The sequence below is a fragment of the Stenotrophomonas lacuserhaii genome, assembly GCF_014836545.1.
GTDB classification, from domain to species: domain Bacteria; phylum Pseudomonadota; class Gammaproteobacteria; order Xanthomonadales; family Xanthomonadaceae; genus Stenotrophomonas; species Stenotrophomonas lacuserhaii.
On the sequence record NZ_JACSQS010000003.1, the window covers coordinates 109091 to 222606 of the forward strand.

A 113516-nucleotide genomic window follows, 5' to 3' on the forward strand; every position below is an offset into this window, starting at 1 on the left:
GGTTTTGGCCGCCCCCCCACCCCCCCCCCCCGCCCGGCCCCACCCCAGCTGTAGCTCTGAACGAGCCACCCGCGAGGAGGTCTCTTTCCGTCCCGCCTCCGGGATTTACTCGACGGTCACGCTCTTGGCCAGGTTGCGTGGCTTGTCCACGTCGGTGCCGCGCGCCAGGGCGGTGTGGTAAGCGAGCAGCTGCACCGGAATGGTGTGCACGATCGGGCTCAGTACACCGGCATGGCGCGGCGTGCGGATAACGTGCACGCCTTCGGATTCGACGAAGTGGCTGTCCTGGTCGGCGAACACGAACAGCTCGCCACCCCGCGCGCGCACTTCCTGCATGTTGGATTTCACCTTCTCCAGCAGGCTGTCGTTGGGCGCGATCACCACCACCGGCATGTCTTCGTCCACCAGCGCCAGCGGGCCGTGCTTGAGTTCGCCGGCCGGGTAGGCCTCGGCGTGGATATAGGTGATTTCCTTCAGCTTGAGCGCGCCTTCCAGCGCGATCGGGTAATGCAGGCCGCGCCCCAGGAACAGCGCGCTGCTCTTGCGTGCGAAGCGCTCGGCCCACGCGGCGATCTGCGGCTCCATGTTCAGCGCATGCTGCACGCTGCCCGGCAGGAAACGCAGCTGCTCCAGGTAGTCCGCTTCCTGTGCGGCATCGATGCGACCCTGCAGCTTGCCCAGCACCACGGTCAGCTGGAACAGCGCCGCCAGCTGGGTGGTGAACGCCTTGGTCGAGGCCACGCCGATTTCGGCACCGGCGCGGGTGTAGCAGACCAGCTCGCTGGCACGCGGGATCGCGCTTTGCGGCACGTTGCAGATCGACAGCGTGTGCAGGTGTCCCAGTGACTTGGCGTACTTGAGCGCTTCCATCGTATCCAGCGTTTCGCCGGACTGGGACAGGGTGACCACCAGATGCTTCGGATCCGCGTACGCAGCGCGGTAGCGGTATTCGCTGGCGATCTCCACGTTGCACGGCAGGCCGGCGATCGATTCGATCCAGTAACGCGCGGTCATGCCGGCGTAGTAGCTGGTGCCACAGGCCAGGATCTGCACTCCGGTGATGCCCGACAGCACCGCTTCGGCGTTCTTGCCGAACAGTTCGGCCGGGAATCCACCCGCGTCGATCGCCGCTTCGATGGTATCGCCCAGCGCGCGCGGCTGCTCATGCACTTCCTTCTGCATGAAATGGCGATACGGACCGAGTTCCAGCGAGGCCAGCGAGACATCGGACAGGTGCTCGCCACGATCGATCGGCTGGTCATGCGCGTCATACACCTGCACGCCATCGCGGCGCACGTCGGCGGTGTCGCCCTCTTCAAGGAAGATCACCCGGCGCGTGGAGGAAATGATCGCCGATACATCGGAGGCGACGAAATTCTCGCCTTCGCCCAGGCCAACCAGCAGCGGGCAGCCCATGCGGGCGCAGACGAAGTGCTCCGGCTCGGCCCGGCTCATCACCGCCAGCGCATAGGCGCCGGTCAGTTCCTTTACCGTGCGCTGCAGCGCGGACAACAGGCTTCCGCCGTCCTTGAGGTGATGGTGCATCAGGTGGGCGATGACTTCGGTATCGGTCTGCGATTCGAACACGTAGCCCAGCGCGCGCAGTTTCTCGCGCTGCGCTTCGTGGTTTTCAATGATGCCGTTGTGCACCAGCGCCACGCCATCGCTGATGTGCGGGTGGGCGTTGGCCTCGGTGACGCCGCCATGGGTTGCCCAGCGCGTATGCCCGATGCCGAGCACGCTGTTGAAGCCTTCGGCACCGGCGGCAGAGGCCATCTCCGAGACGCGGCCGGTGCGGCGTACGCGGCGGATCTCCGCTTGCTCTCCAGGCTCAAGCACGGCGATGCCCGACGAATCGTAGCCGCGGTACTCCAGCCGCTTCAGGCCTTCGATGAGCACCGGCACCACATCGCGATCAGCGATCGCACCCACGATTCCGCACATAGTCCCGCATCCCTTGGTGTTGATCCGTACATTCTAGCGTGGCTGTCCGCCCTGGCCGCCTGGCCGCTTAACGAAAGTGTCCGTGCGCCTGTCCGCGGACACACGGACACCCGCGCGAAGATCGCAACTGCTTGATCGTAAAGGGGTGAAAAGTTGGCACGCTCCCTGCTTCCGTACAGGCAGTCCGACCACCCAGGCCCTTCGATGATCCGTGACACTTCCGCCCAGGACCAGATCGTTTCCACCGCCACGCCCGGTTCGGCCGCCAGCACCTGGCGCCGTTACCGCTGGCCGGCGCTCGCCGCGCTGCTGGTGCTGGCTGGCATTGCCTTTGCCGTGCATGGCTGGCTCAACGCCAGCCGCTCGTTCGACAGCAGCCGGGTGCGCATCGCGCAGGTGGAACGCGGCGACCTGGTGCGCGACATCGCCGCCGACGGCCGGGTGATCGCGGCCAACAGCCCGGTGCTGTACGCGATCTCCGCCGGCACGGTCACGCTGAAGGTGGTGGCCGGTGACGTGGTCAAGAAGGGCCAGGAACTGGCCTTGATCGACAGTCCGGAACTGCGCAGCAAGCTGGCACAGGAAGAGGCCACCCTGGCCGGGCTGGAAGCCGAATCCAGCCGTGCCGCACTGGATGCCACCCTGACCCGCGCTAAATCGCGCAAGGACACCGACCAGGCCGGCATCGAGAAAGTCGCCGCCGAGCGCGACCTGCAGCGCTACCAGCGTGGTTTCGACGGCGGCGCGGTGCCGCAGATCGACCTGGCACGCGCGCAGGACGCCTTGAAGAAAGCCGACATCAACCTGGTGAACGCCCAGGCCGACACCCGTCTGCAGGGCCAGGGCGCCGACCTGGACGCGCGCAACAAGCGCCTGCTGGCCGACCGCCAGCGCGCGGTGGTGGCCGAGGTCAAGCGCCAGGTGGACGCGCTGACCCTGCGCGCCCCGTTCGACGGCCAGGTCGGCCAGGTGCAGGCGGTGCAGCACACCAACCTGGTCGCCAATGCGCCGGTGCTGGGCGTGGTCGACCTGTCCAATTTTGAAATCGAGATCAAGGTGCCGGAAAGCTTCGCCCGCGACCTGGCGATCGGCATGCCGGCGCAGCTGACCAGCGGCAGCGGCCAGCCGTTCGCCGGAGAGATCAGCGCGGTGTCGCCGGAGGTGGTCAACGGCGAGGTCAATGCCCGCGTGCGCTTCGCCGACAAGCAGCCGGCCGGCCTGCGCCAGAGCCAGCGCATGTCCGTGCGCGTGCTGCTGGATACGCGCAAGGACGTGCTGAAGGTGGAGCGTGGCCCGTTCGTCGAACAGGGCACCGGCAATGCTTACGTCATGGACGGCAGCACCGCCGTGCGCCGCCCCGTGCAGCTGGGCGTGAGCAGCCTGGGTGAAGTGGAGATCCTGTCCGGCGTGCAGCCGGGAGATCGCATCGTGGTCGCCGGCAGCGACCTGTTCAAGGACGCCGAGCGCGTTTCCATCAACTGACACCACCCCTTACCGAATCTGGAGAGAACCATGCTTGAGATGCGCGCTGTCGCCAAAGTGTTCCGCACCGAACAGGTGGAAACCCATGCCCTGCGTTCGCTTGACCTGCTGGTCAACGAGGGCGAGTTCGTTGCCGTGACCGGTCCGTCCGGCTCGGGCAAGACCACGTTCCTCAACATCGCCGGCCTTCTGGAAACCTTCACCAGCGGCACCTACCTGCTCGATGGCCAGGATGTCAGCAAGCTCGGCGACGATGCGCGCAGCCGCCTGCGCAACCAGAAGATCGGCTTCATCTTCCAGGGCTTCAACCTGATCCCCGACCTCAACCTGTTCGACAACGTCGATGTGCCACTGCGCTACCGCGGCATGTCCGCGGCCGAACGCCGCGAGCGCATTGAAAAGGCGTTGAGCCAGGTCGGCCTGGGCTCGCGCATGAAGCACTATCCCAGTGAGCTGTCCGGCGGCCAGCAGCAGCGCGCGGCGATCGCCCGCGCACTGGCCGGCAGCCCGCGCCTGCTGCTGGCCGATGAGCCGACCGGCAACCTGGACAGCACCATGGCGCGCGGGGTGATGGAGCTGCTGGAGGAAATCAATGCCGCCGGCACCACGATCGTGATGGTCACCCACGATCCGGAACTGGCCGCGCGTGCGCAGCGCAACGTGCACATCGTCGATGGCCAGGTGACCGACCTGCTGCGCGAGCCGGTGCTGGCAACCGCGCGGCGCATCGCCGCCGTCAACGAGTGAGGTCCGCCATGTTCGCTTACTACGTCCGCCTGGCCGTGCGCAGCTTCCGCCGCAACAAGGTACTGACCGCGTTGATGGTGGTGGCCATCGCACTGGGCATCGGCGCCTCGATGACCACCCTGACGGTCTTCCACGTACTGTCCGGCGATCCGATCCCGGGCAAGAGCGACCGCCTGTTCTACGTGCAGCTGGATCCGCGCCCGAAGTCAGGGTACGTCCCCGGTGAAGAACCCGAAGAGCAGATGACCCGCTTCGATGCGGAAACGCTGCTGCGTGACAAACGCGCGCAGCGCCAGGCCGTGATGACCGCCGGCGGCGCCACGATCGTGCCGGAGAGCAGCACGCTGAAGCCGTTCTCGGTGGATTCGCGCTACACCTCGGCCGACTTCTTCCCGATGTTCGAGGTGCCGTTCCAGTACGGCAATCCCTGGACCGCCGCCGACGACGAGGGACGCGGTCGGGTGGTGGTGCTGTCCAAGGCGCTCAACGACAAGGTGTTCAACGGTGCCAACAGCGTGGGCCGCAACCTGACCGTCAGTGGCCATTCGCTGCGCGTGGTCGGCGTGCTGAAGGCCTGGCAGCCCCAGCCGCGCTTCTTCGACCTGTCCTTCAGCGCCTACGGCCAGGAGGAAGACGTGCTGATGCCGTTTTCCACGTCGATCGACCTGAAGATGGGCAGCTCGGGCAATATGAACTGCTTCGGCGACGGCTCCCCGGACGGCTCCAGCTACGACCTCAACGCCCCCTGCACCTGGTTGCAGTACTGGGTCGAACTGGATCCGGCCAAGGCCGATGACTTCCGCCAGTACCTGGTCAATTATTCGGACCAGCAGCGGGCAGCGGGTCGATTCCAGCGCCCGGCCAACACCCGTCTTTCCAGCGTGATGGAATGGCTGGACTACAAGAAGGCCGTTCCCAGTGACGTGCGCCTGCAGGTCTGGCTGGCCCTCGGCTTCCTGGTGGTATGCCTGATCAACACCGTCGGCCTGCTGCTGGCCAAGTTCCTGCGCCGCAGCGGCGAGATCGGCGTGCGCCGCGCCCTCGGTGCCAGCCGTGGCCAGATCTTCCTGCAGTGCGTGGTGGAAGCGGGCGCGGTCGGCGTGGCCGGCGGATTGCTGGGTATCGGACTGGCGTTGATCGGCCTGTATGCCGTGCGCCAGCAGCCGGTGGAATACGCAAAGCTCGCCCATCTGGACGGCAGCATGCTGGTGCTGGCCATCGGCCTGACCCTGTTTGCCAGCCTGGCCGCCGGCATGCTGCCTGCGTGGCGCGCCATGCAGGTCACCCCGGCCATCCAGCTCAAGTCGCAGTAAGCACGTCAACGAGGAATCACCATGGACATCCGCCCCATCCTCAGCACGCTGCGCCGGCACAAGACCGCCGCCTCGCTGATCGTGCTTGAAGTCGCACTGACCTGCGCCATCGTCTGCAACGCGCTGTTCCTGGTCAGCCAGCGCATCGAGAAAATCAGCCAGCCCAGCGGCCTGGCCGAAAAAGAACTGGTGGTGGTGCGGGTCAGTGGCATCGGCAAGCAGACCGATGCCATGGCGCGCACCCGCGAAGACCTGGCATCGCTGCGCGCGATCCCCGGGGTCACCAGCGTGACCCGGGCCAGCCAGCTGCCGTTCCGCACCAGTTCGTCCAACAGCGGTATCTCGCTCACGCCCGAACAGGAAAAGCCGACCATCCATTCCACCATGTACTACGTCAACGAGAACGCGCTGCCTACGCTGGGGTTGAACCTGGTGGCCGGACGTGACTTCCAGCCCGGCGAATTCGTCGATCGCGAAGAAGCCATGAAGGCCTTCCCGAACGACAAGGCCGTGGCGGGCATCTTCAGCAAGGCCGCTGCCGACCGGCTCTCGCCGGGCACGTCCGCTGTCGGCAAGACCTTCTACATCGGCACCCAGCCGGTGCATGTGGTGGGCGTGGTGGAGTATCTGGCGACGCCTACCGGTTGGGACGACAACACCGACATGTCCTTGCTGCTGCCGATGCGTACCACGTTCACTGAGGGGCTGTACCTGCTGCGTACCGATCCGCAGCGCCGGCAGGAAGTGCTGACCGCTGCGTTGGCGGCGCTGGAACGCAACGATCCGAACCGGCTGGTGCGCGAGAAGCTCACCTACGAGGAGCAGCGCGACAGCTACTTCAAGAATGACCGGGCGATGGTCGGCCTGCTGATCACCGTGTGCGTGGCCCTGCTGGTGGTGACCGCGCTGGGCATCGTCGGGCTGGCCAGCTTCTGGGTGCAGCAGCGCAGCAAGCAGATCGGCATCCGCCGCGCACTGGGTGCGACGCGGGGACAGATCCTGCGCTACTTCCAGACCGAGAACTTCCTGCTGGCCACGGTGGGTATCGTGCTGGGCATGCTGGCCGCCTACGCGATCAACCTGGCGCTGATGAACACCTACGAGCTGCCGCGCATGCCGCTGGTCTACCTGCCGGTGGGCGCGGTGCTGCTGTGGCTGCTGGGCCAGGTGGCGGTGTTCGGGCCGGCCCGGCGCGCCGCCGCAGTACCGCCGGCGGTGGCCACCCGCGGCAGCTGAGGCATACCCGCCCCGGCTTGTATATCCTGCTGCCATGATGTCCGTAGCGCCGTGCCCTGCCCGGCGCCTGCATTCGGCCGAGCACGGCTCGGCGCCAACTGAAGCTGCCGCATGCCCGCGATCCTGATCATCGACGACAACACCAGCGTGGCCACCGCGCTGGACGTGCTGTTCTCGCTGCACGACATCGATACCCTGCAGGCGACGTCGCCGGAACAGGGGCTCGCGCTGCTGCGCGAACATCCGGTGGACCTGGTGATCCAGGACATGAACTTCACCGAGGACACCACCTCCGGCGAAGAAGGTGAGGCATTGTTCGCCCGCATCCGCCAAGCCCACCCGGACCTGCCGGTGATCCTGCTGACCGCGTGGACCCACCTCGGCACGGCGGTGGAGCTGGTGAAGGCCGGCGCGGCCGACTACCTGCCCAAGCCGTGGGATGACCGCAAGCTGCTGACCACGGTCAACAACCTGCTGGAGCTCTCCGAGGCGCGCAGCGAGCTGGATCGTCGGCGTCAACGCGAGCAGCGCCAGCGCAGCGCACTGGAGCAACGCTACGATCTGTGCGGTGCGGTGTTCGCCGATCCTGCCAGCGAGCGCGTGATCGCGCTGGCCTGCCAGGTCGCGCGGTCGGCGCTGCCCGTGCTCATCACCGGCCCGAACGGCGCCGGCAAGGAAAAGATCGCGCAGATCATCCAGGCCAACTCCGCGGCGGCGAAGGGCCCGTTCGTGACGGTCAACTGTGGCGCATTGCCGGCCGAGCTGATCGAAGCGGAACTGTTCGGTGCCGAGGCAGGTGCCTACACCGGAGCCAACAAGGCACGCGAGGGAAAATTCGAGGCCGCCGACGGTGGCACGCTGTTCCTGGACGAGATCGGCAACCTGCCGCTGGGCGGCCAGATGAAGCTGCTGCGCGTTCTGGAAACCGGCCGCTTCGAACGGCTCGGCTCCAACCGCGAACGCCAGGTCAAGGTGCGCGTGGTCAGCGCCACCAATGCCGACCTGGGCGCGATGATCCGCGAGGGCAGCTTCCGCGAAGACCTGTATTACCGGCTCAACACGGTCGAGCTGACGCTGCCTCCACTGGCCGAGCGGCCCGGCGATATCGTGCCGCTGGCCGAGCACTTCCTGGCAGCTGACAAACCACTGTCCGCCGCCGCGCGCACGGCATTGCAGCGCCACCCCTGGCCAGGCAACGTACGCGAACTGCGCAACGTGATCCAGCGCGCCGAACTGCTGGCCATCGGCAACCGCATCGAAGTGGCCGACCTCAACCTGCCGCGCGCGCCCGCCGCCCCGCGTGGCGCCGGCGCGATGATCGACCCCGACCGCCAGCGCATCGAAGGCGCGTTGGCCAGCAACCACGGCATCATCGCCCAGGCCGCTGCCGAGCTGGGGCTGAGCCGGCAGGCCCTGTACCGGCGCATGGACCGCTTCGGCATTCCGCGCGAATGAAGCAACGCTCCTTCACCTTCCAGCTGTTCCTGCGCCTGCTGCCGGTATTGGGCCTTGCGGCCGCACTGCCGTGGCTGCTGGCGTACTGGATGGACCACGGTTGGGGCGTGGCGATCCTGTCGGGAATCGTGCTGCTGGCGCTGATGTGGTTCAGCCTGAACCGCGCCATCGCACCGGTCCGCTCGCTGATGCGCGCGCTGTCCGGCGTGGTCAGCAGCTACAAGGACGGCGAGTTCAACTTCAGCGTGCACTGGTCGGGGCAGGACGAGCTGGGCCACCTGGTGGAGGCGCACCGCGAACTGGGTGACGTGCTGCGCGAGCAGCGGCAATCGCTGGTGCAGCGCGAACTGCTGCTGGACACGATGGTGCAGAACACCCCGGTGGCGATGCTGCTGCTGGCCGCCGGTGGCGATGGCCTGCAGCGCGTGGTGTTCTCCAACCTGGCCGCGCGCAAGCTGCTGCACGGCGGGTTCAAGCTCGAAGGACAGCGTTTGGCCGAACTGCTGGAACAGATGCCCATCGCCCTGCGCGATGCCATCTCGCGCGGCGGCGACAGCCTGTTCGCGGTGCGCGAAGAGGACAGCGAGGACGAGGAAGACGAGCAGATCTACCATCTCTCGCGCCGCGCCTTCCATCTGAATGGACGACCGCACGACCTGCTGCTGATCCGCCTGCTCACCGCCGAACTGCGCCGGCAGGAAGTACAGACCTGGAAAAAAGTCATCCGCGTGATCAGCCACGAGCTCAATAATTCATTGGCTCCCATTGCGTCCCTGGCGCACTCCGGCGGTGAACTGGTCAAGCGTGAACGCTTCGACCGCCTGCCGGAGATCTTCTCTACCATCGAAGACCGTGCTCGCCATCTGGAGGGCTTCATCCGCGGCTACGCGCGGTTTGCCAAGTTGCCGCAGCCGCAGCTGCAGACGGTGCACTGGGCACCTTTCCTGGCCAGCCTGCAGCAGCAGATTCCGTTCCAGATGGACGCGCTGGATGAAGACCTGCACAGCCGGGTCGACATCGCCCAGCTGGGCCAGGCGCTGCTGAACCTGGTCAAGAATGCGCACGAAGCCTGCGCCGACGCCGACCCGCCCAACGACGACGTGCGGGTCAAGGTCACCCGCCTGCCGCAGTGGCTGCGGCTGGATGTACTGGATCGCGGCAAGGGCATGAACGAGGCCGTGCTGCAGAACGCACTGACGCCCTTCTATTCCACCAAGCGCAACGGCACCGGCCTGGGGCTGGCGTTGACCCGCGAGATCGTGGAAGCGCACGGCGGTCGCATCGCGCTGCAGAACCGCACCGAAGGCGGCCTGTGCGTGTCGTTGTTGTTGCCGCAGAACTGACCCGCGACGCCGAGCATGGCCCGGCGTTGCCGGGCGTGCCGGGAACCGCTCAGGATTTCTTCTGCGGCCGCTGCCAGCCTTCAACCACCTGCTGGCGTGCCCGCGCCACGGTCAGCTGGCCATCCGGCGCGGTGCGGGTGATCACCGATCCGGCGGCGATGGTCGCGCCCTCGCCCACCAGCACCGGTGCCACCAACGAACTGTTGGAGCCGATGAAGGCGTTGTCGCCGATCGTGGTCTGCGACTTGTTCACGCCGTCGTAGTTGCAGGTGATGGTGCCGGCGCCGATGTTGACCTTGCTGCCGATGACCGCATCGCCCAGGTAGCTCAGATGGTTGGCCTTGCTGCCCACGCCCATGCGGATCTTCTTGGTTTCCACGAAGTTGCCCACGTGCACGCCGTCGGCCAGCACGGTGCCAGGGCGCAGCCGCGCGAACGGCCCGACGTGCGCGGCGCCTTCAGACACCACGCCCTCCACGTCGCAGTGGGCCAGCACCGTGGTGCCCGGGCCCAGGGTGACGTCCTTGAGCCGCGTGAAGGGCCCGATGCTGACCCCGTCGCCCAGTTCCACGCGACCTTCCAGGATCACGTTGACATCGATCTGCACGTCGCGGCCGACGATCACCTCGCCCCGGATATCAACCCGGGCGGGGTCCAGCACGCGCGCGCCCTGCACGCACAGCGCACGCACCGCGCGCTGTTGCCAGGCCCGTTCCAGCTGCGCCAGCTGCCACGGATCATTGGCCCCTTCGGCGTCCTGCGGATCGGCGACCAGGGTCATGTCCGCAGCGGTGTACTCGTTGGCGGCAAAGGCGAACACATCGGTCAGGTAGTACTCGCCCTGCGCGTTGGCATTGGACAGCTGCGACAGCCAGCGACGCAGCGCGGTGGACTCGGCGGTGATGATGCCGGTATTGATGGTGCGGATCCGGCGCTGTTCCTCGCTGGCGTCCTTCTGCTCCACGATCGAGCCGACCTTGCCCTCGGCATCGCGCACGATGCGTCCGTAGCCGGTCGGGTTGTCCATTTCCGCCGCCAGCACCGCCAGCCGGCCCGGCTGGTCCAGCAGCTCGCGCAGGGTCTGCGCACGGATCAGCGGCACATCGCCGTACAGCACCAGCACCTGCGCGGCGTCCGGCACCTCCGGCATCGCCTGCGCCACGGCATGTCCGGTGCCCAGCTGCTGCGACTGCTCGGCCCACAGCAGGTCGGGCTGGCTGGAAAAATGCGCGCGCACGGCATCACCGCCATGGCCGTACACGATGTGGATCGCATCCGGCTTCAGCTCGCGTGCGGTGGCGATCACGTGGGCCAGCATGGGTTGTCCAGCCACCGGCTGCAGCACCTTCGGCAATACGGACTTCATGCGCTTGCCGGCGCCAGCGGCGAGGATGATGACGTGCAGGGCTTGGGTCATGGAAAAAGGGGTCCGCGATGGTTTCGCGACATTCTAGAACGGCCGCCGTTAACATGACTCACGCATCCTGCATCTTCCGTCCATGACCCTGCTCCGCCAAGGTGGCTCCTACCTCATCGTCGGCCTGCTCCAGCTGCTGCTGGACTGGTGCGTATTCGTCGCCGTGACCGCGTTGGGCGTGCCGGTGGTGCCGGGCAACGTGATCGCACGCGCCTGCGGGATGCTGTTGGGCTTCTGGCTCAACGGACGCTACACCTTTGCCGATGCCGGCAAGCAACGGCTGGGATGGAAGCGCTTTGGCCGTTTCATCGCACTGTGGGCCGTGCTCACCGTGCTCAGCACCGTACTGGTCAATGCAGCAGATCAAGCATTGGGGCTGAAGTACGCATGGCTGGCCAAGCCGCTGGTGGAAGGTGGGCTGGCCGGGCTGTCGTTCCTGCTGATGCGGCGCCTGGTGTTCCGCTGACCTGCCCCGCCCGCTGCGCTCGCCGACCATGGGTCGGCGCTACCACTCCGTTACAGGGTCTCGCCCCGGTAGCGCCGATCCATGGTCGGCGGCATCGGTCAGGCGACGCTCAGCGGCCGAGGCGCTGCCCCAGTCCATCGCGCCATAACTGCAGCGGACTGAAACGGAACGCCACCTGGTGGCGACCGGCCGGTACGCAGACCGCACGGAACAGCCCGTTGGCGCGCATCAGCGGGATTACCGCCCCATCCACGCTGGCCTGCCAGCCCGGAGCGGACACCTCATTGACCACCAGCCACGCCGGCGCGGCCGCATCCACCTGCACGCTCAGCCCGCTGGCCCGGTAGACCGTCGCGCCCACCTGCAGCGTGCCCGCACCGGCATCGGCACACGCCGCCTGCGTAGCGCCGGGCAGCCAGACCGTGCTGTTGAAGTCGGTCCGGTTGAAGGCCGCGGCAGGCGGCAGGTCTTCATCATGACGATGCACTGCCGTGGGATTGAGCATCCGCGGCAGCACGCTGTCACGCTGCATTACCTGCAGTTCGGCGTCGTAGGCATGCGAACCCGGGAACGCGGTCGGTGCCAGCACCCAGCGCACGCCGATCAGATCGTAGAGCGGTGCATCGAAGTCGGGCGTCCATGGCGTTTCCGGTTTCTGCTGCACGCTGTCGAGCGGATCGCCGGGCATGCCGAGCATCTGCAGGGCACGGCGGTCGAGCAGCGGATTGTAGCCATTGGCCAATGCCAGCCCATGCACGGCCGCGCCATTGGTCAACGGCCCGACGCCGAAGGCCAGTGCGCGTTCCGGCGGGCCTTCGCTGCGCTGGGCGGACAACAGCTGGTACGCACTCTGCGCCGGGCCGGGCCGCGTTGCGGTCAGCACCGGACGGGTGGCGCTGCGCGCGTTGAACGACGTGCTGACGTTGAAGATCAGCAGGTCCAGCAGCATCAATCCCAGCAGCCAGCGCGAGGGCGACCGGTGGCGTATCAACTGACGCACCGCGACCGCCCCGATGGCGACGCTGATTGCCAGCCACGCCGCCCCCTGCAGGCGTCCACTGCCCAGGACCAGCCACGCACCGGCGATGGCCAGCACGGCCACCACCAGCAGCGAGGGCAGGTGCGGGCGCAACGGATCGCGCTGCAGGGCCGACTGCAGCGCATGCGCGGACAGCCATGCCGCCGCCGGGACGGCGAGGAACAATCCATCCGACGGGCGACGGAACAGGTCCAGCCCCGGCAGCCAGCCGAACAGCCACGGGAACAGGGGCGTGGCACCGCCCAGCGCGAACAGCACAGCCAGCACGAAGACCGCCAGCGCGATGCGCGCCCCGCGCGGATCGCTGCGCACCACCGCGCCACCCCATGCAAGCCACACCGCCAACGGCACCGCGCCCATGTACAGATAGTCGGTTGTGATATCCCCGAAGGCCCAGCTGTCGCCGCGCCCTTGTTCGAACACGTTGCCGGACAGCAGCGTGACCAGGGATTGCCAGTGGATGGCGCCCGGCAGGGCGGCCTGCAGTGACACCCCATCACGGTTGGTATGGGCCAGCCACGCGAACGTGGACAGCCATTGCGGGGCACTGATCGCCGCGGCAATCGCGCCTACCGCCGCAAGCTGCAGGCACAGTCGGGTGCGCCGTGCGCGCGCCATCGCGATAGCCGCCATCGTATACACCGCACACGCCAGCACGATCAGGTAGGTGACCTGGGTCAGCTGCAGCGCACTCAGTCCGCCGACAACGCCGGCCAGCACGGCATGGCGCCAGTGCAGATGACGGCGCAGCTGGTCCAGCGCCAGCCACAGCCAAGGCAGCAGGCAGTAACTGACGATCATCGGGGTGTGCTGCAGGCGCGCCGCCGCGACCCCGCCGAACAGGAACACCAGTGCGAACATCAGCTGCGGCAACCGCTGCAGGCCTTGGGTTGCCGCAAGTTTCAACGCCCCCATCCCCGCCACCAGCACATGCAGCAGGATCACCACCGTGAACCAGTGCAGCGAGGCCGGCGCCAGCAGCATCGGCAGCACCACGGTCGGCTGCAGTGTCATCATCTGCGGGTCAGCCAGCTGCGGATAGCCGCCATGCAGGTAGGGATTCCACCAGGGGACGTCCCCCAGCAGCAGCTGCTGGGCAGTGAAGCTCACCGCAGGGAAAAACTGCTGGACCGCATCGAAGGGAATCGTCCAGACGCCGAGCAGCCACGGCAGGCACAGCACCAGCCACAGGACGCACCAGGCGAAACCCGGCTTGGCGGTTGCACGGGTCCAGCGGTCGTTGACCGAAACCGCGCCGATAGTCTGCTGCACCCTGCTCTCCTTGCTTATCAGCGCCTGCCGCCAGCCTCGGGGCGGCAAAGATCAATCATAGCCCGCACCAGCGCGACATGCCCGACCGCCTCCTGCGTGCTGTGATCCACCGCCTCGGCGACCGTCTTCGTACAGCCCGGCCGGCCGCGCTGCGGGGCGATGCCGGGCCAAAGCGCGAGCAGCTTTTCGTCTACCACGTCGATCATGCCGCGCAGTTCCTCCAGCGAAGGCGCCGGCGCCGGCACCTCGCCTGCCGCATAGCGATGGAACACCACATGCTGGATCAGCTTGTTGGCCTCGATCAGCTGGCGGTAGAAGTCCACGACCGCCTCCGCGTCCAGGCCGAGCTGAGTCGCCCGGACACGCTTGTCCTGAAGCACCTGTGCTTCGCGGACGGGATCTTCCACCGGGCGCGCGGCCGGGTACTTGAACGCCGCCACCTGATGCGCGATGGCATTGCGCTCGGCGGCCACAGCAACGAAGCGATCCATCGGGGTGGCCTGCACGGCGGCAGGCAGCAACGTGGCGAGAAGCATTGCGCGGCAGTAGTTGAGAACAGGCATGGCGCAGCTTCCGGAAGAAAGAAGCACACAGGGTGAACACCTTGGGTCGCCAGCACGAGGAACCGGCGCACAGTTCGGCCGGCATCATGGGCAATGCGCGGAAAATACAAACGCCGGCACAGGGCCGGCGTCGGAACAACCAACGGAGATGGAGCGTGACGACCAACGGTCGTCACCCACCGGACCCATCCAAGGGTTCAGTGCTTCAGGTTCTTGCGCAGGCGCTCCAGCGCCTGCAGCTGGGCAGTCACTTCGGCCAGCTTCTGCTGGGCCTCGGCGATCTCCATGCCTTCACCGCGGTTGGCCAGCATGCGCTCGGCTTCTTCCTTGGCCTTGCGCACCGATGCTTCATCGATATCCTGCGCGCGGATCGCGGTGTCAGCCAGCACGGTAACCACCTGCGGCTGCACTTCCAGGATGCCGCCGGAGATGAAGAAGTCCAGCTGCTCGCCATTGGCCTGGGTCACCACGATCTTGCCCGGCTTGAGGCGGGTGATCAGCGGTGCGTGCTTGGGCGCGATGCCCAGTTCGCCCAGCTCACCGGTGGCCACGACCAGGGTCGCTTCACCCCGGAAGATTTCCTGCTCGGCGCTGACGATGTCGCAACGGATCGTGCTCATGCAAATCTCTTCACTGTTCGCGGCGGCACGATGCCACCGGGGAGGAGCCACGGCGCGGACGGGTGTCCAGCGCCGGTGTCAGCTCGGGCAGGATCGCTCCCGCCCGATCCGGATCAGGCCTTTTCGGCCATCTTCTTGGCCTTTTCGACCGCTTCTTCGATGCCGCCGACCATGTAGAACGCCTGCTCCGGCAGGTGATCGTACTCACCATCGACGATGGCCTTGAAGCCACGGATGGTGTCCTTCAGCGACACGTACTTGCCCGGCGAGCCGGTGAACACTTCGGCCACGTGGAACGGCTGGCTGAAGAAGCGCTCGATCTTGCGGGCGCGGGTCACGGCCTGCTTGTCTTCTTCGGACAGTTCGTCCATGCCCAGGATCGCGATGATGTCCTTCAGTTCCTTGTACTTCTGCAAGGTCTGCTGGACGCGCTGGGCGGTGTCGTAATGCTCGTGGCCGATGACCAGCGGGTCCATCTGGCGGCTGGTGGAATCCAGCGGATCCACCGCCGGGTAGATACCCAGCGAGGCGATCGAACGCGACAGGGTCACGGTCGAATCCAGATGGGCGAAGGTGGTCGCCGGCGACGGATCGGTCAAGTCATCGGCCGGCACGTAGACGGCCTGGATCGAGGTGATCGAGCCGTTCTTGGTGGAGGTGATGCGCTCCTGCAGGACGCCCATTTCCTCGGCCAGGGTGGGCTGGTAGCCCACGGCCGACGGCATGCGGCCCAGCAGTGCCGACACTTCGGTACCGGCCAGCGTGTAGCGGTAGATGTTGTCGACGAACAGCAGCACGTCCTTGCCCTTGCCCGACGCGTCCTTCTCGTCGCGGAAGTACTCGGCCATGGTCAGGCCGGTCAGCGCGACGCGCAGACGGTTGCCCGGCGGCTCGTTCATCTGGCCGTACACCATCGCGACCTTGTCCAGGACGTTGGAATCCTTCATCTCGTGGTAGAAGTCGTTGCCCTCACGGGTACGCTCACCCACGCCGGCGAACACGGACAGACCGCTGTGCGCCTTGGCGATGTTGTTGATCAGTTCCATCATGTTGACGGTCTTGCCGACGCCGGCGCCGCCGAACAGGCCGACCTTGCCGCCCTTGGCGAACGGGCACATGAGGTCGATGACCTTGATGCCGGTTTCCAGCAGCTCGGTGGCCGGGGACTGGTCTTCGTACGACGGTGCGGCACGGTGGATTTCCCACGTGTCGCTGGCGGCAACCGGGCCGGCTTCGTCGATCGGGCGACCCAGCACGTCCATGATGCGACCCAGGGTGCCCGGGCCGACCGGCACGGAAATGCCGCGCTCGGTGTTGGTGGCGACCAGGTTGCGCTTCAGGCCATCGGTGGAACCGAGGGCGATGCAGCGGACCACGCCGTCGCCCAGCTGCTGCTGGACTTCGAGGGTGATTTCGGTGTTGTCGACCTTCAGTGCGTCATACACCTTCGGAACCGACTCACGGGGGAACTCGACGTCGACGACCGCGCCGATGATCTGAACGATCTTGCCCTGACTCATTGCTGCATCCTCTAGATTTGTGCTTTGGACGTGCGCGTCAAACTGCTGCTGCGCCGCCGACGATTTCGGAGATTTCCTGGGTGATCGCTGCCTGGCGGGCCTTGTTGTAGACCAGCTGCAGGGTTCCGATCAGCTTGTTCGCGTTGTCGCTGGCCGCCTTCATCGCCACCATGCGTGCCGCATGCTCGGAGGCCACGTTTTCCAGCACGGCCTGGTACACCAGTGACTCGATGTAACGCGTCATCACGTGCTCCAGCACGGTCGCGGCATCGGGTTCGTACAGGTAGTCCCAGTCGTGGTGCGCGACCTGCTTCTCAGCGGCCGGCAACGGCAGCAGCTGGTCGAAGCTGGCGGTCTGGGTCATGGTGTTGACGAAGCGGTTGTACACCAGGTACACGCGGTCGACCTTGCCCTCGGTGAACGCATCGAGCATCACCTTGATCACGCCGATCAGCGATTCCAGGCGCGGCACGTCACCCAGGTGGGTCACGCTGCCGACCATGTTGACCTTGATGCGACGGAAGAAGGTCGATGCCTTCTGGCCGATCGTCACCATGTCCACTTCGGCACCCTTTTCCTGCCAGGCACGGGCTTCGCCCAGCGTCTTGCGGAACAGGTTGTTGTTCAGGCCGCCGGCCAGGCCGCGATCCGACGAGATCACGATGTAGCCCACGCGCTTGACCTGTTCACGCTCGACCAGGAACGCATGCTGGTAATCGGTGCTGGCCTGGGCCAGGTGGCCGATCACCTGCTTCATCGCCTGCGCGTACGGACGCGATGTCTTCATCCGCTCCTGCGCCTTGCGGATCTTGGAGGCCGAGACCATCTCGAGCGCGCGCGTCACCTTGCGGGTGTTCTGCACGCTCTTGATCTTGGTTTTGATTTCGCGTCCGCTTGCCATCTCTTATTCCCGTATGTTCAACGGTAGAGCGGGGACCTGCCCCGCTCCACGTGCGCTGTTACCAGCTGCCGGTGGTCTTGAACTCGGTGATGCCCTTCTTGAAGGCACCTTCGATGTCATTGTCCCAACCGCCGGTGGCGTTGACCTTGCCGATCAGCTCGCCCTGGGTGTTGGCGAAGTGCGCGTGCAGGCCTTCTTCGAACGCCAGCAGCTTGTTGACCGGCACGTCGTCGAGGTAACCCTCGTTGACGGCGTAGATCGACAGCGCCTGGTTGGCGATCGACATCGGGGCGTACTGCTTCTGCTTCATCAGTTCGGTGACGCGCTGGCCACGCTCGAGCTGCTTGCGGGTCGCTTCGTCCAGGTCCGAGGCAAACTGCGCGAACGCAGCCAGCTCGCGGTACTGCGCCAGCGAGATACGGATGCCGCCGGAGAGCTTCTTGATGATCTTGGTCTGGGCCGAACCACCCACGCGCGACACCGAGATACCGGCGTTGACGGCCGGACGGATACCGGCGTTGAACAGATCGGTTTCCAGGAAGATCTGGCCGTCGGTGATCGAGATCACGTTGGTCGGCACGAACGCGGACACGTCGCCGGCCTGCGTTTCGATGATCGGCAGCGCGGTCAGCGAGCCGGTCTTGCCGGTCACCGCACCGTTGGTGAACTTCTCCACATACTCTTCGGACACGCGGGCAGCGCGCTCGAGCAGGCGGGAGTGCAGGTAGAACACGTCACCCGGGTAGGCTTCACGGCCCGGCGGGCGCTTCAGCAGCAGCGAGATCTGGCGGTAGGCAACAGCCTGCTTGGACAGATCGTCGTACACGATCAGCGCGTCTTCGCCGCGGTCCATGAAGTACTCACCCATGGTGCAGCCGGAGTAGGCGCTGATGTACTGCATCGCGGCCGATTCGGACGCGGTGGCGGCCACGACCACGGTGTGGGCCAGGGCGCCGTTTTCTTCCAGCTTGCGCACGATGTTGGCCACGGTCGATGCCTTCTGGCCGATCGCGACGTACACGCACTTGATGCCGGTGTCCTTCTGGTTGATCACCGCATCGATGGCCAGAGCGGTCTTGCCGGTCTGGCGGTCACCGATGACCAGCTCGCGCTGGCCGCGGCCGATCGGGATCATCGAGTCGACCGACTTGTAACCGGTCTGCACCGGCTGGTCGACGGACTTGCGCCAGATCACGCCCGGGGCCACACGCTCCACCGGAGCGGTCAGCTGGGTGCCCAGCGGGCCCTTGCCGTCGATCGGCTCGCCCAGCGCGTTCACCACGCGGCCAAGCAGTTCCGGACCGACCGGCACTTCCAGGATGCGGCCGGTGGTCTTGGCCACGTCGCCTTCGCGCAGGTTCTGGTACTCGCCCAGCACCACGGCGCCGACCGAATCGCGCTCCAGGTTCAGGGCCAGGGCGAAGGTGTTGTTCGGCAGTTCGATCATTTCGCCCTGCATCACGTCGGCCAGGCCGAAGATGCGCACGATGCCGTCGGACACGCTGGTCACGGTGCCTTCGTTGCGCGATTCCGCGGCCAGCTTGACCTTCTCGATGCGGTTCTTGATCAGTTCGCTGATTTCGGAGGGGTTGAGCGTGGTTGCCATCGTCGAGTCCTAGTGCCGGCGTTGAGGCCGGACGGTAATTGAATTCAGTTAGCGAGCGCGGTCTGCAGGCGGGCAAGCTTGCCCTTCAGCGAACCGTCGATGACCACGTCACCGGCGTCGATCACGGCGCCGCCGATCAGCGAGGCATCCACCGCGGTGGACACTTCCACATCGCGGCCGAAGCGCTTGCGCAGGGCAGCCTTGATCGCATCCAGTTCAGCGGCGGCCAGTTCGTTGGCCGAGGTCACGGTGGCCTTGACCACGTGTTCGGCTTCGGCACGCAGCTGGTCGTACATCCCAGCGATTTCCGGCAGCAGCGGCAGGCGGTGGGCATCGGCCAGGATGGACAGGAAACGCGAGAAGGTCTCGCTGCGCTGTTCCGGTGCCAGCAGGGCGACGGCATCGTCGCGACCCAGCTCCGGGTTGGCGAGCAGGGCCGACACGCGCGGGTCGGCAGCGACGTGGGCGGAGAACGCAAGCGCGTCCGACCACGGCGCGAACGCACCTTCGTCGCGCGCGGTCGCAAAAGCGGCGCGGGCGTAGGGACGGGCAAGCGTGAGGGCCTGGCTCATGTCAGATCTCCGAAGCCAGCTCGTCGAGCAGCGCCTTGTGGGCGTTGGCATCGATTTCGCGCTTGAGCAGCTTCTCTGCGCCGCTTACGGCCAGCGCGGAAACCTGCTTGCGCAGCTCTTCGCGGGCACGGTTGGCAGCCAGGTCAATCTCAGCCTGGGCCAGTTCTTTCTGGCGGTTGGCTTCGGTGATCGCTTCATTCTTGGCGGCTTCAACGATCTGGTTGGCGCGCGCGTGGGCCTGGTCAATGATTTCATTGGCCTTGCCGCGGGCTTCCTTCAGCGCCTCGTTGACCTTGTCCTGTGCCTGGGCGAGGTCCTTCTGGCTGCGATCGGCAGCGGCGAGACCTTCAGCGATCTTCTGCTGGCGCTCTTCGATCGCGTTCATCAGGGGCGGCCAGATCTTGGTCGCGATGATCCAGATCAGGGCAGCAAAGGCCAGGGCCTGGGCGATGAGGGTAAAACCGATATCCATTGTTTTCGCTCAGTCAGTGGTGACGGGGTGGACGTGCCGCCTTGCCGGCGGCACCTCCGAACCTTCATCCGCAACCAGGCGCCGAAGCGCCCGGTCGTTTCACTTGGGGCTGGATCAGCCAGCCACTGCCGGCAGGCGGGCGACGAACTCGCCGACCATCGGGTTGGCGAAGGCGAACAGCAGGCCCACGGCGACCGAGATGATGAACGCGGCGTCGATCAGGCCGGCGGTGATGAACATGCGGACCTGCAGAACCGGGATCAGTTCCGGCTGGCGCGCGGCCGATTCCAGGAACTTACCAGCCATGATGGCCAGACCCAGGCCTGCGCCCAGCGCGGCCAGGCCGATCATGATGCCGACGGCGAGGACGGTGGAGCTCTGGACCTGGGCGAGATTGGTCAGGACGGCGAAGTACATGGTTTTCTCCGGGAACGTGATTGCTAAGGGATTTGGAAACTAACGGATGAAGGGTGCAGCGAAACTCAGTGAGCGTCTTCCGACAGGCTCAGGTACACGATGGACAGCATCATGAAGATGAAAGCCTGCAGCGGGATCACCAGCAGGTGGAACAGCATCCAGCCGAAGCCGGCGAACGCGCCTGCGAAGATGCCGGCGATACCTGCACCGCCCAGCACCCAGATCAGCAGGAACACGATTTCACCGCCGAACATGTTGCCGAACAGTCGCATCGCCAGCGAAATCGGCTTGCTCAGCCACTCCACGATGTTCAGGATCAGGTTGAACGGCAGCATCCACTTGCCGAACGGGGCGGTCAGGAATTCCTTGGTGAAGCCGCCGATGCCCTTGGCGCGCAGCGCGAAGAACAGCATCAGGAAGAACACGCTGATCGACATGCCGAGGGTGGCGTTGACGTCGGCGGTCGGCACCGGCTTCCAGTACGGCACGCCCAGCAGTTCGAGCGGGATGGCGATGAAGTCGGCCGGGATCATCTTGATGAGGTTCATCAGGAGGATCCAGAAGAAGATCGTGATCGCGATCGGGGTCACCAGCTTGCTGGTGCCGTGGTAGGTGTCCTTGGCCTGGCGGTCAACGAACTCCAGGCAGATCTCCACGAAGGCCTGCCACTTGCCCGGCACGCCGGCCGTGGCATTGCGGGTCGCCATCCAGAAGGCGAAAACCATCACCAGACCCATCAGGACCGACGTGGCGATGGTATCCAGGTGCAGCGCCCACGGGCTGCCATGCCCAACGGTGAGGTTGTGCAGGTGATGCTGGATATAGGAGGTGGGTGTCAGCGCCTCGCCTGCCATGTGTCCGGAACCTTAGTTATTAAGAAATTCGATCAACGCCTGGCCAGAGCCAGGACCTGGAACATCAAGCCGACCGCGATACCGGCCAGCAGTGCCACCGCCGGCAGCCTGAACACCAGGATGCCTGCGATCAACACGCCAAATACCACGGCCCACTTGGCAACGACGGCGATGATCAGCCTTGCCATTGCCGAGCCAGCTGCCTGTACCCCACCGCCCAGTGCCATCCGTGCCGCCACCCAGCCACCGGCCGAAACCGCGAGCCCGGAAAGCAGTGCGCCAAGCGCATGTTTCGGACTCACCAGCAGGAAGCCAAGGGCCAGGACAATCACCGCGGCCAGCGGGTAGACCGCGGCGCGCAGCATCAGTCGCCGACCCGGATCAACGGAATTCAGCACAGAGACGTCCCGCACATTTGGAGTGATAGGCATGAGGCAGCTGCGTGGTGCCTCGTCGAGCCGCCAAATTATAGCAATGGGACAATTTGCGAGACAACCGCCGCGTGTTCATCCCGGATCGATGCAAGTTGCGGGATGACCGGGATTTTTCCGGCCGGGGGCGGGACAATCAGGCCCAGCGGGGCTCCCGCCCCTGCGGCGATGCAGCATTGAACTTTCGTCGCGGCGGTGTGTCCAACCCCTCGACCTGCGCTCTCTCATCCTCGTCGGCGCAGTTGCGCAGGTCTGCACGGGGTCCCGCCGCTGCCCGGCGGGACTTTTTTTTGTGCCGCTGCGCTCGCCGAGCGTGCCTCGGCACTACCGCGCTGTGGTGGGTGACGACCGTGCTGCGGTGGGTGACGACCGTTGGTCGTCACACTTGATAGCGACCTGTGAAGACGCCGCCTACACAATACGCTCACGAATGGTGGACGCGGAGATAGCGATAGTGGCGCAACTTTCGTTGAACCACTGCAAGGATTCCTGCCGATGCGCCCCGTTACCACCCTGCTTGCTCTTTCGCTGGCCGCCGTCGGCGCCGGCTTTGCCTCCAACGCGCATGCTGCCGAAGGCGATGACCGCTTCACGCTGCGCTTGGGTGCGATGAACATCGATACCGACAACACGATCCGCGGCAGCACCACCGTTGCCGGCCAGGACGTGAATCTCAATGAAGATTTCAGCATGGGCGGCAAGGAATGGGAGCCGCGCGTGGATGGCGTGTTCCGCTTCAGCGACCGCCAGCGCCTGATCTTCGATTACTTCAAGTGGGACAAGGACCGCCGTGAGACGCTGAACGACGGCATCGCCTTCGGCGAGATCAACGTTCCGGAAGGCAGCTTCGTCAAGGCCGAGCTGAAGTACCAGGTCGCTACCCTGGTCTATGACTACTCGGTCGTGGACACCGACCGCTTCGACCTCGGCCTGCAGATCGGTGCCGAATGGGCGCAGATCAGCGCCAAGGGCTATGCCGACCTCGGCAACGTCTACAACGGCCGCTTCCTGGATGAGAAGGAAAACGGCGTGGCGCCGGTGGTCGGTGCACGCTTGACCTTCAACCCGGCTGATCGCTGGATGATCAACCTGCAGGGCCAGTACCTCAACACCAGCTGGGGCAGCTTCGATGACTACGAAGGCGACCTGAGCCGCGCCAACGCGATCGTCGAGTACCGCCTGACCGACAACTTCGGCCTCTTCGCCGGCTACGACTGGTTCAAGCTGGACGTCGACCAGAAGGGCAGCGACGGCGTGATCGGCCTGAAGCAGGAGTTCAAGGGTCCGGTGGCCGGCGTCAGCCTGTCGTTCTGATCCCCACTGCGCAGACGAAAAACCCCAGGCATGCCTGGGGTTTTTTTGTGCCGGGAAACATCACCCGGGCTGCGCGCGGCGCCTGGCGGCTTACTTCTTCTTCGGCATGTACAGGTCGGTGATCGTGCCGTCGTAGATTTCCGATGCCATCGCCACCGATTCGCTCAGCGTTGGATGGGCATGGATGGTGTGGCCGATATCCTCGGCTTCGGCGCCCATCTCGATGGCCAGGCCGATTTCCGCGAGCAGGTCGCCGGCGTGCACACCGACGATGGCGCCACCGATGATGCGATGGGTCTCTTCGTCGAAGATCAGCTTGGTGAAGCCTTCGGTACGGCCGATGCCGATGGCACGGCCACTGGCCGCCCACGGGAACTTGGCCACGCCGACCTTCAGGCCCTTGGCCTTCGCTTCGGTTTCGGTCACGCCGACCCAGGCGATTTCCGGATTGGTGTAGGCCACCGACGGAATCACCCGTGCGACCCATTCCTTCTTGTGCCCGGCAGCCACTTCGGCAGCCAGCTTGCCTTCATGGGTCGCCTTGTGCGCCAGCATCGGGTTGCCGACGATGTCACCGATGGCGAAGATGTGCGGCACGTTGGTGCGCATCTGGCGGTCCACCGGGATGAAGCCGCGATCGGACACCTGCACGCCGGCATTTTCCGCACCGATCTTGCCACCGTTCGGCGAGCGGCCCACGGCCACCAGTACGCGGTCGAAGGTGCCCTGCTGCAACGCGGGCGTCTCGCCTTCTGCGGCGGCTTCGAAGGTGACCGTCACGCCCTTGGCCTCGGCACTGACGCCGGATGCCTTGGTCTTCAGGTGCACTTCGACGCCCTGCTTTTTCAGGCGGTCGGCCAGCGGCTTGACCAGGTCCTTGTCGGCACCCGGCATCAGCTGGTCCATGAACTCCACCACGGTGACCTTGCTGCCCAGTGCGGCATACACGGTGGCCATTTCCAGGCCGATGATGCCGCCACCGACCACCAGCAGCGAACCCGGCACATCGGCCAGTTCCAGCGCATCGGTGGAGTCCATCACGCGCGGGTCGTCCCACGGGAAGTTCGGCAACTTCACCGCCTGCGAACCCGCTGCGATGATGCACTGCTGGAAGCGCAGCAGCTGGGTACTGCCGTCTTCAGCGGTGATTTCAAGCTCATTGGCCGATACGAAGCGGCCCACGCCCTGCACGCTGCGCACCTTGCGCTGCTTGGCCATGCCGGCCAGGCCCTTGGTCAGCTGGCCGACCACCTTTTCCTTGTACTGGCGCAGCTTGCCCAGGGTGATCTTCGGCGCACCGAAATCCACGCCGAAATCGCCGGCATGGGCGACTTCATCGATCACCGCCGCGGCATGCAGCAGGGCCTTGGACGGAATGCAGCCGACGTTGAGGCAGACGCCGCCCAGGCTCGCGTAACGTTCCACGATGACGGTATCCAGGCCGACGTCGGCGGCACGGAACGCGGCGGTGTAGCCGCCCGGCCCGGAGCCCAGCACGACCATCGCGCATTCGATGTCGGCGGCCTTGCCCGAAGACAGCGCAGGCTTCGGCGCGACCGGCTCGGCCGGGGCGCGGTGCGACGGGGTCACCGGCGGCTTGCTGTTGGGGGCGGCAGCCGCCGAGGGTGCGGCCGCCTTGGCCGGCGCGGTCGGTGCGGCGCCCTCGCCTTCGGCTTCCAGCAGCACCACGACAGCGCCTTCGGACAGCGTGTCGCCGAGCTTGACCTTCAGCTCCTTGACCACGCCGGCGGCCGAGGACGGCACTTCCAGCGTTGCCTTGTCCGATTCCAGGGTCAGCAGACCCTGGTCTTTCTTCACCGTGTCGCCGACGGCGACCAGTATTTCAATCACCGGCACATCGCTGTAATCACCGATGTCGGGAACCTTGACTTCAATCGTGGCCATGGTGGTTTCCTTCATGCCCGCGCGGGATGGCCGGCGGGCGTCTGCTGCAGTTCGTCACGCGGCCGCGCGCAGGGCGGCGGCCACACGGAGGGGGCTTGCCGGCTCGATCAGAGCAGTACGCGGCGCATGTCCGCCAGTACCTGCGACAGGTAGGTGGTGAAGCGTGCGGCCAGTGCACCGTCGATGACGCGGTGGTCGTAGCTCAGCGACAGCGGCAGCATCAGCTTCGGCGCGAACTCCTTGCCATTCCAGACCGGCTGGATGGATGACTTGGACACACCGAGGATCGCCACCTCCGGCGCGTTGACGATCGGGGTGAACGCGGTGCCACCGATGCCGCCCAGCGAGCTGATCGAGAAGCAGCCACCGCTCATGTCGGCCGGACCCAGCTTGCCGTCACGTGCCTTCCTGGCCAGCTCGCCACTTTCCTGCGCGATCTGCACCACGCCCTTCTTGTCGACATCGCGCACCACCGGAACGACCAGGCCGTTCGGGGTGTCGGCGGCGAAGCCGATGTTGAAGTACTTCTTCAGGGTCAGGTTCTCGCCGCTGGCATCCAGGGAGGCGTTGAATTCGGGGAACTTCTTCAGCGCCGCGGCACTGGCCTTGACCAGGAAGGCGAGCATGGTCAGCTTGATGCCGGCCTTCTCGTTCTCCTTGTTCAGCGCCACGCGCAGGGCTTCCAGCTCAGTGATGTCGGCCTGTTCGAACTGGGTGACGTGCGGGATCATGGCCCAGTTGCGCGCCAGGTTCGCACCGGAAATCTTCTTGATGCGCGACAGCGGCTGGACCTCGACCTCACCGAACTTGCTGAAGTCGACCTTCGGCCACGGCAGCAGGTTCAGGCCACCGCCGGCAGCAGCCGGTGCGGACGTGCCAGCAGCGCCGCCGCCGGTGAGTGCGGCCTTGACGAACTTCTGCACGTCGCCCTTGGTGATGCGGCCGCCCTTTTCCGTACCGCTGATCTGCAGCAGGTCCACGCCCAGTTCGCGGGCGAACACGCGCACCGCCGGGGTCGCATAGGGCACCTTGGCCGGCAGCACGCTGTCGGCATTGAACTGCACCGGCGGGCTGCTCGGCGCCCCAGCGGACGGGGCGCTGGCGATCTCACGGGCAGCCAGCTTGTCCGGCTGTGCCGGCACGGCGACCGGCTCGACCTTGGTGGCGGTTTCGGCTGCTTCGTTGGCCGCGGCATTGGCCTTGGTCGGCGCCGGAGCGGCATTGGCCGCGCCTTCGGCTTCGATGATCGCCACGACCTTGCCCTGCGACAGGGTGTCACCGACCTTGACCTTGATTTCCTTGACCACGCCGGCAACCGACGAGGGTACTTCCATCGTGGCCTTGTCGCTTTCCAGCGTGACCAGGCCCTGGTCCTTCTTCACCGTGTCGCCCACGGCGACCAGGATCTCGATGACCGGGATATCCGAGTAATCGCCGATGTCCGGAACCAGCGCTTCCACCGCGCCACCACCGGCGGCGGGCGCCGGGGCGGCAGCGGCCGGGGCGCTCTGCTGGGCGGCCGGCGCCGGGGCAGCGGCAGCCTTGGCCGGCGCAGGTGCGGCAGCGGCGGCGGCCGGCTTGGCGGCCGGTGCGTCACCTTCAGCGACCTCGATCAGCGCCACGACCTTGCCTTCAGACAGGTTGTCGCCGACCTTTACCTTGATCTCCTTGACCACGCCTGCGACCGACGACGGTACTTCCATCGTCGCCTTGTCGCTTTCCAGCGTGACCAGCCCCTGGTCCTTCTTGACCGTGTCGCCGACGGCGACCAGCACCTCGATTACCGGGATATCGCTGTAGTCACCGATATCGGGGACGAGGGCTTCCTTGATTTCGGCCATGGGGATAACTCCGGCAATCTGGTGTAGGGAATCCTCTATTGTGCGGCCAGCATGGCCCCCTCGCCAACCGTTGATGGCGTTTTCAGTCCGCACTGTCCCGGGACACGCTGTTGTAGCAGCGCGCTTGCGCTGCGAGGGCATGGCGCCAGCCGCTTCCAGTCGGTGGCGTATTGTCCCTTCATTACAGGCGCGCCAGTGACTCACCGACCGCCCGCCAGGCGTGCTGCAGCGCCGGCAGCGAGGCGGCCGCATTGGCAGGACTGGTCGAGGGCAGTGCCAGAACCGGCACCTCCAGCGGCCGCTGCAGGCCGGGAACGATGAAGCGCTGGAACGCGCGGTGTGCGGCGGCACCATTGCACGCCACCAACTGCAGTGCCGGCAGCGTCGCCAGTACCGCCGCGATCGGATTGGGCACCTCGCTGCCGCGCACGATGTCCGCATCCAGGCTGCCGCGCCGGCGGCATCGCCCGATCACATCCCAAAGGCCGATACCGGCGTCGTTCAGCGCAGCCACCCGCGCCGCGTACGGCAGTCCCGCATCAATCCCCGCCAACAGGGACATCAACGGCCAGAAGCGGTTGCATGGATGGGCGTAGTAACGGGCCTCGCGCAGCGACGCCACACCCGGCATCGAACCCAGCACCAGCACCCGCGCCTGCGCACCGAGCTGCGCAGGCAACCCGATGCATATGTCGTTTCCAGTCACATCCTGACGATCTGCATGAACATCTTTCATTGACGCAACTCTACATCGCAGTAGGCATTTCCCGCGTTTTGCTGAACACATCCAACTAATTTTTAACGCGCGTCGGACTCGATTCATGTTCACGGGAATACGTTGGCTGCGCCCCGACAGGGGACCCATAACAAGAACCCCGAGGAGATTCCCCCATGCGCTCCATCCGTATCCTGAGCCTTTCCCTGCTGACCGCCGCCGCGTTTGCTCCGAGCGCCTTCGCGCAGGACTATTCGGCCACTGACAGCAGCACCGACACGGCTTCGGGCAAGCACTTCGCCGTCGTCGGCGGTGTGGCCCTGCTGCAGCCGAAGAACGATCCGGTTGAAGGCATCCGCAAGTTCGATGGCGGCCCGGCACCGACCCTGAGCCTGAGCTACTACATCAACGACAACTGGGCCGTTGAACTGTGGGGCGCAGCCGACAAGTTCAACCACCGCGTGCGCGGCGTCGGTAACGAGCGCCTGGGCACGGTGGAACAGCAGCCGATCGCACTGAGCGGCCAGTACCACTTCGGTCAGGCGGACAATGTGTTCCGTCCGTTCGTCGGCGTCGGTTACTACGAGTCGAACTTCAGCAATGAAGACCTGACCGCTCCGGGCGTCACCGAGCACATCGGCCTGGAAACCGCCAAGGGCGCCATCGGCACCGTCGGCGTGGACATGAACATCAACTCCACCTGGTTCGCCCGCGCCGATGCGCGCTACATGCACGCACGTCCGGAAGTGAAGGTCGGCGGCGACGGCACCGGCGCAGACGCCAAGCTGGATCCGTGGACTGTCGGCTTCGGTATCGGCGCGCGCTTCTAAGCACGTCGCAAGCAACATCGTTTCACTGCAGCGGGCCCTTCGGGGCCCGTTGTCATTTCACCGCGCACGCGCAACCGTGCGCATGCCACATTTCCGCCAGCCGCAGTGCGCTAGGCTCGGGCCCATACATGGCAGATGCCTGCCGGAGGGCGACCGCAGATGCTCGACATGCTGGTGGTGGGCGGTGGGATCAACGGAACCGGGATCGCCCGCGACGCGGCGGGACGCGGGCTGGAGGTCGCCCTGTGCGAACAACACGACCTGGCTTCGCACACGTCCAGCGCGAGCTCCAAGCTCATCCATGGCGGGCTGCGCTACCTGGAACACCGCCAGTTCGGCATGGTCCGCAAGTCGTTGAAAGAACGCGACGTCCTGCTGCGGATCGCGCCGCACCTGGTGCAGCCGCTGCCCTTCGTGCTGCCGCATGAGCCCCACCTTCGGCCCGCGTGGCTGATCGGCCTGGGGTTGTGGCTTTACGACCACCTGGGTGGACGATCGTCGCCGCTGCCTCGATCGCGTTCGCTGCGGCTGTCCAATCATCCGCTTGGCGCACCGCTGCACGATGGCCTGCGCCGTGGATTCACCTACACCGACGCGCAGGCGCCGGACGCCCGGCTGGTGGTGGCCAATGCCATCGATGCCGCCGAGCGTGGTGCCCGCATATGGACGCGCACACGCTGCGAGCAGGCGTGGCGGGAGGCGGATGGCTGGTCGGTCGACCTGCGCGATCCGGATGGCAGCCAGCGCAGCGTGCGCACGCGGATGCTGGTCAATGCCACCGGTCCGTGGGCGCCCGGATTCGTCGACGACATCAGCCTGACCCGGCGCGTCCCGCTGCGCCTGGTACAGGGCAGCCACATCGTGGTGCCGGCGCTGTACGCGCATGACCATGCCTACCTGCTGCAGCAACCCGATGGCCGCATCGTGTTCGCCATTCCCTTCGAAGACCACTACACCCTCATCGGCACGACCGACGTGGACTTCGATGGCGATCCCGGCGCTGCGCGCGTGGACGATGCCCAGCGCGACTATCTGTGCGCGGCGGCCAATCGCAGTTTCCGCCAGCAGACCAGCCCGCGCGACATCGTGTGGGAGTTCAGCGGGGTGCGCGCGTTGCTGGATGACGCGGACGCGGAGGCCAGCACGGTGAGCCGTGATTACCGGCTGGAGCTGGATGCCGAGGGCGCGCCGCTGCTGAACGTACTCGGGGGCAAACTGACCACGTATCGGCGCCTGGCCGAAGAGGCGGTTGACCTGCTGGCGCGCCATGGCGGCAATGCAGCGCCTGCATGGACAGCCACCGGCGCGCTGCTGCCCGGGGCCGAACGCGGTACGCCGGCGCAGGGCGCGGCCTGGCTGGCAACGCAGTGGCCATGGCTGCCGCCGGCGCTTGGGGCGCGCTGGGCCCGCACCTATGGCGCGCGGGCCGCGTTGATCCTCGGCCAGGCCGATTCGATGGACGCGCTCGGCACGCACTTCGGCGCCGATCTGTATGAAGCCGAGGTGCGCTACCTGTGTGCGCACGAATGGGTTCGCCAGGCAGATGACGTCCTGTGGCGACGGACCCGACTCGGCCTGGCGCTGGACGCTGCGCAGCAGGATCGGCTGGCCCGCTGGCTGGACACCCACGCACCCACCGGCCGACGTGCCGTGGGCTCTCCCTGATTGCACGATGAGGAACACCGCATGTCACGACGGCAGCTTGCAGGCGAACTGATTTCCGAGGCGGTCGCGGTGGCGATCATCATCAGCATCGGCTGCTCTGCAGCCGCCATGTACCTGCTGTACGACCCCAGTCCCTACCAGCATGCCTACTGGGGGTTGTGCATCACCTGGGGACTGGCGGTCACCGTTGCGATATACGCCACGGCGTCGGTATCGGGCACCCACGCCAATCCGGCGGTGACCCTGGCCCTTGCGCTGTATCGCGGTTTTCCGTGGCCGCGCGTGCTGCCGTACTGGACCGCGCAGGTGCTGGGTGGTTTCGTCGGCGCGGCGATCGTGCTGCTGCTGTATGGCCCCGTCCTCGACCATTACAACGACCTGCACGGGATGACCCGCGCTGAAGGGGGGGCGGCCGGGGTGTTCTTCACTGCGCCGGGACTGGCGGTCACGCCGCTGCATGCGCTGCGCAATGAGGTCATCCTGACCGCGTTCCTGGTGTTCGGCATCTTCGCCATCACCGAGCGTTACAACGAAGCCGCACCGGGGGCGAACGGCGGCGCGCTGATGATCGGCCTGCTGGTGGCCTGCATCGGCGCATCGATGGGCTATCTGGAGGGCTGGGCGATCAATCCCGCCCGCGATTTCGGTCCGCGCGTGTTCGCCTGGCTCGCCGGCTGGGACCGCGCCGCGTTGCCGGCCGAACACCATTACTGGTGGATCCCCATCGTCGGCCCGCTGATCGGCGGCGCGCTCGGCGGGGCCGCCTACCGCTGGCTCATCCTGCCGTTCCTTCCGGCGCGCCAGCGTGCGCTGGCAGATTCCACGGTCGTTGCGAGCGACTGCGGCGCACAATGAACTCCCTGCCGCGCGCGTCGCTGCCGCAGCGCCCCACGAACCGACCAGGACACCTTCATGGAACCTGATTTCATCCTTGCCATCGACCAGGGCACCACCAGTTCCCGCGCCATCCTGTTCGACCGTGATGGTCGTATCGCGGGCAGCGCGCAACGTGAGTTCGCCCAGCTGTTCCCGCAGCCCGGCTGGGTGGAACATGATCCGCGCGAAATCCTGACCAGCGTCTATACCACCCTGACCGAACTGCTCAACCAGCAGCAGGTCGATCCGCGCCGCATCGCCGGCATCGGCATCACCAACCAGCGCGAAACCACGGTCGTCTGGGACAAGGCGACCGGCCAGCCGATCCACAACGCCATCGTCTGGCAGTCGCGCCAGAGCCAGGCGATCTGTGAGCAGCTGAAGGCCGATGGCCATGAGGCGCTGATCCGCAGCCGGACCGGGCTGGTGGTGGATGCCTACTTCTCCGCCACCAAGATCCGCTGGATCCTGGACCATGTGGACGGCGCGCAGGCGCGGGCCGAACGCGGCGAGCTGCTGTTCGGTACCATCGACAGCTGGCTGATCTGGAACCTCACCGGCGGCGCGGTGCACGTGACCGACATGACCAACGCCGCGCGCACGCTGCTGTTCAACATCCACACACTGGCCTGGGACGAGGAGCTGCTGGCGCTGCTGGACATACCGCGCGCGATGCTGCCGGACGTGCGAAGCAGCAGCGAGGTGTACGGCCATACGCGGCCGCAGTTCTTTTTCGATCGACGGATTCCCATTGCCGGCATCGCCGGTGACCAGCAGGCGGCGCTGTTCGGGCAGGCCTGTTTCGAACCTGGCATGGCCAAGAACACCTATGGCACCGGCTGCTTCATGCTGATGAACACCGGCCGCCAGGCGGTCACTTCAGCCAATGGCCTGCTGACCACCATCGCGTGGAATGTCGACGGCCAGGTGGAATATGCGCTGGAAGGTTCGATCTTCGTCGCCGGATCGGTGGTGCAGTGGCTGCGCGACGGGCTGCGCATGTTCGGCAAGTCCAGCGACTGCCAGGCCTATGCCGAACGCGTGCCCGATACCGGCGGCGTGTACCTGGTTCCCGCCTTCGTCGGGCTGGGCGCGCCGTACTGGCGCAGCGACGCGCGCGGCGCGATGTTCGGGGTCACCCGCGGCACCACCAAAGAACACTTCATCCGCGCGGCGGTGGAATCCATTGCCTACCAGACCCGCGACGTGCTGGCCGCCATGCAGGCCGACGCAGGCATCGAACTGAAGGAACTGCGCGCCGACGGCGGGGCGATCGCCAATGACTTCATGGGGCAGTTCCAGAGTGACCTGCTGGGCGTTCCGGTGCTGCGACCGCAGGTGGCGGAAACCACCGCGCTGGGCGCGGCCTACCTGGCCGGGCTGGCGACCGGCTTCTGGGAAAGTCGTGCGCAGATCGCGGCCCAGTGGGGCGTGGACCGGCGCTTCGAGCCGACGATGTCCGCGGCCCAGCGCGAGGCGCTGTATGCGGGCTGGCAACGGGCCGTCAATGCGGCCCTCGCCTGGTGATGCGGGGTTCTGTCAGCGCCGGGTCATGCCCGACGGACCGATGGATCAGAACGCCGGCAGCACCGCGCCCTTGTACTTCTGCGCGATGAATTCCTTCACCTGCGGGCTGGTCAACGCCTTGGCCAGCTTCTGCACGCGCGGGTCGTCCTTGTTGTCCGGACGCGCCACCAGGAAGTTCACGTAGGGCGAATCCTTGCTCTCGATCGCCAGCGCATCCTGGGTGGGATTGAGGCCGGCATCCAGCGCGTAGTTGGTGTTGATCAGTGCAAGGTCGACCTGGTCCAGCACGCGCGGCAGCATGGCCGAGTCCAGCTCGCGGAACTTCAGGTTCTTCGGGTTGGCGATGATGTCACGCTGGGTGGCCAGGGCGTTCTTCGGGTCCTGCAGCTGGATGACCCCGGCGTTGTGCAGCAGGATCAGCGCGCGGCTGTTGTTGCTGGGATCGTTGGGGATCACCACGTCGGCGCCTTCGCGCAGTTCATCCAGCGACTTGACCTTGCGCGAATACGCACCGAAGGGCTCGATGTGCACGCCGGCCACGGTCACCAGCCCGGACTTGCGATCCCGGTTGTACGCGTCCAGGTAGGGCTCGGTCTGGAAGTAATTGACGTCCACCTGCTTCTGCACCAGCTGGTCGTTGGGCTGCACGTAGTCGTTGAACACGCGCACATCCAGGTCCACACCCTGCTCCTTCAGCATCGGCTTGACCACCTCGAGGATCTCCGCGTGTGGCACCGCCGTGGCGGCCACGATCAGCTTCTGCGAGGGTTCGCCGGATTTGCCACAGGCGGCCAGGGCCACGGCAGCGAACAGGGACAACAACAGGGACTTCTTCATCATGGGAGGGTCTCGGGGGAGAGGGTCATTCGTAATTGCTGAGGGCCAGGGCGAGCAGGCTCTTGGCCTGTTCGCGCAGCATCACCGGTTCGATGATCTCGGCATCGGAACCGTAATGCAGCACATCCATCAGCAATTCGCGGGAAACACTGTAGGGCACCTTCAGTTCATAGCGCCCATCGGCCAGGTAGCGGCCCTGCTGGTTGGCGTGCCAGTGCTCGTCGGCCACCCATCGGGCGGCCTTGGCGCTGAACAGGATCGTCGCCCAGCCTTTCGGGGCGCCGGAGAAGATGCCATAGCTGGCACCCAGCTGGGCGTCCAGCACGGTGTCATCGACATCGGTGGCCGGCGCATCGATCACCCGTGCCTTGTTGATGCGGTCCACGGCGAAACTGCGCAGGGCATCGCGGTCGTGGTCCCAGGCATCCAGGTACCAGTTGTCGCGGTAGTGGGTCAGGCGCTGGGGGGATACCGTGCGGCGGGTGGCCTCGTCGGTGGAACGCGCGCGATATTCGAACGCCAGTTGGCGCCGTTCCAGCACCGCCGACGCCACGCTGCGGAAGCTGCCTTCGTCGAACTTGCGTACCCGGTGCGGAATCACCCGGACCCGGTCCACCGGCCAGCTGGAAACGCCGGCCTGGGCCGCCAACAGCCCTTCGATGCGCTGCTGCAGCGGGGCCAGCACCGAGGACAGCACCCCACCACCGGTGCGTGCGAGCAGATGCTGGGAGGCCAGCAACGCGTGCAGTTCCTCCGAACTCAGCCACAGCCCGGGCAGCTCGAAGCGGTCGCTTTCATCGGCCATGTAGCGGAAGCCCGCCTCGCCGTCGCCTTCGATCGGTGCCATCAGCGCATCCCGCAGGAAGGCCAGGTCGCGGTAGACCGTGGCACGGGAACAGCCAAGCTTGTCCTGCAGCGTCGCCACCGTGACCGGATAGCGGGCAGACTTGAGCAGACGATGCAGGGCAGTGATGCGTTCGTATCGGTCCATGACCCCGATTATGTCCGACTCGCGGCCATTGTGGCGGCCATGATCGGCTATCGTGTCGATCCCCACGCCTCGGCCTGCCCCGCATGCGCCTGCTTCCCCTGTGTTCCCTGATCCTGGCGACCGCGTTGCTGGCGGGTTGCGAACAACCCACCCCACCGCCGGCCAACGTGCCATTGGCTGATGCCGCGCACCCGGCGGCACCGCCGGCGGCGGACCCGGCGTCGGCCGTGCTGGAGGCCAGCCGACGTTTCGCCAGCCTGCGCAGCTTCCATGCCGAGATGACACTGCATGGTGCACAGGCAGGCCAGGTGGTCCGCAGCGGGATGGACTTCGTGGCCCCGGACCGCTATCGGCTGGAGACACCGGCCGGCGTGCAGACGATCATCGGCGACACCTTCTTCCTGCAGGCGGCGGGCCGCATGCAGCAGGTGCCGCTGCCGGCTGGCACCCTGGAACAATGGCGCAGCCCGCTGCCCTCTGAAGCGCGCCTGCAGGACCTGCGGGTGGAAGACGGTGGGCCGGCCGACATCGATGGCACGGCCACGCGCGTGTACCGGATCGACGGCCCGGCCGGCAGTGGCGAAACGCTGCAGTACTGGATCGGCGGCGACGGTCTTCCGCGGCAGATCCAGCGCGATGGCTTCAACAAGCAGCAGCCCTACCGGATCACCCTGCGCTATTCCCGCTTGAATGATCCAACGCTGCAGGTCCCGCCGCCCGGAGATGCAGCTTCGCCTGTCCTGAATGGGGATTTGTAGAAACGCCGACTGAAGCGCGGCGTCGTCTGCGGTCGAGGCAGCGAGGGGTTAACGCTATCATCACGCACTGCGTTCGATCCCCGCCCCCGGAGAATTCCTGATGTCCCTGCGTGTTTCCCTGCTGGTTCCGTTGTTGCTGGCCGCTCCTGCGGCATTCGCCCAGGACCCCGCCGAACTGGCGGCGATGACCTCTCCCTGGAGCGGCAGCGGCGGTGAACTTGGCTTCGCTTCGGCACGCGGCAACAGCACCACCGAGAGCGCCAACGGTCGCCTGCGCCTGCGCTACACCGATGACGACTGGGTGCACAGCATGGACCTGTTCGGCCTGCGTTCGCGTTCGGAATCGATCCAGACCAACGACGACGGCACCGAAAGCAAGGTCAGCAACACCACCGCCAACCGCTACACCGGCAGTGCCGGCAGCGCGTTGCAGCTGGGCGAGCACCGCCAGATCACCGCCACGGTCCGTTACGAGCGCGACGATTTCGCCACCTATGATCGGCAGAGCTCGTTCGGTCTGGGTTACGGCACCCGGTTGTGGGGCAATGACCGCTTCTCGCTGGACGCCCAGGTCGGCCCCGGTGTGCGCCGCACCCACAGCACCGAAGACGATCAGACCCGCACCGGGCTGATCGGTCGTGGCTTCTTCGACATCAAGTATTCGCTGACCCCCAACACCGACCTGGTCAACACGCTGCTGGTCGAATCCGGTTCGTACAACACCTTCGCGCAGAACGATTTCGGCGTGTCGGTGAGCATGAACGAACATCTCGCGCTGAAGGCCGCCTGGCAGGCGCGCCACAACAGCGACGTGGCCGACGACAAGCAGAAGACCGACACGCTGACCACCATGAACGTGGTCTACAAGTTCAAGTAAGGCGACGTCGTGCCGACCTTGGTCGGCAGCGTGATGCTTCTGTAGTGCCGACCTTGGTCGGCACCAACAATCTCCGGTAGTGCCGACTTCAGTCGGCAGCGTGATGCACGCCGGCCCAGCCTCACACCGCCAGCAGTTCGCCTGCCCCGCCATCCAGCAGCAACTGCGCCACGGTCCTGCCCAGCGCCTCGGGGTCATTGCCGGGGCCCACGGCTTCGGCACGCACCGCAGTGCCATCGGCCACGCCACCGACCAGCCCCTGCAGGTGCAGGTCCTCGCCCTGCCACAGCGCGATCGCCGCCACCGGCACATGGCAGCTGCCATGCAACGTGCGATTCATTGCGCGCTCGGCCTCCACGCAGCTGCGGGTGCGTGCGTCGTCCAGCGCCGCGAACAAGCGCAGCAGCTCGGCATTGCCGCCATCGCATTCCACGGCCACCGCCCCCTGCGCCGGTGCCGGCAGCCAGTGCGGCGGCTGCAGGCGTGCCACGATACGCTGCCCCAGTCCCAGCCGCTCCAGTCCCGCCACGGCCAGTACGATGGCGTCGTAGCCGCCGTTGTCCAGCTTGGCCAGGCGGGTATTGACGTTGCCGCGCAGGTCCAGCAGTTCCAGGTCCGGGCGCAGCGCGCGCAGCTGGGCCTGCCGACGCAGCGAGGAGGTGCCCACGCGCGCGCCCAGCGGCAGCGCATCCAGCGAGGCATACAGATTGGAAACGAAGCCGTCGGCCGGGTCATGCCGCGGCAGGATCGCCGGCAACACGAACGGCGCGTCGAGTTCCATCGGCACGTCCTTCAGCGAATGCACCGCGCAGTCCGCTTCGTCACGCAGCATCGCCAGCTCCAGCTCCTTCAGGAACAGGCCCTTGCCGCCGATGGCAGCCAGTGAGCGGTCCAGCACTTCGTCGCCGCGGGTGCTCATCGGGATCAGTTCGACATGCAGGCCGGGGTGGGCGTGGCGAAGCCGGTCAGCGACGTATTCGCTCTGCCAGAGGGCGAGCGGGCTCTTGCGGGTGGCGATGCGCAGGGTATCCATGCGGTCATTATCGCGCATCGGAATGGGTGGCGAACGGGTGGAACCCCCTCGTGGCGGGCGGCTGTTTCAAGCTGCAGCTGGGGTTGGGCCGGTCGGGTGGGGCTGGTCGGGGGACGGCAAAAACTGCCCCTCCGGGGTCCGGCCCAGCCGCTGGGCGGCTGTGCGTTCGGGCGCTTGCGAAGCGGTGCTTCGCAAGCAAAGCGCCCTCACCCATGCGGGCCTCGTTTCGCGCCATCCATGGCGCTCAACGCCCCCGCCCAGCCCCACCACCCGGCACCGTGACAGGTTGCGGTAGCCGCCGGCCACGTAATGAAAGAAGGAAAAGCGGTAGCGCCGAGCCATGCTCGGCGGCCCTTTATCCGTTCACGTGACACATTCCGCCGACCATGGGTCGGCGCGACCAGGGCCGCATGTCCAAGGCCGCCATGGACCTGTCGAAGGTGGGGCGGGGTGGCTGTGCAGGACCGTCTTTTCGCATGGATGCGAAAAGCGAGCCTACAGGGACGTACTTGCGGCGTGTCCTGCACAGCTACCCCGCCCCGCCAACACACAGCCCTGCAGCTTTTGACGTTGACGTTGACGTTCTTAAAGGTGACGCAGATCCTGCCGCAGCGTCGCCACGCAGCGGCGACTTACCTCCAACGGCTGCTTGCCGTGCCGCAGTACCGCCTGCACCTGCCCGGCCGTGCCGCGGCGCAGTTCGATCAGCTCGTGCCGCGCCACCAGGCAATTGCGGTGGATGCGCACGAAACGCGCAGCGAACTCTTCTTCCAGCGACTTCAGCGATTCCTCGATCAGGTCTTCGCCGCGTGCATGGTGTACCACCACGTACTTTTCCTCGGCCTGCAGATAGTGGATGTCTTCCACCGGAATCAGACGCAGGCCGCCGCGCAGGCGCGCGCACAACACGGTGCGTGCACGGCCGTCGCCATTGCCCTGCGCGTCGCCGCGCCCGGCCAGGAAAACGCGTGCGCGCTCGATCGCTGCCGCCAGTCGTTCCGGCCGCACCGGCTTCATCAGGTAGTCGATCGCCGCCGCTTCAAAGGCCGACAACGCATGCGCATCGTAGGCGGTGCAGAACACCACCGCCGGGCGCGGTTCGAAGGTCGCAAGATGCCGCGCGGTCTCCAGCCCATCCAGCCCGGGCATGGCGATATCCAGCAGCACCAGGTCCGGCTGCAGCTCCGCACAGGCGTGCAGCGCCTGCTCGCCATTGGCCGCTTCAGCCACCACGGAAACATCGGGAAGATCGGCCAGCAGCGACTGCAGGCGCTCACGCGCCAGCGGTTCGTCATCTGCGATCACTACCCTCACGGCGCGCTCCCCTCATCGAACCGGTATGGCGATGCGGCATTCATAGTAGCCCCCGCTCCAGCCTGCCGTCATCCGCGCGGCCGGACCGAAGCGCCAGGCCAGCCGGTGGGCGATGTTGTGCAGGGCGTGTCCGGTGCCGCGTGACAGCGACAAGGCCGGTGCGCTGGGGTCCGGTGCCGGATTGCGGATCAGGATCTGCAGCACGGCATCCACGCAGGCCAGCTCCAGTTCGATCAGGCCCCCTTCGGGCAATCGCGATATGCCGTGCAGCACCGCGTTTTCGACCAGCGGCTGCAACACCAGGCGCGGCATCGGCTGCTGCCAGGGCAGTTCGGCAGGTCGCTGCCAGCGCACCTGCAGACGTTCGCCCAGTCGCAGCGATTCGATGGACAGGTAGCGCTCGGCCAGTTCGCATTCTTCATGCAACGTCGAATCGCCCTCGCCCGCACCCAACGCGGCGCGGAACAGGTCGGACAGGTCGAGCACCGCGCGTTCGGCCACCACGGCATCGCGCCGTACCAGGCTGGCGATGAGGTTCATGCTGTTGAACAGGAAATGCGGGCGGATGCGTGCCTGCAGCGCATCGGCCTCGGCACGGGCCTGCGCCTGCACCTGCGCCGCCCAGCGGTCACTGACGTAGAAGTAGCGCAGCGCCACCGCGCTGATCAGTGCGGTGGTGGCCGCACTGCCCAGGGTGAACCGCCAGAAGCCGATGCCGTTGGCGAAGTCATCACCGAGTGCCGCATACAGGGCATGGATGATGCCCGCGCCGATGACCGCGATCACCGCCGTCAGCGCGATGGCTGCCACCGATCCCGGTAGCGCAGGCAGGGTCGAAAGCAGCTTGCGCAGTCCACACAGTGCCACGGTGACCGCCAGCGCCAGCCACAGCGCAAAACCACTCGCCGACAGCAGCCGGCCCACGCTCCAGTGGCGCCCATCGTCCGGCGCCAGCGCCAGCACCACCACCACCAGCAATGCCAGCCCGCACATCGCGGCAAGCCGCGGCAGGCGGCACAGTTCGGGCATCCAGGGCGTGGCGGCAGGCGTGCTCATGGGTCAGCCAGCCTGCAGGCGGGTATGCAGCCAGTCAGCGAGTGCGCTGATCTCTTCGCCACACACCTGGTGGGCCATCGGATAGGACTGCCACTGCACCTCCAAGCCCAGCGTGCGCAGCGTGGCGGCGGTGTGTTCGGCCACCTGCAGCGGAATCACCGGATCCTGCGTGCCGTGCGCCATGAACACCGGCACCTGCACCGCGCCATCGATGCGCGCGGCGGTCTCGGCTTCGGGCAGGTAGGTGGACAGGGCGATCAGCCCGGCCAGCGGTGCGGTACGTTGCAGGGCAGCGGTCAGGATCACCGCCCCGCCCTGCGAGAAGCCCGCCAGGAAGATGCGCTCGGCCGCAATGCCACGGTCGATCTCGCGCTGGATCAGCGCATCCAGCTCAACCACCGAGGCACGCACGCCGTCCATGTCCGCACGCGAACGGAAGTCCATGCCGACGATGTCGTACCAGCCGCGCATCGGCACGCCGTTGTTGATGGTGATCGGACGTACCGGCGCATGCGGGAACACGAAGCGCAGCGCCGGCCAGCCCGGACGCACCAGCTCGGGCACGATCGGGGCGAAGTCGTTGCCGTCCGCACCCAGTCCATGCAGCCAGATGACTGCCCATTGCGGCGATGCGCCGGTTTCCTGTTCCACCGTCTGCAGCATGTTGCGGCTCCTCTGTATCGAAGCCGCATTATGCGCGACTCAGTACAGCGGCGGCTTCGACAGCGCTTCGCGGCGCAGCTGCGCGGCACGCACCAGCACGTCCGGCGGGTCGCGTTCTTCCGGGATGTCCATCAGCTTCAACCGGCGCAGCCAGCTGCCCGGACCGCGCGAAGAGGTCAGCGCCACCACCGGGATGGACAGCATCATGCCGATCACCACCGGGGCCATCCAGGCCGCCAGCGCGGGCGAAACCGCCCAGGCCAGCACGCCCATGAAGGCGCCGAACAGGCTCAGCCCACCGTAGGCCTTGACCAGTGCGAACCAGTCCACGCGGCCATCGTCGCGCTGCTGGGCATCCCAGCCCGAATCCTTGCCCGCCAGCACTTCGGCCACGCCACGCGACTGCACGTACATCACCACCGGGGCCATCAGCGCGGCCAGCACGGTTTCCAGCAGCATGGCGATGAACATCCGCACCGCCCCGCCACAGCCGCGACGGCAGGCCGGTTCCAGCAGGGTGGCCAGGTAGCCGAGGATCTTCGGCATCAGCAGCACGCCCATGGTCACCGCGAACAGCCGCACCACGTGGGTTTCGTCCTGGGTGCGCCAGTAGACGCTGGGCGAAAGGTGCAGCACGCCGTTGAGATCGATACCCTCCTGGAACAGCGGGATGGCGATGCCGATCAGCATCAGCATGGCCCACATCGGGGCGGTGAAATAGTGGCCGATGCCGATCAGCATGTGCACCCGGCTGATCCAGTGCAGGCCGCGGCTGCCGACGATCTTGCCGTGCTGCAGGTTGCCCTGGCACCAGCGGCGGTCGCGTACCATCATGTCGGTCAGCGTCGGCGGGCCTTCTTCGTAGCTGCCTTTCAGGTAGGGCACCATGTGCGCGGCCCAGCCACCGCGACGCATCAGCGCCGCTTCCACGAAGTCGTGGCTGAGCACGTGGCCACCGAACGGCTCATGCCCGGGCAGCGCGGGCAGGCCGGCGTTCTCGGCGAAGGCCACGGTGCGGATGATCGCGTTGTGGCCCCAGTAATTGCTCTCCGCGCCGTGCCACCAGGCCACGCCGCGGGCGATCACCGGGCCGTACACGCGGCCGCCGAACTGCTGCATGCGCGAGAACAGCGTGCGGCCGCCGACCACCACCGGCAGAGTCTGGATGATGCCCACGTCCGGATTGTGTTCCATGCCCGCGGCGAGGCGGACGATGGTGTCGCCGGTCATCAGGCTGTCGGCGTCCAGGATCAGCATCTGCGGATAGTCGCCACCGAAACGGCGCACCCAGTCGGCGATGTTGCCGGCCTTGCGCCCGCCGTTGTCGGCGCGCCGGCGATAGAACAGATGGTCGTGCGCATCCAGCGTTTCGCGCAGTTCGGCGAATACCTGCTCTTCGGCATGCGAGATGTCTTCGCGGCGCGTATCGCTGAGCACGTAGAAATCAAAGTTGGCCAGCTGGCCGGTGGCCGCCACCGATTCGTAGATCGCCTGCAGGCCGGCCAGCAGCCGCCGCGGGTCTTCGTTGTAGGTGGGCATCAGCAACGCGGTACGCGTATGCAGCTGTGGCAGCGGCTCGTCCGGGTCGATGCCCAGCCGGTAGCCGCGATCGAACACCGCGGTCAGGAAGCCGGCCACGGCACTGGCGAAGGCCAGCGCGATCCAGCCGAACAGGCCCACGAACAGCACCAGCAGGCAGGCCTCCAGCACGCTGACCCCGTTCGGCGACAGCACCCTCCACATCATCACGGTGGCCGCAGCGGTCATCAGTGCGGTGCCGCCGAACAGGTAGGCACGGCGCAGCCCGATCAGGCGCGGCGAGGTACGGTGGCGGCGGATCTTCAGCTCGCCCCGGTGCAGTTCCTGTTCGGGCATGGGCAGCGGCGAGCCGCCATCGGGCAGCATCGCCAAGCCTGCATCAAGCCGGACGCGGGTGGGGGTCTCAGTCATCCAGGTTACCTCGCGTCAACGCGCAGGCCTGCCGTGCTGCCTGCGCAACACGATCCATCCCACGCTTCCCCGTTCCGCACATCGCGCTTCAGGGCCCGCAACCGATCTCTCTCATTACAGGAGCCCACGAATCGCTCACCCGGTAGATTCAAAAAATTGCGCCTCAGTCTAGGTCGCTGTGTGTAAGCCGAGCGCGAAAGGGTCTCGCCGGGGTTTTCCCCCATTCAGGATAAACCGCGACAGGCGACGACGCACTCCCCCGAAGATGGATGATAATGATAACAGTTACCATTTGAGAGAGTGGGGCAGGCCGTGCCATGGCGGCCACGGCATGACGACTCGATCAGAGGGTGACGACCGTTGCCGTCATCGCCTCCATCACGCGCAGGTCAGCGCGACAGTACGGCCTGGCGTTCGGCGATATCGGCGTCGGCCGCGCGCCGGGCGCGCTCCATCGCCACCGCGATCTGCTGGCGGGCGAGCAGGTGCTGCGCCTGCTGTACTTCCGGGGTCGGCAGCAGCACCGGACCGGGGGTGGTTTCCACTGAAGCGGACTTGCTCATGCATCCTCCAAGGACAATCCGGCGGGCCCGGGCAGCGGGGCGCAGGGCCGACGGATTGCGCACCCTACCCTAAAACCGTGACTGTTGCGTGTAGGGTGCAACCCCGCCCGGTAGTGACGGCCGCTGGCCGTCAACCGCCTTGCTGACGGCCAGCGGCCGTCACTACCGGAAGTCGCGCGATGGGGCGTTCAGGCCGGCCAGCAGGTGGCTGTAGTCGTGCAGATCGCCGGCGATCAGGTGGCGCACCCCGTCCACGCACTCCCAGCGCCCGCGTACTCCCAGCAGCCGCGACCCCAGCAGCGCCTTGCGCCGGCGCAGCGCCAGGTGCGACCAGACCACCACGTTGACCATGCCGTGCTCGTCTTCCAGGGTGACGAACACTGCGCCGTTGGCCGTGCCGGGCTTCTGCCGCTGGGTCACCAGCCCGATGGTGTGCACGCCGCGCCCATGCGCGGTGGCGCGCAGCTGGCGCGAATCCAGCGCGCGCTCCTGCTGCAGCCGCGTGCGCAACAGCGCCAGTGGATGCTCACCCAGGGTCAGCCCGCTGGCACGGTAGTCGGACAGCATTTCCTCGGCCACGTTGGGCGCCGGCAGCACGATGTCCTGCTCGTCCGGACTGTCCTGCAGCAGCGGCATCGCGCGTTCGATGCCGGCCACCGCCCAGCGCGCGGCATTGCGGTTGCCGGCCAGCGCGGCCAGTGCCCCGCCATCGGCCAGTACCTGGCGGGCCTTTGCATCCAGCCGCGCACGGCGGCACAGGTCGGCCACATCGGCGAAGGGAGCCTGCGCACGGGCCGCCATCACCGCCCGCGCGGCCGCTTCGCTGCAGCCGGCCAGCTGCCGCAGCCCCAGCCGTATGGCCGGCTGGGTGCGGGCATCGCCGCCTTCCAGGGTATTGTCCCAATCACTGATGCATACATCCACCGGCAGCACGGCCACGCCGCCCCGCTCGGCGCTGCCACGGCGCGCGTCCTGCACGATCTGGCTGGCCGAATAGAAGCCCATCGGCTGCGCATTGAGCAGCGCGCAGGCAAACGCGGCCGGCTCATGCCGCTTCAGGAAACAGCTGATGTACACCAGCTTGGCGAACGAGGCGGCATGGCTCTGCGGGAAACCATAGGCACCAAAGCCCTTGATCTGTTCGAAGATCTGATCGATGAACTCCGAGCTGTAGTTCTTTTTCTCCATCAATCCGCGGATGCGCTCGCGATGCGGGTTCATGTCACCCCCGCTGCGCCAAGCCGCCATCGAGCGGCGCAGGTGGTCGGCCTCGTGCGGCTCGTAACCGGCATGGATCACCAGCTCCATCACCTGCTCCTGGAACAACGGAATGCCCAAGGTACTTCCGAGGATGTCCTGGATGCCCTCGGACGGGTACGTCACCGCTTCATGGCCCTGGCGGCGGCGCAGGAACGGATGCACCATGCCGCCCTGGATCGGCCCGGGCCGCACGATCGCCACCTGGATCACAAGATCGTAGAACGTGGTGGGCTTCAGGCGCGGGAGCATGCTCATCTGCGCACGCGATTCAATCTGGAACACGCCGACGGTGTCGGCCGCCCGGATCATCGCGAAGGTGGGGGGATCATCGATCGGCAGGCGAGCCAGGTCGATGCGATGGCCGCGATGCTTTTCTATCAGCGCCACTGCCTTGCGGATGCAGGTCAACATGCCCAGCGCCAGGCAATCGACCTTGAGCATCTTCATGGTTTCCAGATCGTCCTTGTCCCACTGGATGATGGTGCGGTCGGCCATCGCGGCGTTCTCCACCGGCACCAACGTGCTCAACGGTGCATCGTTGATCACGAAGCCGCCCACATGCTGGGACAGATGCCGCGGATGATCGCGCAACTGCTCGGTCACCGCCATCACCTGCTGCAGCAGTGGATTTTCCGCATCGAAACCGGCCTCGGCCAGTCGCTGCTGCATCGGGGTTTCGCCGTTGCCCCAACCGAAGCATTCGGCCAGCAGCGCCACCTGGTCCGACGGCAGCCCGAACGCCTTGGCCACGTCGCGCACTGCACTTTTCCCCCGGTAACGGATCACCGTGGCGGCCAGCGCCGCGCGTTCGCGCCCGTATTTTCCATACACGTACTGCAGCACTTCCTCGCGTCGTTCGTGTTCGAAGTCCACGTCGATGTCCGGCGGCTCGTCGCGTTCCTTGGACAGGAAGCGCGCCATCAACAAGCGGCTTTCGGCCGGGTTGACCACGGTGATGCCCAATGCGAAGCACACCGCCGAGTTCGCCGATGACCCCCGTCCCTGGCACAGGATGTCGCGCGAACGCGCGAAGCGCACGATGTCTTCCACGGTGAGGAAGAAGGCTTCGTACTTCATGTCGGCGATCAGCGCCAGCTCACTGTCGATCTGCATGGCCACCGCGTCCGGCACGCCTTCCGGCCAGCGCTCGCGCATGCCGCGCAGGGTCAGCTCGCGCAGCCAGCTACTGGGCGTATGTCCATCGGGCACCAGCTCGGCCGGATACTGGTAGCGCACTTCGTCAAGCCGGAACCGGCAGCGTCGGGCAAGCACCACGGCGGTGTGCAGCAGCGCATGCGGATGGATGTTGCCCAGTGCACGCCGGGTGCGCAGGTGATGTTCGCCATTGCGGAACAGGAACGCGCCGCATTCTGCCAGCGGCAGCCCGTGGCGGATCGCGGTCATGGTGTCCTGCAGGACGCGGCGGCGGCGCACGTCCATGTGTACGTCGCCGCAGGCCAGTGCGTCGATGCCCAGCTGCGTGGCCAGCGCCAGCAGCTGGGCCAGGCGTGCGGCATCGTCGCGTTCGCGGTGCAGGTGCACGGCCAGCCAGGTGCGCTGCACGAATACCTGCTGCATCCAGACTGCCTGCGAGGCATCAGGCTGTGCACCCGGCACCCACAGCGCAAACAGGCCAAGCCCCTCACCGGATGCATCGCCCAGCACCCGTTCCACGTCCTGCCGGGCCAGCCGGTAACTGCCCTTGCCTGCCGCACGCCGCCCGGTGGTGATCAGTTCGCACAGGCGCACGTAGCCGCTTTGGTTCTCCACCAGCAGCACCAGCTTCAGCCCGCACTCCAGCACGAACTCGCTGCCGACGATCAGCGGCACCCCGGTGGCCCGCGAGGCTTCCAGCGCGCGCACGATCCCGGCCAGCGAGCACTCATCGGTGATCGCCAGGGCTTCGTAGCCGCACTGGTGCGCACGTGTGAACAGTTCCTCGGCACTGGCCGCGCCGCGCAGGAACGAGAAATCAGACAGGCAGTGCAACTCGGCATACGCCGGCAGCGTGTCTTCATGCTGTACATCGTCGTTGGCCGCGGCCAGTCGCTCGCGGGTTTCCCACGCACGCGGCATGCGCTTGCACGGGGCATCATCACGTTCTTCGATACGACTCATGCGAACCAGCCGTGGAGCATCCAGTCGCCCTGCTGGCCCGGCATGGCGAAGGCCCAGGCCTGCTGGCCCTGCGAAGTCTCCAGGACGTAATAGTCACGGCGCGCTTCCTGGCCATCCCACCAACCGCTTTCCAGCCGCTCCGGACCGGACACGATGCGCGCGCGCGGATCGCGCAACGGCACCGGCGTGGGCAGCAGCCAACACGGACGCGGCGGACGCAGCGGGGCTTCGGCAATGGCCATGCCATCGCCTTCCACGCGCTGCCACGCACGCTCCGGGCGCGGGTCGCCGGCCGGCCCCACGCGATAGACCGAGCCATCACCGAGCCGCGCACGCAGCCGTTCGCGCAGCTGCGGCCAGGGCAGCTGCTGCTGGTTGCGGGTATCGAACAGATCGCGACTGGCCGGCACGAAGGTCGGCAGTTCGCGTGCCAGCAGGCGCACGGCGACCACCGGCTGGTCGATGCTGGCGCGCTCCAACCGGTTGCGGGTGAGCTCGAACAGCAGCGTGGCATCGCGTTCGGCGGCCAGCAGGCCCACCTCCACGTCGGTATGGCCTTCTTCGTGTTCCAACCGCAGCACGAAGCGCTGCACGCCGCCATCGCGGATCGACAGGCAGGTACACAGATCGCCGATCAGACGGCGCAACGGGAACAGCAGGGCCATGTGGTTTTCCACCTCATAGCCCAGCTCCACCCGCGAATCGAAATGGTCCGGCGGCGCGTACCAGGCCAACGGCTCATCGGCCTGGCCGTACAGCCGGTCCAGGTGTTCCAGCAGCGGCAATCCGAAGCGCCGGCGCAGGCCATCGCGCGGCAGCGCACGCAGCGCCTGCAGGCTGCCGATGCCCATCTGCTGCAGCCGCGTGCCGCCGTCATCGGGCAGCCGCGCACGGCGCACCGGAACGCGGTCCAGCAGCGCCTGCATCGCCGCGATGTCCTGCACATCCAGGCCATCGCGGATGCCGGCCAGCACCATCGCCGCACGCGGCGTCGGCGCCAGCGCGATGCGGTGCTGGAAACCCAGTGCCTGCAGTTCCTCGCGCAGGCGTGCCTGCAGCACCGGCCACGGGCCCAGCAGCTGGAAGCTGGCGCGCACTTCCAGCACGATGCAGCCCGGCCACTGCGCGCTCACCAGCGAGCTGTGCCGGTATGCCCAGGCAGCCAGGAAGCGCTGCCAGCGCGCATCGGACTGGGCATCGTGTTCCACCATCTGGAAGTCCGGCAGCAGTGCCAGCGCAGCCGTCAGCCGCATGCCGGCCTGCAGCCCCGCCTGCGCGGCGGCGGCATTCACCGCATGCAGGGTGCGCAGCTGCACCGCCCCGCCGACCAACGCCAGCGGCGTATCCGGATCAGGGTGGCGGCGAAGGACGGCATCCAGCGCCAGCTGCGGCAGCAGTACACAGGCCCAGAGCATCGGCGTATCTCACCCTGCCCTCAACGCGAATGCCTGCGACGGCGCAGGGCCGCCACGGCACTTGCGCACCTGCCACTGGGTGGCCTGGCCGTTACGCACCGCCTCCAGGCGCAGCGCAGCCGGCGATGGATTGGCCGCATGCTTGCGGTCACGCAGGGCAAAGCCGAGGCACTGGCCGGTATCTGCGGCCACCTGCAGCCGGCGCAGCGCCTGGGCATCGGCCTGTTTCGGCCAGCCCAGCACTGCCGCGCAGGCCCCACTGCGCAGGCACTGTTCGAACGCCCACAGCGCATCGCGCGGGGCCGCGTCGATCAACTGCAGATGCTGCAGCGACACCCCGGCCGCCTGCCACGCCGGCGCATACGGCAGGTAGGGCGGGGCGATCACCGCCACCGCCGCACCGGCCTGGCTGAGCCGCGCCAGCGTGGGCAGCAGCAGCTGCAGTTCGCCCACGCCATCGGCCGGCAGCAGCAGCTCGGTCAGCGCGCGACGCGGCCAGCCGCGCTGCGGCAGCAATCCATCCAGTGCCGGATGCCCGGTGGACTGACCTTCCACGCCCTCCTTCGCACTGCCCCGCCCCGCATGCCAGAGCGTCTGGGCGGACAGCAGCTGCTGCAGTTCGGGCGCGGTGTTCATCTCAGCCCTGCCGGACCAGGCCGCAGTAAACGCCTTCCACGGCGAAGTCCTGGCCGGCCTCGACCACGATCGGCGCATGCGCCGGATTGCGCGGCAGCAGGCGCACGCCATCGGTGGTCTGCTGCAGGCGTTTGATGGTGAGCTCGCCATCGATGCGCGCCACCACGGTCTGGCCGTCGCGGGCGCTGGGGGTACGGTGCACGCCGACCAGGTCACCATCGAGGATGCCGTCGTCGATCATCGAATCGCCCTGCACTTTCAGCAGGTAATCCGGGCGCGGGGAGAACATCCGCCGGTCCAGCCACAGCTGCTGGTCCAGGCCGATATCCGCACCGATCGGCTGGCCGGCCGCCACCCGGCCCAGCACCGCCAGCGGCAGCAGCTCGGTCGGGCCACCGGGCAGGGCCAGCCCGCGCTTGCGGCCCGGCGCCTGGTCCAGCAGGCCGGCTTCGACCAGCGCCTGCACGTGTTTCTGCGCGGCATTGCGCGAGGCAAAGCCGAAGGCTTCGGCGATGTCGGCCAGGCTGGGCGACTGGCCCGAAGCCAGTGACTGGCGCAGCCAGGCCAGCACGGCCGCACGTTGGGGAGGGAGGTCGATGGGATCCATGGTGTACATTTGTACACCCCCGCTTTCAGAAAAGCGACATCGGCCATGTTCAGCGAGAACGGCTTTTTACCGCCTCACCCACAGCGCCAGTGCACTGGTCGCGCAGGCCAGCAGCACCACCGCATGCCAGCCACCCTGGGCCAGCGCCATGGCGCCCAAGCCACCGCCTGCGGCCATGCCCACGAACACGCCGGTGAACAGCAGGGCATTCAGGCGGCTGCGCGCCTCCGGCTGCAAGCCATAGACCAAGGTCTGGTGGGACACCAGCGCGGCCTGGAAACCGAAGTCGAAGATCACCGCACTCACCGCCAGCAGTACCAGCTGCAGCGACACCGGCAGCAGGCCATCCAGCAGCAGGCTGGCAAAGCCCAGCAGGGCGATGCCAATGGCCAGCCGGGCCACCCGCTGGGTACCGATGCGGTCGGAAAAACGCCCGGCCAGCGGTGCGGCCAGTGCACCGGCCGCGCCGGCGATTCCGAACGCCCCGGCGCCCGCACTGCCGATGCCGAAGCGGGCATGCAGCATCAACGCCAGCGTCGACCAGAACGCACTGAAGCCCATTGCCAGCAGTGCCTGGGCCAGTACCGCACGGCGCAGCGGCGGCAACTGCATCCACAACCCGCCCATTGAACGCAGCAGCGCGCCATAGCCCAGCGTGGTGGTGGGCGCAAAGCGCGGCAGCGTGGCACGCAGCAGCAGCCCCATCAGCACCACCGATACCGCGGCGGCGATGAACATCGCGCGCCAGCCGAACTGTTCGGCCACCACGCCACTGACCACGCGTGACAGCAGGATGCCCAGCAGCAGGCCGGTCATTACCTTGCCAACCAGCGCACCGCGGTGTTCCGGCGGTGCCAGGGTGGCGGCGGCGGGCACCACGTCCTGCGCCACGGTGGCCATCAGGCCGACCAGCAGGCTGGCCAGCAGCACCCCGGGCAGGTGCCCAGCCAGGCCGGCGGCCAGCAGCGCTGCGCCCAGCAGCAAGGATTTGACCAGGATGATGCGCCGGCGTTCGAAGCGGTCACCGAGCGGGGCCAGCAACGCAATGCCCGCCGCATAGCCGAGCTGGGTCAGGGTCGGCACCAGGCCGATGGACGCGTCGCTGGCCCCCAGCGAAGCCCCCATCGCGCCCAGCATCGGCTGGGCGTAGTACAGCGAGGCCACGCTGAAGCCAGCGCCGGCGGCCATGACCGGAACCAACAGGCCGGGCAAGGCGGGCGGCGGTAGTGGCAGGGTTGCGTCATGCGCAGTAGACATGGGATGAGCCTTGTTGGTGTGATGGCGCGCAGTTTCCTCCTGCCAGGATGGCCGGTGTAGTAGGCTCGGCCGCATCAGCCCCATACGCACTACGCATGAGCCATTCTTCCGCCCCCGCCAATGCCGACCGCATCGACCTGCTGCGCACCTTCGTGCGCATCGTGGATGCCGGCAGCCTGTCTGCCGCAGCCGTACAACTGGGCACCACCCAGCCGACCATCAGCCGCCGCCTGCAGTCATTGGAAAAGCATTTCGGCCTGCGCCTGCTGCAGCGCTCCACCCATGGCATGCAGCTCACCCACGATGGCGAACGCTGCCTGCAGCATGCGCGTGAGCTGCTGGACAGCTGGGAAGGCATCGAACAGGACCTGCGCGGTGCCGCCCAGCAGCCCAGTGGACGCCTGCGCGTGCTGGTGCCGCATGCCTTCGGGCAAGGCCAGCTGATGGCGCCGATGCTGGCCTTCCTGCGCCGCTACCCGCAGATCAGCCTGGAATGGCGCCTGCACGATGGCCTGTCCGACCTGGTCGCCGAAGGCATCGACTGCGCCATCCGCGTAGGCCCGCTGGAACAGCAGGACGTGGTGGCCGTGCAGGTAGCCGAGGTGCCCCGGATCGTGGTGTGCGCCGCGTCGAGCGCGCCCGATCCGCTGCCCACCACGCCCGCCGCGCTGGCAACGCTGCCGTGGGTGTCCCTGACCAATTTCTATCGTGAAAGCGTACAACTGCAGCGCTGCCAGGGCGCCGGCATCGGCAAGACGCAGGAGCGCATCGCGATCCAGCCCCGCCTGCTCACCGACAACCTGTTCGTGCTGCACCAGGCGGTCTGCAATGGAATCGGCGTGGGCATCGGATCGGCCTGGATGATGACCGAAGAGCTGCGCAGCGGTCGGCTGGTGCAGCTGCTGCCCGGCTGGGAAGCCGCGCCATTGCCGGTACACCTGGTGTTCCCGGCCGGACGCCACCGGCCCGCACGCCTGCAGCTGTTCCTGGATGCGATACGCGAAAGCATCCCGGGCATTGAAGGGATGCGGGTGCGCTGACTTGTTCAACGTGTGAACCCGGCCTCGACCGCGAAGTGCGGCATGGGCTCCCGGTAACCCCGCGCCATGCTCGGCGGAACCTCAGCTCTCCAGCAGACCGCGCATCTTCTTCACTGCCTGCTCAAGCTGATGCGCCTCGCCGTCCTCTTCAACGTTGTGCCACAACAACGCAGGAAAATCGGCAAACGTGCATTGCATTCCCGTCAGGCAGATGTCATCCAGCATCGCCGATCCTTCGCCGCACGCCAGACCGCGCTGGCAGGCAATCATCTGCATCGCGTAGAAATCGAATACGTCGAATGCCATCCCTTCATATCCCGGCAATGACTGCCCGCCCCTGCCCACCTGGAACAACAGCGCACCCATCTCGGCGATCGCCTGCGTATCGCCACTGACAATGACGCGGTCCAACAGTTCTGTCACAACCTGTGGATCGCGTTGCGCGTCATACAGCGTGTTGCGGATGATCGCCGTCAGATCTCCCGCCTCCGTGGCACGATCACGCCAGAGTCGCGCGAAGGCACGCAGGCCACTGCTCCAGGTGCCCAGTACTTCACACTGCACTTCCAGCCTCTGCCCAGCGCTGCGATACGCTGCCGCTGCTTCGGGGCTGTGCATTTCCAGATTGGCCGATGCTCCATCCAGAGTCTGCTGGATCCCCTGCCTGCCGTGTCCCATGCCCGCGCAGCGTGCACTGGTGAAGGCTATCTCGCGCATGGCGGCGGCATCCCCGCCATTGGCAGCGGATTTCACCGCCCATAGGCGTTGGACTTCCGACAGCCCGCAGGTCACCTGCGGCGGCTGCGTTCCAGGCAGCGCGGCACGTTGCCCGGCAGAACCGGGAGTTGCAGATATCCCGGCGAAATCCTGTATCGGTGCGGCCTCATCACCGCTACGTGACAACGACCCTCCAACTGTTGCCAGCAGCGCCACCGCAGCGACAAGCGCCGCCCTTGATCGTGATCCTGCCCCGCGTTCCACCACGCCTGCGCGCCTCCCTGCGTCCTCTTAGGTGACCGATGCTAGCATCGGTGCACCATCATCAAGGCAGAACCAAATGGGAAGCTTCAGCATCTGGCACTGGTTGATCCTGCTGGTCCTTTTCTGCATACCGGCAGGCATCGCGCTGCTGGTGTGGCTGATCGTGCGTTACTCACAGAAGCGCGCATCTGCCAGGCAGCTGCCACCACACGATCAGCAACCATGATCCCCGGTAGCGCCGAGCCACGCTCGGCGGCTTGACCCACGCAGTTCAGCGCGCGCGATCCACTTCATCAAGCATCGTGCGCATCCATTGCATGCGTGCCTGGACCTCCTCCGTCCTGCCCTCGGCAGCAGCGGCGTTCAACACCACTGTATCGAGATCCTCCGTGCACATTGCACTGGCAATGCACAGATCATCGCCGAATTCAGAGCTCGCGCTACAGTCCAGGCCGCGCTCGCAAGCCACCAGGACCAAGGCAGCGCCATCGCTGCGGGTGGTACGCATGCCGGCCTTGGCCAGCAGTTCCGGTGACGTGTTATGCAGGCTAGCCAGCTCGAACAGCGCGCGCGGATCGCTGGACATCAAGGCTTCGTCGATCAGCGCATCGGCATCATCCGGCAACCCCGCCTTGGCCTGCTGGGTAAACGCACGGGTGCGCTGGCGCAGCCGTGCCAACAGGTCGCCTTTGCCCGCGGCATCCTGCAACAGCTGCCGCTGCTGCTGAACCTGCTCGTCAAAGGTGCCCGGGATGGTTTCGCACAGCGCCTGCCGCCGCGCCGCAGCGGCACGCAGCAGGTGCACCTGGTCAGGCCTCATCTGCGCCGCCATCTCGTCCACATGTTTTTCGAACAGCGGGCCGTGCAGCTTGCCGAATCCGCAGCGCTGCATCACATCGGCGAGATCGCGCATCGCCGCCGGGATCCCGGCGGCGGCGTCCCGGCGCAGCGCCAGCATGCGTGCCTGCGCGGATTGACCCACCGCAGGTGGCGTGTCGGACGGGGTGGCGGCGGCTGGCGGCGGCTCGTTCGGTGGCACCGCGTCGAAGCTGGCCGCGCCAGCTGCTTCAGGCGCATGCGGACGCTCAGGCCACAGCAGCGCGGCGATGGCCGCAAGTACCACCACGATGGCCCCGATCAGCAGGCGACGGGCGTTCCGGGGCGTTGTGCGGTCCATGGCCAACCTGCTTCCTCGAGGGGTTCCCTGTGATGGACTGTACAGACAAAGACAATCACGACCAATGGCCATCACCTGCCCGACGCGCGTCGCTGTACTAGAGTTGAGGCCACGCTCATTCCAAGGCTCTCACATGCGCGCACGCAACTGCCTGGCCACTCTGCTGCTGGTCCCGATGGTGTGGAGTACGGCGCTACACGCCGCAGGCCCCACGCCACCGGACCAACTCCTGCAGCCGCTGTTCCAGCAGGTGCAGGGTGCGCACCTGTTCGCGGACCAGAAGACCTTCGTCGATGCGCTACCACGCCGCGCACCCGAGGCGATCGTGCAGGCCTGGCAGCGCGAGCACACCCAGTCCGGTTTTTCGCTGCACGCCTTCGTCAATGACAACTTCGATATCCCCAGCGACTCAGTCCCCTACGTGCCACCCGCCGGTGAAACCCTGCGCGCGCATATCGAAAGCCTGTGGCCGGTACTGACCCGCCAGACCGGCACGGTTGATCCGAAGGGTTCCCTGCTGCCGCTGCCGAAACCCTACGTGGTGCCCGGCGGGCGCTTCCGCGAAGTGTATTACTGGGACAGTTACTTCACCCTGCTGGGGCTGGCGGCCAGCGACCAGTGGCAGCGGGTGCGCGACATGGTGGACAACTTCGCCTACCAGATCGACACCCACGGCCACATTCCCAATGGCAACCGCAGCTATTACCTGAGCCGTTCGCAGCCGCCGTTCTTCAGCCTGATGGTGGACCTGCTGGCCACCCACGAAGGCGATGAGGCGTATCGGCGCTACCTGCCCCAGCTGCGCGCGGAACATGCATTCTGGATGAGCGGCGCCGACGGGCTGGCGCCGGGGCAGGCGCATGCACGCGTGGTGCGGCTGGCCGATGGCAGCGTGCTGAACCGCTATTACGATGCCCGCGCAGTGCCACGCACCGAATCCTGGACCGATGACCTGGCCACGGCGGCGCAGGCACCGCAGCGCGCACCGTCGCAGGTTTACCGCGACCTGCGTGCGGGCGCGGAGTCCGGCTGGGATTTCAGCTCGCGCTGGCTGGATGACCCGGCCGCGCTGTCCAGCATCCGCACCACCGACATCCTGCCGGTGGATCTGAACAGCCTGCTGTTCCACCTGGAACGCACGCTTGCCCACGCCAGCGACGTGGCCAGGGACACGCAGGCACGCCGTGACTTCAAGCGGCGGGCACAGGCACGCCAACGCGCCATCAATACCCATCTGTGGGACCAGGCGCAGGGCTGGTACGTGGACCGCGACCTGCAGACCGGCCACACCCGCCCTGCCCTCACCGCCGCCGCACTGTTCCCGCTGTGGCTGGACATCGCCAGCAAGCCGCAGGCACGACGCACCGCCGATGCCGTGGAAACTCAATTGGTAAAAGAAGGCGGCTTGCTGACCACCACGCTCCGTACCGGCCAGCAGTGGGACGCGCCCAACGGTTGGGCACCGCTGCAGTGGGTGGCAGTGGATGGCCTGCAGCGCTACGGCCAGGACAGGCTGGCACGGCAGGTGGGCACACGCTTCCTGCGCACCGTGCAATCGGTGTATGACCGCGAGCAGAAGCTGGTGGAGAAGTACGTGGTGGATGGATCGGCCGGCGGTGGCGGCGGTGGCGAGTACCCGCTGCAGGATGGCTTCGGCTGGAGCAACGGGGTCACGCTGGCGCTGTTGGATCGGCTGTGTGCGCCGAAGAAGCAGAAATGCGAAAGCGCGTCAGACGTCGAGGCGGATGACTGAAGCGCCCGATCTCGGATCGCTTCAGCCCGGAGTGCGCATCTGCTGCCGGTGCCGGGCCACGATACCGTCCAGATGGTCGACCGCTGTGGGCCGTACCGCGGTTCCCCGGCGTACGAAGCTGTTCCAGTCGGCCGTCGCCACCTTCCCCAGGTCCCGCCGCTCCGTGTCCACCCGCGTCATGGACCAGAAGGGGCATAGCCGGGTCCCGACGAGCCCCCGCGCGAGCTGCAGGATGTCGACATGGCTCGATGCAGCGAGCACCCGCCCGTAGGCTGCATGCACGCCCTGCTCCGGGCCCTCCAGGTACTGCAGAAAGCGCTCACCATCGAACAGCAGCAGCCCGGTCACTCCTGCCAACTGATTGAACCTCGCCGCATCCTGGACGAGCCCTTCGAGTCGTCCGGCCGGAAGGTCGGCGGCCATCTGGCTTGCATAGACAAGAGCATGGAGCGGCACGGCGTTCTCCGGAGGCGGAGACTGAGCTTAGCCCGGAGGCGAATAAAGAATCGTGATGATGGCGTCGACACGCGCATGCTGCCCCGGCCCTGCTGGTGGATGCTTCACAGGATGCGGGCTGTTCAAGGGCGATGATGCGCGTCAGCGCGCTGGCGTGCGTCGACTCGACTGGATCAATTTCACCGTGCTTCAGAAGCTTCTCCATTTCGCCCCCCTGATAACCGCAGCCATGACCTGCGTGACGGCGTTGATCTGGGTCGTCTACCTGAGTTTCTTCCTGCGCAGCTATCGTCGCCAGCAGCGCCCTTCCATCCTGATCACGTCCGGCGCCGGGAAGGACCTGGATGCGCACTGCTTCGTGACCAACCTGGGGCTGGAACCGGTCTACCTGCTCGATGTGGTCATCGACCTGATCGAGCCCACTGGCAGGGTCGTCCGTGCTGTCATTCCCGAACGCACGGAGCGCTGGCGCCAGGCTGCTCCCGGCGATGACGATGACGTACGCCGCGCAACCACCGTGGGGGCGCTCATCAGCGGCGGCGAACGCGACCTGGGACGATTCCGCACGCTTATCGAGCGCGCCAGCCTGGAGAATCCGGACATCGCCACCGAGGCAGCTTTCTCCAGCCTGGAGGTCACGGTGATCCTGGTCACCGCCAGCCAGGCCGAGTTGTGTGGGGCATCGCGGTGCTACCGGGTGGAGCATCGGCCGGACGCCCACCCCCGGCTGAAAGCGATGACCATCAAGGCACGCCAGCTGCAGGGCTACTTTGCCCGCCGCAACCTGACCCGCCTGCTGACCGCGCAGATCAGGTCAAGCAGCGCAGGGTGACTGAATGACATCGGCGTCCACATGACCGTTATTGGCGTCGGCTATTCTCATTGCCTCGACCCGAGCACGGATTCAACCGCATGCCCCCCACCGATCTGCGCGCTGGATGCAGCCTATGCCGCGATGCGGATCCGCTGCAGTTCGACTTCAGTTACGCATTTCAGCCGATCGTCGATGTGCAGGCTCGCCGGGTGTTCGCCCACGAAGCGCTGGTGCGTGGTCCTGCTGGCGAGCCGGCAAGCTCGGTACTGTCACGTGTCACGGCGGACAACCGCTACTCGTTCGACCAGGCCTGCCGCGAGAAAGCCATCCGGATCGCGGCGTCGTTGAATCTGGAGTCACACCTTTCAATCAACTTCCTGCCCAACGCGATCTACCGGCCGGAGGTATGCATACGCTCTACGCTCCAGGCCGCGGCCCGGCATGGCTTTCCGGTCGAACGGATCATCTTTGAAACCGTCGAGGGCGAGCAGGTCAGCGATGGCAAGTGGCTGGCCGAGATCCTGAGCGAGTACAAACGAATCGGCTTCAAGACGGCAATCGATGATTTCGGTGCCGGGTTTGCGGGGTTGAACCTGTTGGCCGACTTCCAGCCGGACATGGTCAAGCTGGACATGGCGCTGATCCGGGGGATCGACCACAGCCCTGCACGACGCGCGATCGTGGCGGGCGTGGTATCCATGTGCGGGCAGTTGGCTATTGAGGTCATTGCCGAAGGCATAGAAACCCGCGATGAGGCGCAGTGTCTGTCGGATCTCGGCATCCGCCTGATGCAGGGCTATTGGTTCGGTCGGCCGCAGTTCGAGCGCGCCGTGCGCGAGGCCGACATTGCCCTGCCAGACATGGGTCGATAACCCCAACGAAGAACTGGCGATCACACCCGCCAAGAGCGCGTGTTTGCATGGCCGCACCTGACAGTGATGCCAGTTCACTTTCCTCTGCACGCCCATCACCTGCTTGGCGGCTGCATGAACTCGATTGTGATGTGATCGGGGCCGGAGACGTAGGCCGCTAGTGTCCCCTTGCGTGGACCGCCTGGAATGGGTTGTGGACTGCCCTTCGCCTTCCATCCCGCAGCCTCTACACGGGCGATGGCGGAGTGAATATCCTCCACGGTCAAAGCCAGGTGTGCAGCTCCGATCGCACCGGCACTTTCCGGCGCGGCTCCATGCTGGCGACCTCCAGAGTACTGCAGCAGCTCAACCATGAACCCATTCGGCGCCGAGACGATTGCCGTGCGCACGTTCGGATCATCAACGCCTGTAACCTGATACAGGAAATCGCCTCCCATCTCCGATTGGCGTTGCAGTTCGAAACCCAGCGCCTGGGTCCAAAAGTGGATGGATTCGTCCAAGGAGGAAACCGTAAAGCCGGCGTGATCAACGCCAACGAGGTGCGTCGTCTTGGTCATGGCTGCATGATCATAGGGGCCGACTCGGCATGTTGGCCGTCTTTGGGGTCACGGCGTGATAGTGGGTTTCATCAGGAAATCTAGGTGGCGCGGCTTGTTCGGTCAAGCGAATGCGCACGGTGGCCTCTGCACCTTCACCATCATCACCGGCGGCAGCAGCGGCGTGTCAGCCGATATCCACGACAGGATGCCGGTGTGGCTGCAGCCTGGTCAGGTCGATAACTGGATGGCCGCCGAGCGGCGACATGGGGCATGACCTCCTTTGGTTCTCAACGGTGGCAAGCCCAGCCCGGCACCGGGATCACGGCATCGAGCTGCCGGCGTGCCCGGTCACCAACTCTCCATCTTCCTTTCGGAACGGTCCGGGCAGCGGCGGCAGGATGTCCAGCACCACTTCCGAAGGCCGGCACAGACGAGTACCCCTGTCGGTTTGTACGAAAGGACGATTGATGAGTATCGGGTGCGCCAGCATCGCATCAAGCAGCGCGTCGTCGCTCAGTGCTGCGTCGCCCAGCCCGAGTTCGTCATACGGGGTTCCCTTCTGCCGGATGGCATCGCGCACGCTCAACCCCGCCGCCGTAATGAGCGCGACCAGGCGCGCACGGCTGGGCGGGTGTGCCAGGTAGTCGATCACTTCCGGTTCGATCCCGGCGAAGCGGATCAGCGCGAGTGTATTGCGCGAGGTGCCACACTTGGGGTTGTGATAGATGACAGCGTTCACGCACTTTCCTCCTGATTCAAAACGGTCTCGACCACGTCTGCAGCGGCCGCCAGCGCCGCCGCTTCAACGGCGCCCTTGCGCTCGCTGTAGCGGTCGATCAGGTAGTCACTGCGCCCGCGCACCAGCAGGGTGAACTTGACCAGTTCCTCCATCACGTCCACCACGCGATCGTAGTACGCCGAAGGCTTCATTCGACCTTCGTCGTCAAACTCCTGCCACGCTTTGGCGACCGACGACTGGTTGGGGATCGTCACCATCCGCATCCATCGGCCGAGCACGCGCAGCGCGTTGACCACGTTGAACGACTGCGAGCCGCCGCAGACCTGCATCACGGCCAGCGTACGGCCCTGGGTGGGGCGCACGCTGCCCTCTTCGAGCGGCAGCCAATCGATCTGGTTCTTGAATACCGCGGTAAGGGTGCCGTGGCGTTCCGGGCTGACCCATACGTGGCCCTCCGACCACAGCGAGGCCTGCCGAAGCTCCTGCACCTTGGGGTGGGTAGCCGGCACCGAGTCAAGCATTGGCAGCTCGTGTGGATCGAACAGGCGGGTTTCCGCCCCGAGCTGTTCCAACAGCCGCTGAGCCTCCAGCGCCAGCTTGCGGCTGAACGACTGAGGTCGCAGCGAGCCGTACAGGATAAGGATGCGCGGGCGATGGGGCTGCGCAGCGGGGTCGTTGAGCTTGGCGGCCGTGGGGATGTCCAAGGCACTTGGGACCACGTTGGGGATCTGCTGCACGGGGTTGTCCTGCGATATCTATTCCATTATTCTAGAATCATGGAACATACAAACGCAACCCACGCCTTGGCAGCCCTGGGTCATGCTACCCGCCTGTCGATCTTCCGCCTTCTGGTTCAGGCTGGCAGTGTCGGCAAGCTGGCCGGCGACATTGCCCAGGCGCTCTGCTTGCCTGGCGCCACACTCTCCTTCCACCTGAAGGAACTGCTGAGTGCGGGACTGATCAGCGCCGAGCAGCGTGGCCGGACCATCTGCTACCGGGCCGAGTTCGTGGTGATGAACGAGCTGGTGGCCTACCTGACTGAAAACTGCTGCGCCGACGAACAGGCCTGTGAACGGCCGGCAGGCTGCTGACTCCTTACCCCAGAGAGCGCCAGAATGATCCGTCGTGTTCTGCTTGCCCGGTGGTGTTTGGCGATTTCGTGCAGATGCACTGGGGCCTGTTCGATCCGACCGGTGTGGAAGGCTCGGATGCAAAAAAGGCTGAAACATTCGACCGGGCACATCAGATCATCCTCAAGGCCCAGCTCGATCCGATTGCGCAGATCCACTGACCGTCCTCCCGGAAAATTCCATGACCACTGACACCTCCCGCTTGTCCTTTCTGGACCGGTACCTGACGCTGTGGATCTTCGCCGCCATGGCGCTCGGCGTCGGCCTGGGCGCTTTGTTCGAGGGCGTGCCCAGCGCGCTCAACAGCCTGTCAATTGGATCAACGAACATCCCGATTGCGATCGGTTTGATTCTGATGATGTACCCGCCGCTGGCGAAGGTGAAGTACGAGGAACTGCCCGCGGTCTTCGCGGACAAGCGGGTGCTGATGCTCTCGTTGCTGCAGAACTGGATCGTCGGTCCGTTCCTGATGTTCGGCCTGGCCGTGCTGTTCCTGCGCGACTACCCCGAGTACATGACCGGCCTGATCCTGATCGGGCTGGCGCGCTGCATTGCCATGGTCCTGGTGTGGAACCAGCTGGCACGCGGCGACAGCCAGTACGTGGCCGGCCTGGTGGCATTCAACTCGATCTTCCAGATCGCGCTGTTCAGCGTCTGCGCGTGGTTCTTCCTGTCCTGGTTGCCGCCCGTGTTCGGCCTGCAGGGCAGCGTGATCGACGTCAGCTTCTGGACCATTGCCGAGGCGGTGCTGATCTACCTGGGCATTCCGTTCCTGGCCGGCTTCCTCACCAGCCGCTGGCTCAAGGCGCGTAATGGGTTGCGCTGGTATGAAGAGAAATTCCTGCCTGCAATCAGTCCGATCACCCTGGCTGCGCTGCTGTTCACCATCGTAGCGATGTTCAGCTTGAAGGGCGGCGACGTGCTGCGGATTCCGATGGACGCGGTACGCATCGCGATCCCGCTGACCCTGTACTTCATCATCCAGTTCGTCATCAGCTTCTTCATGGGCAAGCTGATCGCCAAAGACTATCCCCGCACCACCGCGATCGCGTTCACCGCAGCAGGCAACAACTTCGAACTGGCAATCGCCGTGGCCATCGCGGCGTTCGGGCTGGCTTCCCCGGTAGCCTTCGCGGCAGTGATCGGCCCGCTGGTGGAAGTACCGGTGCTGATCCTGCTGGTCCACGTCGCCTTGCGGCTGGGCAAACGCTACTTTCCTGCCGATGCAGGGAGCCGCTGAGCCTGGGTGACGGCCGGACAGGAAGCGAGCACCCTCCGGTGCCCGCTTCGCTCATGCGTTCAATGAGCCGACGACAACGCGGCGCCTGACCTACGGTGCTTTCCATCTTGAATGGTCTGAAGCACCGAGGTGTTACGGATACCGTTGGCAACCGTGGCGACAAGCAGGATGCAGCGGGTCATCAGTCGCCGACCACGCCAGGGCGCTACGACCATGCTCTGCCCGTCGTGAAACCTCCACGACGCCGCTGATTTTTCCGGCAATTGTTCCGTTAGCTCTTATCAGGCACTTCGGGGAAACCTGAGTGCCTGATCTATCTGGTGGGCCCACCAGGATTCGAACCTGGAACCAAAGGATTATGAGTCCTCTGCTCTAACCGTTGAGCTATAGGCCCGCTTGCGGCCGCCCAGTCTAATGCAAGCCCGTGGCCGTACTCCAGACACCGGTGCGTCATCGCGCAATACCCACAACGTGCCGACCTGTGACGGTCGGCACCTCACCCCCCATTACGCCACCGCGAAGGGCCCCTGCCGCTCGAAGTAACGTCGCAGGCGGGTACAGGCCGGGGCGAGCACGGCCTCCAGCTCATCGCTGGGGTCCGGCTGCCACGTCACGTTGACCACACCCGGCAGGTCTTCCACGCCGGCATGTTCACCACGTGCCTCAAGCAGCACGGTACGGTCGCAGCCGAGCACGCCCAGCAGCACGCCGGTCTCCAGCAGCAGCGCGTCCCGCGTGGCCGGCCATGCATCGGCCGTTGCCGGTGCGTTGTCGTCACCGGAGATCACCACCGCGAAATCAACGCCCGCCGCCAGCTCCTGCAGACGCTGCACGGACAGCCCTCCACTGCGGGCCAGGCCATCCTGCCACTGGCGCACGGTGAAGCCTTCGCAGGCCAACGTTTCCTGCACCACCTGCGCCGCCGCAGCCGCCTGCGGCGACGCCAGCACCAGCACCTTGGTGCGGTCGCGGGCACTGCCGATGTGGTCGTTGCGCTGGTACAGCCTGCGCGCCAGTTCCTGCGCCACGTAGCGGTGGATCTGCGGGAACTGCTCGGCAAGGTCCTCCAGGCGGGCCGCACTGACACGTGCGACGACACTGGGTTCGGCAGCTACCACGGTCGCCGAGCGGATCTGCGTCGGCTGCACGGCGGCCATCTCGCCCACATGCTCGCCGGCTTGGCGTCGTGCGACGCGCTTGCCATTGACGAACACGTCGAAGGATCCGGTCACGATGAAGTAGACGTCATTGTCCACTCCACCCTGGTGAATGACGGCGGCACCGGTCTGTGCCTCCAACAAGGTCACGCTGCTGGCGAGTGCTTCGGCGAGCGCCTTGTCGCCGCGTACCAGTTTCTGCTCGGACAGCGTGTACAGCAGATTGCGGCGACCTTCGTCACCGGTAAAGCGAGCCAACATTGAAGTCCCCCTGTGGACTGCATCCGTCATGGATGGCATGTGCAGATTAACCCCTGATCTGTGACGTAGAGCACACGTTTTTGGCAAATTAATGTGGAGCAGCTGAACAACCTGAATACGGTCATACACATCAAGGATCCGCTGGAACCCAGGGGCCTGATACGGCAGTCCATGTTACGGAACATGTTACGAAAAATTCGAAATTGTTTCGGATGATTCTTTTAAAAACAGTGCCTTATCAACGTTACTGTTACGTAAAAAACTTCTTCATGACCAACGAAAAACCCCGCCGGAGCGGGGTTCTTCAAAAACACTTCAGGCACCGACAGGGATCAGTCGATATCCAGGAAGCTGCGCAGCTGCTCGGAACGGCTCGGGTGACGCAGCTTGCGCAGCGCCTTCGCTTCGATCTGGCGGATGCGCTCGCGGGTGACGTCGAACTGCTTGCCGACTTCTTCCAGCGTGTGATCGGTGTTCATGTCGATGCCGAAGCGCATGCGCAGCACCTTGGCTTCCCTCGGGGTGAGGCCGGCCAGCACGTCGCGCACGGTTTCAGACAGGTTGATGTTGGTGGTGTTCTCGATCGGGGACTCCACGTTGGTGTCCTCGATGAAGTCGCCCAGATGCGAATCCTCGTCGTCGCCGATCGGGGTTTCCATCGAGATCGGCTCCTTGGCGATCTTCATCACCTTGCGGATCTTGTCTTCCGGCATGTCCATTTCCTTGGCCAGCTCCTCCGGCGTGGCCTCGCGGCCGTACTGCTGGAGCATCTGGCGGGAAATGCGGTTCAACTTGTTGATCGTTTCGATCATGTGCACCGGAATACGGATGGTGCGCGCCTGGTCGGCGATCGAACGGGTGATGGCCTGGCGGATCCACCAGGTCGCATAGGTGGAGAACTTGTAGCCGCGACGGTATTCGAACTTGTCCACGGCCTTCATCAGGCCGATGTTGCCTTCCTGGATCAGGTCGAGGAACTGCAGGCCGCGGTTGGTGTACTTCTTGGCGATGGAGATGACCAGGCGCAGGTTGGCCTCGACCATTTCCTTCTTGGCCTTGCGCGCACGGGCTTCGCCGTAAGCCATCGCACGGCTGATTTCCTTCAGGTCATCCAGGCTCAGCAGGGTGCCCTTCTCGATATCGATCGTGGCCTGCTGTTCGGAGATGATCTGGTCCTTGACGTCACGCAGGGCCGAGGACCACTTCTGCTTGCGCTTCAGTGCGTCTTCCACCCACTCAAGGTTGGTCTGGTTGCCTTCCCACGAACGGATGAAGTCCTTGCGCGGCATGCGCGCGGTGACCGTGGCCAGGTTCAGCACGCGACGCTCATGCGACTTGATGCCAGCCATGGTGTCGCGCAGCTGCTTGGTCAGCACGTCGGTCAGCGGCAGCGGCAGCTTCAGCGTGACGAACACCGCCGACATCTCCTCGCGGAGCTTCAGCAGGTTCTTGCCATCGCCCTTGGCGGCCGCCTTCTTGAAGGCATTGAAGGCATCAGCCAGCGCCTGCATGCGCGCGGCGACTTCTTCCGGATCCGGACCGGTCGGGCCGGCTTCTTCCTCGGCGTCGTCGCCGTCTTCTTCCTCGTCGTCGTCCTCGTCGGCATCAGCGTCGTCGCTGGTGTCCTCGACAACGGCCGGGGCCGGCACTTCTTCGGACAGGTCGTTGAAGCCGACGATCACTTCGGCCAGGCGCTTCTTGCCTTCCTTGTGCGCTTCGTAATCGGACAGCAGCGATTCGACCGACACCGGGAACAGGCCGAGTGCGGCCTGGACCTGGCCCAGGCCTTCTTCGATGCGCTTGGCGATGGCGATTTCGCCTTCGCGGGTCAGCAGCTCGACCGTACCCATTTCGCGCATGTACATGCGCACCGGGTCGGTGGTGCGGCCACCTTCGGTGTCGAGTGCGGTCAGTGCGGCAGCGGCTTCTTCAGCGGCGGTGTCATCCACCTCGCGATTGCCGGTGTTGCCGTCATTGAGCAGCAGGGTTTCCGCATCAGGGGCCACTTCATGGACATCAATGCCCATGCCGTTGATCATGCCGATGATGTCTTCGATCTGCTCCGGATCGACCATGTCGTCGGGCAGGTGATCGTTGACTTCGGCATAGGTCAGGTAGCCCTGTTCCAGGCCCTTGCTGATCAGTTGCTTGATTTCGGATTGGGCAGGACGTTCGTTGGCCATGGATGCTCGCGCCACCGGCTGGAGTAGGAAAAGGGAACGTAGCATTATACCAGCCCCTCGCCCGGCCTGCCCGGGCGGTGGTCCCGGGGGGTCAGGGCCTGAGCAGGAAGGTCACGGGACCGTCGTTGACCAGGCTGACGACCATATGGGCGCCAAAGCGTCCCGTTTCCACCCCGAAGGCATGCTTTTCACGACATATCTCCGCAAAACGGTTGAACCCGCGTTCAGCCTCGGCCGGCGGCGCCGCCGTGGTGAAGCTGGGACGCATGCCGGAGGCGGTGTCTGCGACCAGCGTGAACTGGCTGACCAACAGCAACCCGCCGCCGGTGTCGCGAAGAGACCGGTTCATTTTTCCCGCCTCGTCAGCAAACACACGGTAGCCGAGCAACCGATCGGCCATCCGCTGCAGCTGGGCCTCCGAATCGCCAGGCTCCATGCCCACCAGGGCCAGCAGGCCCGGGCCGATCTGCCCCACGGCCAGATCATCGACGTGGACGGCGGCCTGGCTGACGCGCTGGATCAGGACGAGCATGGGGACCTCGAAGCAGGGGCAGCCCGCCACCTTAGCAGCGGCCACGCTAAACTTGGGCGGATGAATCCGGAACGCAAAGCCCGGCTGGCCTACCGGGCCGCCACCCTGTTCACCCACCTGCCGTGGCCGGTCCTGCGCGGCTTCGCCCACGCTCTCGCCTGGGCGTGGATCCGCGGCAACGCACGGGAAAGCCGGGTGACCCGACGCAACCTGGAACTGGCCTACCCGGAACTGGACGGCGTACAGCGCGCGCGGATGCACCGCGACGTATTGCGCTCCACTGCCCTGCAGGCGGTGGAGACACTCTGGCTGTGGACCCGCCCAGCGGCGAGCAACCTGCGCGATAACCTGAAGGAACGCCACGGCGAGGCGCTGTACGACGACGCGCTGGCGTCCGGCAAGGGCGTGATCGTGGCCGCTCCGCACTTCGGCAACTGGGAGCTGTTGAACCAGTGGCTGGCCTCTCGCGGGCAGATCGCCATCGTCTACAAGGCGCCGGAGGATCCGGCCGGCGATGCCTTCCTGCAGATCGTGCGCGGCGGCCACAATGTGCAGCAGGTGCGTGCCGAAGGCCCCGCGGTGCGCCAGTTGTTCAAGGTGCTCAAGGACGGCGGCGCTACCGGAATCCTGCCCGACCAGCAGCCCAAGGCCGGCGACGGCGTGTTCGTGCCCTTCTTCGGCATGCCCGCCCTGACCATGACCCTGGTCAACCGGCTGGCCGAGCGCACGGGCGCTACCGTGCTGTATGGCTGGTGCGAACGCAGTGGCCCGGACATGCAGTTCGCCCTGCACCTGGAAGCCGCCGATGCGGCAGTCGCCGACCCGGACCTGCACGTGGCCGCCGCCGCACTGAACGCCGGCATCGAGCGCATTGCACGGCGTGACCCGGCGCAGTACCAGTGGACCTACAAGCGCTATACCCTGCGCCCAGACGACCAGGAGCCCAACCCCTACGCCACCGCCAGGCATCCACACTGACGGTTGATTCCGTCGTCGTGGCCCCCATTTATCGCTTGCTTACTCCCTGCCCCGGTCCTGCCATGCCTGCTGCTGCCCCCTCCCTGTTTGGTGACCCGGCGGCGATCCGTTGCGAACGCGCGGTCGCCGAACTGCGATCCGGACGCCCGGTGGTGATCACCGGCGATGCGCAGCAGCGGATGGCGGTGATCGCGCTGGACAGCGCCACCCGGCGCAGCTTCGATGCCTTCGCCGGACTGGCCGCCGGCCGCCATTACCTGTTCCTGACCGAGACCCGTGCCCGCGTGCTGGGCATGGAAGCGCCGCAAGGTGTGCGCCTGCCACTGCAGGGGATCGACTTCGATGCCCTGCCCTCGCTGGGCTACCTGCGCGAGCCCGGCCCGATGCCGGCAGAGGCAAGCGCTGGCGATGCGCTGGATGCCGGTGCGGTGGAGCTGGCACGGCTGGGGCTGCTGCTGCCGGCAATGGTCGGCCTGCCGCTGGACCCGGCGGATTCGCGCTTTGAAGCGGCCGCCCAGGTCGCCCTGTGCGACCTGGCCGAGGGCGCCGCGCATGCGGCCCATGATTACGAACTGGTGGCACGCTCACCGGTGCCGCTGCGCGACATCGGCATGACCACCTTCGCGGTGTTCCGCGGCGGCGTGGCGCAGCGCGACCAGGTCGCGATCATCGTCGGCCAGCCCGACCTTGCCGCCGTGGTGCCGGTGCGCGTGCATTCGTCCTGCCTGACCGGCGATCTGTTCGGCTCGTTGAAGTGCGATTGCGGCGACCAGCTGCGGCGCGGCCTGCACAAGCTGAAGGAACTCGGCGGCGGTGTGCTGCTGTACCTGGACCAGGAAGGCCGTGGCACCGGCATCGCCGCCAAGATGCGCGCCTACGGTTACCAGCACGACGGACTGGACACCATCGACGCCGATGCGCAGCTGGGCTTCGGCGCCGACGAGCGCCGCTACGGCAGCGCGGTGGCGATGCTGCGGGGCTTGGGCATCGCGCGGATCGCACTGCTCAGCAACAACCCGACCAAGGCGCAGCGCCTGCGCAATGCGGGCATGGACGTGGTCGAGTGCATTCCGGTGACCGGTGACATCACCACCGAGAACGAGCACTACCTGCGCACCAAGGCCGAGCGCGCCGGCCATCTGCTGGACGTGGACGCACTGATCCAGGCCGCCCAGTAGCATGGCGCAGGCCCGGCCCTGCTAACGTTGTCGCCATTGCCTGCACCCGGAGCCTGCGTGACCTCACCTTCAACCTCCACTGACATGCCCGACGGCTGGCAGCTGCTGCCGCTGCGCGCGGCACGCCTGGCCGCACTCGGCGGACTGCCGGCCGGCGCGGTATTCCCCGGGCTGCCCGCCGCCGCGGCCTGGTGGCTGCTGGACCTGCCGGGCGGTATCGCAGCGGCCGTCGCGTGGCTGCTGGCCGGGGCGCTGCTGGGGGCACGGATCGGCTGGCGCAGGATGCGCCGCACCTGGTGGAGGCTGGATGGCACCGGGCTGGGCCTGCGCCGGGACCTGTGGTGGCAGCGCGATACCCGCGTGCCGACCTCGCGCGTGCAGCACCTGGACGTCCGTCGCGGCCCGCTGCAGCGCCGCGCGCGGCTGGCCACGCTGGTGGTCCACACCGCCGGCAGCCGCTTCAGTGCGGTGGTGCTGGACGGCCTGGACGAGGCCGATGCCGAGCACCTGCGCGACACCCTCGCGCGCCAGCTGGACCAGGACGCCGACGCCCTGTGAGCACCGCGCCTCCGCCCCTGCCGAGCGCCGACCAGGAGCGCCGGTTGCATCCGTGGTCCTGGCTGTTCGTGCTGATCCTGCAGCTGCGCCAGTACCTGCTGCCGCTGGTCGCGCTGCTGGTGTTCGGCCAGCGCGGCGACCGCGACCCGCTATGGGCCCAGTTGGGCCCGCTGATCGTCATCGTGGTGCTGGTGCTGGCTTCGGTGCTGCAGTACCTGAGCTACCGTTACCGCATCGGCGAGGAAGGCATCAGCATCCGCAGCGGCGTGTTTTCCCGCAACCGGCGAGAGATCCCGTTCGCGCGCATCCACAACGTGGTGGTGCACCAGAACCTGCTGCACCGGTTGTTCGGGGTGGCCGAACTGCGACTGGAATCGGCCGGTGGCAACCGCCCTGAAGCCGAGATGCGCGTGCTGCGGCTGGATGAGGCGTTGGCGCTGGAGCAGCGCGTACGCCACCGCGGCCCGGCGCCGCAGCTGGACGCCGGCCGTGCCGACGACGGCACGCCGCCGCCGCTGCCGGAGGCCGACGAGCGCCACCTCCTGCTGCGCATGACCCACGGCGAAGTCGTGAAACTGGGCCTGCTGTCCAACCGCGGCTGGGTGATGGTGGCCGCAGCGCTGGCGGCGTTGGTGCAGGTGGTGCCCCGGCGCAGCATGGATGCCTTCGTCGAGCAGGGAGGCCGCCAGGCCTTCGGCTATGCCAGCGGCCTGCAGCCCGGGATCAGTGGCCTGCTGCTGATCGCAGCGGGGCTGCTGATCGCCGGCTGGCTGACCCTGCGCGCACTGTCGGTGCTGCTGGCCCTGTTGCGCTATTACGGCTTCGAGCTGAGCGAACAGCAGCGGCGGCTGACCGTCAGCAGTGGCTTGCTGAGCAAGGTGCGCAGCAGCGTGGCACTGCGCCGCATCCAGGCCTGGACACTCAGTGAAACGCTGCTGCAGCGGTGGGCCGGCCGGCGCCAGCTGCGCATCGACAGTGCCGCCAGCCAGGGCACTGAAGACCACCAGCAGCGCGGACTGCGCGAGCTGGCTCCACTGGCCACCCCACAGGCCTGCGATGCGTTGGTGAGCCACCTGTTGCCACAGGTGCAATGGCCGCCTGCGCAGTGGCAGCCGGTGCCGCTGCGCGGAAGCTGGCGCCTGTGCCTTACCAGCCTGTGGCTGACCCCGGTGCTGGCGGCAGGATTGACCTGGCGCTGGGGCTACCCGGGCCTGCTGGTGCTGGCCTGGGTACCGGTGGCGCTGTGGACGGCACGCCTGCAGATGGCGCGCATCGGCTGGCACCTGGACGACCAGCATGTGGCGCTTCGGGGTGGCTGGTGGCGCCGCTGGTGGCGCTGGGCGGAACTGGACAAGCTGCAGGCGCTGCGCCTTTCACGCTCGCCGCTGGACCGTCTGCTGGGCACCAGCAGCGTCTGGCTGGATACCGCTGGTGCACGCGGAGACGTCGCGCTGTGCCTGCGCTATCTGCCGCAGGCGCAGGCCGCGGAGGTGCTGGAAACACTCGGTGCGGCGCTCGCCCGGCGCAAGCTGCGCTGGTGATCCAGCGCTGCACGCAGTGTCAGCGGGTGCGCGCTGGACCCCAGTAGCCGATGCGCCGGCGCAGTTTGATCTTGCGCCAGAAGTTCAGCGGCTTGGGCTTGCGGTTGCGCCCCCCTTTGGCGACGAAGTCATCGATCGCCTGCAGGATCCGCTCGCTGGAACGCCCGTCGCGATAGGGATGCAACGTATCGGCGAACTCGCGGATGGCTGCCATCAGCTCCGGCGGCCGGGCGAGTGCACGCCGGATCGCGCCTTCGAATTCGGCCGGGTCATCGATGTCGATGAGCTGCGGGCCGGGGCGACGGTTCTTGAAGGTAACCACCGGCTTGTAGGTCAGCAGGAACTCGTTCAATGCCGAAGACGTGTCCGAACACATCAGGTCGACCTGCGGGAACAGCTCCAGGATGTTGTCGTTGTCTGCAAACCGCAGGTACTCGTTTTCCAGCGCGCGGTAGCGCGCCACGATCTCCGGATCCATCTTCGGATGGAAGGTGACGATCCAGCGCCATTCGCCGGTGCGCGACAGCCGCGCGATCTCGTCATGCAACACACCGGCCGCGCTCCAGGACGGTGAGAACGTCGAGTGGTACAGCACCACCGGCGGTTCACGCACCGGTTCGGGCTGTGCCGGCAGCTGGCTCATGAACGGGTCGATCTTCGGGAATCCGGTCTCCACCACCGCGAAATGGCCCTGCGCCTCGGCCAACGCCGAGAACGCGGCCGTGTCACGCGGACCGGTGGTGCAGTACAGATCGAAGAAACCGCGCACGTAGATGTGCCGCGGCTTGCCCGCATCGAAGCCATGGAAGGTTTCCACCTTCACGCCGGGAAAAAAGTGCGGCACCGCATTGGACGAGGTGATCACCGCATAGGGGTCCCAGGCGCGCACCTGCTCCACCGTCAGCAGGGTTTCATCCGCGGCGAGGTCTTCCGCGCCGGGACCGTCGAAGAACCAGGCCGTCTCGTCGCCGCGCGCCCGGATCGCCGCCTGCACGGGCCGCAGGATGGCCAGCGCGTAACGTTCCGATCCGTACAACAGGTAGTGGCGTGGCACGTCGGTCTGCTCCTCTTCGATGGCCGGCGGCTAGTATCGCATCGCCAATCGGCGGTGTCGCTGCTAGGCTCTGCCACGAACACGCCCAAGGCCCGGTTGCATGACCTCTACCCGACCCGAACCGCGCGCGCCCTTGTCGGCCTGCATCATCACCTTCAACGAGGCCGACCGACTGGCCGACTGCCTGGCCTCGCTGTCCTTCTGCGAGGACATCGTAGTGGTGGATTCTTTTTCCACCGACGCCACCGTGGAGGTCGCCCGTGCCGCCGGTGCCCGCGTGCTGCAGCGCCCCTTCGATGGCTTCCGCAGCCAGAAGGACTTCTGCGTGCAGCAGGCCGCGCATGACTGGGTGCTGTGCCTGGACGCCGACGAGCGCGTGTCCGCACCGCTGCGCCAGAGCATCGAAGCGGCGCGCGCGGCCGGCTTTGGCAGCGTCGCCGGCTATCGCTTCGCGCGCTGCTCGGAATACTACGGACGCTTCCTCAAGCACGGCACCGCCTACCCGGACCGCGTACTGCGGCTGTTCGACCGTCGTCGTGGCGGCTGGCGCGGCGACCGCGAAATCCACGAAGCGGTATCACTGGACGGACCGGCCGGCCTGCTGCCAGGCGACCTGCTGCACCACCCGTTCCGCAACTTCATGCAGCTGCTGGACAAGAAGCAGAAGTACGCGCGGATGATGGCCGAACACGAGTTCGCGCGTGGCCGCAGGGCCACCCTGGCCAAGCTGGTGCTGGCCCCGGCATGGCGGTTCTTCCGCGGCTACGTGCTGCGCGGTGGGATGCTGGATGGCTGGCCGGGGCTGATTGAATCCTTCGTCAGCGCCAACTACGTGCGGCAGAAGACGATCATGCTGTGGCTGCTGCAGAACGGGCAGCCGGTCGGTGGAAAGTAACCCCGCTCAGGCCGCGTCGGGCGCCGCAGCGGCGGACAGCCGACGCTGGTGGCGCAGGGCTTCCAGGCGCGACAGCCCGGCCAGCGCGCCGACGATGGAAGCGTAGAAGCTGGCGGTGATCTGGTGGGCGAACATCGACTGGGTCAGCCCGCACAGAATGTAGCTGACCACGATCATCACCCCGGCGGCCGCCGGCCCGCGGAAGGTGGAACGGCCACTGCGCCGGTGCAGCCACAGGAACAGCCACAGCGGCACGCCGTACACGGCCAGCAGCAGCAGGGCGCCCGGCGCGCCCTGGGTGGCGCCCCATTCGGCGAGGTCGTTGTGCGCATGGCCCAGGTGGCAACGCGGTTCCATCGGGTCGTCGCGGCACTCCGGCAAGCGCTGCATGGCGGTGTCGAAATGGCCCACGCCCACACCGGTCAACGGATGGTCCACGAAGGTGTCCCAGGCAACCTGGAGGCGCTCCACGCGCGCACCTGCCGATGAATCGGTATCGCCGTGTTCGAGCCGCCGCACGTCGTTCTGCAGCTCGGTCAGCCGCACCTGCTGGCGCAGCTCCGGTACGGCGACAAGCGCCACGCCGGCCACGCCAAGCATCGCCGCCAGGATCAGCAGCCGTAGGCGCAGGGTGCGCCAGCGCAGGCTCAGTGCCATCACCAGGAACACCGCCAGCAGCGCCAGCAACGCACCGCGGCTGCCGGTCAGCACCAGCGCCGCGCACCCCAGGGCCAGCGCCGGCAGGCCCCAGGCCCAACCGCGTACACCGTGGGGCCGGCAGAACAATGCGAGCACCAGCAGCATCACCACGATGTCCGCCAGCACGATGGCATTGGTGAACAGCTCCGCACGCGGCGCGCCTCCCAGCACCTGTCGCAACGACAGCACGAAGACCAGCACCAGTCCCACCAGGGCGCCACGCCACAGCCAGCGCAGCCGAAGGTCCAGCGCGCACACCCACAGCGCGATCCACGGCATGACGAAGAATCGCGAGCGGTTGTCCACGTCGCGGAAGCCATGCTCGAACAGCAGCATCGACACCACCCCGCCCGCCAGGACCGCCAGCATCAGCAGCGCCAGCACCTTCACCGTCGGCCCCGCGTCGCGGCGGGCATCCCACAGCAGCCCGGGCACCAGCAGGGTACTGGCCAGAAGGAGCAGCCCGAACGGCAGCAGGTTGACCGGCGTGGAAACCACCAGCGCCGGCATCAGCAGCAGCCCAAGCTGACCCATGCCGCGGGCAATGCGCGCACGCATGCCTTGCGGCGCCCCGGATCGGTGCAGGTCGTTGGCGTAGCCGTAGGGAGGCAGACTCACTGGAGGGTCATCACGTCAGGTCGGCAAGGGACAGCGATTCTGGCCAGCCGACACAGAACGCGCGCTGTCCGCTGGAACGCTGCAGGCAGCTGGCTGCACGCGGTCATTCTTCGAACTGCCGCGCCTGCAGCGCACGCTCGCGCTCGCGCGCATCGGCAGGCAGCTCGCAGGCACCGTGGACAGCGGCGGCCGGCACCAGCCACCAACGACGGCGGTTGGAGATTCCGGCCAACTCGGCGCGGCTGCGGTCCACGCAGGGCAACAGGGCGTCCTGCTGCACCAGCAGCCAGCGCGTGGCCGGCGCCTGTGCCTGCCAGGCAACGCCATCGCGGAGCTGTGCATCCCAGTCCTTCTGGAAGCCGAAGGTCGCCGCCGGGCGGTCGGCCATCAGCAGGTTCTGCTCTTTCCACGCCACCAGCCCCAGTTCGGCATCGGGCCCGATGCGCTGGCCAACGGCGTGCATCAGCCCACTGGCCGAACTGGCGCTGTTCAACAACGGATAGCCGACCAGGCTGTACAGCAACCAGACCCCGGTCAGCGTGGATACCACGCCCAGATGCGCGCGGCGATGCCCCCAGGCCAGCAGGCTGACCACGCCCCAGCAGCCCATCGCCACGGCGGCCCAGGCCAGTGAGGCGATCGCGGCCTGGTCGATGCCGCGCGAGCCCATCAACCTCGCCTCCAGGCCCCCTTGGCCGGTCAACAGCGCGCCGCCCGCGCCGAGCGTGAACAGTGCCAGCCCTGCAGTGAAGGCCGCCAGCAGCCACTGGAACGCGCGCTTGCGCAGCAGGCCGGGCAGCAGCGGCGCCAGCGCCAGGCAGAACATCGGCAGCGAAGGCAGGATGTAGACATCACGCTTGCCATCGGGGATGGAGAAGAACAGCACGATCAACGCCCACCAGCCCAGCAGGACCAGATAGCGCGGGTCACGCCGACGCAGCCTTCGCCACCACGCCGGGATCGCCCAGGGAACGGCCAGGAACGCCGGGATCCACATCGACGGCATGGTGGCGAGGAAGTACCACCACGGCTGGTGGTGGTCCCAGGACTGCGCATAGCGGCCAGCGGTCTGGCGGAACAGGATGTCGTCCATGTAGGCGCGGTACTCGACCGACCCCGTGGACAGCGCGACGACCACCATCGGCACCAGCCACAGCGCGATCGCCAGCAGGAACAGCAGCGGCGCCACCCAGAACCGCCAGTGGCGGACACTCAGCCCCACCCCACGCCAACCCCATACCGACGCCAGCGCGGCCGGGATGATCATCAGCAGCGCGACCACGCCCACGCCCTTGGTGATCACCCCCAGCCCGGCGGCGAACCAGCCGAACCACCACCAGCCCCACGCCGGCCCCAGCAGCAGATGCCGGATCAACCCATAGTTGGCCAGGGTGATGAAGAACACGATCAGCGGATCGATCTGCGCCTTCTTCGACTGGAAGGTGAAATGCAGTGCGAACAGCAGCAGCCAGGCCGCGTACAGCCCCACCCGCCGCGTCCACAGCCGCCGCCCCAGGTCATGCACGCACCACAGTGTGCCCAGCGCAGCCAGCATCGACGGCAACAGGAAGGCGATGCGCCAGTTGCCGATGACCGAATACAGCGTGGCCTGCAGCCACATCAGCATTGGCGGCTTGTCCGAATACAGCTCCAGCCCGCGGTGTGGGAACAGCCAGTCGCCGCTGGTCACCATCTGCTTGGCGACCAGCGCGAAACGCGGCTCGTCCGACGGCCAGGGATCGCGCAGCCCCAGGCCTGCGCCCAGCACCAGCAGGGCCATCAGCACCAGCAGCGAGGTCTCACGGGAAGCGCGTGTGGTCAGCATGGGCACCGCAGGCTCGGAAAAGGTATCAGGCGCTTTTTAGCAGACGCGCATAGAAAAAGCCGTCGCCGCCATCATCACCCGGCAGTCGCTGGCGTGCCACTCCCGCACAATCAATGCCGAATCCGTCATCCAGCGCGTCGGCAGAGGCATCCGGATGCCACTTCAGGAACGCCTGCACCTGGTCTATGTTCTCCGCGCGCAGTATCGAGCAGGTGGCGTACAGCAGCACGCCACCTGGACGCAGCATCGACCAGCACGCTTCAAGCAACCGCGCCTGCACGCCCACCAGCGCGTCGACGTCCTCGGCGCGACGATGGAACATCACATCGGGCTGGCGACGGATGATGCCGGTCGCCGAACACGGAGCATCGAGCAGGATCGCGTCGAACGGCACCCCGTCCCACCACGAACCGGGATCACTCGCATCAGCTGCCTTGACCTGCGCATCGGCACCAACGCCAGTGCGGGAGAAGGTGTCCTTGACCCGCGCCAGCCGGCGCGCATCGATGTCCAGCGCCAGCAGGCGCAGCGACGGATCACGTTCCAGCAGGTGCGCGGACTTGCCCCCAGGGGCGGCGCAGGCGTCGAGCACGCGCGCACCCGTCGGCGGCGCCAGCGCATCGGCGGCGCACTGCGCGGACAGGTCCTGCACCGACAGCGCGCCCTCGTTGAAGCCGGGCAGCTGGTTGACCGCCGCCGAGGACGCCAGGCGGATCGCATCCGCGCTCACCGGACCGGCCTCGGCACTGATGCCGGCGGCCTCCAGCGCGGCCAGCGACGCTGCACGATCACCCTGCTGGCGGTTGACGCGCAGCCACAACGGCGCCGGCTGCAGGCTGGCGGCGAAGATCGCCTCGGCCTGGACCGGCCAGTCGCGCTCGATGCTTTCGGCCAGCCAGGCCGGGAACGCATCACGCGGCGGCTGTACCGGGAATCCTTCGCGCTGCGCACGGCGCAGGATCGCGTTGACCAGGCCCGCCTGGCGCTCACGCCCCAGCGCGCGGGCGGCGTCGACCGTGGCCGACAGCGCGGCATGGGCCGGCAGTTCCAGCACGTCCAGCTGCGCGAAGCCGACCATCAGCAACGTGCGCAGGTCGGCATCGCGCGCCGACAACGGCTTCTGCATCCAGCTGGCCAGCGCCGCGTCGTAGGTACTACGCCGGCGCAGCACCGCAAAGCACAGCGCTTCCAGCAGCGCGCGGTCGCGGGTGTCGGCCAGCTTGGGCAGCGCCCAGGCCAGCTCGGCCTTCAGCGAACGCCCACGGGTGAACACCTGCGCCAGCACGCGCGCGGCCAGCATGCGCGTGGCGGCACCCGGCGCGGCGTGGGAAATCTTGAGGTCATCCTGCTTGCTCACCGGCTCAGGCTCCCACGCGCAGGTCGCGGCGCGCGTTGAGGTAGTCGGCGGCAGTGATCGCCTTGCCACCTTCGCGCTGCAGCACGCGCAGGCGCAACGCGCCTTGCCCGCAGGCGATGTCGATGCCTTCGCGGGCAGCGCCGATCACCGTGCCCGGCGCATGGCCGCCGTTGTCATCCAGCGCCACCGCGCCATGGATGCGCACCCGTTCGCCGGCCAGTTGTGCTTCGGCGATCGGCCACGGATTGAACGCCAGCACGGTGCGCGCCAGCGACGCGGCATCCATGCTCCAGTCCAGCCTTGCTTCGGCCTTGTCCAACTTGTGCGCATAGGTCACCCCTTCGACCGGCTGCGGCTGCACGACCGGCTTCAGGCCGGCGCGCAGCAGGCCCAGACCATCGGCCAGCACCTGCGCACCCAGTTCGGCCAGCTTGTCGTGCAGCTGTCCGCCGGTGTCCGTCGGCAGGATCGGCAGCGCCTGCTGCAGCAGCACCGGGCCGGTATCCAGGCCGGCTTCCATCTGCATCAGGCACACGCCGGTCTGCGTATCCCCGGCCTGGATGGCACGCTGGATCGGAGCGGCACCGCGCCAGCGCGGCAACAGCGAGGCGTGCACGTTCCAGCAGCCGTGGGTGGGGATGCCCAGCACCGCGCGCGGCAGGATCAGGCCATAGGCCACCACCACCATCAGGTCCGGCTGCAGCTCGCGCAGCTGCTGCTGGGCAGCCTCATCCTTCAGGTTTTCCGGCTGCAGGACCGGGATGCCGCGGGCCACCGCTTCCAGCTTCACCGGCGACGGCGCAAGGCCCCGTCCGCGCCCGGCCGGACGATCCGGCTGGGTATAGACGGCCACCACTTCGTGATGGCGCGCAGCCGCGCGCAGCGACGACACCGCGAACTCCGGCGTACCGGCAAAGACAATCCTCATGGTCACCCCATTGCGCAGGCCAGCGACCTGCAGGTCAGAAAACGGCACCGCGCTCCGGTGCCGCAGGGTCCGCGCAGGCGCGGACGGTCGGCACGGCAGCGGCCGTGCCCGGTGATGGATCAGGCGACGTGCTTGCGCGCCTTGGCCAGCTTCTTGCGCACCATCTCGCGCTTCAGCGGCGACAGGTAATCGATGAACAGCTTGCCGTCCAGGTGGTCCATTTCATGCTGCACGCAGACCGCCAGCAGGCCGTCGGTGGCCAGCTCCTGCGCCTGGCCCTGGCGGTCCAGGTAGCGCACGGTGATCTGGTCGGCGCGGGTGACGTCGGCAAAGATGCCCGGCACCGAAAGGCAACCTTCCTGGTAGACCTGGCCACCGTCCTGCTGGACGATCTCCGGGTTGATGAAGACCATCGGCTGGTTCTTTTCTTCGCTCACGTCGATGACCATGAAGCGCTTGTGCACGTCCACCTGGCTGGCCGCCAGGCCGATGCCGGGTGCGTCGTACATGGTCTCGAACATGTCCGTCAGCAGGGTCTGGAAGGCCGGCGTGGTGACCTCGGCGGCGTCGACCGACACGGCCTTGGTGCGCAGGCGCGGATCGGGAAACTCGAGAATTGGGAGCAGTGCCATGGCAGTAATCATCTGGGTGGGGGCCGGTCAACGCCGGCCTGCGTTGTAATTCTATCGCCAACGCTTGCCCTGCGCCCCGGTTTCTGGACTATAGTGCGCCAACCTGTTGGGGAACCGGGCTGACCACTCCTATGTTGCTACGAATCCGCACGGTCGTCGCCGCGGCGATGTTGACCGTTGCCGCCTATGCTACCGCCGTCGAAATGAACGGGCACCCGACCACCTATGTCGTCCAGAAGGGCGACACACTGTGGGATATCTCTGCGCGATTCCTGAAAAAGCCTTGGCTTTGGCCGGAAATCTGGCAGGCGAATCCCCAGGTGGCGAACCCGCACCTGATCTACCCGGGCGATGTGCTGAGCCTGGCCTACCTGGACCGCGTCGTGGCGCGTCAGGAGCCCGGACCGCGCCAGGAAGCGCCGATCACCGGCATTCCGCTGTCCGAAGTCGAGCCTTTCCTGAAAGAACTGAGCGTGGTCGATCGCATCGATCACCTGCCCTATGTGGCCGGGCTGGAAGACAACCGCCTGCGCGCCACCTCGGGCCAGCTGGCTTACGTGCACGGGCTGGACGGCGCCGCCGTGGGCCAGCGCTACGCCGTGGTCCGGCCGACGGTGCGCTATGCACTGCCCAAGCCCACCGAGGACCTGGACGCCAGCGGCCGCACGACGCCGGGCAGCGGCAACCTGTGGAAGGACTTCACCGTCCCGAACAAGCGTCCGCACCAGCAGCTGGGCTATGAACTGGCCAAGGTCAACGTCGGCACCATCACACGCGTGCCCTCGGGCAACGTGGATGTCGCCACGCTGGCGCTGCAGGGCACCGGCGATGGCCGCGAGGTGCGCGCCGGTGACCGCCTGGTCCCGGTGGAAGCCACGCCGTACGACCTGCAGTTCTTCCCGCATGTCCCGGCGCCGGGCACCGACGGGCTGGATGTCCGGGTACTGGCGGTAGCGGACATGCTGCTGTCCGGCGGCGCACGTGATGTCATTGCCCTTTCCGCAGGCAGCGCGCAGGGCGTGGACAACGGCACGGTGTTCTCGCTGTGGCGGCAGGGCAGCCACGTCAAGCACGTGATGAAGGCCCCGAATTCGTCGCAGATGGACGATTCGCGCGTCGATGGCAACAACCGCCTGACCATGCCGGATGAATATGCCGCCCATGCCATGGTGTTCCGTACGTTCGACAACGTCAGCTATGCGCTGGTGATGGAAGGCATCAAGCCGGTGCTGGTGGGCTACAACGCCCGCCACCCCGACGCGACGGAGTAAGTGGACTGACGGCCGACGGCCGTCTCCCACTGACAGCACACCGCAACGGCGCCCTAGGGCGCCGTTGCCGTATACGCGGCAGGCTGGGCCATGGATGAGGAAACCCGAGCCCTGTTGACCCTGGTCCTTGCCGGTGGCGGACTGCCGGCGCGGCGCGCGCTGGCCTGCGCTCGCCCCAGCGTGGCCGCCGCGCTGGACGCCGGGCCGGTCGCCTGGCGGCAGGCCGGCTGCTCGCCCGGCCAGCTGCGCCGCCTCGCCGCGCCGGATCCGGCTGCACTGGAGGCCGCCCTGCGCTGGCTGAAGCAAGACGGCCACCACCTGCTGCCGCTTGGCGATCGACGCTTCCCGGCCTTGCTGCGCACGATCCCGGAGCCTCCCCTGGCGCTGTTCGTGCACGGAAACCCCGCCCCGCTGGGGCATCCGTCCATCGCCGTGGTGGGCAGCCGTTCGCCCACACCGAGCGGGCGCGCACTGGCTGCCGAGTTCAGCACCGCATTCTGCAATGCCGGCCTGGCCGTGATCAGCGGACTGGCTGCCGGCGTCGACGCGTCGGCCCATCGTGCCGCGCTGGTGGCAGGCGGCATCACCCTTGCGGTGATCGGCTGCGGGCCGGACACGGTGTTCCCATCGCATCACGTCGCATTGCAACGCGAGATCGCCGACCACGGCGTGGTCGTCAGCGAATATCCTCCCGGCACGCCGGCCCGGGCAGCGCATTTCCCCGCCCGCAACCGGCTGGTAGCTGGGCTGGCGCTGGCAACGGTGGTGATCGAAGCCGCCAACCGCTCGGGCGCACTGATCACCGCACGATTGGCCGCCGAAGCCGGACGCGAGGTCTGCGCCCTGCCTGGCTCGGTCCGCAATCCGCGGGCCGCTGGTTGCCACCGCTTGATCCGCGACGGTGCCGCATTGGTGGAAACCCCCGGCGAGGTGATGGCCCTGATTGCCCCGCAGGTGGCCACCGCCCTGCCCGACTTGCAAAGTCGCCTTCAGGCCCCCACTGAACAGGGACGGCGAGCCCATCTTCCTGCACACATGGCGTCCGAACCGGACTACCAGACCTTGTGGAAAGCGCTCGACCACGACCCAATCCCTATGGATTCATTGATCACGCACTGTGGATTGACGGCCGCCCGGCTGTCCTCCATGCTGCTGGCCATGGAACTGGCGGGTATCGTGGTGTGCGAACACGGCCGCTACTGTCGAAACCCTGGTTTCCCAACCTCCACAGCGTCCAGATGACGCAGGCCGAGGGGCAATGAAAGAGAGCATTCTCGATGTGCTGCTGTACCTGTTTGAACACTATTTCAGCGAAGACGCTGATCTCATCCGCGACCGCGACTCCCTCCAGAACGGCCTGATCCAGGCGGGCTTCAGCCCGGCCGAGACCGCCAAAGCGTTCGATTGGCTGGACGCACTGGCCGCCCAGCGTCCTACCGTGTCGCAGGCCCGGGTCGACGGCCCGGTACGCGTCTACCACGGTCCGGAGCTGGACAAGCTGGACGTGGAATGCCGCGGTTTCATCCTGTACCTGGAGCAGCACGGCATCCTGGATGCCGACCAGCGCGAGCTGGTGCTGGACCGTGCCATGGCGCTGGACCAGGACGAACTGGACCTGGACGACCTCAAGTGGGTGGTCCTGATGGTGCTGTTCAACCAGCCCGGCTCGGAAGCCGCGTATGCCTGGATGGAAACGCAGATGTTCATGGACGAGCCAGAACCCCTTCACTGACCGTACACTGCATGCCTTGCGCATACAGGGGGCGTTCACGTGAGCGAGTGGTTCCATGCCGAGGGCAGCCGCCAGGTTGGTCCGGTTTCGGCTGAAGACATGGGGGAGCTGTTCCGGGGCAACCGGATCGGACTGGATACACTGGTATGGCGCGAGGGCCTGCCGGCATGGCAGCCGCTGCGCACCGTGGTGGAAGAGCTGGGGCTGACCGCGGTCCCAGCTGCCACTGCTGCGGCCAACGTCCCCCCGTTGCCACCAGTGCCACCGGGCAGTCCTCCTGCCCCTCCCTCGTCCGCTGCGCCCTATGCCGGTGCGCGCGCGCTGCCGATGCAGGCCCAGAAGAAGCCACTGTCCGGCTGTGCGATGACCGCCGTCATCGGCGGTGCGGCGTTGCTGGTGCTGGTGCCGGTGTGCGCCATCCTGGCGGCCATCGCACTGCCGGCCTACAACGACTACACGATCCGCGCCAAGGTGGCGCACTCGGTGGCGGCGCTGCAGCCACTGCAGGTGCAGGTGGCGGAATTCGTCAACCGTGAAGGCCGTTGCCCGACCCGCGCCGACCCCGATTTCCCGGCCCACGACCACTACACTGGGCAGGGCCTGTCGAGCGTGCAGTTCGGTCAGTTCGAGAACGATCACTGCGGCATCGAAGCGACGTTGGCGGTAGGCGAGTCAAAGGTCGACGGCGACCTGCTCTGGCAGGAGTACGATCCCCAGGCGTCGCGCTGGGAATGCAGCAGTGACGGCGCCGATAAATACCTGCCCGTGAACTGCCGCGACTGAGCCGGCAGGCGGGCACGGACCGATTTCCAAGGAAGACCCACAGGGGATGATGATGAGTGAGTGGTATTACGCCGAAGGCCAGCAGCGCCAGGGCCCGGTAGCCGAGCAGGAAATCCGCCAGCTGTTCCAGCGCAGCCAGATCACGCTGGATACGCTGGTTTGGCGCGAGGGAATGGGACAATGGGCCGCACTGCGCACGGTGGTCGATGAGCTGCAGCTGCAGACCCTGGCTTCGGTTGCCGCCGAGCCGAGCACCGGTTTCGACCTGCGCGGCGACTACGCGGCGATCGACAACGGCACCGCGCCGCTGCCGGGCAGTGGCCCGCTGAGCGCGTCGCCGTATGGCGCATCGGCCGCATCGGTGGGCTACGGCAATGCCGTGCCGGTACACGGTGCCGAGGTGCTGTACGCCGGCTTCTGGAAGCGGTTCGCCGCCTACATGATCGACTACGTCATCCTGACCGCGAGCTCGATGATCATCGGGGCCATCGTCGGACTGGGCATCGGTGGCGCGGCCAGCCTGGCCGGTGGGGGTTCGACCACCGCAGGCGTGCTCAGCCAGCTGCTCGGCGCGCTGATCGGCTTCGGCATCAGCCTGGCCTATTACGGCTGGTTCCACGCCTCGATCGGCGGGGCGACCCCGGGCAAGATGGCGCTGGGCATCAAAGTGGTGCGCAGCGATGGCGACCGGATCTCCGGCGCGCGCTCGATCGGCCGCTACTTCGCCACCCTCCTGAGCAGCCTGACCCTGCTGGTCGGCTACATCATGGCCGCCTTCACCGAGCGCAAGCAGGCCCTGCACGACATGATCTGCGACACCGTCGTGGTCGATAAGTGGGCCTTCACCGACCAGCCGCACCTGCAGCGTCCGCAACTGGGCGCAGTCGGCGTGGTGGTGCTGGTACTGACCGGTATCCTGTTCATCGGCCTGATCATCGCGATGGTCGTGGCGGTCGGCGCGATCGCCAGGATGGCCGGCTGAATACAGGCGGATGCGGGCGGCGCGCTTGACAGAGCGCTCACGACGTGATTCCTCTAATAAGGTAAAAGCTGAACGCCCGGCTCATCCCCGGGCGTTCAGTTTATGGAAATCGACCCGGCCGCTTCACTAATGCGGCCATTTGCTCCACCCTAGCGGCCCTTCCCGGCCGTGCGCACACAAAAGCGACCCCATGCCCAAGCACCTGCTCATCGTCGAATCGCCCGCCAAGGCCAAGACGATCAACAAATACCTCGGCAAGGACTACACCGTCCTGGCCTCGTATGGGCATGTGCGCGACCTGATACCCAAGGAAGGCGCGGTCGACCCGGACAACAACTTCGCGATGCGTTACGACGTCATCGACAAGAACGAAAAGCACGTCGATGCCATTGCCAAAGCCGCAAAGGGCGCCGACGACATCTTCCTGGCGACCGATCCGGATCGCGAGGGTGAAGCGATCAGCTGGCATATCGCCGAGATCCTGAAGGAACGTGGCCTGGTCGGCGACAAGCCGATGCAGCGGGTGGTGTTCACCGAAATCACCCCGCGGGCCATCAAGGAGGCCATGAACCAGCCGCGCGCCATTGCCGCCGACCTGGTCGATGCGCAGCAGGCCCGCCGCGCGCTGGACTACCTGGTCGGCTTCAACCTGTCCCCGGTGCTGTGGCGCAAGGTGCAGCGCGGCCTGTCCGCCGGCCGCGTGCAAAGCCCGGCGCTGCGCATGATCGTGGAGCGCGAGGAAGAGATCGAAGCCTTCATCGCCCGCGAGTACTGGTCCATCGCCGCGGCCTGCGCGCATCCTTCGCAGCCGTTCAACGCCAAGCTGATCAAGCTGGACGGGCAGAAGTTCGAACAGTTCACCGTCACCGACGGCGACACCGCAGAAGCCGCACGCCTGCGCATCCAGCAGGCCGCCCAGGGCAGCCTGCATGTCACCGACGTGGCCAGCAAGGAACGCAAGCGCCGCCCGGCACCGCCGTTCACCACCTCCACCCTGCAGCAGGAAGCTTCGCGCAAGCTGGGCTTCACCACGCGCAAGACCATGCAGGTCGCGCAGAAGCTGTACGAAGGCGTGGCGATCGGCGAGGAAGGCACGGTTGGCCTGATTTCGTACATGCGTACCGACTCGGTCAACCTGTCGCAGGACGCGCTGGCTGAAATCCGCGACGTGATCGCCCGTGACTACGGCATCGCCTCGCTGCCGGACCAGCCCAACACCTACCAGACCAAGTCCAAGAACGCGCAGGAAGCCCACGAAGCGGTGCGTCCAACCTCCGCGCTGCGGACCCCGGCGCAGGTATCGCGCTTCCTGACCGACGACGAGCGCAAGCTGTACGAGCTGATCTGGAAGCGGTCGGTGGCCTGCCAGATGATCCCGGCCACGCTCAATACCGTCAGCGTGGACCTATCGGCCGGCAGCGAGCATGTGTTCCGCGCCAGCGGCACCACCGTGGTGGTCGCCGGTTTCCTGGCCGTGTACGAAGAAGGCAAGGACACCAAGAGCGCCGATGACGAAGACGAAGGCCGCAAGCTGCCGCTGATGAAGCCCGGCGACCGCGTGCCGCTGGACCGCATCGTCGCTGACCAGCACTTCACCCAGCCGCCGCCGCGCTTCACCGAAGCGGCGCTGGTGAAGGCGCTGGAAGAATATGGCATCGGCCGTCCGTCAACCTACGCCTCGATCATCCAGACCCTGCAGTTCCGCAAGTACGTGGAAATGGAAGGCCGCAGCTTCCGCCCGTCCGACGTGGGTCGCGCGGTCTCCAAGTTCCTGTCCAGCCATTTCACCCAGTACGTGGATTACGACTTCACCGCCAAGCTCGAAGACGAGCTGGATGCGGTGTCGCGTGGCGAAGAGGACTGGATTCCGTTGATGGCCCGCTTCTGGGAGCCGTTCAACAAGCTGGTGGTGGAGAAGAACGAATCGGTCGACCGCGCCGAAGCCAGTGGCGCGCGCGAGCTCGGCACCGATCCCAAGACCGGCAAGCCGGTCAGCGTGCGGCTCGGCCGCTTCGGGCCGTATGCGGCGATCGGCAGCACCGCCGAAGATGCCGAAGACAAGCCGAAGTTCGCCTCGCTGCGCCCCGGCCAGAGCATGCACACCATCAGCCTGGAAGATGCGCTGGAGCTGTTCCTGATGCCGCGCGCGCTGGGCCAGGACAAGGGCGAGGACGTCAGCGTCGGCATCGGTCGCTTTGGTCCGTTCGCCAAGCGTGGCAGCACCTATGCCTCGCTGAAGAAGGAAGATGACCCATACACGATCGACCTGGACCGTGCGGTCTTCCTGATCGAGGAAAAGGAAGAGATCGCGCGCAACCGGATCATCAAGGAATTCGACGGCAGCGAGATCCAGGTACTGAACGGTCGCTTCGGCCCGTACCTGAGCGACGGCAAGATGAACGGCAAGATCCCCAAGGATCGCGAGCCGGCCTCGCTGACCCTGGCCGAAGCGCAGCAGTTCATGGAAGAAACCGGCAAGCCGGTGCGCAAGGGCTTCGGCAAGAAGGCTGCCAAGAAGACCGTGAAGAAGGAGGCCGCGCCGAAGAAGGTCGCCGCCAAAAAGATCGCGGTCAAGAAGGCCACCAAGAAAGCGACCAAGAAGACCGCCAAGAAAGCGGTGAAGAAGGTCGCCAAGAAGGCCGTGGCGAAGAAGACCGCCGGCTGATCCGGCAGGTTCTGGTAGCGCCGGGCCAAGCCCGGTCTCCTGGTAGCGCCGAGCCATGCTCGGCGGAGAACCGGAAGCGTGACGACCAACGGTCGTCACCCACCAGGCGCTACCGGTTTGCGCGTTGCAGGCGGATACTGGCGGCATGAAAGAACTCAACCTGATCAGTGCGGTGGCCAGCCTGCGCGCCGGCGGGGTCATCGCCTATCCCACCGAAGCGGTGTGGGGCCTGGGCTGCGACCCCGGCCATCAGATGGCGGTGCATGCCCTGCTCAAGCTCAAGCAGCGGCCGGTGGAGAAAGGCATGATCCTGGTCGCCGCCGAACTGCAGCAGCTGCAGGGCTGGGCGGTGCTGGACGCCTTGCCGGACGAACGACAGCGCGAAGTGCTGGCCAGCTGGCCTGGCGCCAACACCTGGATCCTGCCCGCCGGCCCCCGCGCCCCGAAGTGGGTCACCGGGGAGCACAGCGGGCTTGCCGTGCGCATCAGCGCGCACCCGCTGGTGGCAGCGCTGTGCCGGGCATGGGGCGGGCCGCTGGTGTCCACCAGCGCCAACCTGGCCGGCGAGCCGCCTGCACGCACCCGTGCCGAGTTGGACCCGCGCCTGCTGTCGCTGCTCGACGGCCTGCTGGATGGCGATACCGGCGGCCTGGCCCAGCCCACGCCGATCCGCGATGGCCTGAGCGGCAACGTACTGCGCTTCTGAGCCGCTGGCGCGGCCGCGCCGGATACCGCACGATGGGCCATGCGCGCATCCCCTGCCCTGCTGATCGTCCTGCTGCCGGCGCTAGCCATGGCGGCCCCGGCGCCGCCTGCCGCTGACAGCGTGCGGATCTACCGCTGCGTCGGCAGCGATGGTGCGGTCACATTGCAGGACAGCCCCTGCAGCAGCGGGCGACAGGAAGTGCGACAGATGCAGCGGCCGCAGGATCCCCCGCCGCGCCGTGCCAGCACCGACGATGTCGCCACGCCTGCCGCCAGCAGCGCGCAGGTGCAGCGCGAAATCCGCCATGTCTACGTGCGGCCGCCGCAGCCGATGTTCGAATGCGTGACCGAAGAGGGCCGGCGGTACCTGAGCGATAGCAACGAGGGCAATCCGCGTTGGGTGCCGCTGTGGACCAGCGCGTGGGTCGGCGGCGGGCACCGTCCGTGGCACGGCCCGGGCCAGCCCGGACTGCCGCCGATCCGCGCCGAAGGCCGCGGCAACGCAGGGCCCGGACAGCGGCCGCCGCATGGCATCGGCCACGGCATCAGTTTCCCGGCGGGCAACATCCTGGTGCGCGATACGTGCAACGCATTGCCCCCACAAGAGGTCTGTGCCCGCCTGCGTGACCAGCGCTGGGAGCTGGACCGACGCTACAACAGCGCCCTGCAGGGCGAGCGCCAGGCGATCACCCGCGAGCAGCGCGGCATCGACGCGCGCCTGGACCAGGACTGCGGCGGACGCTGATCGCGCGCCCGCGCCGCTACAATCAGCGGATGAAGACCTGGATCTGCCTGGCCGCGCTGGCGCTGCTGACCGCCCTGCCGGTGTCCGCCAACGAGGACATCGTGTTCCGCTGCACCGATGCCAATGCCAAGGTGACCGTGCAGGATGCGCCGTGTCCGTCCGGCACGGCGCAGATCATCCAGCGGCGTGGCGCGTCGAGCGCGTCCACGGCCTCCACCGCGCTGGGTGATTCGCCCGTACCCGCCGCGGCAGCAGTGCTGGACAGCGACCAGCTCGACGCGCCGGCAACCGGCGCCGCAGCCGGCAGCGGCGAGGCGATTCTGGACAGCGACGTGCTGCGCGCACGCGCCGTCGCCGATGCCAGCGCCGTGCCGGACCGGCCTCCACCGCCGGTGATTTTCCGTTGTACTTCCAGCGGCGGCGGCCAGTACTTCCACGAATACGAGGCCGCGCCGTCGCGCTGCACGGTGTTGCCGATCGCCGGCCTGGGCGGCGGCATCGCCCCCTACAACGCGGCCAGCTGCGAAGTCGTGCGCGATGCCTGCAGCGAAGTGGAGCTGGCGCAGCGCTGCGGTGCCTGGCAGCAACGAATGCGCGATGCACGCGGCCGCGAAAGCTTTGCAACCGCCGACGCCCAGCCAATGGCACGCGAGGAGCGCCTGCGCGTGCAGGCAGTGCTGGAAGCCAGCAGCTGCGCGGTGCCCTGACCCGGGTCAGAACCCGTAGCGCAGGAAGCCGCCGTCCACCGCGATGCACTCACCGGTGACATAGCTGGCGGCAGGCAGGCACAGGAAACCCACTGCGGAGGCGACCTCTTCCGGCTCACCGATGCGGCGCATCGGCGTGCGGTCGATCACCTGCTCGTAGTAATACGGGTCGGCCAGCGGCCCGGACGTGCGTCGGGTACGGATGTACCACGGCGCCACGGCATTCACCCGGATCCCGTCTTCGGCCCATTCGACGGCCAGATTGCGGGTCATCTGGTGCATGGCGGCCTTGGTCATGCCGTAGACCGCCCCGCTGCGCACGTGGGTCAGGCCGGACACGCTGCCGACGTTGACGATGGCCGAAGCGGCATGCCGTGCCAGCAGCGGATGCGCGTAGCGCGAGAGTTCGAAGGCCGAGAACAGGTTGGTCTCGAAGATGTTGCGCCATTCGTCTTCGGTGTAATCGATGGCTGGCCGGGTGATGTTGCCACCGGCATTGTTGACCAGGATATGCAGCCCGTCGGCATGGTCTTCGACCCAGTCCAGGATCTCACGCCGGTCTTCATCATCGGACACGTCGGCGGCCAGGGCATGGATCGCCTGTGCGGGGAACTCATCGGCGAGGTCGTCGCGGGCACTCTCCAGCATGTCGATATCGCGGCCCACGATCATCACGTCGGCACCGAAGCCGAGCAGTTCACGTGCGATCGCCAGGCCGATGCCGGCACTGGCTCCGGTGATGAGGGCGGTCTGTCCATCCAGCCGCCAGCGCTGCGCAGTCACGATCTTGAACTCCCATCCGGGCACTGCCCGTGTAACGATGCGGCAAGCATAGCGCCGTCGCCGGGAGATCTTCGATGCACCAGCTGAAAACCTTCGCCCTGATCATCACAGTGGCCTCGCTGGCCGCCTGCCAGCGCCCCGCGGTCCCGCCGCAGGACAAACCACCCGAGCCCCAGGCGCTGGCGCGCAACGTGCAGGCGCCACTGGAAAAAGCGCGCGGCGTGCAGCAGACGCTGGAGGATGCCGAACAGAAACGGCGCGCCCAGGAAGAGCGCGCCGAGAAGGAATGATCAGTGCCAGGTAGAGCCGACCGAGGTCGGCTGCTACCGTCTGAAGACGGTCAGAAACCGCAGAAGCAATAGGCAAGCGCTTTGACCGGGGTGCCCTTGCCCTGCTCGCGCGCGGCGTTCTGCACGAAGCGCAGCTGGGTATCCACTTCCGGCATCGTCCGCGCCAGCACCATCCGGCCAACGCCGGATTCGGCCAGCATCCAGGCACCGGCGTGGCTGCCGGCGAAACCGCCCAGGAACTGTGCGAACGGGGTAGCGGGTTTTTCGATGTAACGCACGCGGTACTTGTCATCGGCACCGAGCTTGGCCCGGCCCGCAGCGTCGGCCACGGCGTCCTTCAGGCCGCCGAAGGCATCGACCAGGCCGCGCTCCTTGGCCTGGGCACCGGACCAGACGCGGCCACGGGCCACTTCGTCCACGGCCTCGACCGGCTTCTTGCGCGCATCGGCCACGCGACCGGTGAAGTCCGCATAACCCTTGTCGATCACCGACTGGATCACCTGGCCCACGGCCGGGTCCAGCGGCTTGGTCATGTCGAACGCGCCGGCGAAACGGGTGGTGCCCACGCCGTCGGTATGCACGCCGATCTTGTCCAGCGCGCGCGCCACGTTCGGCACCATGCCGAAGATGCCGATCGAACCGGTGATGGTCGAGGCATCGGCATAGATGCGGTCGGCATTCATGCTGATCCAGTAGCCACCGGAGGCGGCCAGGTCACCCATCGACACCACCACCGGCTTGCCGGCGGCCTGCAGGGCCACCACTTCGCGGCGGATCTGCTCGGAGGCGAACACTTCGCCACCCGGCGAATCCACCCGCAGCACCACGGCCTTCACGTCATCGTCGTCGCGGGCTTCGCGCAGCAGCGCGGAGGTCGACTCGCCGCCGATGCGACCGGCCGGCAGGTCACCGCCGCTGATCTCGCCCGACGCCACCACCACGGCCACCTGCGGACGCGAATCCACCGGGCTGCGACGTGCATCGACCTGGCCCAGGTAGGCGCCCAGGTTGATGCTGCGGAAACCACCTTCGGCATCGCCGTCGGCCACGCCGCGTTCAACCATCAGGTCTTCGAACTCTTCGCGGGTCTTCAGCGCGGTGACCAGCTTCTGCTGCAGGGCGAACTTGGCCAGGTCACCGCCGGCGGCGGCCACGCCTTCCGGCAACGTATCGATGCCGGCGGCCAGCTGTGCCGGATCCAGCCGACGTGCCTTGGCGATGTCACCGAGGTAGCGCTGCCAGACATCGTTCATCCAGTACAGGTCCGCTTCCTTGGCCTGCGGCGATGCGGCGTCCAGCACGTACGGTTCGGCGGCGGACTTGTACTCGCCCACCTTGAACAGGTGCACGTCCACGCCCAGTTTGTCCTGCAGGCCGGTGCGGAAGTACTGGCGATAGCGGCCGAGGCCTTCCAGCAGCACCGCGCCCATCGGGTCCAGGTAGACCTCGTCGGCCTGTGCGGCCAGCAGGTACTGCGACTGGCCCATGCTTTCGCTGTAGGCCACCAGCTGCTTGCCGGACGCACGCAGCTGCTGCAGGGAAGCGGCGACTTCGCGCAGCGAGGCGAAGCCGGACGGCTGCAGCTTGTCCAGTTCCAGCACCACCCGCTCGATCTTCTTGTCCTCGCGCGCGGCGTCGATCGCCCGGATCAGATCGCGCAGCTGGATCTCTTCGGCACTGGTATCTCCCATCGCCTTGGCGAAAGCGCGGCTGACCGGATCAGCGCTGAACTGCTCCACCAGGCGGCCTTCCGGGGCGATCACCAGGGTGGTGCGGTCCTGCAGCGACTTGCTTGCGCCCGCACCCATGCCGGCCGCCACGACCAGCGCGACCAGGATGAAGAACAACAGGCCGAAGAACAGCACGTTGAGGATCAGCCGCCGCGTGAAGTTCATCACGTCCCACAGCCCGATGAAGAATGCCGCGATGGGATTGCGTCGCGCGGGGGGCAGCGGTGGCACGGTTTGGTTCATGGATTGCTCCGGTTGGCGTCTTGCCGTGGAAATTGCGGGATCAGCATAACGGGTGTGGTTGCCCGCAGCATCGGACACAAGTAAGGGTGCCGCCGTGAAGCGCGGCCGACGCTGCTGTCATTCAGGACAGCGCTGACTGGCCCACGCGCGCGCCACTGCGATGCAGGCGCCAGCCCATCAGGATGGCGGCGGCGGTCAGCCCGACGATCAGGCCGATCCACATGCCCTGCGGCCCCATGCCCAGCCCCAGGCCAAGTCCGGCACCGAGCGGCATGCCCAGCCCCCAGTACGCGAACATGGCGATGAACATCGGCACGCGGGTGTCTTTCAGCCCGCGCAGCGCGCCGGCCGACAGCACCTGGATGCCGTCGGGGAACTGGAAGGCAGCCGCGTACAACAGCAGCGTGGAGGCCAGCCCGGCAACCGCCAGGTCGTTGGTGTACACCCCGACGATGGCGTCGTGGCCCAACAACAGCGCCAGCGCCGACACTGTCTGCGTGCCCATGATGATCGCGTAGCCGGCCCACGCCGCGCGGCGCACGCCATGGCCATCGCCGCGCCCGACCGAATGGCCCACGCGCACGGTGGTGGCCTCGGCCACGCCCATCGGGATCATGAAGCACAGCTGGGCCACGTTGATCGCGATCTGGTGCGCGGCGGCCTCGTTGGCACCCAGCCGCCCGATCAGCAACGCGGTGACGATGAACAATCCCCCTTCCATCAGCACGGTGATGCCGATCGGCAGGCCGGTGCGCAGCAGGTCCCAGATGGCACGCCAGCGCGGGCCTTCGAAATGGCTGAACAACTGCAGGTGTTCAAAGCGCCGTGTCTTCCACAGATAAGCGCCGAAGCACAGCGCCTGCAGCCACATCATGACCGCCGAGGCGATGCCCAGGCCTTCGGCGCCCAGCTCCGGGAAACCCAGTCTGCCATTGGCCAGTACGTAGCCCATCGGCGCCAGCACCAGCAGCCCACCGAAGCCGATCAGCATGGTCGGCAGGGTCCAGTGCATGCCCTCGCTGAGATAACGCATGCAGAAGTACAGGGTCAGCGCCGGGCCGCCCCAGCGCACCGCATGCAGGAACGCGGTGGCGCCCGGCACGATATCCGGCGCGATGCCGAAGGCAGGCAACAGCGGCGGCACCACGCTGAGGAAGGTGAACATGATCAGGCCCAGGCCCAGCGCCAGCCACAGGGCCTGGCGGAACAACGGCCCGATTTCGCGCTCGCGGCCGGCGCCGTGCAGCTGCGATACCGACGCGGTGAGCGAGATAAGCGTCCCGATCGGGATCAGCATCGGCAGCCACAGCAGCGCGGTGCCGATGGTCACCGCCGCAAGCGTGTGGGTGCCGTGGTGGCCGGCAATCACGTTGTCGACGAAGGAGATCAGGCCGGTGGAGACATGGCCCAGGACGAGCGGCAGGGCAAGGATGCCGGTGGCGCGCACTTCTCGGCTGAAGCGCGGGGCAGGGGATGCGATGGACATGGTGCTGCAGAGGGTCGGCGACTACGGCTGCGCGCGAAGGGCACAGACACCGGGTTGCGGGGCGCCATCTTACCCGTTCCGGGGACATCGTGGCCGGCCCGGGGGGGCGACGACCGCTGCCCTGGTGGGTGACGACCGTTGGTCGTCACGCTTCTCCCGCCGGACCCGGGCAGCCTGACGCTAGCGCCCGACCTGCCGGGCCAGCCAGGCATCCCGCTGGGCCGGCGCCACGGACAGGAATTCGGTCCGCACCGCATCGCGCTCCTGCGGCGGCGTGCGCTGCGCGACCAGCGTCAGTTGCGACACCTGCGCCGGAGTCAGCTGCCGCAGCGTCGCCAGGGTGGCGTCGCGTTGGTTTTCCGGCACATAACCGAACATCCCCTGCAGCCGGCTGAAATGCTCGCCCAGCAGCGGCCCCAGGCGCCAGCCATCCCGGAATGCCTGGTCCTGCGCAGTGAACTGGTCACGCAGCTCCTGCTGCCTGGCGGGCGGCAGGGCCGCGAAACGCCCCGCGGCCTCGCGCACGCGCGCCCGCTCGGACTCGCTCATGGCCCGCCACGCCGCGTACTGGCTGCGGCGCTCGCGCTTCTGTTCCGCGCTGAGCTGCTGCCACGGCATGGCCACCGGGGCGGCGGGACTGCCGATGGCGCCCGGGCTTGCGGGCCCGGAGAGCGGCAGCGCGGTGCGGTCAGGGGCGCCGTGTGCCAGCCCGGCGGCGCCCAGCAACACCAGCGCGCATAGACGCTTATTCATCAGCCGCCGCCGTTTCCAGCGCGGCCGCCACCGGCTCCGGTCGGGTCGGTCTGGCCTGGGACTCATCGACGGGCAGCGGACCACCCGCGGCCGACCAGGCATGCAGGTCTGCGTCGGCGAGCAGCGGGAAATCCCGGTCTGCCAGCATGGCCGCATCTTCTGTCGCCATCGGATCGGCGGCGGCGGCGGCGACCTTCGGCGCATCGCCTTCCAAGGCTTCCACGGTGACCGGACCGGCCTCGCCCACCGCGCCTTCCGGGACGACGGCAGGTGCATCGGGTACCCGCCCCTGCCAGGCGCGCCATCCGAGCCCGGCCAGCAGCAGTACCAGCACGGTGCCGAGCAGGATCGCCGGCCCACGCCAACGACGTTGCTGCGAGGACCGACGGCGTGGCGGTGCCGAGGGCGTGTGCTGTTCGGCTGCGGGGGCGCGCCAGGTCTTGGGCGCATCGTCCTTCCTGCCCGCCGCCACCGGTTGCTGCAGTTCCTTCAGTCGCTGCGCGGGCAGTTCCCGTATCTGCTGCTGGACCTGCTCGGCCAGCCCCCGCCAGGCCTGGGCGTCGGGATTGCCTTGCCGGTCGCGTGGGCAGGCAGCGGCCAGTGCCTCCTGGTAACCGTCTACATCGGTATCCAGCAGGCGCGCGGCGGTGTCTTCATCCAGCCCGGCACCGATCCGCAGCAGCAGCGCCAGGCGGATCAGCGGCTCCAGGTTGCCCAGATGGGCCAACGGCCCCTCCCAGCGGCCGGTGGGGGTGTCGCGCAGTGCCTGCCGGGCCGCCAGCAGCGCCCAGAAGCGGGGTGGCCACTGGGCCATCGGCAGATCACTGGCCACTGCGGCGAACGCGCGCATGACCGCAACCAACGCCTGTTCTGCCCGCGCTCCGTCACCGGTCTGCAGCTCGGCGACCACCAGGGCACGGCGCTCGACGCCACGTAGAAATGCCGACAACGCACCGGCCGCAGTGGGGGATAAAGAGGCGGACGCTGCCGTCATCGGGGACTCCAGGAATTCACGCGGAATGATAGCCGCTACCAACCAGAGACGCCGAGGGCTTGCTACCGACAAGCGTTCGTGCTGCACGTTGTGCACAGCGTCAAGAAAACCTGGCCGCACTCATGCCCAAACCCCTCCCCCTTCATGTTTCAGCGGTATTTCACACCTAAGCAATTGATTTTAAATATAAATATTATGTGGCTATTTTTTGACCACGAGAACATCAAGGCTGTCGGCATCGGCACTTGCCGTGTTCCACCCTCGCTAACACACAGACTTATCCACAAAAGATGTGGATAACCCTGAATCTCCAATGCAGTCCGATATTTACCTCTTGTTTAGACTGTCTTCACTGAGGATCGACGCCCCTGAATGCGCGCTGCGGTGGTCCCGGACGGATCGGTACACTGCGCACCATGGAAGCTCCCCTGCCCACCCTGCGCATCGCCCTGCCGGTCCCGTTGCCGCAGTTGTTCGACTATCTGCCGCCAGACGGTGCTGCACCGGAAGCGGTCGTTGGCTGCCGGGTCCGGGTGCCGTTCGGCCCGCGCGAGCTGGTCGGGCTGGTGGTGGAACAGGGCAGCGCGGATCCGGCGTCCAGCCTGCGCCAAGCGCTTGCCTGGCTGGATTGCGCACCACTGCTGCAGGGCGAACTGTGGCAGAGCCTGCAATGGCTGGCACGCTACACCCACGCGCCACTGGGCGAAGTGCTGTCCACCGCCCTGCCCGGGCCGCTGCGGCACGGTGAGCCGCTTCCGGAAACCCACCACTGGGGCTGGCAGCTCACCGCCGCAGGGCACGAACAGCGGGGCAGCCTGCGCGCCGGCAGCCGACCACGGCAGCTGGCCGAACTGCTGGCCGAAGCGGTGGTCGACGAAGACGTGATCGCCGCGCGGATGGACGACTGGCGCGCGCCCGCGCGCAGCCTAGCCAAGCGGGGCCTGGCCGAGCGCGTGGCGCTGGCAGTGGCACCGCTGCAGGCCAGTCCACTGGGCGGCCCCACCCTGAACCCGGAGCAGGCCACCGCAGTGCAGGCGATCACCGCCGCGCAGGGTTTCGCCCCGCTCCTGCTGGACGGGGTAACCGGCAGTGGCAAGACCGAGGTCTATCTGCAGGCCATCATCCAGTGCCTGGCCCAGGGGCGGCAGGCCCTGGTGCTGGTGCCGGAAATCGGCCTCACCCCGCAGACCCTGGCGCGCTTCCGCGGCCGCTTGGGGATTGCCGTGCACGCCTTCCACTCCGGCCTCAACGACAACGAACGCGCGCGGGTCTGGGCGGCGGCATCGCGCGGCGAAGCGCGGGTGGTCGTCGGCACCCGCTCGGCGATCTTCATGCCGCTGCCGGAAGCCGGCCTGCTGATCGTCGATGAGGAACACGACAACAGCTACAAGCAGCAGGACGGCATCCGCTACCACGCGCGCGATTTCGCCCTGGTGCGGGCCAAGGCGCTGGGCATTCCGGTGGTGCTGGGCAGCGCCACTCCGGCCATGGAGACCCTGCACAATGCGCATGCCGGCCGCTTCGCCCACCTGCGCCTGAAGGTACGTGCCGGTGATGCGATGCCACCGCGCGTGCGCATCCTGGATGTACGCAAGCGACCGCTTCGTGACGGCCTGTCGCCGCAGGTACTGGAAGGCATCGCCGAGCACCTGCGCAACGGACAGCAGGTGCTGGTCTTCAAGAACCGCCGTGGCTATGCACCGGTACTGCTGTGCCACGACTGCGGTTGGACTGCGCCTTGCCAGCGCTGCGATGCGCCGATGACCGTGCATGGCGCGGGCCGCCGCCTGCAGTGCCACCACTGCGGCGCGCGGCAGGCCGCCCCGCTGGCCTGCCCGGCCTGCGCCAGCCTGGCGCTGCAGCCGCAGGGGATCGGCACGGAGCGGCTGGAGGAACACTTGGTACAGGCGTTCCCGGACGTGCCGGTGCTGCGCATCGACCGCAGCACCACTTCGCGCCGCGATGCGCTGGAACAACAGCTGGCCCGGCTCGGCGACCAGCCCGGCATCCTGGTCGGCACGCAGATCCTGGCCAAGGGCCACGACCTGCCCAAGCTGACCCTGGTGGTGGTGGTGGGCATCGACGAAGGATTGTTCTCTTCGGATTTCCGCGCGACCGAGAAACTGGCCCAGCAGTTGATCCAGGTGGCCGGCCGCGCCGGGCGCGCGCGCGATCCCGGCGAGGTCTGGCTGCAGACCCACCATCCTGGCCACCCGCTGCTGGAAACCCTGGTCAACGGCGGTTACCACCCGTTCGCCGCGGCCGAACTCAACCAGCGCCAGGCCGCCGGCTTCCCGCCGTTCGCGCATCTGGCGCTGCTGCGCGCCGAAGCGCAGCAGGTCGAACATGCCAATGCGTTCCTGCTCGCCGTGCGTGCGCTGGTGGGCGAACAGCCGCACCTGGAAGCGTTCGGGCCGATGCCCGCGCCGATGCCACGGCGGGCGGGCTACCAGCGTACCCAGCTGCTGCTGTCCAGCGCGCAGCGCCCCGCGCTGCATGCCGTGCTGGATCATGTGGCGCCCTTGCTGCAGGGCTTGCCGGAGGCCCGCAGGGTGCGCTGGTCGCTGGATGTGGATCCGGTGGATCTGTACTGACCGGGCACCGGTAGTGACGGCCGCTGGCCGTCAATCCCCACGCCGCTGCGCTCGCCGAGCATGGCTCGGCGCTACCCCGCCATCGTTGATGACGGTCCTCCTTTGGGAGCGACGGCCGCTGGCCGTCGATCCCGCCTGCGAACCTCAGCTCATCCCGGTCATCACGCCGCGCTGGTATGCCGGGCGTTCGCGCAGGCGCGCATACCAGTCCGCCAGGTAGGGGAGGTCCGGGCGCTGGATCGGCATCTCGAACCAGGCATACACCAGCGCACCCAACGGAATATCCCCCATCGCGAAGCGGTCGCCGGACAACCACGGCTGTTTCGACAGCTCGGTATCGGCCATCGCCAGCAGATCGCCGGCCTTGACCAACGCGGCATTGATGCGGACCTCATCGCGATCCGCCGGTGCGGTACGCATCACGCCCCAGATCAGCTCGCTGTACAGCGGCGCCATCCGCGAGGTGGTCCAGTCCATCCACTTTTCACCGCGCGCGCGCTCGGCCGCATCTTCCGGGTACAGCGTGCCCAGCGCATAACGCGCGGACAGATAGCGCACGATCGCATTGGATTCCCACAGCGGCAGGCCGTTGTCTTCGATCGCCGGTACCAGCCCGTTGGGATTCATCGCCTGGTAGTCGGCGGCCTGGGTGCCGCCGAAGCTGCCGCCGACTTCGATCGACTCATACGCCAGTCCGATTTCTTCAGCACACCAAAGCACCTTGCGCACGTTGCTGGAATTGCGGCGGCCCCAGATCTTCAGCATGTGGTTTTCCTTGCAGGCAAACGTGCGCCGGCGTGGCGCGGGACCGCTACGATACGCCGGTCAGCCTACCGTGGTGTTGCCGGTCTTGGCGGCCCTTTTGGTTGCCTGCTTGGCCACCGGCTTCTTCGCCAGCGCCCGCACGTACGACGATTTGCCGTCCTTTTTCATCTCGAACAGGCCGATGGCCGCCAGCAGGTCGCTGAGCTTGCCGTAGCCATAGTTGCGCGGATCGAACGAGGCCTGGTTGCCGATCTGGCTGCCCACCGGCCCCAGGTGCGACCAGCCGTCCTCGCCTTCGGCCGAGGCCACCGCACGACGCAGCAGGTTGACCAGCTTGGTATCGCTGCGCATTTCCGCACCGGTCTTGCGCGGCCGTGCTTCGCTGCCCGCCTCGCCGGTCTCACCCGTGCTCGCGCCTTCGGGATGGGCATCCGGCGCACTGGCGTGGGCCTGCCCCAATGCTTCCAGGTAGGTGAATTTCGAGCACGCGTTGACGAACGGATCCGGTGTCTTCTTCTCGCCGAAGCCATACACCTTGACCCCGTCGGTGAGCAGGCGCATCACCAGCGGAGTGAAGTCGGCATCGCTGGACACGATGGCGAACCCATCCAGGTTGCGCGCGTACAGCAGGTCCATCGCATCGATCACCATCGCCATGTCCGATGCATTCTTGCCGCGGCTGTAGGCGAACTGCTGGATCGGACGGATCGCATACTCGTGCAGCACCGCTTCCCAGCCCTTCAGGCTGGGACTTTTCCAGTTGCCGTAGGCGCGACGGACGTTGGCCACGCCGTGCCGGGCCACTTCGGCCAGCACCTCTTCGATCTTCGACGCGGGCGCGTTGTCGGCGTCGATCAACAGGGCAATGCGCTTTTCCGGCTCGGACATACCTGCTCCAGGCTGACGATGGTGTGCGGACAGTATGTTCCACACCGGCAGCAGCCCGTGTGACATGCGATCATCCCAACGCCCCCCTACTGGAGCCACGCGAATGACGCGCGAGCGCACCCCCCACCTGGTCATCGTCGGCGGTGGTTTCGCCGGCCTCTGGGCGACCCGCGCCCTGGCCAGCGAGCGCATCCGTATCACCCTGGTCGATCGCCGCAACCATCATCTGTTCCAGCCGCTGCTGTACCAGGTCGCCACTGCGGGCCTGTCCGCCCCGGACATCGCCGCCCCGCTGCGGCATATCCTCGGCCACCAGCGCAACGTGGAAGTACGGCTGGGCGAAGTCACCCGCATCGACAAGCAGGCGCGCAGCGTGCAATTGGTCGATGGCACATCACTGGAGTACGACACCCTGCTGCTGGCCAGCGGCGCCACCCATGCCTATTTCGGCCACGACGAATGGGCCAAGGATGCGCCCGGCCTGAAAACGCTGGATGACGCCATTGCCTTGCGCCGCAAGCTGCTGCTGGCGTTCGAGCGCGCCGAGGCCGAGCCGGACCCGGAAAAGAAAGCCGCGTGGCTGAGTTTCGCGGTGGTCGGCGGGGGTCCCACCGGCGTGGAACTGGCCGGAACCCTGGCCGAGATCGCCCGGCATACGCTGCGCAACGAGTTCCGCCACATCGACCCGGCGTCGGCCAGGGTGCGGCTGGTGGAAGCCGGGCCGCGGGTGCTGTCCACCTTCCCCGACGTGCTTTCGCTGAAGGCGCGCCGGCAGCTGGAAAAGCTGGGCGTGGAAGTACTGACCGGCACGCCGGTGACCTCCATCGACAGCCTGGGCTTCCAGCTGGGCGAACAGTTCGTCCCCGCGCGCACCGTGGTCTGGGCCGCGGGCGTGGCCGCATCGCCGCTCGGCGCCACGCTGGATGTCGCGCTCGACCGCGCCGGACGCGTGCTGGTACAGCCCGACCTGACCCTGCCCGGCCACCCGGAGCTGTTCGTGGCCGGCGATCTTGCCGCCCTGACCCAGGCCGATGGTCGGCCGGTGCCCGGCGTGGCACCGGCCGCCAAGCAGATGGGCAAGCACGTGGCAGACACCCTCCGTGCGCGCCTGCACGGCAAGCCGGTGCCGGGTCCGTTCAAGTACGCCGACTACGGCAACCTGGCCACCATCGGGCGCATGGCCGCGATCGTGCACCTGGGCAAACTGCAGCTGTCCGGCGTGCTCGCCTGGTGGTTCTGGCTGGCCGCCCACGTGTTCTTCCTGATCGGCTTCCGCAACCGGATGGTCGTGCTGCTGAACTGGGCGGTGGCGTACTGGAGCTACCAGCGCAGCGCGCGGATCATCTTCGGCGACGTGAAACCGCCGAAGGACCCAACGCGCGGGTGACCGCACACACCCGCTGCGCTCGCCGAGGCGGCGTTACAGCGCTTCGCTCAACCACGCCAGCTTGCGCGCACGTGGCTGCTTTTTAAGCTGCCACTCCGCGCGCGAGGCTTCGGCGCGGTCCGGGTACTGGCGCACCGCAAGGATCTGCAGCGGTGGGCGGGCACGGGTATAGCGCGCGCCCTTGCCGGCCTGGTGGGCGGCAAAGCGCGCCTGCACATCGGTGCTGATGCCTGCGTAATAGCTGCCGTCCCGGCATTCGAGCAGGTACAGGAACCAGGGCGTGTCGGGGCGGGCCATGCCCTGATTATCGCCCAACCGCCGCCAGCGGCTACACTACGTGCCGGATGCAGGAGAGTGGTGCCACGCTGGCACCCGCCGAAGGCGCAGGCTCCCATGATCGCTCAGGCCGGTGGAATGGCATTCCACCAACCATGTATCCGAATCGCCGAGCTGGAGAGAGATCCGCAGGGATCCGCCGAAGGGGCACGCGGGCACGCCCGCTGAACTCTCAGGCAAAAGGACAGCGGGAGCGGCACCGGTCACCTTCGTACGGCGATGCACCTGCATCGGCGCTGCGTGCTGCGTGGCCGGCCCCACCGCATCCGGAGCCTGCCCATGTTGTTGTCCATCATCTACCTGATCGCCATTTCCGCCGAAGCCATGACCGGCGCGCTGTCTGCCGGCCGCCGCCGCATGGACCTGTTCGGCGTGGTGATGATCGCCTGCGTCACCGCCCTTGGCGGCGGATCGCTGCGCGACATCATCCTCGGCCACTATCCGCTGGCCTGGGTGAAGCATCCCGAGTACCTCGGCTTCACCGTGTGTGCCGCGCTGATCGCCACCTGGGTGGCGCGCTGGATGCATCATTTCCGCCGCACCTTCCTGGTGCTGGACGGGCTGGGCCTGATCGCCTTCACCCTGATCGGCTGCGCGATCGCCCGCGATGGCGGCCATGCCACGCCGATCGTGCTGATCGCCGGCATGCTGACCGGCGCCTTCGGTGGCGTGCTGCGCGACATCCTGTGCAACGAAGTACCACTGATTTTCCAGAAGGAGCTGTACGCGATCATTTCGCTGCTGACCGGCGCGGCCTACCTGCTGCTGCTGCACTGGAACGTGGCCGACACCACCGCCATCCTGTGCTGCCTGGCTGGCGGCTTCGCACTGCGTCTGCTGGCGATCCATTACCGCTGGGAAATGCCGAAGTTCGTGTATCACGACGAAGTGCATTGAGAACGGGTAGTGACGGCGGGCTGATGGTGAGCCAGCTGTTGACCCTGTACACCACGCCGGCCAGCCTGGCCCGAACGACCTACACCGCGTACGTCGCCTCATCCCACTTGGGCGCCCGCACCGCCTCGTCGTCCCAGCGGATGATCTCCAGCTGCAGCAACCGGCCGTCTTCATCGGCGAACAGGATGATGCTCAGCGCCTCGCCATCGGCGTCGGGCACCTCGATGTCCACCGGATAGGGATGATCGCCGGGCGGCGTTGGACGCGCGTGGCCGGCCAGCACGAAGCCCACCAGCAACGTGCTTTCATCCACCGCCATCGCAACGCCCGCATCCGCGCGCAGCTGCGCTGCCGGGTCGGCGGGCAACACAGCGGCGACGGCCTCGATCAACAGGCGTTCGTGCGCATGCAGGGTGCGTAATGGACTGGCGATGTCATGGGATTGCATGCCCTGCAGGATACGCGTGTTGGTGTGCAGCGCACTTGCCTCGGCAGCGCCGCGCCATGCTCGGCGTCACCTGCTGACAACCGTTGAATCCCAGGAAGAAATCCGCCCCCCGCTCAGGCGGCTTCGGTTTCCACTTCCTCGGCGAGCGCCGCGATTGCTTCACGGCGTGCGCGCACGGCAGCGGCCAGTCGTTCCAGCACCACCTCAGTGGTCGCCCAGTCGATGCAGCCATCGGTGATGCTCTGGCCATGCACCAGCGGCTGGCCTTCCACCAGTTCCTGGCGTCCGCCGACCAGGTTGCTTTCGATCATCACTCCGACGATGCGCTGTTCGCCGCCGGCCATCTGCACGGCGATGTCCTCGATCACCTTCGGCTGGTTGTCCGGGTTCTTCAGGCTGTTGGCATGGCTGGCATCGACCATCAGGCGCGTCGGCAGCTTGGCCTTGGCCAGTACCTGGCAGGCATCGGCGATGCTGGCCGCATCGTAGTTCGGCTGCTTGCCGCCGCGCAGGATCACATGGCAGTCCGGGTTGCCGGCGGTGGCCACGATGGCGGTATCGCCCTGCTTGGTCACCGACAGGAAATGATGCGGATTGGTCGCCGCGCCCACCGCGTCGGCGGCGATCTTGATATTGCCGTCGGTGCCGTTCTTGAAGCCCACCGGGCACGACAGGCCCGAGGCCAGTTCGCGATGCACCTGGCTTTCGGTGGTACGTGCACCAATCGCGCCCCAGGCCACCAGGTCGGCGATGTACTGCGGCGAGATCACGTCCAGGAACTCAACGCCGGCCGGCAGGCCGAGCTTGTTGATGTCGCGCAGCAGGCCACGCGCGATGCGCAGGCCCTTGTTGATGTTGAAGCTGCCATCCAGGTCCGGATCGTTGATCAGGCCCTTCCAGCCCACCGTGGTGCGCGGCTTTTCAAAGTACACGCGCATGACGATTTCCAGTTCGCCGGCCAGCGCATCGCGCAGGGGCTTGAGCTTCTGGGCGTACTCGATGGCCGCGGCCGGGTCGTGGATCGAACACGGCCCGACCACCACCGCCAGGCGGTCATCGGTTCCGTGCAGGATGGCGTGCAGCGCCGCGCGCGAGGCACTGACCGTATCGGATGCTTCATCGTCGCAGGGCAGCATCGCCAGCAGCTGCGCCGGCGGGGTCAGGGGTTCGATCTTGCGGATGCGGAGGTCGTCGGTATGGGGGGGCATGGCGGGGGTCTCTCGAACGTGTGGGGGTCCCCAGCGTGGCGGCAACAAAAAAGCCGCCAGGGTCGCTGGCGGCTTTCGGGAATGCGGCTGAAGGGCTTCTTCAGGGTGAACGCAGTCCTTCCTCCGCCGGTGGCTTCGGAAAGTAATACCAAAAGTACGAGTTGGCGTGACGTGCGTTCATTGGGGAGTATTGATAACACAGGGTCTCAGGGCTGCCAACTGTTACATCGGCAACTGCGGAAAAGGTTCAGCAACCTATTTCACCACGACATGGCGCCGCACCGGAGGCGTCGATGGCTTTGCAGCTTTCCTGATGGCCCCGCTCATGGGAAATACGCATCCTGTCCCTGCGGACGACAAGGCCCGCCGGGATTGGCATCCCGATTTGAGTAACCCCCCCGCACTCTGCCCATGCTTGGCGTAAGGACAGAGAATGCACCGTACTGCTACCCGGTTCATGGTGGACGGTGCGCGGGGATCATTGATCCGCCGGTCAATCTGGGGGGTGCTCAGCCGGTATGCCAACCCGCACCGTCTGCCACCTTGCTCCGGCACAGGTGGCTCCTCGGCGTGGTCGGCAGCAACCCGAACGACGGCCACATGCTCGCAAAGTCTCCTACGGCGCGCAGGGGCTCTCACGCCGCCTCTTCATGGACTGTATCGATGCCACATTGCGTTGTCTGCGCCATCGCCTCCGGCCAGCTGGAGGCACATGTCGTTTTCGAGAATCAGCACATCGTTTGTTTCCTGGATCACATGCCGATCAACGAGGGCCACGTCCTCCTTTGTCCGCGTGAGCATCATGCTGATCTGACCGACCTGCCCGACGGACTTCTAGCCGAACTCATGCTTGCGGCCAAAGCACTGGCAAACAAGCTGCAGGGTTGCCTGAAGTGCGATGGCGTGTCACTGCTGCAGAACAACGGCCGGTTCAATGAATTGGGCCACTTCCACCTGCATCTGTTTCCCCGGTTCCAGGGCGATGGATTTTCCTGGGTGTCTCGCGGCAGCCGCCTTGCAAGCCGCGAAGCGCTGGCGCGAGTGCATGACCTTCTGCGGAACGCAGGCGAGTGAGGGGCGAAAGGCAGCATCGCAATGCCTGAACGGAGAGCCGCCGAGCATGGCTCGGCGCTACCGGATCACGTGGCGCCGCCGTTGGTAGCGCCGAGCCATGCTCGGCGAGCGCGAAGCGCGGCGGGTTTCCGGCATCGCGATGCCGGAACGGAGAGTCAACAGCGTGACGACCAACGGTCGTCACCCACCACGAGCAGCGGTCGTCACCCCCCACGACCAACGGTCATCACCCACCGCAGCGTGCCCACAAAAAACCCCGCCGTTTCCGGCGGGGTTCTTGATGATGCAGGTGCTACGGGAAGCGTTGGACTTAGAAGTCCATGCCGCCCATGCCACCCATGCCGCCCATGCCACCACCGGCGCCGCCGGCAGCTTCTTCCTTGCGCGGGGCTTCGGCCACCATGGCTTCGGTGGTGATCATCAGGCCAGCGATGGAAGCGGCGTTCTGCAGGGCCGAACGGGTCACCTTGGTCGGATCCAGGATGCCGAACTCGACCATGTCGCCGAACTCGCCGTTGCCGGCGTTGTAGCCGTAGTTGCCGGTACCTTCCTTCACCTTGTTCAGGATGACCGACGGCTCTTCACCGGCGTTGGCCACGATCTCGCGCAGCGGGGCTTCCATGGCGCGCAGGGCGATCTGGATGCCGTGGGTCTGGTCTTCGTTGGCACCCTTCAGATCGCCGACGGCGACCAGCGCACGCACCAGGGCCACGCCGCCGCCCGGGACCACGCCTTCTTCGACGGCTGCGCGGGTTGCGTGCAGGGCGTCTTCAACGCGGGCCTTCTTTTCCTTCATTTCGATTTCGGTCGATGCGCCGACCTTGATCACTGCAACGCCGCCGGCCAGCTTGGCAACGCGTTCCTGCAGCTTCTCACGGTCGTAATCGGACGAGGTGTCTTCGATCTGGGTCTTGATCTGGGTGACGCGCGCCTGGATGCCTGCAGCGTCGCCGGCACCGTCGATGATGATGGTGTTTTCCTTGGAAACCTGCACCTTCTTGGCGCGGCCCAGGTCGGTGATGGTAGCCTTCTCCAGCGACAGGCCCACTTCCTCGGAAATCACGGTGCCGCCGGTCAGCACGGCCATGTCTTCCAGCATCGCCTTGCGACGGTCGCCGAAGCCCGGAGCCTTCACGGCCACGACCTTGACGATGCCGCGGATGGTGTTGACGACCAGGGTCGCCAGCGCTTCGCCTTCGACTTCTTCAGCCACGATCAGCAGCGGCTTGCCCGACTTGGCGACGCCTTCCAGCACCGGCAGCAGGTCGCGCACGTTGGAGATCTTTTTGTCGTGCAGCAGGATGAACGGGTCATCCAGGTCAGCGGTCTGGCCCTGCTGGTTGTTGACGAAGTACGGGGACAGGTAGCCGCGGTCGAACTGCATGCCTTCGACGACGTCCAGCTCGTTGTCCAGGCCCGAGCCTTCTTCAACGGTGATCACGCCTTCCTTGCCAACCTTCTTCATCGCTTCGGCGATGATGTTGCCGATCGACTCGTCCGAGTTGGCCGAGATCGTGCCGACCTGGGCAATCGCCTTGTCGTCAGCGGTCGGCTGGGAGATCTTCTTCAGCTCGGCGACGGCGGCGATCACGGCCTTGTCGATACCGCGCTTGAGGTCCATCGGGTTCATGCCGGCAGCAACGGCCTTGGCGCCTTCGCGGATCAGGGCCTGGGCCAGCACGGTGGCGGTGGTGGTGCCGTCGCCTGCGTCGTCATTGGTGCGCGAAGCAACTTCCTTCACCATCTGCGCGCCCATGTTCTCGAACTTGTCAGCCAGTTCGATTTCCTTGGCAACGGACACGCCGTCCTTGGTGATGGTCGGGGCGCCGAAGCTCTTTTCGAGCACGACGTTGCGGCCCTTCGGGCCCAGGGTTGCCTTCACGGCATTGGCGAGCACGTTGACACCACGCACCATGCGGGCGCGGGCGTCTTCACCGAAACGAATATCTTTGGCAGCCATTGAATTCACCTGTTATGTAGCGCCGGGACAAGCCCGGCAACATTGATATGAAAGGGGTCTACGGGGTAACGGATCGCGCGACAGCAGCTCAGCCGATGATGGCGAGCACGTCGTCTTCGCGCAGGACCTTGTATTCCACGCCAGCTTCCTTGTAGCTGCTGCCGGCGTACTGGCCGTAGATGACCTTGTCGCCGACCTTCAGGGACGGGGCGCGCACGCTGCCATTGTCCAGCGCCTTGCCCGGACCCACGGCAACCACTTCACCCTTGGTCGACTTTTCCTTGGCCGAGTCCGGGATCAGGATGCCGCCGGCGGAGATTTCGTCGGCTTCGATCGGCTTGACTACGACGCGGTCGTGAAGCGGCTTCAAGTTGCTCATGTGAGACCTCTCAAGTTGTTGATTGTACGGAAGTATTCCGGCGACTTTAGCACTCACCCCAGGTGACTGCCAGAACCGCGCGAGAAAAAAGCCCGGCAGACCGGGACACAGCAGAGATGGAGCCCGGACCTGCCCTTTCAAGGGCCTCGGAAAGAATTTTTTTGGTGACCACCGTCACGGCATTGGGCTCAACCATGCCGAATACGACAGAAGTGTCACGCAATCGGCTTAGATTCCCCCTTCAGGGGATCCGCTCACAAGGAGTAGTCGATGCGAATGCTGTCACCACTTGCCGCTGGCTGCCTGCTGGCGCTGGCGATCTCGCCCGCCCGGGCCGATGTCTTCATCAACGAACTGCACTACGACGACAGCACCCCGGCCGGGGACGTCGGCGAGGCGATTGAAGTGGTCGCCACGGCCGGCGAGGACCTGTCCGGTTACCGCCTGTACCTGTACAACGGCAGCACCCCGTCGGCAGCCAGCGTGTATGCCAACAACCCGGTCCCGGCCGGCACCACAGCCGCCTGTGGCAGCGCCCGTATCGCGGTAGTCAGCTACCCGACCAATGGCCTGCAGAACGGGTCCAACGATGGCATCGCGCTGGTCGATGCCAGCGGTGCGGTGGTCCAGTTCCTCAGCTACGAGGGCACCATCACCGCCGCCAGCGGGCCGGCCGCCGGCCTGACCAGCCAGAACATCCCGGTCGCCGAAAGCAACAGCACCGCAGCCGGCACCTCCCTGCAGCTCACCGGCAGCGGCAGCCAGTACACCCATTTCACCTGGGCCGAGTCCGCCGCCCAGACCTTCGGCGCCTGCAATGCCGGCCAGACCTTCAGCGGCAGCCCCGGCACCCCGGGCCCGAATACGCCGCCGTCGGTGTCCACCACCACGCCGGCCCAGGGCAGCAGCAGCTTCCCCGCCGCCGGTGATCTGGAAGTGGTGTTCAGCGAGAATGTCACGCTGGCCAGCGGCGCCTTCGCGCTGAGCTGCGGCCAGTCCGGCAGCGTGCCGCTGAGCCACCCCTCCAGTGGCCGCACGCTGAAGATTTCCACCAACACCGCGCTGGTGGCCGGCGAGGCCTGCCGCTTCGACATCCGGGCCAGCCGCATCAGCGACAGCCAGGGCGCCCGGCCCGCCGCTGATTCGCGCATCGGCTTCACCGTGGCCAGCAGCACCGGCAACCCGGACCCGGGCAACCCGGGCAATCCCGGCGCGTACTACTCGCGGGTGAATACCTCCAGTCCGAGCCAGTTGCGCTGTTCGCTGCATGAAACCATCAAGGGCCACACCGCGTATCCGTACAGCGGCTCGGGCACCAGCACCTGGACCATCCTGGAGATCGCCGACGAAGATCCCAACAACGCCGGCAACGTGCTCGATGCCTACCGCAACCGCAGCTACGTCAAGGGCAGCGGCCGCGCAGGCACCGGCAGCGGGTTGACCTACAACCGCGAGCACACCTGGCCCAATTCGCTGGGCTTTGCCAGCACCACCGGCGACAAGGGCCTGCCGTATGCGCCCTACACCGACACCCACATGCTGTACCTGACCGATGCGCAGTGGAATGCCGACCGGGGCAACAAGCCCTTCGCCAAGTGCGACAGCAACTGCGGCGAGCGCGCCACCGAGTCCAACAATGGCCAGGGCGGCGGCAGCGGTGCCTATCCGGGCAACTCCAACTGGGTGCGCACCCCCGATGGCAACCAGGGCACGTTCGAAGTGTGGGGCAAGCGCAAGGGCGACATGGCGCGCGCGGTGATGTACATGGCCATCCGGTATGAAGGCGGCAAGGATGCCGCAACCGGCCAGTCCGAACCGGATCTGGAGCTGACCGATGACCGCAGCAGGATCATCAAGACCAGCAGTTCGCCGGCCTACATGGGCCTGCTGTCCACCTTGATGGACTGGCACCTCGCCGACCCGCCGACCGACGCGGAGCGGGCCCGCAACGAGGTGATCTACAGCTTCCAGGGCAACCGCAATCCGTTCATCGACCACCCCGAATGGGCCACCCCGGCCCTGTTCACCTCGGCCAAGCCCAGCAGCTGCCAGCTGGCCAACTGATCATTTTCCGATTTGCCTCATGCCCCGGTCCGGCCTTCTGCCCGGACCGGGGCCCTATACTCGGCGGCGATGTCGACCGCCGATCCCGTCCTGCTGCTGTTCACCACCTGCCCTGACCTGGCCAGCGCCGAGCGCATCGCGCATGCGCTGGTCGACGAGCGGCTGGCGGCCTGCGTCACCCGTCAGGAGGGTGCGCGCTCCACCTATCGCTGGCAGGGCGAAGTGACCACAGACAGCGAACTGCAGCTGCTGGTCAAGACCACCGCCAGCCGGCTCGATGCCGCGATGGCGCGGCTGGTCGAACTGCATCCGTATGAACTCCCCGAGTGCATCGCGGTCGAAGCACGCGCCGGCTTGCCGGCCTATCTGGATTGGATCCGGGCACAGACCCGGGAGGAACACAGTTGATGAAGGCAGCTTTCATGAATTCAGGTTGGATGGCGTCGCTGCGTCGTAGCGCTGCGGTGTGCGCGTTGCTGGCGCTTGCCCTGCCCGCGTGGGCACTGAGCGAAAAGGACCTGCTGCCGGTGGACGAAGCGTTCGCGCTGAGCGCCACGGCGACCCAGCGCGACCAGATCCAGCTGCAGTGGAAGATCGCCCCGGGCTACTACCTGTATCGCCATCGCACCAGCGTCAAGGCCGATCCTTCGTTCAATGCCGGCGCGTTGAAAATGCCGGCGGGCGAGCGCCACCATGATGATTTCTTCGGCGAAGTAGAGACCTATCGCGAGCGTCTGGCCGCGACGTTGCCCGGCCAGCCGGCGCCCGACGCCGGCACCGTCAGCGTGGAAGTGCGCTTCCAGGGCTGCGCCGATGCGGGCGTGTGCTATCCGCCGCAGAAGCGCGTGATCCAGGTCGCGCTGCCCGGCGGCGGTGCAGGTGCCGGCATCGCTTCTACAGGCATTGCCGCAGCAACCGGTGCTTCGCCGTTGGGCACCCCGCTGGGTGGCAACAGTAGCGGCCTGCGCCTGCCCGGCACCGCCGCGGCCGTGCAGGGCCTGCCGCTGCCTTCGGAGAAGGCCTTCGGCTTCGAAGCCATCGTCGACGATGGCAACACCCTGCTGCTGCGCTTCACCCCGGCCAAGGGGTATTACCTGTACCGCGACCGCACTTCGCTGAAGCTGGAAGGGGCCAACGGCATCCGCGTGGAGGCGCTGCGCTGGCCGCAGGCGAAGTCGCATCGCGATGAACATTTCGGCGACGTGGCGGTGTTCTTCGACCAGACCGACGCCACCCTGCCACTGCACCGCAGCCGCGCCGAGGCACTGGACGCCACCCTGGTGGTGACTTTCCAGGGTTGCCAGACCGATGGCATCTGCTACCCGCCGATGACCCGCCGGGTGCGGCTGGATATTCCCGCCGGCAAGGTCGACGCGACGGCGGCGACCACCGCGGCCGGCAATGAACTGCCAGCCGCATTGCCGCGCGAGGCACAGCGCACCGACGGCACGGGCGGCGAAAAGACCGACAACCGGCGCGTGGTGCCGATCATCCCCGACAGCATTCCCGCTGACGCTGCGGGTCTGGATGCGGCCACCGCGGGTGCCACGGCACCCAGCCCGGATGCCAGCGCGGACAACGCACAGCGCACGCGCCCACCGGAACCGACCAGCGCCAAGGGCCTGCTGGTGGTGCTGCTGCTGGCACTGGCCGGCGGCCTGGTGCTGAACCTGATGCCGTGCGTGCTGCCGATCCTGTCGCTGAAGGTGCTGGGCCTGGCGCAGAGCGGTGAGAGCCGCCAGCGTGCACGCGCGCATGCGCTCTGGTACACCGCCGGCGTGCTGGTGGCGTTCGCGGTGATCGGCGGGCTGGTGCTGGCCCTGCGCGCAGCTGGCCAGGCCGCAGGCTGGGGCTTCCAGTTGCAGCATCCGTGGTTCATCGCCGCGCTGGTGTACCTGATGTTCGCCGTCGGCCTGAGCCTGTCCGGGGTGTTCACCCTGGGCGGCAACGTGGGCGGCATCGGCCAGTCACTGGCCTCGCGCAGCGGTCCGGTCGGTGATTTCTTCACCGGGGTATTGGCCTGCGTGGTGGCCAGCCCGTGCGTGGCGCCGTTCATGGGCCCGGCGTTGGCCTATGCATTCGCGGCCCCCGCGCTGCAGTCGATGCTGGTGTTCCTGGCGCTGGGCCTGGGCCTGGCGCTGCCGTTCCTGCTGGTCGGTTTCGTGCCCACGCTGGCGCGTCGCCTGCCGCGTCCTGGCGCGTGGATGGAAACGCTGAAACATGTGCTGGCGTTCCCGATGTACGCCACCGCGCTGTGGCTGCTGTGGGTGCTGGGCAAGCAGCGCGGCGTGGATGCGATGGCGCTGGTGCTGGGTGGGCTGGTCCTGCTGGCGCTGGGGCTGTGGTGGTTCGAGCGCAGCCGCTGGCGCAGCCAGCGGATCGGTGCGCTGCTGGCCGGCGTGGTGATCCTGGCTGCGCTGGTGCCGGTGTGGGGCGTTGCCCGGCTGGCCCCGCCGGCAACGGCAGCGCAGGCTGCCGGCGAGAACGTGGTGGCCTATTCGCCGGAAATGCTGGACCGTCTGCGCGCGGACAACCGCGTGGTGTTCGTCAACATGACCGCCGACTGGTGCGTGACCTGCAAGGCCAACGAACGCGCGGTGCTGTCGCGGCCTGATTTCCAGGACCTGCTGCGGCGGACCAACGCGGTGTACATGCGCGGCGATTACACCAACGTGGACCCGCAGATCACCGCCTTCCTGGATGAACACAAGGCCGTGGGCGTGCCGCTGTACGTGGTGTACGGCCCCGGCGCGCCGCCGATCGTGCTGCCCAGCGTGCTGACCCAGGCGCTGGCCGAAGAAGCGCTGCTGCGTACCGCGCGATGAAGCTGAGGCCGGCACTGCTGTGGACAGCGGTGCTGGCCGGTGGATTGGGCCTGTGGGCCGGGCAGCAGCTGGATACGTCTTCGGAGAAGGGGTCAGGTTCTTTTCCCGGCGTGGAAAAGGAACCTGACCCCACCCGTAAAGCGGCCGCGGCGGGCATCGGCGATCCGCTCCCGCCCATCGTGCTGCCGGATCTTTCCGGCGCGCCGGTGGACCTGCAACGGTTCCATGGCCGGCCGCTGCTGATCAACGTATGGGCCAGCTGGTGCGCCCCCTGCGTGGAAGAAATGCCGGAGCTGGCCCACTTCGCCGCCGCCCAGCGCGACCAGGGCGTGCAGGTGCTGGGCCTGGCGCTGGATACCGCCGAAGGCGTGCAGGACTTCCTGCGCCGGGTGCCGGTGGACTACCCCATCGTGCTGGAAAGCCCTGGCCCAGCCGACGCCAGCGTGCGCTTGGGCAACACGCAGGGCCTGCTGCCCTACACGGTGCTGGTGGACGCGCAGGGCCGCATCGTGCGGCAGAAGCTGGGACCGTTCGCCAAGGGCGAGATCGAAGGCTGGGCAAGCGGCGGCTGAGCGCGCTTGACCCGGCGACCGCCGACCGGAACAGGCGTTGCCGGCTTCGTCCTCCCCCGATTTTCAAGGCCGTTTTCTTCCAAACGCTGCCTGGCGGTCGCGCGACGTCAGCAACCGGATGTACGTGCAGGATCTGCTGCGCGAAACCCTCGGCGAGGAGGCGCTGGAGGCGCTGAGTGCCGAGGGCCGCTACCGGCGCGACGTGTACTGAGTAGTGTCGAGCCTGCTCGACACCGCCCAGCTGTCGAGCAAGCTCGACACTACAGGGGCAGCAGGTGCGGTTGCAGCAGCGCGGCGACCCAGTCCATGAACACCCGCGCCCGTGCGGGAAGGTGTCGGCGCTGCGCGTACAGCAGGGTGACCGGCATCGGTTCGGACGGCAGCTGCGGCAGGATTTCAACCAGCGTTCCATCGGCAAGCGCCTGGCGCACGCCCAGCCGTGGCACCTGGATGATGCCCAGCCCGGCCAGCGCGGCGGCGGTGTAGCCATCGCCGCTGTTGACGGTCACCGCACCGGCCATCGGCAGGCTCCGGTAGTGGTCGCCATCGCGGTATTCAAACCCTGCGGGCCGTTGCCCCAGCGTGCTCACGTAGTGCACCAGGCGATGTCCGCCCAGCGCCTGGAGTGTGAGCGGCGTGCCACGCGCGGCGAGGTAACCGGGGCTGGCACAGTTGACCATGTCCATGCTGCCCAGCGGTCGCGCCACCAGCGTGTTGTCGTCCAGCGCACCGACCCGCAGCACGCAGTCGAAGCCTTCGCGCACCAGGTCGACACGGCGATCGGTGCCGCTGAGTTCGATCTCCAGCCCTGGGTGCTGTTCCAGGAAGGTCGGCAGCTGCGGCAGGATCAGGTGCCGTGCGAGCCCACTGGACATGTCCACCCGCAGCCGCCCGCGCAGCTGCGCGGTATCGCGGCGGAACATGCCCTGCAGGTCCTCCATGTCATCCAGCAGGTCGCGGGCGCGCTGGAAAAGCTGTTCACCGTCCGCCGTCAGCTGCACGCGGCGCGTGGTCCGGTGCAGCAGCTGGGTGCCCAGCGCCGCTTCCAGGCGCTGTACCGCCAGCGACACGCTGGCCTTTGGCAGCCCCAGGCTCTCTGCCGCGCGCGTGAAGGAGCCACGCTCGGCCACATGCAGGAAGGTACGCAGTTGCGACACGCTGTCCATTGATTGTCGGCCATTGTTGAACAGTCATATCAGGATCACGCAGTTTATTCGCCCTCGCAAGCCCAATAGGCTGGTCACCTACCCGCCCGTTGGAGCTCGACATGTCCGTTTCCCGCACCCTGCTGATCACCGGTGGCAGCCGTGGCCTCGGCCGCAACGCCGCCCTCGCCCTGGCCTCCGACGGCGCCGACATCGTATTGACCTACCGCAGCCAGTCGTCCGCCGCCGACGAGGTCGTGGCGCAGGTTGAAGCACTGGGCCGACGCGCTGCCGCGTTGCCACTGGACGTGGCTGACAGCGCCTCGTTCGCCGCCTTCGTCGAACGGCTGCAGGCCCAGCTTGCCGACTGGGGCCGTGAGCGCCTGGATGGCCTGGTCAACAATGCCGGCGAAGGCCACTACGCGCTGATCGCCGACACCACCCCGGCCTCGTTCGACCACCTGGTCAACGTGCACCTGAAAGGCCCCTACTTCCTGACCCAGGCGCTGCTGCCGCTGCTCGCCGACGGCAGCCGCATCCTCAACGTGTCCAGCGGGCTGGCGCGCTTTTCGCTGCCGGGCAGCTCGGCCTACGCGATGATGAAGGGCGGCATCGAGGTGTTCACCCGCTACCTGGCCAAGGAACTGGGCGCGCGGGGCATCAGTGCCAACACGCTGGCGCCCGGTGCGATCGAAACCGATTTCGGCGGCGGCCGCGTGCGTGACGATGCCGGCATCAATGCGATGGTCGCCTCGTCCACCGCGCTCGGCCGCGCCGGCAAACCCGATGACATCGGCCCGGCCGTGGTCGCGCTGATGTCGGCGGACACGCGCTGGATCAATGCCCAACGCGTGGAAGCTTCCGGCGGCATGTTCATCTAGGCGATCCGCAACGGCGGGCTCAGCCCACGACCGGCGTCCTTTTTCCCGATGGGGAAAGGGGCGCCGACCGCACATCGCCGACACCGCGCAGCTGGAACACCGCCACCGCCTCGGCCAGCACCTCCGCCTGTGCTTCCAGTGCACGCGCCGAGGCCGTGGCCTCTTCCACCATCGCCGCGTTCTGCTGGGTACTGGCATCCATCTGCACGATGGTCTGGTTGACCTGGCCGATGCCATTGCGCTGCTCCAGCGAGGCATCGCGGATCTGTGCCATGATCGCGGCCACCTGCTGCACGCTGGCCTGCAGTTCTTCCATGGTGGCACCGGCCTGGCTGACCGCACGCGTGCCCTGTCCCACCTGCTGCACCGAGTCCTCGATCAGTCCCTTGATCTGCCTGGCCGCATCGGCGCTGCGCTGCGCCAGCAGGCGCACTTCACTGGCTACCACCGCGAAACTGCGACCCTGTTCGCCGGCACGTGCCGCCTCGACGGCGGCATTCAACGCCAGGATGTTGGTCTGGAAGGCGATGCCGTCGATCAGCGCGGTGATCTCGCCGATGCGTCGCGACGATGCGCTGATGTCCTGCATCGAACGCTGCACCCGCCCCACCGCCTCACCACCGCGCGTGGCCACGTCCGCGCTGGCGCGTACCAGGGTGTCGGCCTGTCCGGCGGCGTCGGCATTGCGCGATACGGTATCGGTCAGCTCGTGCATCGAGGCGGCGGTCTCTTCCAGGTTGGCCGCCTGCAACTCGGTACGGATGGAAAGATCCGCATTGCCTGCGCTGATTTCACCGGCCGCATCGCCGATCGAGCGCGCCGCGTCCTGGATGCCCGCGACGATGCCCGCCAGCTGGTCCACGGTCGCGTTGGCATCATCACGCATGCGCGCGAACACCCCCTCCAGTTCACCCCCCATGCGTACGCGCAGGTCGCCCCGCGCCAGTGCCGCCAGCAGTGCCTGCAGGTCGCCGAGGTTGTGTTCGAAGGTCGCCAGCAGATGGTTGATGCTGGCCGACAGGCGATGCACGTAGCCCTGCTTTCCTTCCAGCGGAATGCGGCCGGCCAGCTCACCCTGCGCGGCGGCATCCACCAGCGCGCCGACTTCGGTTTCCAGCAGCACTTCCAGCGCACGGCTGCGCCACTCCACCACCTCGCCGAGCGACTGGCCGGCCTCGAAGATCGGCGTGGTCACCAGCTGCCAGGTGGTGCCGGCGTGCTGGATGTCGTACTCGCGTCGGCCGCTGCCGTCGATCCGCGCCAGCGCCGGATGCAGCTGTCGGGCAGGCCGGCCCAGCACGTCGTTCCCGCCCGCACCCAGGGTCTGCAGCAACGCCGGATTGGCATGGGTCACTTCGCCCTGCGGATTGACCACCATCAGGCCGGTGGAGGCGCTGTCCAGTGCCTGC

General features: G+C 66.8%; 103 protein-coding genes, 1 tRNA gene, 2 pseudogenes and 2 riboswitches (1 of these 108 cut by a window edge). Of the genes and pseudogenes, 47 read left to right on the forward strand and 59 right to left on the reverse strand.

Annotated elements, in window-relative coordinates:
* Positions 1-105: 105 nt before the first annotated feature.
* Positions 106-1944, reverse strand: coding sequence for a glutamine--fructose-6-phosphate transaminase (isomerizing) (gene glmS, locus H9654_RS04700; RefSeq protein ID WP_191769424.1), 1839 nt, complete (start codon positions 1942-1944; stop codon positions 106-108).
* Positions 1945-2148: 204 nt separating this feature from the next.
* On the opposite strand from glmS, the gene H9654_RS04705 reads away from it, so the two are divergent.
* The 6 genes from H9654_RS04705 to H9654_RS04730 all read left to right on the forward strand — a co-directional run bounded on the left by H9654_RS04705 (position 2149) and on the right by H9654_RS04730 (position 9520).
* Positions 2149-3426: an efflux RND transporter periplasmic adaptor subunit gene (locus tag H9654_RS04705; protein ID WP_042614583.1), complete on the forward strand. Its 1278-nt coding sequence runs from the start codon at positions 2149-2151 to the stop codon at positions 3424-3426.
* Positions 3427-3456: 30 nt separating this feature from the next.
* Positions 3457-4173, forward strand: coding sequence for an ABC transporter ATP-binding protein (locus H9654_RS04710; protein WP_042614582.1), 717 nt, complete (start codon positions 3457-3459; stop codon positions 4171-4173).
* An 8-nt stretch (positions 4174-4181) separates the two neighbouring features.
* Entirely contained in the window at positions 4182-5486 is a 1305-nt protein-coding gene (locus H9654_RS04715) for an ABC transporter permease (protein ID WP_191769425.1), read from the forward strand.
* A gap of 21 nt (positions 5487-5507) precedes the next feature.
* Positions 5508-6722, forward strand: coding sequence for an ABC transporter permease (locus H9654_RS04720; protein ID WP_191769427.1), 1215 nt, complete (start codon positions 5508-5510; stop codon positions 6720-6722).
* Between the two features lie 111 nt (positions 6723-6833).
* Positions 6834-8177 (forward strand): sigma-54-dependent transcriptional regulator, encoded by a 1344-nt coding sequence (locus H9654_RS04725; RefSeq protein ID WP_191769429.1) that lies wholly within the window; start codon positions 6834-6836, stop codon positions 8175-8177.
* A complete protein-coding gene (locus H9654_RS04730; protein ID WP_191769431.1) occupies positions 8174-9520 on the forward strand; it encodes a sensor histidine kinase in 1347 nt (448 codons plus the stop codon). The genes H9654_RS04725 and H9654_RS04730 overlap by 4 nt, the downstream gene beginning before the upstream one ends.
* Before the next feature lie 49 nt (positions 9521-9569).
* Here H9654_RS04730 and glmU read toward each other — a convergent pair whose 3' ends face one another.
* Positions 9570-10937, reverse strand: a complete 1368-nt coding sequence (gene glmU, locus H9654_RS04735) for a bifunctional UDP-N-acetylglucosamine diphosphorylase/glucosamine-1-phosphate N-acetyltransferase GlmU (RefSeq protein ID WP_191769433.1) — start codon at positions 10935-10937, stop codon at positions 9570-9572.
* Between the two features lie 82 nt (positions 10938-11019).
* Here glmU and H9654_RS04740 point away from each other — a divergent pair, with 82 nt between their 5' ends.
* Positions 11020-11403, forward strand: a complete 384-nt coding sequence (locus tag H9654_RS04740; protein ID WP_191769434.1) for a GtrA family protein — start codon at positions 11020-11022, stop codon at positions 11401-11403.
* Between the two features lie 109 nt (positions 11404-11512).
* On the opposite strand, the gene H9654_RS04745 is transcribed toward H9654_RS04740, so the two are convergent.
* The 11 genes from H9654_RS04745 to H9654_RS04795 all read right to left on the reverse strand — a co-directional run bounded on the left by H9654_RS04745 (position 11513) and on the right by H9654_RS04795 (position 21637).
* Complete coding sequence (locus H9654_RS04745) at positions 11513-13714, reverse strand: hypothetical protein (protein WP_191769436.1); 2202 nt, start codon at positions 13712-13714, stop codon at positions 11513-11515.
* A 17-nt stretch (positions 13715-13731) separates the two neighbouring features.
* The gene (aroQ, locus tag H9654_RS04750) at positions 13732-14277 is read right to left on the reverse strand and encodes a gamma subclass chorismate mutase AroQ (protein ID WP_191769438.1); all 546 of its coding nucleotides are present in this window, start codon (positions 14275-14277) and stop codon (positions 13732-13734) included.
* A 197-nt stretch (positions 14278-14474) separates the two neighbouring features.
* Positions 14475-14897 (reverse strand): F0F1 ATP synthase subunit epsilon, encoded by a 423-nt coding sequence (locus H9654_RS04755; RefSeq protein WP_042614575.1) that lies wholly within the window; start codon positions 14895-14897, stop codon positions 14475-14477.
* A gap of 113 nt (positions 14898-15010) precedes the next feature.
* Positions 15011-16417, reverse strand: a complete 1407-nt coding sequence (gene atpD / locus H9654_RS04760) for a F0F1 ATP synthase subunit beta (protein WP_042614574.1) — start codon at positions 16415-16417, stop codon at positions 15011-15013.
* 37 nt (positions 16418-16454) lie between these two features.
* Positions 16455-17318 carry a F0F1 ATP synthase subunit gamma gene (atpG, locus tag H9654_RS04765; protein ID WP_042614573.1) on the reverse strand — a complete coding sequence of 288 codons (864 nt, stop codon included), beginning with the start codon at positions 17316-17318 and terminating at the stop codon, positions 16455-16457.
* A gap of 58 nt (positions 17319-17376) precedes the next feature.
* Positions 17377-18924 carry a F0F1 ATP synthase subunit alpha gene (gene atpA / locus H9654_RS04770; RefSeq protein WP_101101212.1) on the reverse strand — a complete coding sequence of 516 codons (1548 nt, stop codon included), beginning with the start codon at positions 18922-18924 and terminating at the stop codon, positions 17377-17379.
* A gap of 44 nt (positions 18925-18968) precedes the next feature.
* Positions 18969-19496, reverse strand: coding sequence for a F0F1 ATP synthase subunit delta (locus H9654_RS04775; RefSeq protein ID WP_191769440.1), 528 nt, complete (start codon positions 19494-19496; stop codon positions 18969-18971).
* 1 nt (position 19497) lies between these two features.
* Positions 19498-19968: a F0F1 ATP synthase subunit B gene (locus H9654_RS04780; protein WP_042614570.1), complete on the reverse strand. Its 471-nt coding sequence runs from the start codon at positions 19966-19968 to the stop codon at positions 19498-19500.
* A gap of 114 nt (positions 19969-20082) precedes the next feature.
* On the reverse strand, positions 20083-20385 hold the full coding sequence (gene atpE, locus H9654_RS04785) for a F0F1 ATP synthase subunit C (RefSeq protein WP_042614569.1): 303 nt from the start codon (positions 20383-20385) through the stop codon (positions 20083-20085).
* Between the two features lie 65 nt (positions 20386-20450).
* Positions 20451-21239 (reverse strand): F0F1 ATP synthase subunit A, encoded by a 789-nt coding sequence (gene atpB, locus H9654_RS04790; protein WP_191769442.1) that lies wholly within the window; start codon positions 21237-21239, stop codon positions 20451-20453.
* Positions 21240-21271: 32 nt separating this feature from the next.
* On the reverse strand, positions 21272-21637 hold the full coding sequence (locus H9654_RS04795; protein WP_182657364.1) for a hypothetical protein: 366 nt from the start codon (positions 21635-21637) through the stop codon (positions 21272-21274).
* Positions 21638-22165: 528 nt separating this feature from the next.
* On the opposite strand from H9654_RS04795, the gene H9654_RS04800 reads away from it, so the two are divergent.
* Positions 22166-22984 (forward strand): porin family protein, encoded by an 819-nt coding sequence (locus H9654_RS04800; protein WP_042614566.1) that lies wholly within the window; start codon positions 22166-22168, stop codon positions 22982-22984.
* Positions 22985-23074: 90 nt separating this feature from the next.
* Here the strand turns inward: H9654_RS04800 and lpdA are convergent, their stop codons facing one another.
* From lpdA to H9654_RS04815, 3 genes are all read right to left on the reverse strand, one after another.
* The gene (lpdA, locus tag H9654_RS04805) at positions 23075-24889 is read right to left on the reverse strand and encodes a dihydrolipoyl dehydrogenase (protein ID WP_191769444.1); all 1815 of its coding nucleotides are present in this window, start codon (positions 24887-24889) and stop codon (positions 23075-23077) included.
* Between the two features lie 107 nt (positions 24890-24996).
* The gene (gene aceF, locus H9654_RS04810; RefSeq protein ID WP_182657366.1) at positions 24997-26730 is read right to left on the reverse strand and encodes a dihydrolipoyllysine-residue acetyltransferase; all 1734 of its coding nucleotides are present in this window, start codon (positions 26728-26730) and stop codon (positions 24997-24999) included.
* A 181-nt stretch (positions 26731-26911) separates the two neighbouring features.
* Positions 26912-27466: a DNA-deoxyinosine glycosylase gene (locus H9654_RS04815; protein WP_225211877.1), complete on the reverse strand. Its 555-nt coding sequence runs from the start codon at positions 27464-27466 to the stop codon at positions 26912-26914.
* Positions 27467-27621: 155 nt separating this feature from the next.
* Here H9654_RS04815 and H9654_RS04820 point away from each other — a divergent pair, with 155 nt between their 5' ends.
* From H9654_RS04820 to glpK, 4 genes are all read left to right on the forward strand, one after another.
* A complete protein-coding gene (locus H9654_RS04820; RefSeq protein WP_191769446.1) occupies positions 27622-28275 on the forward strand; it encodes an OmpW/AlkL family protein in 654 nt (217 codons plus the stop codon).
* A 159-nt stretch (positions 28276-28434) separates the two neighbouring features.
* The gene (gene glpD / locus H9654_RS04825) at positions 28435-29940 is read left to right on the forward strand and encodes a glycerol-3-phosphate dehydrogenase (protein ID WP_191769447.1); all 1506 of its coding nucleotides are present in this window, start codon (positions 28435-28437) and stop codon (positions 29938-29940) included.
* A gap of 21 nt (positions 29941-29961) precedes the next feature.
* Positions 29962-30795, forward strand: a complete 834-nt coding sequence (locus tag H9654_RS04830) for an MIP/aquaporin family protein (protein WP_191769449.1) — start codon at positions 29962-29964, stop codon at positions 30793-30795.
* A 57-nt stretch (positions 30796-30852) separates the two neighbouring features.
* Positions 30853-32343 (forward strand): glycerol kinase GlpK, encoded by a 1491-nt coding sequence (gene glpK, locus H9654_RS04835; protein ID WP_182657369.1) that lies wholly within the window; start codon positions 30853-30855, stop codon positions 32341-32343.
* 45 nt (positions 32344-32388) lie between these two features.
* Here the strand turns inward: glpK and H9654_RS04840 are convergent, their stop codons facing one another.
* Both H9654_RS04840 and H9654_RS04845 read right to left on the reverse strand, forming a co-directional pair.
* Positions 32389-33180: a MetQ/NlpA family ABC transporter substrate-binding protein gene (locus H9654_RS04840; RefSeq protein ID WP_101101471.1), complete on the reverse strand. Its 792-nt coding sequence runs from the start codon at positions 33178-33180 to the stop codon at positions 32389-32391.
* A gap of 25 nt (positions 33181-33205) precedes the next feature.
* Positions 33206-34171: a helix-turn-helix transcriptional regulator gene (locus tag H9654_RS04845; protein ID WP_101101229.1), complete on the reverse strand. Its 966-nt coding sequence runs from the start codon at positions 34169-34171 to the stop codon at positions 33206-33208.
* Between the two features lie 83 nt (positions 34172-34254).
* Between H9654_RS04845 and H9654_RS04850 the strand changes: the two genes are divergently transcribed.
* Together H9654_RS04850 and H9654_RS04855 are read left to right on the forward strand one after the other, a co-directional pair.
* Positions 34255-34929, forward strand: coding sequence for a lipocalin/fatty-acid binding family protein (locus H9654_RS04850; protein ID WP_191769451.1), 675 nt, complete (start codon positions 34255-34257; stop codon positions 34927-34929).
* Between the two features lie 100 nt (positions 34930-35029).
* Positions 35030-35806 (forward strand): DUF481 domain-containing protein, encoded by a 777-nt coding sequence (locus H9654_RS04855; protein ID WP_042614557.1) that lies wholly within the window; start codon positions 35030-35032, stop codon positions 35804-35806.
* A gap of 121 nt (positions 35807-35927) precedes the next feature.
* Here H9654_RS04855 and hemC read toward each other — a convergent pair whose 3' ends face one another.
* The 11 genes from hemC to H9654_RS04910 all read right to left on the reverse strand — a co-directional run bounded on the left by hemC (position 35928) and on the right by H9654_RS04910 (position 49609).
* Entirely contained in the window at positions 35928-36839 is a 912-nt protein-coding gene (gene hemC, locus H9654_RS04860) for a hydroxymethylbilane synthase (protein ID WP_191769453.1), read from the reverse strand.
* A gap of 585 nt (positions 36840-37424) precedes the next feature.
* On the reverse strand, positions 37425-38153 hold the full coding sequence (locus H9654_RS04865) for a LytR/AlgR family response regulator transcription factor (RefSeq protein ID WP_057507507.1): 729 nt from the start codon (positions 38151-38153) through the stop codon (positions 37425-37427).
* Positions 38154-38165: 12 nt separating this feature from the next.
* Positions 38166-39209, reverse strand: coding sequence for a sensor histidine kinase (locus H9654_RS04870; RefSeq protein WP_191769455.1), 1044 nt, complete (start codon positions 39207-39209; stop codon positions 38166-38168).
* A gap of 3 nt (positions 39210-39212) precedes the next feature.
* Positions 39213-39872, reverse strand: a complete 660-nt coding sequence (locus tag H9654_RS04875) for an alpha/beta hydrolase (protein ID WP_191769457.1) — start codon at positions 39870-39872, stop codon at positions 39213-39215.
* A gap of 39 nt (positions 39873-39911) precedes the next feature.
* Positions 39912-41822 carry a glucans biosynthesis glucosyltransferase MdoH gene (gene mdoH / locus H9654_RS04880; RefSeq protein WP_191769459.1) on the reverse strand — a complete coding sequence of 637 codons (1911 nt, stop codon included), beginning with the start codon at positions 41820-41822 and terminating at the stop codon, positions 39912-39914.
* Between the two features lie 389 nt (positions 41823-42211).
* Positions 42212-42385, reverse strand: coding sequence for a hypothetical protein (locus H9654_RS04885; RefSeq protein WP_182657727.1), 174 nt, complete (start codon positions 42383-42385; stop codon positions 42212-42214).
* A gap of 162 nt (positions 42386-42547) precedes the next feature.
* Positions 42548-45763: an error-prone DNA polymerase gene (locus H9654_RS04890; protein ID WP_191769461.1), complete on the reverse strand. Its 3216-nt coding sequence runs from the start codon at positions 45761-45763 to the stop codon at positions 42548-42550.
* Complete coding sequence (locus H9654_RS04895; RefSeq protein WP_191769463.1) at positions 45760-47178, reverse strand: Y-family DNA polymerase; 1419 nt, start codon at positions 47176-47178, stop codon at positions 45760-45762. Before H9654_RS04895 ends, H9654_RS04890 begins: the two co-directional genes overlap by 4 nt.
* 9 nt (positions 47179-47187) lie before the next feature.
* A complete protein-coding gene (imuA, locus tag H9654_RS04900; RefSeq protein ID WP_191769465.1) occupies positions 47188-47814 on the reverse strand; it encodes a translesion DNA synthesis-associated protein ImuA in 627 nt (208 codons plus the stop codon).
* A gap of 1 nt (position 47815) precedes the next feature.
* A complete protein-coding gene (gene lexA, locus H9654_RS04905) occupies positions 47816-48421 on the reverse strand; it encodes a transcriptional repressor LexA (protein ID WP_225211879.1) in 606 nt (201 codons plus the stop codon).
* Between the two features lie 66 nt (positions 48422-48487).
* Positions 48488-49609 carry an MFS transporter gene (locus H9654_RS04910; protein ID WP_191769639.1) on the reverse strand — a complete coding sequence of 374 codons (1122 nt, stop codon included), beginning with the start codon at positions 49607-49609 and terminating at the stop codon, positions 48488-48490.
* 164 nt (positions 49610-49773) lie between these two features.
* Here H9654_RS04910 and H9654_RS04915 point away from each other — a divergent pair, with 164 nt between their 5' ends.
* On the forward strand, positions 49774-50718 hold the full coding sequence (locus tag H9654_RS04915) for a LysR family transcriptional regulator (RefSeq protein WP_191769469.1): 945 nt from the start codon (positions 49774-49776) through the stop codon (positions 50716-50718).
* A gap of 81 nt (positions 50719-50799) precedes the next feature.
* On the opposite strand, the gene H9654_RS04920 is transcribed toward H9654_RS04915, so the two are convergent.
* Both H9654_RS04920 and H9654_RS04925 read right to left on the reverse strand, forming a co-directional pair.
* Complete coding sequence (locus H9654_RS04920) at positions 50800-51621, reverse strand: hypothetical protein (protein WP_191769470.1); 822 nt, start codon at positions 51619-51621, stop codon at positions 50800-50802.
* 349 nt (positions 51622-51970) lie between these two features.
* A complete protein-coding gene (locus H9654_RS04925; RefSeq protein ID WP_191769472.1) occupies positions 51971-52657 on the reverse strand; it encodes a hypothetical protein in 687 nt (228 codons plus the stop codon).
* A gap of 352 nt (positions 52658-53009) precedes the next feature.
* On the opposite strand from H9654_RS04925, the gene treA reads away from it, so the two are divergent.
* A complete protein-coding gene (gene treA, locus H9654_RS04930; protein ID WP_191769474.1) occupies positions 53010-54629 on the forward strand; it encodes an alpha,alpha-trehalase TreA in 1620 nt (539 codons plus the stop codon).
* 21 nt (positions 54630-54650) lie between these two features.
* Here the strand turns inward: treA and H9654_RS04935 are convergent, their stop codons facing one another.
* The gene (locus tag H9654_RS04935; RefSeq protein ID WP_191769476.1) at positions 54651-55085 is read right to left on the reverse strand and encodes a BLUF domain-containing protein; all 435 of its coding nucleotides are present in this window, start codon (positions 55083-55085) and stop codon (positions 54651-54653) included.
* A gap of 52 nt (positions 55086-55137) precedes the next feature.
* On the opposite strand from H9654_RS04935, the gene H9654_RS04940 reads away from it, so the two are divergent.
* Entirely contained in the window at positions 55138-55917 is a 780-nt protein-coding gene (locus tag H9654_RS04940) for a hypothetical protein (RefSeq protein ID WP_191769478.1), read from the forward strand.
* Between the two features lie 80 nt (positions 55918-55997).
* Positions 55998-56771: an EAL domain-containing protein gene (locus H9654_RS04945; RefSeq protein ID WP_191769480.1), complete on the forward strand. Its 774-nt coding sequence runs from the start codon at positions 55998-56000 to the stop codon at positions 56769-56771.
* 95 nt (positions 56772-56866) lie between these two features.
* On the opposite strand, the gene H9654_RS04950 is transcribed toward H9654_RS04945, so the two are convergent.
* Positions 56867-57328 (reverse strand): VOC family protein, encoded by a 462-nt coding sequence (locus tag H9654_RS04950; protein ID WP_101101262.1) that lies wholly within the window; start codon positions 57326-57328, stop codon positions 56867-56869.
* Between the two features lie 70 nt (positions 57329-57398).
* On the opposite strand from H9654_RS04950, the pseudogene H9654_RS04955 reads away from it, so the two are divergent.
* Positions 57399-57563: pseudogene (locus H9654_RS04955) on the forward strand (SOS response-associated peptidase family protein); the annotation flags it as partial.
* A gap of 66 nt (positions 57564-57629) precedes the next feature.
* Here H9654_RS04955 and arsC read toward each other — a convergent pair.
* Positions 57630-58049, reverse strand: coding sequence for an arsenate reductase (glutaredoxin) (arsC, locus tag H9654_RS04960; protein ID WP_191769482.1), 420 nt, complete (start codon positions 58047-58049; stop codon positions 57630-57632).
* Positions 58046-58786, reverse strand: a complete 741-nt coding sequence (gene arsH, locus H9654_RS04965) for an arsenical resistance protein ArsH (protein WP_191769484.1) — start codon at positions 58784-58786, stop codon at positions 58046-58048. The genes arsC and arsH overlap by 4 nt, the downstream gene beginning before the upstream one ends.
* A 39-nt stretch (positions 58787-58825) precedes the next feature.
* On the opposite strand from arsH, the gene H9654_RS04970 reads away from it, so the two are divergent.
* The 3 genes and pseudogenes from H9654_RS04970 to arsB all read left to right on the forward strand — a co-directional run bounded on the left by H9654_RS04970 (position 58826) and on the right by arsB (position 60419).
* Positions 58826-59140, forward strand: a complete 315-nt coding sequence (locus H9654_RS04970; protein WP_191769486.1) for an ArsR/SmtB family transcription factor — start codon at positions 58826-58828, stop codon at positions 59138-59140.
* A gap of 32 nt (positions 59141-59172) precedes the next feature.
* Positions 59173-59340 (forward strand): annotated as a pseudogene (locus H9654_RS04975) (arsenate reductase ArsC); the annotation flags it as partial.
* A 20-nt stretch (positions 59341-59360) separates the two neighbouring features.
* On the forward strand, positions 59361-60419 hold the full coding sequence (gene arsB, locus H9654_RS04980; RefSeq protein ID WP_191769488.1) for an ACR3 family arsenite efflux transporter: 1059 nt from the start codon (positions 59361-59363) through the stop codon (positions 60417-60419).
* A gap of 318 nt (positions 60420-60737) precedes the next feature.
* On the opposite strand, the gene H9654_RS04985 is transcribed toward arsB, so the two are convergent.
* The 4 genes from H9654_RS04985 to dtd all read right to left on the reverse strand — a co-directional run bounded on the left by H9654_RS04985 (position 60738) and on the right by dtd (position 64552).
* Positions 60738-60813, reverse strand: a tRNA-Ile gene (locus H9654_RS04985).
* Positions 60814-60925: 112 nt separating this feature from the next.
* Complete coding sequence (locus H9654_RS04990; RefSeq protein ID WP_191769490.1) at positions 60926-61837, reverse strand: cyclic nucleotide-binding domain-containing protein; 912 nt, start codon at positions 61835-61837, stop codon at positions 60926-60928.
* Positions 61838-62169: 332 nt separating this feature from the next.
* Positions 62170-64020: an RNA polymerase sigma factor RpoD gene (gene rpoD, locus H9654_RS04995; RefSeq protein WP_101101316.1), complete on the reverse strand. Its 1851-nt coding sequence runs from the start codon at positions 64018-64020 to the stop codon at positions 62170-62172.
* Between the two features lie 91 nt (positions 64021-64111).
* Positions 64112-64552, reverse strand: coding sequence for a D-aminoacyl-tRNA deacylase (gene dtd, locus H9654_RS05000; RefSeq protein WP_191769492.1), 441 nt, complete (start codon positions 64550-64552; stop codon positions 64112-64114).
* Positions 64553-64612: 60 nt separating this feature from the next.
* Here dtd and H9654_RS05005 point away from each other — a divergent pair, with 60 nt between their 5' ends.
* The 4 genes from H9654_RS05005 to H9654_RS05020 all read left to right on the forward strand — a co-directional run bounded on the left by H9654_RS05005 (position 64613) and on the right by H9654_RS05020 (position 68807).
* Positions 64613-65530 carry a lauroyl acyltransferase gene (locus tag H9654_RS05005; protein WP_191769494.1) on the forward strand — a complete coding sequence of 306 codons (918 nt, stop codon included), beginning with the start codon at positions 64613-64615 and terminating at the stop codon, positions 65528-65530.
* 35 nt (positions 65531-65565) lie between these two features.
* Complete coding sequence (gene ribA, locus H9654_RS05010) at positions 65566-66708, forward strand: GTP cyclohydrolase II RibA (RefSeq protein WP_372487479.1); 1143 nt, start codon at positions 65566-65568, stop codon at positions 66706-66708.
* Positions 66709-66792: 84 nt separating this feature from the next.
* A complete protein-coding gene (locus H9654_RS05015) occupies positions 66793-67266 on the forward strand; it encodes a PH domain-containing protein (RefSeq protein ID WP_042614471.1) in 474 nt (157 codons plus the stop codon).
* Positions 67263-68807, forward strand: coding sequence for a PH domain-containing protein (locus H9654_RS05020; protein WP_191769496.1), 1545 nt, complete (start codon positions 67263-67265; stop codon positions 68805-68807). The genes H9654_RS05015 and H9654_RS05020 overlap by 4 nt, the downstream gene beginning before the upstream one ends.
* 19 nt (positions 68808-68826) lie before the next feature.
* Here H9654_RS05020 and H9654_RS05025 read toward each other — a convergent pair whose 3' ends face one another.
* Positions 68827-69861, reverse strand: a complete 1035-nt coding sequence (locus tag H9654_RS05025; protein WP_101101328.1) for a CDP-glycerol glycerophosphotransferase family protein — start codon at positions 69859-69861, stop codon at positions 68827-68829.
* A 100-nt stretch (positions 69862-69961) separates the two neighbouring features.
* Between H9654_RS05025 and H9654_RS05030 the strand changes: the two genes are divergently transcribed.
* Complete coding sequence (locus H9654_RS05030) at positions 69962-70756, forward strand: glycosyltransferase family 2 protein (protein WP_191769498.1); 795 nt, start codon at positions 69962-69964, stop codon at positions 70754-70756.
* A gap of 6 nt (positions 70757-70762) precedes the next feature.
* Here H9654_RS05030 and H9654_RS05035 read toward each other — a convergent pair whose 3' ends face one another.
* The 5 genes from H9654_RS05035 to def all read right to left on the reverse strand — a co-directional run bounded on the left by H9654_RS05035 (position 70763) and on the right by def (position 76815).
* The gene (locus H9654_RS05035; RefSeq protein ID WP_191769641.1) at positions 70763-72013 is read right to left on the reverse strand and encodes an O-antigen ligase family protein; all 1251 of its coding nucleotides are present in this window, start codon (positions 72011-72013) and stop codon (positions 70763-70765) included.
* A gap of 163 nt (positions 72014-72176) precedes the next feature.
* On the reverse strand, positions 72177-73898 hold the full coding sequence (locus H9654_RS05040) for an ArnT family glycosyltransferase (protein ID WP_191769500.1): 1722 nt from the start codon (positions 73896-73898) through the stop codon (positions 72177-72179).
* 25 nt (positions 73899-73923) lie between these two features.
* Positions 73924-75255, reverse strand: a complete 1332-nt coding sequence (rsmB, locus tag H9654_RS05045; RefSeq protein ID WP_191769502.1) for a 16S rRNA (cytosine(967)-C(5))-methyltransferase RsmB — start codon at positions 75253-75255, stop codon at positions 73924-73926.
* 4 nt (positions 75256-75259) lie between these two features.
* Positions 75260-76183, reverse strand: coding sequence for a methionyl-tRNA formyltransferase (gene fmt / locus H9654_RS05050; RefSeq protein ID WP_191769503.1), 924 nt, complete (start codon positions 76181-76183; stop codon positions 75260-75262).
* Between the two features lie 119 nt (positions 76184-76302).
* A complete protein-coding gene (gene def, locus H9654_RS05055; RefSeq protein WP_191769505.1) occupies positions 76303-76815 on the reverse strand; it encodes a peptide deformylase in 513 nt (170 codons plus the stop codon).
* Between the two features lie 131 nt (positions 76816-76946).
* Between def and H9654_RS05060 the strand changes: the two genes are divergently transcribed.
* From H9654_RS05060 to H9654_RS05100, 9 genes are all read left to right on the forward strand, one after another.
* On the forward strand, positions 76947-78086 hold the full coding sequence (locus H9654_RS05060) for a LysM peptidoglycan-binding domain-containing protein (protein ID WP_042614478.1): 1140 nt from the start codon (positions 76947-76949) through the stop codon (positions 78084-78086).
* Positions 78087-78176: 90 nt separating this feature from the next.
* Positions 78177-79328, forward strand: a complete 1152-nt coding sequence (gene dprA / locus H9654_RS05065; protein ID WP_191769507.1) for a DNA-processing protein DprA — start codon at positions 78177-78179, stop codon at positions 79326-79328.
* A gap of 16 nt (positions 79329-79344) precedes the next feature.
* Positions 79345-79818, forward strand: coding sequence for a DUF494 family protein (locus tag H9654_RS05070; RefSeq protein WP_057507476.1), 474 nt, complete (start codon positions 79345-79347; stop codon positions 79816-79818).
* Positions 79819-79857: 39 nt separating this feature from the next.
* Entirely contained in the window at positions 79858-80601 is a 744-nt protein-coding gene (locus H9654_RS17925; RefSeq protein WP_191769509.1) for a GYF domain-containing protein, read from the forward strand.
* Between the two features lie 52 nt (positions 80602-80653).
* Complete coding sequence (locus H9654_RS05080; RefSeq protein ID WP_191769510.1) at positions 80654-81583, forward strand: RDD family protein; 930 nt, start codon at positions 80654-80656, stop codon at positions 81581-81583.
* A 190-nt stretch (positions 81584-81773) separates the two neighbouring features.
* On the forward strand, positions 81774-84248 hold the full coding sequence (locus tag H9654_RS05085; protein ID WP_191769512.1) for a DNA topoisomerase I: 2475 nt from the start codon (positions 81774-81776) through the stop codon (positions 84246-84248).
* Between the two features lie 145 nt (positions 84249-84393).
* The gene (locus H9654_RS05090; RefSeq protein ID WP_042614483.1) at positions 84394-84954 is read left to right on the forward strand and encodes an L-threonylcarbamoyladenylate synthase type 1 TsaC; all 561 of its coding nucleotides are present in this window, start codon (positions 84394-84396) and stop codon (positions 84952-84954) included.
* Between the two features lie 39 nt (positions 84955-84993).
* Positions 84994-85698 (forward strand): DUF4124 domain-containing protein, encoded by a 705-nt coding sequence (locus H9654_RS05095; protein ID WP_191769514.1) that lies wholly within the window; start codon positions 84994-84996, stop codon positions 85696-85698.
* A 29-nt stretch (positions 85699-85727) separates the two neighbouring features.
* Positions 85728-86405, forward strand: coding sequence for a hypothetical protein (locus H9654_RS05100; RefSeq protein WP_191769516.1), 678 nt, complete (start codon positions 85728-85730; stop codon positions 86403-86405).
* A 6-nt stretch (positions 86406-86411) separates the two neighbouring features.
* Here the strand turns inward: H9654_RS05100 and H9654_RS05105 are convergent, their stop codons facing one another.
* Complete coding sequence (locus H9654_RS05105) at positions 86412-87188, reverse strand: SDR family oxidoreductase (RefSeq protein WP_191769517.1); 777 nt, start codon at positions 87186-87188, stop codon at positions 86412-86414.
* A gap of 74 nt (positions 87189-87262) precedes the next feature.
* Here H9654_RS05105 and H9654_RS05110 point away from each other — a divergent pair, with 74 nt between their 5' ends.
* Positions 87263-87478: a hypothetical protein gene (locus H9654_RS05110; RefSeq protein ID WP_191769519.1), complete on the forward strand. Its 216-nt coding sequence runs from the start codon at positions 87263-87265 to the stop codon at positions 87476-87478.
* 50 nt (positions 87479-87528) lie between these two features.
* On the opposite strand, the gene sppA is transcribed toward H9654_RS05110, so the two are convergent.
* The 4 genes from sppA to H9654_RS05130 all read right to left on the reverse strand — a co-directional run bounded on the left by sppA (position 87529) and on the right by H9654_RS05130 (position 92684).
* On the reverse strand, positions 87529-89451 hold the full coding sequence (gene sppA / locus H9654_RS05115) for a signal peptide peptidase SppA (protein WP_042614489.1): 1923 nt from the start codon (positions 89449-89451) through the stop codon (positions 87529-87531).
* 121 nt (positions 89452-89572) lie between these two features.
* The gene (locus H9654_RS05120) at positions 89573-90937 is read right to left on the reverse strand and encodes an MATE family efflux transporter (RefSeq protein WP_191769521.1); all 1365 of its coding nucleotides are present in this window, start codon (positions 90935-90937) and stop codon (positions 89573-89575) included.
* A gap of 180 nt (positions 90938-91117) precedes the next feature.
* On the reverse strand, positions 91118-91690 hold the full coding sequence (locus H9654_RS05125) for a DUF3106 domain-containing protein (protein ID WP_191769523.1): 573 nt from the start codon (positions 91688-91690) through the stop codon (positions 91118-91120).
* Complete coding sequence (locus tag H9654_RS05130; RefSeq protein ID WP_191769525.1) at positions 91683-92684, reverse strand: hypothetical protein; 1002 nt, start codon at positions 92682-92684, stop codon at positions 91683-91685. Before H9654_RS05130 ends, H9654_RS05125 begins: the two co-directional genes overlap by 8 nt.
* A 416-nt stretch (positions 92685-93100) precedes the next feature.
* Between H9654_RS05130 and H9654_RS05135 the strand changes: the two genes are divergently transcribed.
* On the forward strand, positions 93101-95278 hold the full coding sequence (locus H9654_RS05135; protein WP_191769527.1) for a primosomal protein N': 2178 nt from the start codon (positions 93101-93103) through the stop codon (positions 95276-95278).
* Between the two features lie 144 nt (positions 95279-95422).
* Here H9654_RS05135 and H9654_RS05140 read toward each other — a convergent pair whose 3' ends face one another.
* Positions 95423-96043 carry a glutathione S-transferase family protein gene (locus tag H9654_RS05140; protein ID WP_191769529.1) on the reverse strand — a complete coding sequence of 207 codons (621 nt, stop codon included), beginning with the start codon at positions 96041-96043 and terminating at the stop codon, positions 95423-95425.
* A gap of 60 nt (positions 96044-96103) precedes the next feature.
* Positions 96104-96931, reverse strand: coding sequence for an NYN domain-containing protein (locus H9654_RS05145; protein WP_191769531.1), 828 nt, complete (start codon positions 96929-96931; stop codon positions 96104-96106).
* A gap of 103 nt (positions 96932-97034) precedes the next feature.
* Between H9654_RS05145 and H9654_RS05150 the strand changes: the two genes are divergently transcribed.
* A complete protein-coding gene (locus tag H9654_RS05150; RefSeq protein WP_191769533.1) occupies positions 97035-98318 on the forward strand; it encodes an NAD(P)/FAD-dependent oxidoreductase in 1284 nt (427 codons plus the stop codon).
* A 33-nt stretch (positions 98319-98351) separates the two neighbouring features.
* Here H9654_RS05150 and H9654_RS05155 read toward each other — a convergent pair whose 3' ends face one another.
* The gene (locus tag H9654_RS05155) at positions 98352-98615 is read right to left on the reverse strand and encodes a GIY-YIG nuclease family protein (protein ID WP_101101371.1); all 264 of its coding nucleotides are present in this window, start codon (positions 98613-98615) and stop codon (positions 98352-98354) included.
* Positions 98616-98655: 40 nt separating this feature from the next.
* Positions 98656-98746, forward strand: a riboswitch (glycine riboswitch).
* 12 nt (positions 98747-98758) lie between these two features.
* Positions 98759-98852: riboswitch (glycine riboswitch) on the forward strand.
* Between the two features lie 81 nt (positions 98853-98933).
* Between H9654_RS05155 and H9654_RS05160 the strand changes: the two genes are divergently transcribed.
* Entirely contained in the window at positions 98934-99551 is a 618-nt protein-coding gene (locus H9654_RS05160; protein WP_101101491.1) for a trimeric intracellular cation channel family protein, read from the forward strand.
* Positions 99552-99630: 79 nt separating this feature from the next.
* On the opposite strand, the gene H9654_RS05165 is transcribed toward H9654_RS05160, so the two are convergent.
* Both H9654_RS05165 and H9654_RS05170 read right to left on the reverse strand, forming a co-directional pair.
* On the reverse strand, positions 99631-99999 hold the full coding sequence (locus H9654_RS05165) for a DUF6984 family protein (RefSeq protein WP_191769534.1): 369 nt from the start codon (positions 99997-99999) through the stop codon (positions 99631-99633).
* Positions 100000-100112: 113 nt separating this feature from the next.
* Positions 100113-101207 carry a 3-deoxy-7-phosphoheptulonate synthase gene (locus H9654_RS05170; RefSeq protein ID WP_191769536.1) on the reverse strand — a complete coding sequence of 365 codons (1095 nt, stop codon included), beginning with the start codon at positions 101205-101207 and terminating at the stop codon, positions 100113-100115.
* Between the two features lie 663 nt (positions 101208-101870).
* Here H9654_RS05170 and H9654_RS05175 point away from each other — a divergent pair.
* On the forward strand, positions 101871-102281 hold the full coding sequence (locus H9654_RS05175) for an HIT family protein (RefSeq protein WP_191769538.1): 411 nt from the start codon (positions 101871-101873) through the stop codon (positions 102279-102281).
* Positions 102282-102591: 310 nt separating this feature from the next.
* On the opposite strand, the gene groL is transcribed toward H9654_RS05175, so the two are convergent.
* Together groL and H9654_RS05185 are read right to left on the reverse strand one after the other, a co-directional pair.
* Positions 102592-104241: a chaperonin GroEL gene (gene groL / locus H9654_RS05180; RefSeq protein WP_042614503.1), complete on the reverse strand. Its 1650-nt coding sequence runs from the start codon at positions 104239-104241 to the stop codon at positions 102592-102594.
* Between the two features lie 88 nt (positions 104242-104329).
* The gene (locus H9654_RS05185; protein ID WP_042614504.1) at positions 104330-104620 is read right to left on the reverse strand and encodes a co-chaperone GroES; all 291 of its coding nucleotides are present in this window, start codon (positions 104618-104620) and stop codon (positions 104330-104332) included.
* Positions 104621-104890: 270 nt separating this feature from the next.
* On the opposite strand from H9654_RS05185, the gene H9654_RS05190 reads away from it, so the two are divergent.
* The 5 genes from H9654_RS05190 to H9654_RS05210 all read left to right on the forward strand — a co-directional run bounded on the left by H9654_RS05190 (position 104891) and on the right by H9654_RS05210 (position 110292).
* Complete coding sequence (locus H9654_RS05190) at positions 104891-106684, forward strand: endonuclease (RefSeq protein ID WP_191769540.1); 1794 nt, start codon at positions 104891-104893, stop codon at positions 106682-106684.
* 69 nt (positions 106685-106753) lie between these two features.
* Complete coding sequence (gene cutA / locus H9654_RS05195) at positions 106754-107092, forward strand: divalent-cation tolerance protein CutA (RefSeq protein WP_191769542.1); 339 nt, start codon at positions 106754-106756, stop codon at positions 107090-107092.
* 29 nt (positions 107093-107121) lie between these two features.
* Entirely contained in the window at positions 107122-109509 is a 2388-nt protein-coding gene (locus tag H9654_RS05200; protein WP_191769643.1) for a protein-disulfide reductase DsbD family protein, read from the forward strand.
* The gene (locus H9654_RS05205; protein ID WP_191769544.1) at positions 109506-110081 is read left to right on the forward strand and encodes a TlpA family protein disulfide reductase; all 576 of its coding nucleotides are present in this window, start codon (positions 109506-109508) and stop codon (positions 110079-110081) included. The genes H9654_RS05200 and H9654_RS05205 overlap by 4 nt, the downstream gene beginning before the upstream one ends.
* Before the next feature lie 37 nt (positions 110082-110118).
* Positions 110119-110292 carry a hypothetical protein gene (locus H9654_RS05210; protein WP_191769546.1) on the forward strand — a complete coding sequence of 58 codons (174 nt, stop codon included), beginning with the start codon at positions 110119-110121 and terminating at the stop codon, positions 110290-110292.
* Positions 110293-110341: 49 nt separating this feature from the next.
* Here the strand turns inward: H9654_RS05210 and H9654_RS05215 are convergent, their stop codons facing one another.
* Complete coding sequence (locus H9654_RS05215; RefSeq protein WP_191769548.1) at positions 110342-111247, reverse strand: LysR family transcriptional regulator; 906 nt, start codon at positions 111245-111247, stop codon at positions 110342-110344.
* 101 nt (positions 111248-111348) lie between these two features.
* Here H9654_RS05215 and H9654_RS05220 point away from each other — a divergent pair, with 101 nt between their 5' ends.
* Entirely contained in the window at positions 111349-112107 is a 759-nt protein-coding gene (locus H9654_RS05220) for an SDR family NAD(P)-dependent oxidoreductase (protein WP_191769550.1), read from the forward strand.
* A 19-nt stretch (positions 112108-112126) separates the two neighbouring features.
* Here the strand turns inward: H9654_RS05220 and H9654_RS05225 are convergent, their stop codons facing one another.
* Positions 112127-113516: the 3' portion of a methyl-accepting chemotaxis protein gene (locus tag H9654_RS05225; protein WP_191769552.1), read on the reverse strand. Its footprint extends 1175 nt past the window's final position; 1390 of the gene's 2565 nt are visible here — the last part of the coding sequence; its start codon lies beyond the right edge, outside the window — the gene reads right to left on this strand; it ends in the stop codon at positions 112127-112129.

What these genes read in the sequence shown, in the direction of transcription:
- glmS (WP_191769424.1), bottom strand. Translation starts at nt 1,944, where the DNA reads ATGTGCGGAATCGTGGGTGCGATCGCTGATCGCGATGTGGTGCCGGTG.
- H9654_RS04705 (WP_042614583.1), top strand. Translation starts at nt 2,149, where the DNA reads ATGATCCGTGACACTTCCGCCCAGGACCAGATCGTTTCCACCGCCACG.
- H9654_RS04710 (WP_042614582.1), top strand. Translation starts at nt 3,457, where the DNA reads ATGCTTGAGATGCGCGCTGTCGCCAAAGTGTTCCGCACCGAACAGGTG.
- H9654_RS04715 (WP_191769425.1), top strand. Translation starts at nt 4,182, where the DNA reads ATGTTCGCTTACTACGTCCGCCTGGCCGTGCGCAGCTTCCGCCGCAAC.
- H9654_RS04720 (WP_191769427.1), top strand. Translation starts at nt 5,508, where the DNA reads ATGGACATCCGCCCCATCCTCAGCACGCTGCGCCGGCACAAGACCGCC.
- H9654_RS04725 (WP_191769429.1), top strand. Translation starts at nt 6,834, where the DNA reads ATGCCCGCGATCCTGATCATCGACGACAACACCAGCGTGGCCACCGCG.
- H9654_RS04730 (WP_191769431.1), top strand. Translation starts at nt 8,174, where the DNA reads ATGAAGCAACGCTCCTTCACCTTCCAGCTGTTCCTGCGCCTGCTGCCG.
- glmU (WP_191769433.1), bottom strand. Translation starts at nt 10,937, where the DNA reads ATGACCCAAGCCCTGCACGTCATCATCCTCGCCGCTGGCGCCGGCAAG.
- H9654_RS04740 (WP_191769434.1), top strand. Translation starts at nt 11,020, where the DNA reads ATGACCCTGCTCCGCCAAGGTGGCTCCTACCTCATCGTCGGCCTGCTC.
- aroQ (WP_191769438.1), bottom strand. Translation starts at nt 14,277, where the DNA reads ATGCCTGTTCTCAACTACTGCCGCGCAATGCTTCTCGCCACGTTGCTG.
- H9654_RS04755 (WP_042614575.1), bottom strand. Translation starts at nt 14,897, where the DNA reads ATGAGCACGATCCGTTGCGACATCGTCAGCGCCGAGCAGGAAATCTTC.
- atpD (WP_042614574.1), bottom strand. Translation starts at nt 16,417, where the DNA reads ATGAGTCAGGGCAAGATCGTTCAGATCATCGGCGCGGTCGTCGACGTC.
- atpG (WP_042614573.1), bottom strand. Translation starts at nt 17,318, where the DNA reads ATGGCAAGCGGACGCGAAATCAAAACCAAGATCAAGAGCGTGCAGAAC.
- atpA (WP_101101212.1), bottom strand. Translation starts at nt 18,924, where the DNA reads ATGGCAACCACGCTCAACCCCTCCGAAATCAGCGAACTGATCAAGAAC.
- H9654_RS04775 (WP_191769440.1), bottom strand. Translation starts at nt 19,496, where the DNA reads ATGAGCCAGGCCCTCACGCTTGCCCGTCCCTACGCCCGCGCCGCTTTT.
- H9654_RS04780 (WP_042614570.1), bottom strand. Translation starts at nt 19,968, where the DNA reads ATGGATATCGGTTTTACCCTCATCGCCCAGGCCCTGGCCTTTGCTGCC.
- atpE (WP_042614569.1), bottom strand. Translation starts at nt 20,385, where the DNA reads ATGTACTTCGCCGTCCTGACCAATCTCGCCCAGGTCCAGAGCTCCACC.
- atpB (WP_191769442.1), bottom strand. Translation starts at nt 21,239, where the DNA reads ATGGCAGGCGAGGCGCTGACACCCACCTCCTATATCCAGCATCACCTG.
- H9654_RS04800 (WP_042614566.1), top strand. Translation starts at nt 22,166, where the DNA reads ATGCGCCCCGTTACCACCCTGCTTGCTCTTTCGCTGGCCGCCGTCGGC.
- lpdA (WP_191769444.1), bottom strand. Translation starts at nt 24,889, where the DNA reads ATGGCCACGATTGAAGTCAAGGTTCCCGACATCGGTGATTACAGCGAT.
- aceF (WP_182657366.1), bottom strand. Translation starts at nt 26,730, where the DNA reads ATGGCCGAAATCAAGGAAGCCCTCGTCCCCGATATCGGTGACTACAGC.
- H9654_RS04815 (WP_225211877.1), bottom strand. Translation starts at nt 27,466, where the DNA reads ATGAAAGATGTTCATGCAGATCGTCAGGATGTGACTGGAAACGACATA.
- H9654_RS04820 (WP_191769446.1), top strand. Translation starts at nt 27,622, where the DNA reads ATGCGCTCCATCCGTATCCTGAGCCTTTCCCTGCTGACCGCCGCCGCG.
- glpD (WP_191769447.1), top strand. Translation starts at nt 28,435, where the DNA reads ATGCTCGACATGCTGGTGGTGGGCGGTGGGATCAACGGAACCGGGATC.
- H9654_RS04830 (WP_191769449.1), top strand. Translation starts at nt 29,962, where the DNA reads ATGTCACGACGGCAGCTTGCAGGCGAACTGATTTCCGAGGCGGTCGCG.
- glpK (WP_182657369.1), top strand. Translation starts at nt 30,853, where the DNA reads ATGGAACCTGATTTCATCCTTGCCATCGACCAGGGCACCACCAGTTCC.
- H9654_RS04840 (WP_101101471.1), bottom strand. Translation starts at nt 33,180, where the DNA reads ATGAAGAAGTCCCTGTTGTTGTCCCTGTTCGCTGCCGTGGCCCTGGCC.
- H9654_RS04845 (WP_101101229.1), bottom strand. Translation starts at nt 34,171, where the DNA reads ATGGACCGATACGAACGCATCACTGCCCTGCATCGTCTGCTCAAGTCT.
- H9654_RS04850 (WP_191769451.1), top strand. Translation starts at nt 34,255, where the DNA reads ATGCGCCTGCTTCCCCTGTGTTCCCTGATCCTGGCGACCGCGTTGCTG.
- H9654_RS04855 (WP_042614557.1), top strand. Translation starts at nt 35,030, where the DNA reads ATGTCCCTGCGTGTTTCCCTGCTGGTTCCGTTGTTGCTGGCCGCTCCT.
- hemC (WP_191769453.1), bottom strand. Translation starts at nt 36,839, where the DNA reads ATGGATACCCTGCGCATCGCCACCCGCAAGAGCCCGCTCGCCCTCTGG.
- H9654_RS04870 (WP_191769455.1), bottom strand. Translation starts at nt 39,209, where the DNA reads ATGAGCACGCCTGCCGCCACGCCCTGGATGCCCGAACTGTGCCGCCTG.
- H9654_RS04875 (WP_191769457.1), bottom strand. Translation starts at nt 39,872, where the DNA reads ATGCTGCAGACGGTGGAACAGGAAACCGGCGCATCGCCGCAATGGGCA.
- mdoH (WP_191769459.1), bottom strand. Translation starts at nt 41,822, where the DNA reads ATGACTGAGACCCCCACCCGCGTCCGGCTTGATGCAGGCTTGGCGATG.
- H9654_RS04885 (WP_182657727.1), bottom strand. Translation starts at nt 42,385, where the DNA reads ATGAGCAAGTCCGCTTCAGTGGAAACCACCCCCGGTCCGGTGCTGCTG.
- H9654_RS04890 (WP_191769461.1), bottom strand. Translation starts at nt 45,763, where the DNA reads ATGAGTCGTATCGAAGAACGTGATGATGCCCCGTGCAAGCGCATGCCG.
- H9654_RS04895 (WP_191769463.1), bottom strand. Translation starts at nt 47,178, where the DNA reads ATGCTCTGGGCCTGTGTACTGCTGCCGCAGCTGGCGCTGGATGCCGTC.
- imuA (WP_191769465.1), bottom strand. Translation starts at nt 47,814, where the DNA reads ATGAACACCGCGCCCGAACTGCAGCAGCTGCTGTCCGCCCAGACGCTC.
- lexA (WP_225211879.1), bottom strand. Translation starts at nt 48,421, where the DNA reads ATGGATCCCATCGACCTCCCTCCCCAACGTGCGGCCGTGCTGGCCTGG.
- H9654_RS04910 (WP_191769639.1), bottom strand. Translation starts at nt 49,609, where the DNA reads ATGGCCGCCGGCGCTGGCTTCAGCGTGGCCTCGCTGTACTACGCCCAG.
- H9654_RS04915 (WP_191769469.1), top strand. Translation starts at nt 49,774, where the DNA reads ATGAGCCATTCTTCCGCCCCCGCCAATGCCGACCGCATCGACCTGCTG.
- H9654_RS04925 (WP_191769472.1), bottom strand. Translation starts at nt 52,657, where the DNA reads ATGCTGGCGCTGCGCCGGGACGCCGCCGCCGGGATCCCGGCGGCGATG.
- treA (WP_191769474.1), top strand. Translation starts at nt 53,010, where the DNA reads ATGCGCGCACGCAACTGCCTGGCCACTCTGCTGCTGGTCCCGATGGTG.
- H9654_RS04945 (WP_191769480.1), top strand. Translation starts at nt 55,998, where the DNA reads ATGCCCCCCACCGATCTGCGCGCTGGATGCAGCCTATGCCGCGATGCG.
- H9654_RS04950 (WP_101101262.1), bottom strand. Translation starts at nt 57,328, where the DNA reads ATGACCAAGACGACGCACCTCGTTGGCGTTGATCACGCCGGCTTTACG.
- H9654_RS04970 (WP_191769486.1), top strand. Translation starts at nt 58,826, where the DNA reads ATGGAACATACAAACGCAACCCACGCCTTGGCAGCCCTGGGTCATGCT.
- arsB (WP_191769488.1), top strand. Translation starts at nt 59,361, where the DNA reads ATGACCACTGACACCTCCCGCTTGTCCTTTCTGGACCGGTACCTGACG.
- H9654_RS04990 (WP_191769490.1), bottom strand. Translation starts at nt 61,837, where the DNA reads ATGTTGGCTCGCTTTACCGGTGACGAAGGTCGCCGCAATCTGCTGTAC.
- rpoD (WP_101101316.1), bottom strand. Translation starts at nt 64,020, where the DNA reads ATGGCCAACGAACGTCCTGCCCAATCCGAAATCAAGCAACTGATCAGC.
- dtd (WP_191769492.1), bottom strand. Translation starts at nt 64,552, where the DNA reads ATGCTCGTCCTGATCCAGCGCGTCAGCCAGGCCGCCGTCCACGTCGAT.
- H9654_RS05005 (WP_191769494.1), top strand. Translation starts at nt 64,613, where the DNA reads ATGAATCCGGAACGCAAAGCCCGGCTGGCCTACCGGGCCGCCACCCTG.
- H9654_RS05015 (WP_042614471.1), top strand. Translation starts at nt 66,793, where the DNA reads ATGCCCGACGGCTGGCAGCTGCTGCCGCTGCGCGCGGCACGCCTGGCC.
- H9654_RS05030 (WP_191769498.1), top strand. Translation starts at nt 69,962, where the DNA reads ATGACCTCTACCCGACCCGAACCGCGCGCGCCCTTGTCGGCCTGCATC.
- H9654_RS05035 (WP_191769641.1), bottom strand. Translation starts at nt 72,013, where the DNA reads ATGCGTGCGCGCATTGCCCGCGGCATGGGTCAGCTTGGGCTGCTGCTG.
- H9654_RS05040 (WP_191769500.1), bottom strand. Translation starts at nt 73,898, where the DNA reads ATGCTGACCACACGCGCTTCCCGTGAGACCTCGCTGCTGGTGCTGATG.
- fmt (WP_191769503.1), bottom strand. Translation starts at nt 76,183, where the DNA reads ATGAGGATTGTCTTTGCCGGTACGCCGGAGTTCGCGGTGTCGTCGCTG.
- def (WP_191769505.1), bottom strand. Translation starts at nt 76,815, where the DNA reads ATGGCACTGCTCCCAATTCTCGAGTTTCCCGATCCGCGCCTGCGCACC.
- H9654_RS05060 (WP_042614478.1), top strand. Translation starts at nt 76,947, where the DNA reads ATGTTGCTACGAATCCGCACGGTCGTCGCCGCGGCGATGTTGACCGTT.
- dprA (WP_191769507.1), top strand. Translation starts at nt 78,177, where the DNA reads ATGGATGAGGAAACCCGAGCCCTGTTGACCCTGGTCCTTGCCGGTGGC.
- H9654_RS05070 (WP_057507476.1), top strand. Translation starts at nt 79,345, where the DNA reads ATGAAAGAGAGCATTCTCGATGTGCTGCTGTACCTGTTTGAACACTAT.
- H9654_RS05080 (WP_191769510.1), top strand. Translation starts at nt 80,654, where the DNA reads ATGAGTGAGTGGTATTACGCCGAAGGCCAGCAGCGCCAGGGCCCGGTA.
- H9654_RS05085 (WP_191769512.1), top strand. Translation starts at nt 81,774, where the DNA reads ATGCCCAAGCACCTGCTCATCGTCGAATCGCCCGCCAAGGCCAAGACG.
- H9654_RS05090 (WP_042614483.1), top strand. Translation starts at nt 84,394, where the DNA reads ATGAAAGAACTCAACCTGATCAGTGCGGTGGCCAGCCTGCGCGCCGGC.
- H9654_RS05095 (WP_191769514.1), top strand. Translation starts at nt 84,994, where the DNA reads ATGCGCGCATCCCCTGCCCTGCTGATCGTCCTGCTGCCGGCGCTAGCC.
- H9654_RS05100 (WP_191769516.1), top strand. Translation starts at nt 85,728, where the DNA reads ATGAAGACCTGGATCTGCCTGGCCGCGCTGGCGCTGCTGACCGCCCTG.
- H9654_RS05110 (WP_191769519.1), top strand. Translation starts at nt 87,263, where the DNA reads ATGCACCAGCTGAAAACCTTCGCCCTGATCATCACAGTGGCCTCGCTG.
- sppA (WP_042614489.1), bottom strand. Translation starts at nt 89,451, where the DNA reads ATGAACCAAACCGTGCCACCGCTGCCCCCCGCGCGACGCAATCCCATC.
- H9654_RS05120 (WP_191769521.1), bottom strand. Translation starts at nt 90,937, where the DNA reads ATGTCCATCGCATCCCCTGCCCCGCGCTTCAGCCGAGAAGTGCGCGCC.
- H9654_RS05125 (WP_191769523.1), bottom strand. Translation starts at nt 91,690, where the DNA reads ATGAATAAGCGTCTATGCGCGCTGGTGTTGCTGGGCGCCGCCGGGCTG.
- H9654_RS05130 (WP_191769525.1), bottom strand. Translation starts at nt 92,684, where the DNA reads ATGACGGCAGCGTCCGCCTCTTTATCCCCCACTGCGGCCGGTGCGTTG.
- H9654_RS05135 (WP_191769527.1), top strand. Translation starts at nt 93,101, where the DNA reads ATGGAAGCTCCCCTGCCCACCCTGCGCATCGCCCTGCCGGTCCCGTTG.
- H9654_RS05140 (WP_191769529.1), bottom strand. Translation starts at nt 96,043, where the DNA reads ATGCTGAAGATCTGGGGCCGCCGCAATTCCAGCAACGTGCGCAAGGTG.
- H9654_RS05145 (WP_191769531.1), bottom strand. Translation starts at nt 96,931, where the DNA reads ATGTCCGAGCCGGAAAAGCGCATTGCCCTGTTGATCGACGCCGACAAC.
- H9654_RS05150 (WP_191769533.1), top strand. Translation starts at nt 97,035, where the DNA reads ATGACGCGCGAGCGCACCCCCCACCTGGTCATCGTCGGCGGTGGTTTC.
- H9654_RS05155 (WP_101101371.1), bottom strand. Translation starts at nt 98,615, where the DNA reads ATGGCCCGCCCCGACACGCCCTGGTTCCTGTACCTGCTCGAATGCCGG.
- H9654_RS05160 (WP_101101491.1), top strand. Translation starts at nt 98,934, where the DNA reads ATGTTGTTGTCCATCATCTACCTGATCGCCATTTCCGCCGAAGCCATG.
- H9654_RS05165 (WP_191769534.1), bottom strand. Translation starts at nt 99,999, where the DNA reads ATGCAATCCCATGACATCGCCAGTCCATTACGCACCCTGCATGCGCAC.
- H9654_RS05170 (WP_191769536.1), bottom strand. Translation starts at nt 101,207, where the DNA reads ATGCCCCCCCATACCGACGACCTCCGCATCCGCAAGATCGAACCCCTG.
- H9654_RS05175 (WP_191769538.1), top strand. Translation starts at nt 101,871, where the DNA reads ATGCCACATTGCGTTGTCTGCGCCATCGCCTCCGGCCAGCTGGAGGCA.
- groL (WP_042614503.1), bottom strand. Translation starts at nt 104,241, where the DNA reads ATGGCTGCCAAAGATATTCGTTTCGGTGAAGACGCCCGCGCCCGCATG.
- H9654_RS05185 (WP_042614504.1), bottom strand. Translation starts at nt 104,620, where the DNA reads ATGAGCAACTTGAAGCCGCTTCACGACCGCGTCGTAGTCAAGCCGATC.
- H9654_RS05190 (WP_191769540.1), top strand. Translation starts at nt 104,891, where the DNA reads ATGCGAATGCTGTCACCACTTGCCGCTGGCTGCCTGCTGGCGCTGGCG.
- cutA (WP_191769542.1), top strand. Translation starts at nt 106,754, where the DNA reads ATGTCGACCGCCGATCCCGTCCTGCTGCTGTTCACCACCTGCCCTGAC.
- H9654_RS05200 (WP_191769643.1), top strand. Translation starts at nt 107,122, where the DNA reads ATGGCGTCGCTGCGTCGTAGCGCTGCGGTGTGCGCGTTGCTGGCGCTT.
- H9654_RS05205 (WP_191769544.1), top strand. Translation starts at nt 109,506, where the DNA reads ATGAAGCTGAGGCCGGCACTGCTGTGGACAGCGGTGCTGGCCGGTGGA.
- H9654_RS05215 (WP_191769548.1), bottom strand. Translation starts at nt 111,247, where the DNA reads ATGGACAGCGTGTCGCAACTGCGTACCTTCCTGCATGTGGCCGAGCGT.
- H9654_RS05220 (WP_191769550.1), top strand. Translation starts at nt 111,349, where the DNA reads ATGTCCGTTTCCCGCACCCTGCTGATCACCGGTGGCAGCCGTGGCCTC.